The following is a 114344-nucleotide window of genomic DNA, read 5'->3' on the forward strand; positions in this document are numbered from 1 at the left end:
CTAAACGCTTGGAGCAAGCTCCAAGTGTTCCGCTCGACTTGCATGTATTAGGCACGCCGCCAGCGTTCGTCCTGAGCCAGGATCAAACTCTCCATTATAGAGTAGTATTGATTGCTCAATGCTGGCGCATCGCCGCCTTTTAAAAAAGACGCACGATTCGCTTTGATCTGGCTAAAGCCTGATCAGTAATCTTTTGCTCGACTGCTTGCGCAGCCTTCGCAAATTCTCGTACTCGCGATAAACGCTCGTATCGAGTATTCGTTGACGTTTTGCTGTTCAGTTTTCAAGGTTCATGTTTTGCCGCACTCATTGGCGACTTTATTAATATACCTTAGGTCCAACTTGCTGTCAATACTATTTTAAAATATTTTTTCGGTCGTCTTAAGGACATATATAAATATAAACCGCCGAGCGCAGAAAATCAACCCCTTTTTTTAAAAAAGAATGATTTTATTTTCCCATAGTCTGCAACGAACAGGATTATGCCGCATAACACCACTGTTCCTCCTATGATCTGAGAGGAACTTAATAGCTCTCCAAGTATGAAATAAGCTAATATAGCAGCTCCTACAGGCTCAAAAAGAATTGCGATTGAAATGACATTTGTACTTACCCATCTTAAAGACCAATTGAATAATGTATGCCCAAGTAAATTAGGAATGATCGCTAAAAGTAAAAACCACATCCATTCTGAAGCAGGATACGGACCAAAAGATTCTCCTTTTGCAATTATATAGAAGAACAATGTTATTGTACTAAAGCTATAAACAACAAAAGTATAAGTAATCAACGACAATCTTTGGCGTACATCTTGACCAAACAGCAGATAACCTGTAATTAACGCACAGGCAATTAAAGCTAAGATATCTCCATATAAAGCAGAACCGCTAATTTTAAAATCACCATAGCCAATTAATACACTTCCAAGTACAGCGATTAATCCTGAAACGAGCGTTTTAATTGATAGTTTCTCTTTAAAAAAGAAATACGTTCCGGCAAATGCGAATAACGGCTGCAATGTTACAAGCACTGTTGAACTCGCGACAGATGTATAATTCAACGATTCAAACCATAAAATGAAGTGAAACGCTAAAAAAATACCTGCTATCGAAGTGAATGCCCAATCTCTTTTGCTTAGCTTCTTGATTTCTTGGGTATATTTCATAAAGAACACTGGACTCATTATAAGAATTGAGAAAAGCATTCGATAAAAAGCAGTAACTCCAGAATCGGCAGAAGTCATTTTTACAAAAATTGCTGATAACGCGACAGAGAATACACCAATGATAATCGGGATAAAAGGATGAACAACTGGTTTTTCCATATAGACGCCTCTTCTCTAAGTTGCTTATGTAAGGTTTTCACACTTTAAATAGTGTGACATGTCCCCCTTTCTTTATCAACCATCATTTGAAAGGAGTGCTGTTATGGATTTTTTCACCTTCCTGCCTATCGCTTCCTTTGAAACTTTCGTCAAACTACTGATAGCTGCACTCCTAAGTTTAGTAATAGGACTTGAGCGAGAGTTGAAAAGAAAACCTGTTGGGTTAAAGACAAGTATCGTCATTGCAACATTTAGTTGTTTGCTGACCATCATTTCAATTGAATCTGCATATCTTGCAGAAGGAAGCGAGTACGCTAATGTAAATATTACGATGGATCCGCTTCGTCTGGCTGCTCAAATTGTTTCAGGAATCGGTTTTCTTGGAGCTGGTGTTATTTTAAAACGCGGCAATGATTCTATTTCCGGTTTAACAACTGCTGCGATGATCTGGGGTGCTGGCGGTATTGGCATCGCTGTAGCTGCGGGTTTTTACGTAGAAGCAGCCTTTTCGGTACTGATTATTCTAATCGGAATCGAGATAGTTCCTCCCCTTCTCTTTAGATTCGGGCCAAAGCGACTGCGCTTGATTGAAGCGAATATCAAAATTTTTATTTCTGATTCGTCTCATATCGATGAGGCGGTCAAAGAAATAACATCAGAAGGTGTCATTATAGAAGCAATGTCTCTCTTTCAACATAGGGAAGAAAATTTCCCTTGCCACGAAGTGGCGATACGCGCTTCTTTTCTCCAAGAGACCGAGACAATTGCTTTATATGAAAGAATCTTGAAAATTAAACATGTTGAAAAAGTAGAAATTGAATTGATTAGCTGAGGAGGAATTTGAATGGGTGAATTTTTTAAGTTATTAAAAGGAGGCAATAGGCCTTCCTTACTTGCTGCGGTGATGAATACATTAATCGCAATCATGAAAGGCGTCGCATTTTTCTTCACGGGAAATGTGGCGATGTTCGCTGAAACGATGCATTCGATCGGAGACGCAGCTAACCAATATTTTGTTTTCATCGGCTCCGCCTTATCCAAAAAAGCGCCGACTAAAAGATTTCCTAATGGATTTGGCAGACTTTTAAACCTGGTACTTCTTGGAGCTGTGCTGATTGTTGGGATCATGGCTTATGAAACGATTGTGGAAGGTTGGCATCAATTGACTCATCCTGTTGAAGCGGAAGGATTTATCATTAGTGTTGTGGTCTTATCGATAGCAGTTATACTTGAATTCGCAGTTTTGTATAAAGCAGGGAAAGAAGTTTTGCATGAATCTGGAGTTAAAGGCGGCATTATGGCGCCGATCACTACAAGCTTTGCTCATTTAAACCGAGCAAAACCTGCTACTAAACTTGTATTTATGGAAGATTTGGTTGCAACAGGCGGCGGCGTTCTCGCATTAATCGCAGTACTGATTGCACATTTTACCGGTTTCCTTGCAATTGAAGGTGCTGCATCCATCGCGATCGGACTTATGATGTTTTATGTGGTAATGACGGTATTCCTTGAAAATGCCCGTGGCGCGATTGGGGAATCCGATCAGCAAATGGTGAACCACATTGCTCACGTATTATCAGATCATTCAGGTGTACGTGATATTAAGGAACTTGAAGTTGTAAAAGAAGGCGAATTTCTGCATGTTGAAACGAAGATTGAAATTGATCCTGAGTTGTCGATTAAAGAAGCAGACGAGTTGCAGGATTTATTAGCACAGCTTATCTTGAGCCAGCCAAGCGTCGACGATGTCCTCGTTACATTCGATGCAGACGATGGAGAAACCCATTGGAAACATTTGAGCACACGCCCTGAATCATTGCCGCCGCTTAGAGAACCAAAAGCATAAAAAAAGACCAGGCGCTAATTGCCTGGTCTTTTTTTATGCTTACAGTGAAGCTTGTAATATTTGTTTGACGTCTTCGCCATTTAGTTTAGCGAAGTTGCCGAATTCACCATAGATCATTGCTTTTTCGGCCATTAAGTCGATTTTTGAATCGTCTATGCCGTAATAATCCAGTTTTGTCGGAGCTCCTAATGAAGTCCAGAAATCCTGGAGACGGTCGATCCCTTCGAAAGCGATCGCTTCTTCCGTCTTCCCCTCAGGGTCCACTTCAAACACACGGACTGCCAATTGTGCAAATTTGCTTGGATTTCCTTTTGCATTATGGCGCATCCATTGTGGGAATAAGATTGCAAGTCCACCTGCATGTGGAATATCGTAAACTGCAGATACCGCATGTTCGATATTATGCGATCCCCAGTCTCCTCGGTAACCCATTTCAAGGAATTTGTTCAGCGCAATCGTTCCTGCGAACATGATCGTTTCACGGTGTTCATAGCTTTGAAGGTCTTCCATCAGCTTTGGTGCCGTTTCAATAACCGCTTTTAATACCCCTTCACACATCCGGTCCTGAACCGGTATATTCGATGCATTATTGAAATACTGCTCGAAAATATGCGACATCATGTCAACAATACCATAGACTGTGTGGTTTTCTGGAACCGATAATGTATAAGTTGGATCCAGTATTGAAAATTTCGGGAATGAAAACGGGCTTCCCCAGCCGTATTTTTCTTGTGTTTCTTCATTGGTAATAACAGATCCTGCGTTCATTTCGGAACCTGTTGCAGCAATCGTCAATACCGTTCCGAAAGGCAAAGCGCCTTCTGGCTGGGCTTTACGGGAAACAAAGTCCCATGCATCCCCTTCATATGTAGCTCCGCATGCAATCAGCTTCGTGCAGTCAATAACTGAACCGCCTCCAACTGCCAACAGGACATCGATGTTCTCTTTTTTGCAGATTTCAATGCCTTTACGAGCCGTTGTAATACGTGGGTTTGGCTCTACCCCGCTTAGTTCGAAGATTTCAAGACCTGCTTGATTTAAGGTATCGATCACTTCATCATAAAGACCGTTCTTTTTGATGCTGCCACCACCGTAGACTAACAAAACCTTTTTACCATAATTTGGCAACTCAGTTTTAAGTGCTTCGAGTTGGCCTTTGCCGAATATTAGTTTTACTGGGTTATAGAAAGAAAATGAATTCATTTTTTTAACCTCCTTTTCCATTACTATTATGTCGATAGGAAAAGGAAAACGCAAAAATTATGCACCAAAAAGCCGCTCCCCGAAATTCCGGGAGCGGCCATTTTTCTTTTTAAACCCAACCACGGAAGCGTGCAGCTTCTGCAGTTCTGCGGGCACCTACCATATAAGCGGCAAGTCGCATATCGATATTTCGCGTAGTTGCAACGTTATAGACGTTTTCAAATGCATCAACCAGCTTTTTGTTGAGCTTTTCGTCAACTTCTTCTTGAGACCAGTAATACCCTTGATTATTCTGTACCCATTCGAAGTAAGAAACCGTAACTCCACCAGCACTTGCTAATACATCTGGAACTAAAAGGATGCCTCTATCTGTTAAAATCTTTGTAGCTTCTGCAGTTGTCGGACCGTTAGCCGCTTCAACTACAATTGAAGCTTTGATGTTCGGTGCGTTTTCAGCAGTAATCTGATTAGAGATTGCAGCTGGAACGATGATATCGCAATCCAACTCAAACAACTCTTTGTTTGAAATGGTGTTGTCGAATAACGTAGTTACGGTACCGAAACTATCGCGGCGATCCAGTAGATAATCGATATCCAAACCATCTGGGTCATGCAAAGCGCCGTATGCATCCGAAATGCCGACTACTTTTGCTCCTGCATCGTGCAAGAATTTCGCAAGGAAGCTTCCAGCGTTGCCGAAACCTTGGATAACAACACGAGCGCCTTTCATATTCAAACCGCGTTTTTTAGCAGCTTCATTAATAACAATGGTTACACCTTGAGCAGTCGCTTTATCCCGGCCTTGAGAACCACCTAGGACAATCGGTTTACCGGTAATGAAACCAGGTGAATTGAATTCATCGATTTTGCTGTACTCATCAAACATCCATGCCATGATTTGAGAATTTGTAAATACATCCGGCGCTGGAATGTCTTTGTTCGGTCCAACAATCTGACTGATCGCTCTTACATAGCCGCGGCTCAATTTCTCGATTTCGTACATAGACATTTCACGTGGATCACAGATGATACCGCCTTTACCGCCGCCATAAGGTAAATCTACAATACCGCATTTAAGCGTCATCCACATAGACAATGCCATAACTTCTTCACGGTTCACTTCCGGGTGGAAACGCACTCCGCCTTTTGTCGGTCCTACTGCATCATTATGCTGCGCACGGAATCCAGTGAATACTTTTACATTTCCGTCATCCATTCGAACCGGAATGCGCACTTCCATAATTCGCATCGGTTCCTTAAGAAGTTCGTACATCGATTCTTCGTATCCGAGTTTATCCAATGCAGTTTTAATAACGTTCTGCGTTGACGTCAACAAGTTCAGGTTTTCAGCCATTGTTTTAATTCGCCTCTTTATATTTATAGTAATTACTCCGCCACTAGTGTAACATAATTGACTTTGCATTTGCTAGGTAGTTGTTATTTTGCAAATACTTTTTGAATGCGTTCAATCGCCCATTCCAAATCCTCTTTCGAAATAACCAAAGGCGGCGCAAAACGAATAACCGTATCATGCGTTTCTTTGCATAATAAACCTAGCTCTTTTAGCTGCTCGCAATATGGGCGAGCTTCTTCTGTCAATTCCATGCCGATGAATAATCCGCGGCCGCGTACTTCTTTAATAGAAGGATGTTCGATTTCACGAAGTTTTTCCATGAAATATTCTCCAAGTTCAAGAGAACGCTGTGCCAAGTTTTCTTCTTGAAGCACTTCCATTGAGGCAATCGATACTGCACAAGCAAGCGGGTTGCCGCCGAATGTAGAGCCGTGCGAGCCCGGGTTGAATACACCAAGAATATCGCTGTCAGCCACTACACACGAGATCGGGAATACACCGCCGCCAAGCGCTTTTCCAAGTATGTATATGTCCGGATTTACATCTTCCCATTCACATGCGAACATTTTGCCTGTACGCGCAAGGCCGCATTGAATTTCATCAGCAATGAATAGGACGTTATTTTCACGGCAAAGTTCTCTTGCTGCTTTCAAAAAGCCTTCTTCTGGCATAATGATTCCTGCTTCGCCTTGGATCGGTTCGATCAAGAATGCAGCCGTGTTTGGTGTAATTGCATTTTTTAAGGCTTCAAGGTCTCCGAAAGGAATCAAATTGATGCCCGGCAGCATTGGTCCGAACCCTCTGCGGTATTCAGGATCAGAAGATAGTGATACCGCTGTCATTGTACGGCCATGGAAGTTTCCATTGCATGCAATGATCTCCGCTTGCCCATCTTCTACACCTTTAACATCATAAGCCCAGCGACGAGCTGCTTTAAATGCTGTTTCGACCGCTTCTGCTCCCGTATTCATTGGTAAAGCCATTTCTTTTCCAGAAATATTGCAAATCATTTCATACCATGGAGCCAGCATATCATTGTGGAAAGCACGTGAAGTTAACGTTACACGATCTGCTTGATCTTTCAATGCTTGAATGATTTTCGGATGGCGGTGGCCTTGGTTTACTGCAGAGTATGCAGAAAGCATGTCCATGAATTTATTGCCTTCTGGATCTTTTACCCATACACCTTGTGCTTCTGTGATGACGATTGGCAGTGGATGATAGTTGTTGGCACCGTATTTTTCAGTAGTTTCGATGATTGTTTGCGTCTTAGTCATGTCAATTCCTCCTTATTTTTAAAAAAGGCAGACGATCAGTCTGCCTTTTCATTGAATAATTATAACATTAACGGAATGATTATAACATTTCAGATGTAGTTTTTGCTTGCAAATGAAGTGTTAAATAATCCGGGCCGCCTGCTTTAGAGTCAGTCCCTGACATATTGAATCCACCGAATGGCTGGTATCCAACGATCGCGCCTGTACAGCCGCGGTTGAAGTAAAGGTTTCCGACATGGAATTCTTCACGCGCTTGCTCCAAATGTTCGCGGTTGTTCGTGATGACCGCTCCAGTCAAGCCGTATTCCGTGTTGTTGGCAATTTCAAGCGCATGATCAAAATCTTTCGCTTTTGAAATTCCGATGACCGGTCCGAAGATTTCTTCTTGCATAATGCGTGAGTTCGGATCCAAATCTGCGAAGACTGTCGGGTTCACGAAGTAGCCTGTTGAATCATCGCCAGTTCCGCCCGCTACTAAACGGCCTTCCTCTTTTCCGATTTCGATGTAATCAGTGATTTTCTTGAATGCCGCTGCGTCGATAACCGGTCCCATGAAGTTCGATTGCTCAACTGGATTACCGATTGTCAATTCTTTCGTCAACTCGATAACGCGCTCAAGCACTGTATCGTATACATCCTCAACGATTACTGCACGTGAAGCTGCTGAACATTTTTGTCCACTGAATCCGAAGGCTGATTTTACAATCGTTTGAGCAGCCAGTTCAAGATCTGCTTCTTTATCAACGACCATTGTATCTTTACCACCCATTTCAGCGATTAATCGTTTGATCCAGATTTGCCCTTCATTCACTTTAGCTGAACGTTCAGCGATGCGAAGACCGACTGCACGTGATCCCGTGAACGAGATAAAGCGAGTTTTCGGATGATCAACCAAGTAATCTCCAACTTCTCCGCCTGGTCCTGGGATGTAGTTGACTACACCTGCAGGCATGCCTGCTTCTTCAAGGACTTCGATGAATTTATACGCAACGATTGGAGTTGTTGAAGCAGGTTTTAATAGAACTGTATTTCCTGTAACCATAGCTGCAACCGTTGTCCCTGCCATGATCGCAAATGCAAAGTTCCATGGTGAAATGACAACGCCGACTCCTAGTGGAATGTAGTCATAGCGGTTGTATTCACCCGGACGGCTTTCCACTGGCATGCCGTCTTTTAGACGGAGCATTTGACGGCCGTAGTATTCCAGGAAGTCGATGGCTTCAGCTGTATCGGCATCTGCTTCGTTCCAAGGCTTTCCGGCTTCTTTTGTCAAAAGTGCAGAGAATTCATGCTTGCGGCGGCGAATGATCGCTGCTGCTTTGAATAGTACATCTGCACGCACTTCAGGCTTCACTTTTTTCCATGATTTAAAAGCTTCAAGCGCACTTTGCATCGCTTTTTCAGCTAACTCTTTATTTGATTTAGAAACACGGCCAATGATTTCTTCTTTGTCCGCAGGATTGAATGAAACGATTTTATCTTCAGTCGTAACACGTTCGCCGCCGATGATTAATGGATAGTCTTGCCCAAGATAAGCTTCAACTGTCTTTAACCCTTCGAGGTACGCGTTGCGGTTTTCTTCTTGTGAAAAATCAGTAAATGGTTCGTGTTTATAGGGAATCATGTGAATCCTCCTTGAAATTTGTTTAAGCGCAAAAAAAATTTGCACTTGCAAACAGTTTATACTTATAATAATGCAAAAGATAATTGCATTTTTCAAGTATTTTAACGAATAAAGTCAAAATAATTTTGGAGTGAAGAACTTGGACGCGTCAGAAAAGAATCTTTCCTTGTTTTATCAATTCGCTGTTGAACGTGTGGCAGTCGGCATTCATGCCATTGACACCAAAGGAAAAACCATCTTATACAATGATAAAATGAAAGAAATTGAAGGGTTTGATTTTGAAGAGTTAGCCGATCGTTCGTTGCTTGAAATGTTCCGGTTTGACCAGCATGAGAGTACGCTGCTACAAGTTCTGCAAAGCGGCATGCCGGTTTTCAATCGAAAACAGACCTACTGGAATCGAAAAGGACAGGAAATCACGACCATCAATGATACATACCCAGTTGTTGATCAAGATCAATTGGTTGGTGCAATTGAGATTTCCCAAGACGTAACTACGCTTGAAAAAGCGGTTTATCAGCCGTTGAAAAAATACGAAGAGCCGATTACCTTCAATAGCATTTCAGCCATATCTGATAGCATGCAGCAAGTTATTGACACGGCTGAAAAAGCGGCCATGATCAAATTGCCGGTACTTTTAATCGGTGAAGCAGGGACCGGAAAAGAGTTGATTGCGGAAGCTATCCACTTCGCTTCATCTTCTGAAGGGCCGCTGCACACTTTGTATTGCCACGGCACGGACCAGGAAATGATTGATCGCCTTGGATTCGACTTAGAGGAACATTCCAGCGGCACGATTTACTGTGAACGGATCGACCTTCTTTCCCTGCCTCTTCAAGAGCATTTATTGAAAATGGCCAAGTCCCACTCTGCCAAAGACACTTATTTCATTGCCAGTGTCGGTGAAGATCCGGTAGAACTCATCAGTTCGGAAAAATTGCTGAAAGAGTTGTATTATTTCTTTTCCGCCATGACGATTCAATTGGAACCCCTGCGCAATCGGAAAGAAGACATCGTGCCTTTCGTCGAAGACTATCTATCACGCCACCGGATGCATTTCGGATCGATTGTGTCAGGCCTTGACGATGAAGTGGAAGAATTGTTTTTATCGTACGACTGGCCAGGCAATTTAAAAGAGCTCGAACTGATTTTGGATGAAGCGACTTCCCTTTTGACCACTCAAGAAAAAATAACGTACCAGCTGCTGCCGCAGCATTTTAAAGTGAAAGCCCAACGAAACGGTTCAGCCACTCCCGAGGATTTCATCCTCCATTCTGGAAAAGAGTTGTTGCCGCTGGATGATTATTTGCTGGAAGCGGAGATCTACTACCTTCAAAAAGCGATGGACTTGCACCAGGGCAATGTCACGAAAGCGGCGGCTGCACTCGGCATGAGCCGGCAAAACCTACAATATCGGCTCCGGAAAATCAAAAAAAACGAAGCGCAAGGATAACCTTGCGCTTCGTTTTTTTGTGTCGGCTTTACAGCCGGCTCCATTTTAATTATTGTCCAGAACGTTTGATCCACTCTTGCATTTTGTCTTTCAATGAGTTGAATCCTTCTGAATCATTTTCATTCACGTGCGACTGAAGAGATTGCTTTGGTTTTTCGCTGCGTTGAGCTGCTGGTGGCTGCTCTTGCAATGCGCGGATTGACAAGCTGATTTTTTTAGATTTTTCATCAACTTCCAAAACTTTTACGTCTACTTCTTGGCCAACTGAAAGATATTCGCTGACTTCTTTTACGTAGCCGTGAGTGATTTCTGAAATGTGAACCAAGCCTTGTGTTTGCTCGTCAAGCGCTACAAATGCACCGTATGGCTGGATTCCTGTTACTTTTCCTGAGACTGTGTCTCCTGTTTGATATGTTTTTGTCATGTTCTACCCGCTCCTAGTCTTATCTAAATTATCCTATACACCTATTGGCATCTGTATATTATAGCACAACATAGGCGGTAGAGTAAAATCAGTACATATCCATGTTGCCAATACGCCATCCTTTGTCTGTTTTGAACAAGGCGTGGCCATTGCCCATCATGTATTCTGCACCTGTTTCTTTCAATTCATATTGAATTCTGCCGGAAGGCCGCAAATTGAGGTCGTAATGCAAAGTTTCGCTTGAGAACAGCAATCGGCTAATCTCCGATAATTTCGGGACGGCTCTTGTTTTTAATTGTTCCATGAAATAATCACTGTCCATCGCTACCACATCTTCTTCCGATAGCTGTTGCATCGCTGCATAGTCCTCCACTTCTCTTGCGTAGAAGAACATTCCGGAAATCTCCCCTGCTGTCAGCGTCTCGAGCATATCCTGGTCAAAGCCACTTGCGAATTTTTCATACAAAGCTTTTACTCTCGCTCGATACTCCGGCTCTTCTTCAAGCACATATGATTCAATCATCTGGTTTTCAACCAGCCACGTATGGTTTTCTTCCATGATCAATTTGGGCGTAGGCTCACTGATCATGCCTTGCATGCCATAACTCATACTCGGATACAAAAATAACGTACGTCCTTCTCGTCCTACACCGTCTTTCGCCGTTTCCACCCATCTGACATTTTCAAAAATATCGGGCTGCTTTCTCCATTGGGACAAGAATTGTTCTTTTCCAGGCTTCAATCCATTCTCAGCGGTCAAATGCCACATTGTTTCTTTGTCTTCAAGTTTATTCGCATAATAATAGAGGAATAAAATATCGAGCGGCTCTACATTTTCCAATAAGGCCGCATCATGGTTTTTTGAAAATGCCTTATACCGTTTTTCGGTCTCGGAAAAATCAAAATTCGCTAGATCCACCATCCGATGATCTACTTTTACATCCCCGTTCGGCATTTTCTCAGCCAGTTTCTGTTCTTTCTCCAAGTAAAGTGCCTGAACGATATCGGTATAAGCCAAAGCGTCGTAACTTTCAGATTTGGTCCACCCGCTCGCTTCCATCTCTTCGACAATCGGCAAAAGCGTATAAATCAGCGGATTTCCGGACTGAATCATCATTTCTTTCCAAGCCGTCTGGTATTTTTCATGGACGACGCCTTTGCTGTCGAATATCGGATCTGCATCCGACCCTTTCACCATCAGCCAAAAACTGTGCTGGAAAATGTATTCAAACTCCAAATACAAGCGCGAATAATTTTCCGATTCAATTAAAGCTAATTCCATTGTATTCAATACATAGGGCATAAATTCGGCCTCGACCAACAAACCTTGTTCATCAAAATACGGTTCATTTTGCAATAAACGAGAATACTCATTCGTGTAGAAATCCATATTTAGCACTTCATTCGAGAAAAGGGTCTCCATATTGCGCCGCGAAATAAACTGCGCTTCATACGGATGTGCGGAGATCATCAAGCCTTGTTCATGGATCCCGCCTAGCAAACGCTGAAGTTCCTCCGGCATTTTTTTCTGGTTGCCCATCAATTTTTCAGGGGAAAGCTCCCCCTCGAATTTCATTTCTGCCAACTCTTCCTGATGCGCAAGAAGAACCGTGTCAATGACACCCATGATTTCTTTCGTTTTCAGCGCATACTCATGCAAGAATTCCTGGGATTCTTCCGATGGCAAAACAATCCCGCTCAAACTGGCAACCATTCCCCGAGGAGTCTCAATGCTTATTAAAGCCTTGTTCATTTCCTTCTCCAATATTTCAGGGTCATTCTTCATCTTCTTGATGTTCTTATCACTTAAAATGCGCTTCAATTTTGCATCGGCTTCTTTGACATAGCCGAATTGGTCGAAGACTTCCTGCTGGATGCCCATTCGCTCAGGCGCCGTTTTTCGCACTTCTTTATACTTGGCACGCCAGTCCTCTATCAATTCTCTTGTGATTTTCTCGCCATCTTCATCTGCTGAAGCGGTGACTTTTGGATTTTCATCATTCAACATAAATGAGGCGCCGATTACTCCCGTTAGAAACAAGCCCGCTGCTACGAGCAGCGCAGCTACTTTCTTGTTTGGGACTGTGTTCCGGACACCCGTCTTTTTTGAAAGCTCGGGTTTTTCTTCCGGCTCGCCGCTTAGCAAATCCTCCTCTTCTAAAACGGTCTGGATGCGGCTATACGATTTTCCCACGAACTCAATTCTTTTCTCTGTTTGGCTATTGCTTTCCAACTGTAAAGCAGTTGTCAAACTTTCTACCGCTATAGCCAGTTCATCATCGATTTCCTCCGAGTCGCGGCCAGTCAATAACGCCAGTTCTTCTTTGTTCTTGTGATGAAAATAAAATAAGGTGAAAATCACTCTTCTGGTTTTCGACAATTGTTGGATCGCGTGATGCGTTTCTAGATCTTCCTCGAAACGCAGCAGTTTTTCTGTTTCAAAAGCCGCCTGCTCCTCTGAATATTCATTTAAAAGAGCAATAGCCTGTCCGTATAAGATCATTTCGGCTTGTTCAATCTCGATTTCCGAAAGTTGTTTTCCAAATGCTCGATAGGCCGCTTCTTGGTAGTGAGCCAGTCTATCTGATGGCACGCCGTTTTGATAGCCGAATTGCCCAATACTTGACCCTTGATTCCTGCACCATTCCCCAAAAGACGCTTTGTCGCCTGTCTGCGCTTCTCGAAATAATTCTTCCTCTCTCAAGTGATTCCGCCCCTTGCATTAAAGGAATATTCAATCTTTTCCTTTTTCTGTTTAGTATACACGATAAATAACCTGTGATTTGAAATATCTCTATTTTTTTCAATGGACCTCGTGTAGAATGAAAAAATCTATACATTATAGGAGTGAAGAAATGGAAAAACGCGAACAATGGACTTCAAAGCTCGGCTTTATTTTAGCTGCTGCCGGCAGCGCGATCGGTTTAGGAGCAATCTGGAAATTCCCTTATGAAACCGGATCAAACGGCGGCAGTGTCTTTATTTTAATGTTTATCGTCAGTACAATTGCCATCGGTCTCCCTATCCTGCTTGCAGAATTTGTGATTGGCCGACGTGGACAAGCAGATGCCGTTACAGGGCTGAAAAAACAGGCTCCCGGCAAAAAGTGGTTTTTGATCGGCTGGTCCGGCTTCTTCTTCTCTTTCATGATCTTGTCGTTCTACAGTGTGGTTGGCGGATGGATTCTGTCTTACCTCGGCCGCGCGCTATTATTGCAATTATCCAATCTTGGAGACAACGCATTTGCCGACTTGTTTAATGGCATTATCGGCAATCCGCTTGAGGTTCTCCTCGCACAAGCTGCGTTTATGCTATTGACGATCTGGATTGTCCAAGGCGGCATCCAAGCGGGAATTGAACGTGCCAGCAAAGTGATGATGCCGGCCCTATTGATTTTCTTTGTCGTTTTGATGGTCCGCTCCCTTACGTTGGACGGAGCCATGGCCGGCGTCGAATTCATGTTTGTGCCAGACTGGTCTTTCTTTAATTTTGATACCGCTTTGACGGCTTTAGGCCAAGCTTTTTTCTCGCTTAGCGTTGGTGTGGCTGGTATGATCACGTATGCGTCATATTTATCGAAATCGGAAAATTTAACGCGTTCAGCGATGAGTGTGGTTTCGTTGAACATCATTATTTCCATCATGGCGGGATTGATCATTTTCCCAGCTGTCTTCGCATTAGGCTATTCTCCTGACCAAGGGCCAGGACTGGTATTCATCATCTTGCCAGCGATTTTCGATCAGCTGTTCATGGGTGAATTCTTAATCATCATTTTCTTTATCTTGATGCTATTTGCTACTTTGACGTCTTCCATCTCGATGCTTGAGATTGTTGTTTCCATCGGCGTGAAAAACAAATACGAACGCCGCCGGAAAATTGCTTGGCTTTACGGATTAATGATTTTCCTAGTCGGGATTCCAAGTGCCTTGTCATTCGGCGTGATGTCCGATCCGTTTCTATTCGGCTATACCTTCTTTGACTTTGTCGATGTGCTGACCAGTAAAATCGGCTTGCCGCTCGGCGCGCTGTTCATTTCATTGTTCGCCGGCTATGTTCTGAAGAAAACCGATGTTCAAGCAGAACTTGGCGGAGCGTCGACATGGGTGAATATCTGGACGATTCTTGTCAGATATGTAGCTCCAATCGCCATCGTAATCGTCTTTATCCAAGGGATTATTGACGCTTTCTAAACGAATTGTCTGTAAAATGCCATAATATTCGCCTAGCGAAATAAAAAGAATATGGTATTATTTTCATATAGGAAAGTATCACCATGCAAAGGAGTGTTTCACTATGAAAAAAGATTTAGCTGCTCAATTAACATTTTTGCGTGAAGAGCGTAATTTAACACTTGATGAACTGGCTTTAAAAGCAAGAGTCGGCGTTGCTCGCCTCCAAGCTTATGAGTCCGGAGAAGAAGTGCCTTCGCTCCAAACAATTTTGAAACTCTCAAATGCTCTTGAAGTTCCGTCTTCCAATTTGACAGACGGTTTAACAACAGCAAAATAAAAAAAGCTTTCGGCAAAGTTTTGCCGAAAGCTTTTTTCTTTAGATGATGCATTTCGCTTCGTATTTCAACGCCAAGAGCTTGTATGAAATATCCACGCATTTTTCCAAAGGAATCCATTTCTCATAAGAGACTTCATAGATGCTTTGGATTTGCTTGGCCAAATCGGAAGGATGGTCCAATACTTGCAATTGGTCCACAACATTGCCGATCTCTACGCCGTACCGCTCTTCCCCGATGGCAAAAGGATCCCATTCTTCCAAGACTCTCACAGCTTTTCGGTTCATTTCACTCATACCCATCTTTTTCACCTGACATTTCTATAGTATTACAAGCTATAATAGCACAATGCCTAAAAAAGAAAAGGAAGCTGGCCATTCCAGCTCCCTTTCCACTCATTGCTCTAGAACTTCGATAGACTCGATAATGACATCTTCAACTGGTTTGTCAGCTTCTGCCGTTTCAACTGCCGCTATGGCGTCCACGGTTTCCAATCCTTCGATCACTTGGCCAAAGACAGTATGCTTTCCATCAAGCCAAGGCGTGCCCCCCAACTCTTCGTATGCTTTCCTGATTTGATCCGTATGGATTTCGTTGAAGGCATTAGGGTCAGCAGCAGTGGCTTGAACAATGAAGAACTGGCTTCCATTTGTGCCAGGTCCAGCGTTCGCCATAGACAAAGCGCCTCTGAAATTATAAAGGTTTTTACTGAATTCATCTTCAAAGTTCTCTCCGTAAATGCTTTCACCTCCACCGCCAGTGCCAGTCGGGTCACCCCCTTGAATCATGAATTCATTCATGACACGGTGGAACGTGATGCCTTCGTAATAGCCTTCTTCGGCATGCGTCAAAAAGTTCTCAACCGCTTTTGGTGCATGTTCCGGGAAAAGTTTGATTTTCATTGTTCCCATCGATGTTTTCATTTCCACCAATGCTTCGCCTTCAGCCACTTCGTTGGAAAGCTGCGGCAATTCCACTTCTTCTTGCGATTCAGAAGCAGTGTCAGAAGACGTTTCAGCTTCTTTTGGTTCTTCCTTTTGCTTGGCCGTTTCTCCTCCGCTCGAACAAGCCGTTAATACGGCGGCCAATAAAATCAATAATGCGATTTTCATTTTCATCTCGATTCACCCCGCTCTAGTTTATCACAAGATTTTTCCGAATTCATCCACAGTTCACCTTACTTTTTTCGTAAGGCGAAATAATATATAATAAGAGGTAGATGAGTGGTTCAGAAAGAAGGGGTTCACTGAATGGATACACAAAAAAAGAACTTTTTCATTATTATGTTTTCCAATTTCCTTGTAGCTGGAAGCACCACTATGATTATGCCTTTCCTTTCCCTCTATATTGAATCGATGGGCAATTTCACCGAAGAGTATGTGCAGCGATGGGCTGGGCTGGTTTTCGGGGTCACGTTTGTCGCCGCTTTGATCATGTCACCGATTTGGGGACGGATTGCCGACAAATACGGCTACAAACCTATATTGATCATCAACGGGTTCGGTATTGCAATCAGCATTTTCCTCATGGGTACGGCTGATTCAGTGCCGCAATTGTTTTTTATCCGTCTATTTATGGGATTGGTTACCGGATTCATCCCGACTTCCCTCGCCTTTGTGAGTTCGCAGACAGCGAAGGAAACCGCCGGCAAAACGCTCGGCACTCTTCAGATGGGCAGTGTTTCCGGAACACTTTTCGGTCCGGTTATCGGCGGATTGATGGCAGATACATTCGGCTTTATCTACACTTTCGTTATCACTTCCGGCGTAATTGGGCTCGCTGCATTGATTGTCGCAGTCGGGTTGAAGGAAGTTAAAAAAGTGAAGAAAAAGAATGCCCATGTCTATGCCAGAAAAACCATTGTACAGGGAATTTTAAATCACCGGCTGCTCTTTAACGTGATGATCATCACTTCACTTATTCAAATCGGGAACTTTAGTATTCAGCCTTTATTGTCTTTATACGTTTCCCATTTGACGGACAGTACGAATGTCGCTTTGCTTGCAGGGATCACTTTTAGTGCAACCGGTGTCGGGAATTTGCTTTTTGCGCGGCGCTGGGGACGGCTCGGGGATCAGATCGGCTACGAACGCGTTTTGACTTTCCTGCTGATTCTCGCCTGTGTCTTTATCATTCCTCAGGCTTTCGTCACTGAGCTTTGGCAATTGATGATTTTGCGCCTGTTGTTTGGTATTGCTGTCGGCGGCATGATTCCGACAACTACTGCATTGATGCGGCGTGAAGCACCGATTGAGATTCAAGGGGAAGTTATGGGTTATAACACGAGCTTCCGATTCCTTGGCAATATCGTCGGTCCGATGTTTGGCGGGGTCGTCAGCGGGTTCATCGGCATTCCGGCTGTCTTTGTGGTCACCGGCATCCTGTTCCTCGTGTCGTTCTTCTTCTTGAAATATACGACATCCAAACCGGAACAGGATTTCGAAGACGTTTTGCTCGAGCAGGAACTGAAATCCACATAAACAAATTCAGCAGAATAAAGCAGTGATTTCTCTCAAGAAATTACTGCTTTTTTTGTTTTCTATACGTTTTCACAAATTTTTCTTAATTGAGTTTCTTCCTATTTCTAAAGCTTTGGAATTTCTGCTTCTTTTACAGGCGCACAAATGTGCAACGGTGCAAAATCTGGCTATGTACGTTATAATTTCTCTAGAAACTCATCATGAATGCGCTTGAAAGGAGGATTCATTTGTCACTTGTGTTTTTGATTTTTTTACCATTGATTGCAGCCTTGTTCATTCCGCTGTTATTTAAAAAACTCGGACGCATCCATACGGGTTGGTTTGTCTTGATTGTTCCAGTGGTTCTGTTCATCTACTATTTAACGCTGCTGCCAACGACGCTTGAAGGCGGTATGCTTGTTTCAGAGTTGAGTTGGATCCCTTCGATTGATCTTGCCATTGTGGCCTATATAGATGGGTTAAGCCTTCTGTTCTCGCTTTTGATCAGCGGAATAGGAGCTCTTGTCGTTTTGTATTCCATTTTTTATTTGGATAAGAAACGCGAACAGTTACATAATTTTTACGTCTATTTGCTGATGTTCATGACAGCAATGCTTGGCGTTGTCCAATCGGATCATGTGATTTCCCTTTATCTTTTCTGGGAACTTACTTCGATTTCCTCGTTCTTACTGATCGGCTACTGGTATACCCGGGACCGTTCGCGTTTTGGGGCGTTGAAGTCGATGATGATCACTGTATTTGGCGGCTTGATGATGCTCGGAGGATTTGTGCTGCTGAGTATTATGGGCAATACTTATTCGATACGGGAGCTGATTTCCCAAGCTCCGGAACTTGCAAATCATGAGTTCTTTGTTTGGGCTTTGGTCTTGATTTTACTTGGAGCCTTTACGAAATCAGCGCAATTCCCATTCTATATCTGGTTGCCGGATGCGATGGAAGCGCCGACGCCTGTCAGTGCGTATCTCCACTCAGCAACCATGGTTAAAGCCGGCCTTTATCTGGTCGCCCGCTTCACTCCGATTTTCGCTGTTTCTGGAACTTGGATTTGGCTGGTTACCGGCGTCGGGTTGTTCACGCTGTTCTGGGGATCGTTCTTCGCGTTGAAACAGAAAGACTTAAAAGGAATATTGGCGTTCTCCACTGTTTCACAGCTCGGGTTGATCATGAGCCTTCTCGGCGCTTCCGCTATGGGCTTCCATGTAGATAATGCCGCTGAGACCGTCTTCAAGTATGCTGGATTCGCTGCCATTTTCCATTTGGTCAACCATGCCGTGTTCAAAGGCAGCCTCTTCATGATCGCCGGAATTGTCGACCACGAAACAGGCACACGCGATATACGTAAGCTCGGCGGTTTGATGAGTTTGATGCCGATCAGCTTTACGATCGCGATGATTGGTTCATTTTCGATGGCCGGAATTCCACTTTTCGGCGGATTCCTCAGTAAGGAAATGTTCTTAACAGCGATGCTTGCCATTACTGAATTTGATTTATTCTCCATGGACGCTTGGGGATTGTTATTCCCGGTAGTGGCATGGATTGCCAGCGTGTTTACGTTCATCTACAGTTTCTATTTTGTTTTCCATACGTTCGCCGGCAAACACAAGCCGGAAGAATTGCCGAAAAAAGCACACGAAGCGCCAATCGGCATGTTGATTTCCCCTGCTATTTTAGCCGTTTTGGTCATCACGATTTTCTTCATTCCGAACTTTGTCGGTAAATGGATTGTGAATCCAGCGGTCGCGGCGATCCAACCTTTCTTGTATGATTCGCCGTCTGACGTCCATGTGCATGTAGCTGCATGGCACGGAAGCATCACACCGGAACTGGCGATGACCATTGGAATCTTCATCATCGGCGGATTGATGTTCTGGACGCTCCGCAAATGGCAGCGCTCCTATGATGCCTTTCCGGATAAAGTCTCGCTCAACCGCCTATACGATAATCTTATGTATTTGAGCGACGGCGGGGCCAATCGTTTTTCAGCCGTCTATATGACGGGATTCATCCGTTCTTACCTTGTTTATATGTTCGGATTCTTCATCTTGATTGTTCTCAGTACTTTGGTCTTGAATGAAGCTTTCGCATTCGACCTATCGGACTTAGCTCCGATTGGATTTTATGAAATCGTCATCGTACTTGCTTTAGTCGGTGGGACCATTACGATTTTGGCCGCTAAATCAAGACTAACAGCCATCATCGCTCTCGGCGCTGTCGGTTATTCCGTTGCTTTGTTCTTCGTTATTTTCCGGGCACCGGATTTGGCGTTGACGCAATTGGTTATTGAAACGATTTCAGTAGCATTGTTCCTGTTAGCGTTCTACCATTTGCCAAAATCAAGCAAAAAAGAAGAGCGTATACGCTTTAAAGTCGGCAACGGCTTAATCGCTTTAGGAGTCGGCGTCACCATGACTCTCGTTGCTTTATCCGCCCATTCCCAGAAAATCCTGCCTTCCATTTCCGAATTTTATAAGGAAACTGTCTATACGGAAGCAGGCGGCGGAAATATCGTCAACGTCATCCTTGTCGATTACCGTGGGTTTGATACGCTATTTGAAATTGCTGTTCTTGGCATCGCCGGTATCGGGATTATTACGATGATCAAACTCCGTTTAACGAAAAAGGAGGGCCAACATGAGAACAAATGATGTGATGTTAAAAACCGTGACAAAAGTTGTGACGTTCATCATCTTGATGTTTGCGGTCCATATCTTTTTTGCTGGCCACTACACACCAGGCGGCGGGTTTGTCGGCGGCTTGCTGACAGCCAGTGCCATTGTCCTTCTGATGCTGGCCTTTGATATTGAAACGGTGAAGAAAATCATTCCGGTCAATTACGTGATGCTGACTGCGATCGGTTTACTAATTGCGGTCGCAACAGCAGGAGCTTCTATTTTCTTTAACGTGCCTTTCTTTACCCATGCTTATGACTATTTTGACTTGCCGTTGTTCGGCAAAACGTCTCTGCATTCAGCTGCATTATTCGATCTAGGTGTCTATCTGGTTGTTGTTGGAGTTACGATGACCATTATTCAAACGATTGGAGAGGATGAATAATGGAAATTATTATGTCTTTTGTCATCGGCTTTCTTTTTATGGCCGCGGTCTACTTAATGCTTTCTAAAAGTCTGATCCGCATCATTATCGGAACCGGCCTTCTTAGCCACGGCGCCCACCTCTTGATTTTGACGATGGGCGGGCTTGGCGGAACTGCTCCGCCAGTCGTTGCAGACGGCGTCAGCGTCAGCGACTATGTAGATCCATTGCCTCAAGCCTTGATATTGACAGCAATCGTTATTTCTTTTGCTGTAACTTCGTTTTTCCTGGTGCTCGCTTACCGGGCATATCAGGAACTCGGCACCGATAACATGAATTTAATGAGAGGAACTGAAGACAATGATTAATTTACTTCTGTTTCCGATTTTAATTCCCTTGTTATTTGCTGCCATCTTGTTATTCTTTCCGAAAAACATTAGCCTGCAGCGCATCATTGCAGCTGCCGCTGCTGTCGCTACTTTGATTTCGGTGCTGTTCCTTCTTTTCAAAGTGAAGGCTGATGGTGTCCAAGCGGTCACTCTAGGCAGTTGGGATGCGCCGTTCGGCATAACGATGGTATCAGATTTGCTGTCTGTACTACTTGTACTCAGTGCGACAGTCATCACTTTGTTCGTCATTTTTTACAGCATGCCGACAATTGGAATTGAACGGGAAAAATCTTTCTATTATCCAGCTGTCCTGTTTTTATTGGTTGGAGTCAACGGAGCATTCACGACAGGCGATATATTTAACTTGTTCGTATTCTTCGAAGTACTGCTCATGGCGTCCTATATGTTAATCGTTCATGGCGGCGAAAAACCGCAATTGCGGGAATCCATTAAATACCTTTTGGTGAACATCATTTCTTCTGCCTTATTTGTTGCTGGAGTTGCTTATCTGTACTCAGTAACCGGGACTCTTAATATGGCCGACTTGGCTGCAAAGATTCCTCAAATCGAGGCTACCGGCATTTTGACAGTAATTGCTGTGATGTTCCTCGTGGTCTTCGGATTTAAAGCAGCTATCTTCCCGCTTTATTTCTGGCTACCGGGTGCTTACCATGCACCGCCGATTCCTGTACTTGCGTTGTTTGGAGCTTTACTGACAAAGGTCGGTGTATATGCGATCATCCGTACATATACTTTGTTCTTCACCATGAACATAGCTTTTACGCATGAATTGCTCGGCATCATCGCCATCTTGACGATTCTCGCAGGATGCGTTGGCGCCCTTGCCTATTTCGATGTCAAGAAAATCATCATTTATAACATCATCATCGCTGTAGGGGTCATTTTGTTCGGTGTAGCGCAGATGAATGAAGCAGGGATTGAGGGTTCCATTTTCTACCTCATCCATGACATGCTGATCAAAGCAGCGTTATTCTTCCTAATAGGAATTGTTGCTGTCCTATTCGGCACTTCCAACCTGCGGGAAATGGGCGGATTGATGAAGACTTATCCCGTCCTTGGTTGGGTCTATCTTATCGCCGCTTTCGGACTTGCCGGCATTCCACCGCTTAGCGGATTCCCCGGCAAACTATTGATTGTCCAAGGCGGATTTGAAGGCCCGCAGTTCTGGGGCAGCATTGTCGTGCTTGCGACAAGCTTGCTTGTGCTGTTAAGTGTGATCCGAATTTTCATTTACGCCTTCTGGGGCGAGCCCGTGCAAACCGTTCCGCTGAAAAAACGCAGCTATTACCAAATGTTCATCCCTGCTGTCATCCTTGTAGGATTAACCGTCATTCTTGGAGTGGGTGCGGAAATGTTCATGCCCCTCATCAAAGGAGCAGGAGAAGTTCTACTAAATCCATCCATCTATATAGATGCGGTATTAAAGGAGTAGATGACGATGGCTTTGCAAATTTTACTTAATTTCTTCCTGGCAGGCGTTTGGATGTTCATGACGAACTCCTTCTCGCCTACAGGTTTCGCAATCGGCTTTTTGGTCGGGCTGCTTCTCGTGATTTTAATGCGGCGATTCTTCAGCCATCGCTTGTATCTTCTAAGAATTTGGGCAGTAATCTCGCTCTTCTTCCTTTTCTTGAAAGAGTTATTGATGTCCAGTATTTCAGTTTTCAGATTGGTGATTCGGCCTCGCATGAATATCCGGCCAGCAGTTTTCGAACTTGAAACTCAATTAAAAGAAGACTGGGAAGTTACCTTGCTTTCAGCATTGATCACGTTGACGCCCGGTACGCTGGTCATCGGCATTTCCGATGAACAGAAAAAATTATACATCCACGCTATTGATTTTGAAGACATCGATGAAGCTGTTTCCTCGATCAAGAACACATTTGAACGCGCAATTATGGAGGTGAGCCGGCCATGATGATGTTTTACTGGATTGCCCTGATTGTCATCAGCTGTGCTTTTGTCGGGCTCTTATACCGGCTTGTCAAAGGCCCGACGGTAGCAGACCGAGTTGTCGCACTGGATGCCCTTGGTGTAGCTTTAGTCTCCATTATTGGGTTGCTGTCGCTCATCATCGGCACCGAATTCTTTTTGGAAATCATCTTGCTGTTAAGCATCTTGTCGTTTATCGGCACGACCGCTTTTGCGAAATTCATTGAGAGAGGAGAGATTTTCGATCGAAACGACAATCGCTAATATCCTCATTATTATTCTGATCAGCACAGGCGTCATTTTCAGTGCTGTCACGGCGCTTGGGCTTGTCCGCCTTCCTGATGTGTATACACGGACGCACGCGGCTTCTAAAAGCTCTACACTTGGTGTCATGTGTATACTAGGCGGAACGTTCATCCACTTTTGGTTGATTGAAGATCATTTTAACTCCCAGCTGATCATTGCGATCATTTTCCTGTTCATCACTTCTCCAGTAGCTGGCCATTTGATCGGACGCGCATCGTATATGTCCGGCATCAAGTTAGCTGAAGAAACGGTACGTGATGATATGAAAGACGCAGTTGCAAAGAAAAAACAGCAACACTAAAAACAAGCGGGTATGCGACAATCGCATACCCGCTTGTTTTTATTATTATTTATGCTTCTTCAGCCATTTTCTCAACCATCATGGCAAGCGTCCGAACCATCGCACCTGTTCCGCCTTGTGGTCCAAGGTCATGGGCAGAAGCTGCATGGGATGTACCTGCAATATCCAAATGGATCCACGGCGTATTGTCTACAAATTCACCGACAAACCCGCCGCCGAAAATCATATGGCCATCGCGTCCCGGTGAGTTGTTCAAATCCGCTACATCGCTTTTACGGATTCGTTTTTTGTCGTTCTCCGTCAAAGGAAGTCTCCAAACGAATTCCCCGGTTTCCTCCGAAGCTTCAAGGAAAGTCTCGAAGAATGCTTCGTCGTTCGTCAAAGCACCCGTTTTATCATTTCCTAATGCCACGATGACGCCACCAGTTAACGTTGCCACATCTATGATATGGGTAGCGCCCATCTGTTTTGCATAGGTCACAGAATCCGCCAGCACCAAGCGCCCTTCAGCATCAGTGTTCAAGATTTCAATCGTTTTGCCGCTTAAGGACGTGATCACATCATCCGGCTTAAAGGCGTTGCCTGACACCATATTGTCTGTTGATGCAATGACCGCAATAACGTTTTTCTCAGGCTTCAACTCGCCGATGACTTTCATCGCACCAAGGACAGCTGCGGCCCCGCCCATATCGCCTTTCATGCCGACGATGCCATCTTTCGGCTTCAACGAATAACCGCCTGTGTCGAACGTAATGCCTTTGCCGACAAGCGCAAGCGGCTCTTCAAAGTTCTCAGTCGCTTTATACTTCAATACGATAAGGCGAGGTTCTTCGACAGATCCTTGGTTGACTGCTAAAATCGCACCCATGCCGAGCTCTTCCATTTCGGCTTTCCCGAGAATTTCCGTTTCAAATCCGTATGTTTCACCCAGTTCTTTTGCATAATCCGCCATAGCTGTAGCCGTCAATAAATTCGCCGGCATATTAACCAGTGTACGGGCTTCATTGACCGATTGGCCGAATACATGCCCGATAAAAGCGGAAGCCTGCAATTCTTCTGCATCGTCTTCCGATAAAATGGACAAGGTTTCCAATGCCACATCTGCTTCATTTGAAGAAGTTTTATAATCATCGAATTTATAAGTGCCCATTGTAATGCCTTCAACAGCTAAATAGGCTGCATCTTCTGATGAGATCTCATCATTCAAGAACGAATCCAAATAGACGGCTGCATGTTTGATTTTCTTCTTGCCAAGCTCTTTTCCAACATGGCCGAAAGCTGTACGAATGGTATCCTCCGTCAGTTTTTTACGGTCATTCAGTCCAACAAAAAGAACCCGTGGAATGGCACCCGACAATGCCGGATATGTAATGATCGAATTCAAATCAAACGGCAAATCGCCTTTGACCCATTCTTCCAGCATGCCGTTAAAGCGCTTAGAAAAAGCTTCCCATCCTTTGCTGTTTTCTGGGTGGCGGCTTAAACCTACGATTAAAATATCCGCTTCTGCTTGAGCTGCATCCGCTTGTACGACTAATTCCATATTATTTCCCCCTTAAATTGACTTCCACTTCTAGTTTAGCATTTATTCAGTATACGGGGTAGTTCGGTGTCCGAAATGATTTTTGATAAATCAATAAATCCCGTATGTTATACTAAGCAATATCTTTTAATGGAAAGGTTGTTTACGGGATGGAACTATTTTCTAATTTGCCGCTGATGATTGCACTTTTCGCTATTCTCTTTGCCCAATTTGTTAAAATCCCCATTCAATATGCTGTTACCCGTGAACTGGACTGGAAATTATTTTCCTCGACCGGAGGAATGCCCAGTTCACATTCGGCTGCTGTGACTTCCTTAACTACGGCCGTGGCTTTTGAACACGGGGTCGACTCCACGATTTTTGCAGTTGCCGCGATGTTCGCTGTCATCACGATGTATGACGCCACAGGTGTCAGATTCCAAGCTGGCCAGCAAGCTTTGACCATCAACAAGATGCGCAACGATTTCTATCTCTTCATGGACGAAACAAGAAAATGGCCGCAGAAAAAAGAGGAAGAGAAAATAGCAGAACTCAAGACGCTTCTCGGCCATAAACCGAGCGAAGTATTTATAGGCGCCCTTACCGGCATTGCCATTGCATTTGTTTTCTACGGGATACTGCGTTAAAAATGGACTTTTCTTCTCAAAACCGAAAAATCCGCCAAGCCTTTGAATCGGCCTGGCGGATTTTCTATGTTGAAATTTAGAACATTTGATAACCGCTTTTACGCAAGATTTTCATGACGAATCCGGAAGTAATTGCTCCAGCCCAGCCTGCAAGCAATACGGCAATATCGCTTCCTGTAAGCGAAGTGATGGTATCGCCAAGCATCGAGAAGGACTCGCCTGGATCTGTGAAATAGCTGAAAAAGCCGACATCGTCAATGACGAGCAAAATGACGATCGGATAGACGATTGCCATCAGCCAAGTCATCCGAAGCAGCATATTCAATAAAAAACCGATGCCGAAAAACATTACGTAAAACAGTAAAACCGAAATGATCAATTGGACAATGCTAAATGAAGTATTCATGAATTCTAACCTCCGTTATTCCTTTCATCAGTTTACCCGAAAGTCCTGCCCCTTTCAATCACACAATCCCAAGTTCATTGCTTTGTCACATTAAAACCGTTCCTATGCAATGTATTTGGATAAAGCGTTAAACTTGGCATGCTTTATTCATTTTAGTTGTTATATAGGCATTAAAAAAAAGCGTCCACAGGAGTCTTCTCCCATGAACGCTTGCATTGGTAAATGCATTTACTTTTTGCCGGATCCAGAACAGCAGGAGCACGTTTCCGAACCGCCCAAACGCAATTGGAAATAGCCTTTGCCTCCACAATACGGGCATTGATTCGCAGACTTTGCTTTTTTGAAGATAGTCATTCGAAACACCTCCTCCTGTTATCGTTTTAATATTCTGATAATATAACACGGTTATTTTATACTTGCAAGAAAATTCAATAAAATGTAAACGGATACATCCATCTTTATCTCACGTATGCGCTTTTTTCCTCGATTATCCTTTATTTTTTAAAGAATAGTTTATAGGAAGAATACCCGAATATTTCCCCTGGATCTACGTCTTCAATGGCTTCAAATCCTTCATCGAGCAGAAATTCTACCATTTCATGAAGCATCACCGAAGCATCCGGATCTGCCGACAGCTCTTCAGGAGATCGCCACGCCGCCTCATAAAGCTCCTCCAGCTGCGCTTTGATTTTTTGTTGCTCATCTACTGGTTTCAATAGGAAAATCCCCATATTATCGCTCACTTCTTCTCGTATGACTCCCGAACGAAAACCAATCAGACCGAACAGCGTGCAGTCGATTCCCGTCTCTTCTTTCACTTCACGCATAGCCGCCTGATCGATTGTTTCATCAGCATTCACGAATCCTGCAGGCAATGACCACTTGCCATGCAGACCGCCGTACCTCTTCTTGACAACAAGCCATTCATTTTTCGAATTCACCACTAAACCGGCTGCGCCTAACCAGACATTGCCCCGTTTGCTCTTTTTCATCCCGTCAGCTCCTTTAACCAAAAAAACTCCCAGTTGAACTGCGCTTCCGTTGTTAGATCGCTCTAACAATTTCGGTGCAGTTCAAGATGGGAGATTTTGCTTCTCTTATAGAACGTTGAATTTACCTTTTTTCATAACTAATCCTGGTCCGCCAACCATTAGAAGTGCACGGTTATCGATCATTTTTTTCATGAATGAAGCGCGTTTACCAGTAATTTTCTTGCCGAACACCACACCGATTGCGTCATTTTCACCTAATGAGCAAACTGTTCCTTTTAAGTCAGGAACGAATGGGTGAGTTTCTTCGCCTTTGATCAAAGCGTTGATATTGTTTGCCACTGCTTGCCCTTGCTGCATTGCAATTTGGGCTGTCGGTGGGTATGGACGGTTCGTTTCTTCGTTGATCATCAATGCACAGTCACCGATCACGAATACATCTGAATGTCCAGGAGCACGAAGGTCTGCATCCACTTTTACGCGAGCGCGCATGTTTTCGATGCCTGATTCTTCGATTAGCTTGCTTCCGCGAACTCCAGCAGCCCAAACAACTGTACCTGCTTTGATGAATTCAAACTCATCATCGCCTTTTTTGATGTTAACGCCTTCTGGAGTAGCTTCAACGACTGGAGTGCCGATTGAGAACTCGATGCCTTTAGATTCTAAATGGCCAACTGCATAGCTGACAAGTTCAGGATCAAATCCAGGCAATACCATTGGGGCCGCTTCTACACAAACTACGCGAACTTTTTCGCGAGGAACGTCATACTCTTTGCATAATTCCGGTACACGGTTACCCAGTTCTCCTAAGAACTCGATTCCTGTAAACCCGGCTCCGCCTACAACGATTGTCAAACGGCTGTCGTCTTTTACATCTTCTGTAGACCACGTCGCAAATTGGAATTCAATATGCTCACGGATATAACGGGCAGCTTTGACGTTCGCAATTGAAAGTGCGTATTTGTCCAATCCAGGAATTCCGAAAGTTTCGCCTTCGAAGCCTAAACCGATAACTAGATAATCGTATGTAAACACACCATTGTCAGTTGTCACTTTTTTGCCTGCAACATCAATTGCTTCAACTGTCGCTTGGACGAATTTTGTTTTCACGCTGTCAATAACATCTTTGATATCATAGCGAACTTGTTCTGGCAACAATGTACCAGCTGCTGCCTCATGCAACCAAGTGCTTTCGTAATGGTATTCGTTTTTATTGATCAACGTAATATCTGCGGCATCAGTGCCAAGAACTTTTTGCAAGTTAACTACAGTCATCAATCCACCGTAACCTGCTCCTAATACTAATATTGACGGTCTTTTCAACACAATCGCAACCACCTTCAAGTCATTTTTTTAAACAGAAAAAGTTTAATTATAAATCATAGTAGTGCCAATAAACTCCTACCCTCTATATTAGCCCTTTTACCTGTTGATTTCAACTGGATTCTCCCGCTTTCCAATAGCGTCCATACTGAGCGGCAAATGCATTCACCAGATAGCCATTATTAACGTTCAATTCCTGCCTATCCTGTCTTTATAGGCAAAATAAAACACCTCCCATTCAAAAGGAAGGTGTTCTTAATGTATCAGCAGTTTTCTGGTGTTCCTGCTTTTTTAGCTGTCCGGAATGAAGTTCCGCATCCGCATGAAGCGATCGCATTCGGGTTTTCAATGGTGAACCCGCCGCCCATCAACGATTGCTTGTAATCAACAACGGTCCCATTTAAAATAGGGGCATCTTCTTTTGCCACTAGGATTTGAAGCCCGAACTGTTCCAGCACATCATCTTCTGGTCCATGTTCTTTCTCAAAACCCATTCCGTATGTCAATCCGCTGCAGCCGCCGCCTTTTACAGCGACACGAAGAAACGCGCCCTCCTCTTCGTTATGGCGCATCATTTCTTTTACTTGAAAAGAAGCTGCTTCTGTAATCTCAACTACTTGTGCCATATTATCGCCTCCTTATACCCATCATAGCAATATTGCCTAAAGCCATTCAAGCAACCCGCTCTGCAAGTTTGAATATGTAACAAAAAAGGGACCTATAAAAGGTCCCTTGGCATTAAAATACTTGTTCTACTTCTACAACGCCAGGAACTTCTTCCATTAACGCACGTTCAATCCCTGCTTTTAAGGTAATGGTCGAACTTGGGCAGCTGCCGCATGCACCAAGAAGACGAAGTTTTACGATCCCATCTTCTACATCCACTAATTCACAGTCCCCGCCGTCACGCAAAAGGAATGGACGTAATTTATCTAAGACTTCCATTACTTGATCTTCCATCAAAGCTTCAGTCATTTATATCGACTCCTTTCATTATAATCATTATAATGTGATTGAGTAGAAAAAGCCACTATTGAATTTTCAGGAGGTCTAGAAAATGACAAAAGAAATTTCCATCGAAGTGTACGGAACCGAAGTAATCTGTGCAAGTTGCGTGAATGCCCCTTCTTCCATTGATACGTATGAATGGCTGCAAGCGGCAATTTCTAGAAAATACAAAGGCCAGCCATTTTCAATTACGTATATCGATATTGAGAAACCACAGACGGAAGCACATCAGAAAGACTACGCTGAGCGCATCTTGGAAGATGAATTTTTCTACCCCCTTGTATTAGTGGAAGGCGAAGTGGTCGGCGAAGGCTATGTCCAGTTGAAACCGGTCTACAAAGAACTTGAAAAGCACGGCTTTTCTCCTGCAGAATAAACGATTCCATAAAAAAAGCGCACTCATCATAAAATGAGCGCGTTTTTTCCGTTTATCAGCCATTATGCCATTTGTACATCCAAAGCACACCGGATTTCATCAGACGCGCAATGCGCCCTGTAACCGTCCGGTCTGCGAGATAAGCAAATCCTTGTTTTTTCCCAAGGGAGCCAAGAAAGCCTTTTAGTTTGATTTCAGGCATTGTTTCAGGCAGCGGCTTGTCTCTCCAAGTCAACTTTAATACTTCAACGATCTGTTCTGCCTGCTCTTCGGCAAGCTGTGCAGATGGGGCCATTGGCAACGCTGCACAGTCACCGACCACGTAGACATGTTCATCGTTCGGCAATTGATGGTATTGGTTGATGACGACACGTCCGCTGCTGTCGCTTTCAAGGCCAAGGTCGCGAACCGGTTTGACCGGCTGGATACCTGCTGTCCATACAACAGCGTCAACCGGAATCGTTTCTTCGTGGTTATAAAGAAGATTCGGCTCGACTTTTGTAATATTCGAATTTGAAACCACATCCACATTGTGGTTATCAAACCATTTTTTCACAAAATTACTCAAACGCTCTGGGAAATCACGTAAAATACGTGGGCTGCGGTCAAATAATTTAATGTTCAAATCGCGTCTGCTTTCGCGCAATTCACTTGCAAGTTCGATTCCGCTAAGGCCCGCTCCGACAATTCCGACAACTGCGCCAGACGGCAGGCCTAAAAGTGTTTTGAAGGTTTCGCGTGACTTGCCAATTGTTTGGATGCTGTAAGTGAATTCATCCGCTCCCGGCACGCTATGGTATTTGTCTTCGCAGCCTAATCCGATTACGAGGTCATCATATTGAACGCGGTCTCCATTTTCCATTAGCACACATTTATCTTCCAAGTCGATTTCAAGAATTTCTCCATGGACGAGCGATAAGCGATCGCTTTCCGGAAAAGCTACCCGCACCTCATGGTCGGATGCCGTTCCCGCTGCAAGTGCATAGAATTCCGTTTTCATACTGTGGAAAGGTGTACGGTCGATCAAGATGATTTCTGTATCCAGGGGTAAATTGTTTGGCAATAAACGAAGCAATATACGCATATTGCCGTATCCTCCACCAAGTAAGACTAGTTTTCGCATAAAAATCTCCTTTAATTTCATCTGTCTGCTTAATTTCTCAAATATGAGTATAGCTGATTGTGATAACTTTCACAATACATTCCAAAGAAATCAAATAATTGACTATCGCTATAAAAAAAGGTAGGATTTCGTAGTAGCGAGGTGACCAAAATGAAACCAATTGTTGAATTTTGTATTAGCAACATGGCAAACGGATCACAGGAATCGTTTGAAAAATTGGAAAGCGATTCAAATTTGGATGTATTGGAATATGGCTGTTTAAGTTACTGCACGCAATGTGCAGAATCATTATATGCGTTGGTTAATGGTGAAATCGTCGAAGCCGATACACCTGAAGAATTGACCCAGAAAGTCTATGAGTTTATAGAAGAAAACCCTTTATTCTAAGCCGCTGCCTGCGGCTTATTTTTTTACCCGAAATTCTCCAGGCTTAAACTTCCCATAAAGCTAGACTCTCTAATGCATGGGTAGGCTGAATGTCTTTCTCCAGCACTTCTTCCATCGGGGTGACTCCCGTATTAACATGCACCGTATCAATTCCAAAATGGATGCCGGCTAAAATATCCGTTTCGTAGTTATCGCCGATCATGACCATTTCTTCTTTTTCAAATCCATGTTCATAAAGAATCGCATCCAACATATGCCCTTCCGGTTTTCCGATATAGACCGGCTCTACGCCTGTCGAAGCGGCAACTAAAGTTGTAAACGCTCCGTTTCCAGGCACAAGTCCCCGTTCGGATGGAAAAGCGAGATCACGGTTCGTCGACAAGAAAACGGCCCCTTTTCGAATTTCCAGACAGGCAACCGCCAATTTTTCATAATTGATGCCAGGGTCGATTCCCATCACCACGATGTCTGCATTTTCCTCTACTTGCATAATGCCTTCTTGCTGAAGCGCATCTTTCAAACCATCTGATCCGATCATATAAACGCTTTTGTTCGGATACCAGCGGCTAATATATTTCGCTGCAGCAATCGCCGATGACATGATTTGCTGATTTTCCGTCACTACGCCGAACTTGGCCAGCTTCGCATTTAACTGTGCTTGCATCATCGATGCATTATTGGTCACAAAAAAAGGCTCGATGCCTTTTGCTTGGAGCCGAGCCACGAAGTTTGGCGCATCCGGTACGGCTTCTTTTCCCCGATAAACCGTTCCATCTAAATCAAGGCAATAAGCTTTATAATTTTTCATTTTTCTTCTCCGGCAAAAATGCTGAAACCGGCCCAAGCTCGTGCTCCAGGTAATATTCCACTTTAGGTCCGAAATTCTTAAGCTCTTTGAGATTTTGGTTTAACACTTCCACTATTTGCCCATGATTGACAGCCGCAAATTCGCGCACCAGCATTTTCCGCAAACCGATGATTTGTTTTAATGGCTCATCCATTTCAGGCGTCACCACTTTTTCATCCGTCAAAATATCGATTATGTCTTCATAGCTTCCCGGATCGCGCATGATAAATCCATCAATCATCGAGTTTCCTACATCAATTATCGATTCAATTACATTGCTCGCCACGCGTTCCAGCGCAAGCTCATCTGTCAGAGAAGTCCATTGCTCCTTCTCTTCGTACAACGCGATTAGTTTGCCCATATAAGTTACCGTTTCTGTGATTTTGTTTCGGTCAATAAAGTACATCTTATACCCTCCTGGTGATCTGTTCTCTTCATGTATTTCCACCTTCTATCATATCATAGGCGCAAAGAAAAACCCTCGGCGGATCATGCATCCGCTTCGAGGGTTTCTGTAGCTGGTTCTGGGATTTCTTTCGTTTCCGGTGCTGGCTCAGGCACTTTCCCGACTTTTTTTATGACAAAATAAGCGCAGCCAAAATTGCAGTATTCATAAAGATAATCCTGCAAGGTGCTGATTTTCGTATCGTATGTGGCTTTATGGTTTGTATCTTCAAAAAAGCCTTTCAGACGCAATTGGCCATATCCCCAATCACCCAGAATGTAATCGTATTTGGAAAGAATTTCGCTGTACCGATTATTCAAAGCTTCTTCCTGGAAGCCTTCCCGATAATCGATGATCACTTCGTACTCCCATTTATCAATCGTAATCATGTTCGTCTTCACCTCTTAACTGTTAACTCCTGCAACTTGCTGATCTCCGAGACGTTGACGTTCTTTTGCAGCGGCATTGACTTGTTCATCCGCATGATAGCTGCTTCGCACCAATGGCCCTGCTTGGCAATGCGAGAAACCTTTTGTCATTGCAATTTCCCATAATTCCTTAAATTCTTTCGGCGAATAATATTTCTGCACTTTCAAATGTTTTTTGGAAGGCTGTAAATATTGGCCGATCGTCATGATGTCTACGTCATTCGCACGCAAATCATCCATCACTTCAATTATTTCCTCTTTCGTCTCCCCTAAACCGATCATCAAAGAAGATTTAGTCGGAATTTCCGGATACATTTCTTTAGAACGCCGAAGCAGTTCCAGTGAACGGTCATATTTGGCACGCGCTCTTACTCTTGGTGTCAAACGCCTCACGGTTTCGATATTATGGTTTAAAATATCCGGTTGTGCGTCCATCAAAGTCCTTAAGTTCTCTTCGCTTCCTCCCATATCCGAAGGAAGCACTTCCACTGTCGTAAACGGATTTTTCCGTTTAATCGCGCGCACCGTTTCTGCAAACACTTCAGAACCGCCGTCTCTGAGATCATCGCGAGCAACTGCTGTGATAACCGTATGCTTTAAATTCATCAGCTTAACGGAATCTGCGACCCGTTCCGGTTCTTGAAGGTCCAGCTCATTAGGAAGGCCTGTCTGAACTGCACAAAACCGGCAAGCGCGTGTACAGACCGCTCCTAAAATCATGAAAGTGGCTGTCCGTCGGCTCCCCCAGCATTCATGGATATTCGGACATTTTGCTTCTTCACAAACGGTATTCAAATTATTTTCACGCATCATTTTCTTTAAATCTGTGTAATTTTCATTTGTATTAAGCTTAATTTTCAACCAATCGGGTTTTCTAAGATGTTCTTGCTTTTCTGGCATCACTACATCATCCCTTCAGTGCTTGGTTTTATGTATTTGCTCATGGTCCCTTCCAAATGTACCATAATATATCACCGCCTACAATAAGATCTGCCATCTTCTGTAAAACGAAAAACCCGGAAGCGATTAGCTTCCGGGCCCATGATAGTAAACCAATAAAAGTTTGAAATTATGCGTTTCGGTTGGCTCTGCTTTTGCTGACGGCATTCCCGATACTTGCAGCAAGACCGCCCCAGATGATAACCATTCCGATGATCATTACGACTATTGCACTAGTTGACATATGGTGAACCTCCCTTATTTGTTTTCGTCATACTGCGCATGGTCTTTATGCCATTTGCCAATTGAGAAGAGGATTCCAAGAACAAGTGCGCCTGCCGCTACTGCGACGCCTCCAGTTAACGTAAACATATCGGAGTAGCCTTCATAGTTCCCAGTCTCATTATCAAACTCCTGAAGAATATTCAGCTTCAAAAGACCGAACATCATGTAACCCAAGACGATTGGGGTAATGATGCCTAAACTGAATTTCCACCAGCCACCAAGTCGAATATCCGAAATGGCATTGGCATGTTCTTGAAGCGCTCCTGCTTTGCGGAACACCCAAACCACTAGGACAACTTCGACAAGTCCGATGAATGCAACACCGAATTGGTTGATGTAGTAATCGGCAAGGTCCAAGAAGAACAATCCGCCCTGAGTTGCAAATAGGATAGAAATCAAAGCAGCAAGACCGCCGCCAAATAGAACCGCTTTCTTACGCGAGATGCCGAATTTCTCAGAAAAACCAGCTACATAAGTTTCAGTGATGGAAATCAAGGAAGTCAATCCAGCAAGCGTCAATGATAGGAAGAACAATGCACCGAACAGACCATTGAATCCCGGGAATTCATTGATGATTTGCGGGAATACAACAAATGCCAATCCGACGCCAGCTGATGCGACGTCCGCCACGGCAACCCCTTGTTGGCTAGCCATGAATCCAAGTGCTGCGAAAACGCCAATCCCTGCCAATAATTCGAATGCCGAGTTGGCAAATCCAGTGATAAAGGCGTTATTGGTAATATCCGATTTTTTCGGAAGATAACTTGCATAAGTGATCATAATCGCAAATGCTACCGATAAACTGAAGAAAATATGGCCATAAGCTGCTACCCAGACCGAAGGATCCATAATGGCATCAAAATTCGGTTTGAAGAATGCATCTAATCCCATAGCCGCTCCGTCCAACGTGACAGCGCGAATAACAACAATCAAGAAAATCACTACTAAAGTTGGAATGAAAATGCGGTTAGCCATTTCAATTCCTTTTTTAACTCCGGCAAGCAAAATGCCAAGTGTAATGATCCAGACAAGTGCGAGCGGAATAAATACACCCCATACTATTCCACCAGTTTCACCTGGCTGTACAGTCAATTGCAAGAAATCATTGAATAGGAATCCTTCTGTATCGTCTCCCCAGGCTTGATTGAAGGAGAAAATTGTGTAGCGCATTGCCCATGCGATGATGACCGCATAATAGACGGATATGACGAACGACACGAAGACGGCCCACCAGCCCATCCATTCCAATTTCTTGCCACTCATTCTAAAGAATGATAACGGCGCCGATCCGCGGTACTTGTGTCCAATGGTGAATTCCAAAATAAGAATTGGTATCCCTGCGGTTAACAGAGCGAATAAGTACGGTATAAAGAATGCTCCTCCACCATTTTCATAGGCAACATATGGAAAACGCCAAATGTTCCCTAAACCTACCGCTGAGCCGACAGCCGCCATAATAAATCCGGCTCGCGTACCCCATTGCGAACGTTCCATCTCTCTTCCCCCTTAGTGTTCTTCCATTTTTCTTACAGAAAAATAGGAAGTTTGTTTATTTTCAGATTATTGCTAATCTAAAAATAGTATAACGAGGGAGTTTGGCAAAGTAAAGATAATTTCTCGTTTTTTTTAATTAAAACTATTTGCGAAATAATAAAAAAGCAGAGAAGTAACTTCTCTGCTTTCGAATTTATACTAGTTTATTGTGTTTTTCAGCTATAGTCGTGCGTCTTGACCAGACGATGAATAATATCGCCAAAATAACAATCACTACGCCTAAAGACAGTAAAAGTGAGTTTGTGAACCCTATGACAATATACCCTACCGCAGCAATTAACGCGGCTGTAATAGCATAAGGCAACTGGGTAATCACATGGTCCATATGATTGCTTCCTGCTCCTGTAGAGGAAAGGATCGTCGTATCTGAAATCGGCGAACAATGATCGCCGAATACAGCACCTGCTAAAACCGCTGAAAGCGTCGGCAATAATAATTCCGGTTCAGCTTGAGACATAATCTGCCCAGCAATTGGCAGCAAGATCCCGAATGAACCCCAAGATGTTCCTGTAGAAAATGCCATGATGCCTGCTAGCAAAAACAGCAAAACCGGAAGAATTGAAGTTGGCATATTAGCTTCGGTAACAACATCTGCTAAATATTTTCCGGTCTCAAGACTATCGATCAGATAAGTCAATGACCAAGCGAAGATAAGAATCATCACTGCACCCAACATCGATCTAACTCCAGCCAAAATTCCTTTTGCTACCCAACCGGCATTGGCTGTTTCGTTTTTACGCATTTGCAGCAAGTACAGAATGACGGAAGTTAGTGCACCCAATACACCGCCCACTAGAAGAGAAGCAGGCACATCCGTATTCTCAAAAATCAGCCAGATATCAAAAACTTGTTCCGCATTTTGATAGCCGGTCCACATCATTGCACTGACAGTTCCTACGACCAATACGAAAATCGGTAATAATAAATCCAGAACCCGGCCATGGGAATGGCTTGGAAATTCTTCTTTCATTTCACCCGGAATCGTTTTTTTCGGATCGAATAATTGGCCTTTTGTAAGGGCTAAGGTTTCATGCTTTTTCATCTCGCCAAAGTCTACGTCACGGATTGCGACAAAAAAGACAATTGCAAGAGAAGCAACCACATAGAAGTTCATCGGTGCCATCCAAATGAACGCTTCCAAAGCGGAAGACTCGACGTACGTTTGCCCCGCTAATATGGTGGCTACGATTCCGATAATGGCTGCGCCCCAACTCGATACTGGCGAAATAACGCAGACAGGCGCGGCTGTAGAATCGATAAAGTAAGCGAGTTTCGCGCGAGAGACTTTGTAGCGGTCTGTAATCGGGCGTGCGACTTGCCCTACAGCGAGTGCATTAAAGTAGTCGTCAATGAAAATGACAATGCCTAATAAGACCGTAACAACTTTTGCTCCTCTTCTCGACTTGATCCGAGTCGATGCCCACTCAGCAAAAGCATGGCTTCCTCCAGATAAGCTGACGAAAGCGGTAATGATTCCTAAAAGCAGTAGGAAAAGAATAATGAAAACATTATAAGCATTAAAGCCTTCATCCCAGAAAATAACTGCAAAAGACGTGTAAAGCTCTTTTAAAGCGGCTACCGGAGCAAATGAGGTATAGATAAATGCTGCAGCGACAATCCCGGCTCCAAGAGACAGCAGCACGCGCCGCGTTAATAGCACCATTGCAATGGCGATAATTGGCGGCAAGATTGAAAAAATCGTGTTCTCCATGAAAAATCCTCCTTTTTTGTAGGATGGAAGAGAAAAAAGGCTGATTGTCTCCGTTAGGGTACAATCAGCCTTCTACAATTCGTCTGTGTGATAATACATCAAACATCCCTGTAGCTCTTCATTTGTGCAAAGCACAAATGACAGTGCCATTCTTCTTCAGAATGACCCCAGCCCTTTTTCCATTGACTGTGAAAAAAGAACTTCGGCAAAATTTCCTTTCGAATGCGTTCAACGTTGTCAAACTCGCGCATTGTACTGATAAATTCCGCAGCCTCTACCCATCGATATAATTCATTTCTTAGTTAGCATAGCCGATATTTTTTTGAAAATCAAATGAGTTTATACTTTGAATATTCACTCACTTAAGTGCTTTGCTTCTAAAATACTGGCTGAAAACATCCCGCAGGAATTCAGGCATGAAGTATTTCTTAGGCGCCCGTTTTAATGAAGGGAAAAAATAACCAAAAGTGAACATATCCAAAGTAATCAATTTATAACTTTCCTCTGGATTTGCCGGAATGCCGCCAATGAATAATTGATGATTTTCCATGGATAAGTTGATGCGGATCATTTTGCCGAACACCGCCCCACGAAAACCCATCCCTTTCAATTCAATAGTCGGCCACTCAGCGTTCAAGGATTGAAGAAAGATTTCTTTCAGTTCAGCGCCTGTCAATTCGATCAGGCAAGGATTAATCGGATGTGGAAGCATCTTATGGAAATCATAGCGCGTTGCTGTTCCAAGCGGCATATTCTCCATAAAGAGCCCCGCATTGAAAATGGCGCAATCCGCTCCTGAAAAATCTAACATCGCTTCCCCGAACAATTCTGCGAGTTTCGAGTCTTTGAACCAATCTGCGTCAAGCACTTGCTCATTATAGAAAATCGGATCATTTAATTGCTCTTTTCCTTGCGCAATCAGCAAATCATCAAAATCTTCTTCGACACTTTGGAGCATAGCAGTCTCAATCAATTCCGCTTGTTTTTCGCCGCTTTGAAGATCGACTGTAATATGTCCAATATAGATGCCGAATTTGCCGGCTGCTCCAAGCATCGTATTTCCGATCATTTTGCCCTCATGGAAAATATGATGCGTATGGGCTCCGAGCAATACATCGATTTCCGGGCATAACTCCACCAATTGCTCATCTTCTTTGATGCCGAGATGCGACAGACAGATAATGAGATCGGCTTGATCTTTTATGGCCTCAACCGCCTGGACTATAGAATCCTTTGCGTCGGTTACGGTCCAGCCCAGTCGCCGGTAAAACGGCGTAAACTCTGCAGTAGCCCCAACCAACCCAATTTTCAAGCCGCTCTTTGCTTCCACTAGATGAAAAGGTTTCGCCCAATTCGGCCGGCTGCCGTCCAATTCAAACAAGTTCGAGACGATGACGTCAAAATCAGCTTGCTGATAAAGCGCGTCAAGCTCTTCCTTAGCCAAGGTGATGCCTTCATTATTGCCGATGGTCACAGCATCGTAGCCTGCATCATTCAATAATTCGATATTCCCTTTCCCTGAAGTCCCTTCAGTGAAAGGATGCGAACGGTCAACGTGGTCACCAATATCAAGAATAAGGCACATATCCCCTGCTTCTTCGTGCCAACGCTTTCGCTCTTTTAGCAGCGACCGGATGCGCGGCCAATTTGAAAAATGGCTATGCACATCGTTTGTATGATAAATGTGAAGGGTTTCACCCATGACTTACACCTCTTTAAGAACTAAATATTCCTTCATAAATAGACCGCAGTCCGAGAACCAATAAAGCAATCCGCAAAATAACGACGAGCGTATCGGAATTCAATTTTTTATTTAACGCGGCCCCTATTTTAGCACCGATATAAGCACCGGGAACGACTGCTAATGTGTAAAGCCAAGGCACATTGCCGAGTGAAATATGGGTAATGGAATTTACAATAGCCGATAAAAACACCATGAACATCGAAGTCCCGACCGCTACATGCGGAGGGAATAGAAAAAGAAGAATCATTGCCGGCACCATGATCGATCCTCCACCGATGCCGAATAAGCCGGATGCAAATCCGACGGCAAATGTCAGAAGAAGTGCAAACCATACAGGATAGCCGTATACGTATTCCTTATTCATCGAATCCCGGAACGTGAAATTGCGTCCATTTTGCACAAACCACCGCACTGCTTTTAAGCGGTCTTTCACCAATAACAGCAAAGCCAGAAAAACTAATAAAAATCCAAAATACAATTGAAACGAAGGGAGATCCAGGCTTTTATTGACAAAAGCACCAATGATGGTTCCTGGTACGCTGCCAGCGAAGAAAATCAGCCCGCTCCGATAATCCACCGTTTTGACTTTCATATAGGAAAGCGTAGAGGACAGACCTGTGAAAATCATCATGACGACAGAAAGTCCGACGATTTTCTGAGGCGGGAGTTCTGGGAAAAAGATGAAAGAAGTGCCGAGAAAAAGCATAGCAGGCACTAAGATTACACCGCCGCCGAGTCCGATTAATGCGCCAACGATGCCTGAAAGCAAACCGACAAGCGCAATCAGCAAGAAGACCATTAAAACCCTCCGTCAAATAAATCGAGCTGCTTCGGTGATAAGCCGTTAAATTCCAAGCCGTTCATTTGCTGGAATTGCTTTGCGTCACCAGCGGCATGGCCTCCTGAATTGTTGTTGAAGACAACATACACCCGTTCCGTTGATTTCTCCAGTAGCTTGGCTGCTTCGCTGATTTCTTTTAATTCTCTTTCATTGTAATCGTAAAGATAGCGGACTTCCCGCCATTTTTGGCCATGGCCAGGATTCAGCCAGCCGTGGACATTGCGCCCATGGAGCCGGATCAGCACTTTATCTTCCCGGGTAGATACGGGAACCAATGGAATCGACCCTTCGCCTGCTTGTGGTTCATCGCAGACTGAATGGATCAGGTTGTTTTCCCTAAAAAATTCAAGCGTCTTCTCACGAAGCTCAGGTGTATACCAAGATTGATGGCGGAATTCCACCGCCAAGTCAAATTCTTTCAGCCTTCCGGTGATTTCCCGGATCTGCTCGACATTTTCTTTTTGGCAATCGAACCATGGCGGGAATTGCAATAAGACCATGGCCAGTTTCCCTGCCTCTTTTAACGGGCGAATGGATAAGATAAAAGCTTCAAACATTTGATCGCGGCTTTCGAAAGGGTTCTCCCCCCGCTGATGCCCGGTCATCCCTTGATAGGCTTTGACGACAAATTGGAACCCTTCCGGCGTTTCATTGATCCATTTCCGGATATTCCGTTCAGGCTGGACCGCATAGAAAGAAGAATCCAATTCCACGATCGGAAAATGTGCACTATAGTCAATCAGCTTTTCTGTTTTTTTAGAACCTGGGCTATAGACATCCGGATGGTCGCCCCATCCAGTCAATCCTACATATATCATGAGTCCGCCTCCAATATTCGTTGTTATTTTATGATAGCATAGAAAAAATAAGACGTCTTATTAAGAGCTGCCTTTAAAGGAAAAGGTATTTTTTTAATTAAAATCTTACCTTATCTCTTTTTTCCCAGTTCCCTAAAAAAATACACCTCTATGGAGAAGAGGAGTCGATCCCTTTGAAAAAACAATGGAACCGCGAAACACTCATTGAGAAATTCGAAGCCAACCGCAATGAACAATTATCCGTGCCGATGGCCGCTTACATGCGGAACCAATTCCCTTTTCTCGGCATCAAAACACCCCTAAGAAACACGTTATTAAAGCAGCATTTTTTAGAATACGAATTGCCGCATCCACCACAGCTTTTCGAAGAGGTATGGAAACTCTACAACTTGCCGGAACGGGAATACCAATATGCCGCTATCGCCTTGCTCGAAAATACGAAACATCATTTGACGCTTCAAGACCTGCCCAATTTGAGGCAGCTCATTGAAAGCAAGTCCTGGTGGGATAGTGTCGATTCAATCGCTCCGAGGATAGTTGGCCATGTCATTAGTGAGGAACGCCTTAACGGGGCACCTATCATGCTTGAATGGTCCTATGCCGATAATCTGTGGACGAATCGCTCTGCCATTTTACATCAGTTGAAATACAAGCGGGAAACCGATACCGAATTATTAACTTCAATTATTCGGCAGCATGCAGCTTCTAAAGAGTTTTTCATCCAAAAAGCAATTGGTTGGGCATTGCGAGAATATGCCAAAACGGATGCGGAATGGGTGCGGTCTTTTACTGCACATCACTCACTCATGCCGCTCAGCAGGCGGGAAGCCTTGAAGAATATCGAAAAATAATCCACATACTTCCTATTTTCCATCCAATATAAAAAGCCCGATGCCATATAGGCACCGGGCTTTCCGTATTAAAAAATTAACCGATAGAGCCTTCCATTTCGAACTTGATTAAGCGGTTCATTTCTACCGCATATTCCATTGGAAGTTCTTTCGTGAATGGTTCGATAAAGCCCATAACGATCATTTCTGTCGCTTCTTGCTCAGAAACGCCGCGGCTCATCAAGTAGAACAATTGCTCTTCAGATACTTTCGAAACTTTCGCTTCGTGCTCTAATGAAACATTGTCATTCAAGATTTCATTGTAAGGAATCGTATCAGAAGTTGACTGGTTATCCATGATCAACGTATCACATTCAATGTTTGAACGTGCGCCATCCGCCTTACGGCCGAAACGGACAATTCCTCGGTACGATACTTTACCGCCTTGTTTCGAAATGGATTTCGAAACAATCGATGATGAAGTATTCGGAGCCAAGTGAATCATTTTAGCGCCAGCATCCTGGTGCTGACCTTTCCCTGCAATTGCAATCGAAAGCGTCATTCCGCGAGCGCCTTCGCCGCGCAGGTAAACTGCTGGATATTTCATCGTCAATTTAGAACCGATGTTGCCATCAATCCATTCCATTGTTCCGTTCGCATCAACAAATGCGCGTTTCGTTACAAGGTTATAGACGTTGTTTGCCCAGTTCTGGATTGTTGTATAACGGCAATATGCATCTTTTTTCACGACAATCTCAACTACTGCTGAGTGAAGTGAGTTGGTTGTATAAACCGGTGCTGTACAGCCTTCTACATAGTGAACGCTTGCGCCTTCATCAACGATGATCAGCGTACGTTCAAATTGCCCCATGTTTTCTGAGTTGATGCGGAAATAAGCTTGTAGTGGAGATTCCACTTTGATGCCTTTTGGTACATAGATGAAAGATCCACCAGACCATACCGCTGTGTTCAACGCAGCAAATTTATTGTCAGCAGCCGGAATAACCGTCTGCCAGTATTCTCTGAACAAGTCTTCGTTTTCACGAAGCGCAGCATCTGTGTCTTTAAAGACGATGCCCATGTCCTCAAGTTCCACTTTCATGTTGTGGTAAACAACTTCTGATTCGTACTGTGCAGAAACACCCGCAAGGTATTTTTGTTCTGCTTCAGGAATCCCAAGTTTGTCGAATGTCGCTTTGATTTCTTCTGGAACTTCGTCCCAAGAAGTTTGGCTCGCTTCAGATGGTTTTACGTAATACGTAATTTCATCGAAGTTCAACGAACCTAAATCTCCGCCCCATTGCGGCATTGGCATTGAATAGAATAATTTCAATGCTTTTAAGCGTGATTCCAGCATCCATTCAGGTTCACTTTTGATATTCGAAATTTCACGAACGATATCTTCAGTCAATCCACGTTTAGAGCGGAAAACTGAAACGTCTTTATCGTGGAACCCATATTTATAATCACCGATTTCCGGCATTTTTTTAGCCATCATCGTTCCTCCGTTCTTTGTTACGATTTGTCTTCGTTTTGCACGCCTTTTTCCATAGCTTTCCAAGCAAGAGTTGCACATTTGATCCGCGCTGGGAATTGCGAAACGCCTTGCAAGGCTTCTATATCACCAAGGTCAATAGAATCATCATAATCTTTTCCGAGCATCATGTCTGAAAAGATGCTTGAAAGTTTCATCGCTGTATCGACATCTTTCCCTTTGACAGCTTGCGTCATCATCGAAGCTGATGCCATTGAAATCGAGCATCCTTCTCCATCGAATTTCGCATCTTTAACGATGCCATCTTCAACTTGCAAAGTCAAATGAATACGGTCGCCGCAAGTCGGGTTATTCATGTCGATTTTCACGTTTTCATTTTCAAGCGTGCCTTTATTGCGCGGCGTTTTATAATGGTCCATGATTACGCGTCGGTATAATTGATCTAAATTATTAGTAGACATCGTTGAAATACTCCTTTGCCGAACGCAATCCTTCTACTAAACGGTCGACATCCGACTCGCTATTATATAGGTAGAAGCTTGCGCGTGCTGTAGCTGATACCTCCAGCCATTTCATAAGGGGCTGAGCACAATGGTGTCCGGCACGAACAGCGATGCCGCTCATATCAAGGACGGTTGCCACATCGTGAGGATGAACATCATCCAAGTTGAACGTCACAATGCCCGCACGTTTCGCAGGGTCTTTCGGTCCGTAAATTGAAAGGCCTTCGATCCCACTCATTTTGTCCATTGCATAGGCAGCCATTTGATGTTCATGTTTTTCAATTTCGTTCAATCCGATTTCGTTCAGGAAGTCGATAGCTGCACCGAGTGCAACCGCTCCAGCGATAATCGGAGTTCCGCCTTCAAATTTCCAAGGCAGTTCTTTCCATGTGGAGTCGTATAATCCAACGAAATCGATCATTTCTCCGCCAAATTCGACAGGCTCCATGTCATTCAATAAAGCTTTTTTGCCGTATAAAACGCCGATGCCTGTTGGACCACACATCTTATGTCCAGAAAAAGCGAAGAAATCACAATCCAGCTGCTGTACATCAATTTTCAGATGCGGTGCAGCTTGTGCTCCGTCCACTACCATAATTGCTCCATTTTCATGGGCAATCTCAGCAACTTCCTTTACAGGATTCATCGTTCCAAGAACATTGGATACATAAACCATTGAAACGATTTTCGTGCGTTCAGTGACTGCGGCACGAACTTGCTCCAATGAAATGGTTCCATCTTCTTCAAGCTCGACGTATTTCAAGATGGCTCCGCGTTCTTTTGCCAATTGCTGCCATGGAATGATATTGGAATGGTGTTCCATGTAAGTAATGACGATTTCATCGCCTTCTTCAACATTGGCTCTGCCGTAGCTTTGGGCTACTAAATTAATTGCCGTTGTCGTTCCGCGAAGAAAGACAATTTCTTCCGTTGAATTGGCATTGATGAAATTCTGGACTTTTTCACGAGCACCTTCATACTTTTCCGTAGCCCGGTTCCCGAGGGTATGTACCCCTCGGTGAACATTGGAGTTATCGAATTCATAATAAGACTTTAATGCTTCGATCACTTGAACCGGCTTTTGGGAAGTAGCAGCGCTATCCAGATAAACAAGCGGATGGCCATTTATTTCCTGATTTAATATTGGGAAATAGCTTTTTATCTCTTGGTTAATCATTAGCGGACTTTCCTTTCGATAACCTCCGTCAATTGCTTTTTAACGCCTTCGATTGGCAGCACATTTACGACTGGTGCCAAGAAACCGTGAATAACAAGACGTTCAGCTTCTTGTTTTGTAATCCCGCGGCTCATTAAGTAATACAATTGAAGAGGATCAACGCGGCCGACAGATGCTGCGTGGCCTGCTGTTACATCGTCTTCATCAATTAGAAGAATCGGGTTCGCATCTCCGCGAGCCGCTGGGCTCAGCATCAATACGCGCGATTCCTGCTCAGCATTGGCTTTTGTCGCGCCATGCTCGATTTTGCCGATGCCATTAAAGATAGATGAAGCAGAATCTTTCATCACACCGTGCTTTAAGATCTGTCCATCGGAGTTTTTGCCCCAATGAATCACTTGAGTTGTAAAGTTTTGTTTTTGCGTTCCGCGTCCAACAACCACCATTTTCGTATCGCCAATTGAATTATCGCCGATCAAGTGGGTTGTGTTTTCAGAAATCGTGTCGCTATCGTTCATCATGCCGATCGCCCACTCAATGCGTGCATCACGTTTTGCAATTCCGCGGCGATTCACGTAAGTTGTGAAGCCTTCTGCCAAAACGTCTACAGCACCGTAAGTGATGCTTGCGTTATCTTCAGCGATAACTTCAGAAACAATATTCGCTAATCCATTAGAATGCGGAATTGTTGAGAAATAGTTTTCGACATAAGTTACTTTACTGCTTGTATCAGCCACTACTAATACGTGGTTGAAAAGAGATGCCTGCTCGTCGTCGTGGATAAATACCACTTGTACCGGCTCTTCAATTTCAACATTTTTTGGAACGTATAGGAATACGCCGCCATTTAATAGAGCTGCATGCAAAGAAGTCAATTTATGCTCTTCAGCACGAACAGCTTCTTTCATGAAGTATTTTCCGACAAGATCGCTATGTTCGCGGATTGCCGTGAAAATATCCGTCAAAATAACGCCTTTAGCTTTCAAGTCTTCTGAAAGAGCTGAATAAGCTGGAGTGTTATTGTGCTGGATGTAAATATTTTTTTGTTCTAAGTCTACAACGGATTTCACTTCTTCCGGCAATTCTTCTAAAGAGCTGTAAGTCGAGCTCTCAACAGCATGCACCGGGAATTCAGTGAAATTCCATTTGTCAATTTTGGTTTTATCCGGTTTTGGCAGCGGCAATGCTTCTGCGGCTGCTAGCGCCTGGATGCGCAAGTTTGTAAACTCTTCTGGTTCTTTTTTAGAAGCCGAGAAGGAGCGCACGTCCTGCTCGGTCATTTTGATGTTCGTTTCAACCGTCACGTTAGTCTCCCCTTCCAATTATGCTTCCTGTCCTACAGTCTCGTCTTCAATTCCAAGTTCAGCCTTGATCCAGTCGTAGCCTTCTGCTTCCAGTTTGTGAGAAAGTTCTTCCCCGCCTGATTTCACGACACGGCCCTGCATCATAACGTGGACATGGTCTGGAGTGATGTAGTTCAGCAAACGCTGATAGTGAGTGATAATCAAGCAGCCGAAGTCTTCGCCTCTCATTTGGTTAACGCCTTCAGACACGACTTTCAATGCATCGATATCCAAACCGGAGTCGATTTCATCAAGAACTGCGATTTTCGGTTTGATCATCATCATTTGAAGAATCTCGTTGCGTTTCTTTTCACCGCCGGAGAAACCTTCGTTCAAATAACGCTGAGCCATATCCTGGTCCATATCAAGAACGTCCATTTTCTTATCCAATTCACGGATGAATTTCATCAATGAAATTTCATCGCCTTCTTCGCGGCGGGCATTCATAGCTGAACGCATGAAATCTGCATTCGTAACGCCTGAAATTTCACTTGGGTACTGCATTCCAAGGAAAAGGCCAGCGCGAGCGCGTTCATCGACTTCCATCTCAAGAACGTCTTCGCCGTCTAGCGTAATGCTTCCTTGCGTTACTTCATATTTTGGATGGCCCATAATTGCTGAAGCCAATGTAGATTTCCCAGTTCCGTTAGGTCCCATGATTGCGTGGATCTCACCTGTATTAATTGTTAAGTTCACACCTTTTAAAATCTCTTTGTCTTCGATTTTAACGTGTAAATCTGTAATGACCAAAGTTGACATGTAAATACCTCCATAAAGTGAATTTTGAATGGAAACCATTCTTAATTAGTATCATTCTAATCTTAACCGAAATTCACTTGAGTAGCAAATCTTTAAACCGAAACAGAAATTGCATAAAAAACAATTTACAACACTGAATTTATAACGGTTTTTAGCGAATCTTCTCGTATGCGCTCCATTGGTTTTATTTTCAATACCGCATAACTAAATGAGAATACATATCAATAAAAAAACCAGCGCTCATTCGCGCTGGCTCTGGTTTTCTATTAGTCACGGTGTACTAGACGCTCTAAACGAGCAGCCACTTGCTGGCCTTGCTGATAATCTCGTTCTCTCCGTTGTTCCACTTTTACAATCTTGTCAGTGTCGTTTTGATATTCGTCGATACCAAATCCGTGTACATCTCTAAACGCCTGTTCCATCTTTTCGGTATGTTCAATTCCGTGTGAATCGATAATGAACCATTCCTCTCTGATTTTGTTTCACTCTTATTATACCCATTGCTTTCCAGTAAAAACCCATTTAAAAGAAGTTTCCTGAAATTAGCCCCATTGTCGGATGAAAAATACGTAAAACAAAAGACCCAGCCAAAGCTGGGTCTTCAAAGTTATTATTGAGATACTTCATTAAGAAGGCTTGAAGGAATTAGCCCTTGCTCTTCTAATAAAGCGTTAAGTTTTTCATCAGCTTCCATGAATTTTGCGTTAGCCGCTTCAAAAGAAGGCGCTTCTTTTGTCAATTCTTCCGCTTTCATATCATATGCTTCTTTAATTGATGCAAATGATGTTTCAATGTCTGCTTGCTGCTCTTCTAGTTCAGCTGGAATTTCGATTCCTTCCACAGCTTTCGCCGCTTCTTCTGCTGAAGTTTTCGCTGCATCTTTCATTGTTTGAAGATCTGCACCTTCTGGAAGTGTTTCTTCCGCTTGAGCTGTTTCGTAAGCGTTCAAGTCCGCATCAACAGCGTTGATCGTTTTTGAAATGGAAAGATAGAATTTCATCATATCCTGTTTTACATCTGTATTTTGTTGAGCTGTTTCTTCTGTTTCTTTATCAGTTGAAGCTTTTTCATCTGATGCTGTATCATCGCTGCACGCCCCTAAAAATAAAGCAGCTGAGAATCCGATTGCAAGTAATTTCTTCATGTTGTTTCCCCCTTAGTATAATAATCCTTCCATATAATAGCATAAGCGATATGGAGGAGTATATAGTTGGGGGAATAGCCGGAATAGATCGAATTACACATGTATTCTAAACTTTTTTACCATTGGCAAAACGGTCTACGATAATCGCTAAAGCGCCGTCGCCCGTCACATTCGTTGCAGTTCCAAAACTATCCTGCGCCATATACAGCGCAATCATCAATGCAATCATTGTTGGATCGAAACCAAGCATCACTTCAAGCAAACCGAGCGCGGCCATAACAGCTCCCCCAGGTACGCCGGGAGCAGCAATCATGGTAACGCCAAGCATGAAGATGAATGGCAAGAAATCAGAGAACGAGGGATCTTGCCCCGTGATAAATAGAACGCCGATTGCACAAGAAACAAGCGTGATCGTGCTCCCAGACAAATGGATTGTTGCAAACAAGGGCACAGCGAAATCAACTACCCGTTCATTTGCACCAGTCTTTCGTGCTTGCTTCACTGTAACCGGAATCGTTGCTGCAGAAGACTGTGTGCCAAGTGCCGTAAAATAGGCAGGAAGCATAGTTTTCAATAGGAACAAAGGGTTTTTCTTAGTTAATGCACCAGCTGCTGAATACTGAACTGACAGCATCACCCAGTGCAGAATGACAATCATAACGAATACGACAGCAAAGAGCGAAAGAATCTTCGCTACCGCTCCCCCGTATGCCATATTCGCAAAGATGCCGAAGATGTGGAATGGCAGCAATGGAATAATGACATAAGAAATGACTTTTTCAATAATCGATTGAAATTCTTCAAAAAACGAAAGCATCGTTTTGCTGCCCGTCGAAGCCATTCCGATTCCAAGCAAGAATGCCAAAATCAAAGCAGTCATGACGCCGAATACCGGTTCCATTGGCATATCAATGAAAGAAGTGGCCAAGGATTTTGCAGGATCGTCAATGCCATTCATCGAACCTTTATCCATAAAGTTCGGCAAAATGGCAGTTGCCGCAAAGAAGGCCAAAATTCCTGCCACAATAGTCGAAGCATAGGCAAAACCCGTCGCAAGGCCCAGCAGTTTCCCAGATCCTTTCCCGAGCTTAGCAATTCCAGGTGCGATAAAACCGAGAATAATTAACGGCACGACAAAGTTAAGAAAATTTCCGAACACCGTAGTGAATGTCGCAAAAATGCGCGCCATCCATTCAGGCGCAAAAGAGCCGATTAGAACGCCTAATGCAATTGCCAGAATAATCCGGGGCAATAAGCCGAATTTGAACTTCATGCGATTGTCCTCCCTAGATGAACAAATGTATATTTTATTATTTAAAAATAGCACAGGAAGCAAATAATTGTAACCCATTAGTGTATTCTCGTAATATTTTCATTATTCCACAAACAAGTTTCACGTTTATCTTGGGGCTTTTATGCAATAAAAAAAGAAGACCCAATTTTACTTGGACCTTCTTTTTATCGTTAATCAGTCGACCGGTACGACTGAACCGCCCCACTCTTCAAGGATGAAATCTTGGATTTCTTGTGATTTCAAAACTTCTACAAGCGCTTGGACATTTTCACTGTCTTCATCGCCAGCTCTTACTGCAATCACGTTTACGTAAGGCGACTCAGAGCTTTCAAGTGCAATTGAATCTTCTAATGGATTCAAGCCTGCATCGATTGCATAGTTCGAGTTGATCAATAAAGCATCGCCTTCACCTGATTCATATAGTTGAACCATCAAAGCTGCTTCATAGTTTGCATCAAATTCAAGATTTTTCGGGTTTTCCACAACGTCGCTCACTTCGGCTACCGTCTTGTCAACGCCTTCCGCTAAAGTGATTAGGCCTTCTGCTTCAAGAAGCGATAGGATGCGGCCATGGTCAGCAACTGAGTTGCTCATTAAAATAGTTGCGCCGTCTGGCAATTCATCTAATGATGCATATTTTTGGGAATAAACGCCGATCGGTTCGATGTGGATGCCGCCTGCATTTTCAAAATCATAACCGAATTCTTCGATTTGAGATTCCAGGTACGGAATGTGCTGGAAATAGTTCGCATCGATTTCTTCTGAATCCAAATCCTGGTTCGGCAAGATATAATCTTGATAAGTTTCAATTTCCAATTCAATGCCTTGCTCTTCAAGAAGCGGTTTGGCTTTTTCTAAAATCTCCGCGTGTGGCACGTTAGACGCTCCGACTTTTAATGTGCTTGACTCTTCTTCGCTTGACCCGCCGTTGTCGCTCCCGCACCCAGCCAGTGCCAATACGGATAATAATGTTCCTGCTACAAGTTTCTTCATGTGTGTGATCTCCCTTTTTTCTATAATGTTTTTCTATTAACGCTTATCTGAGCGAGTGGTCATCCAGTCGCCGATAAATTGAATTGCGAATACAATTACCAATATTAAAATCGTCGCCATTAACGTGACGTCTTCGCGGCTTCGCTGGAATCCATCAAGAAAAGCCAAAGTTCCCAGTCCGCCTGCACCAATAATTCCGGCCATTGCGGTATACCCGACAAGGGCAATGGCTGTTACCGTAATTCCTGATAGCAGCGCCGGCTTAGACTCCGGCAAAAGCACTTTGCGGATAATCGTCCAAGTGGTTGCTCCCATTGAACGTGCAGCTTCGATAACGCCTTTATCAATTTCTTTTAACGCGATCAACACCATCCGCGCATAAAACGGCGCTGCCCCGATGATCAAGGCAGGCAGAGCTGCGTTCGGCCCACGGATTGTACCGATCAGGAATTTCGTGAACGGAATCAATAAGATGATTAAGATGATAAAAGGAATAGAGCGGAAAATATTGACGAAAGCTCCAGTCAACCAATTGACGATACTATTTGCCCATAATTGTTTGGGCGCTGTCAGAAATAATACAATTCCGAGAACCAGCCCGATAACAAAAGTGAAAAACGTAGACATCGCTGTCATGTAGAGCGTTTCAAGTGTCGCTTCCCACATGTTCTCCCAATCAACGTTCGGGAATAAGGACTCAATCATTTGACATCACCTCCGTTTGAACGCTTTCTGCATTCAAGTAAGTGAGCGCCTCACTGATTTCCTGAGCAGAACCTTTCATCTGTAAGATCAAGGTTCCATAAGCTCCGCGTTGCGTATGAGCAATATTCCCTTGCACAATATTCACATCCACTGGATACTTGCGGATCAGCTGAGTCAAAATCGGCTGTTCGGTTTGGTCACCTACAAAGACCAATTTCACCAATTCCCCAGTCGGATATAGCTTCCGCAAATTCTTAATCGTTTCCTGGGAATCTTCCGTGTCGGTTACTTGAGCTACAAAACGCTTCGTGATTTCTTCTTTCGGAGATTGGAAAACATACAGCACATCGCCAAGTTCTACTACGCGCCCGCCTTCCATGACGGCGACCCGGTGGCAGATCTTCCGGATGACATGCATCTCATGGGTAATCAACACAATCGTTAGTCCGAGCCGTTTATTGATATCGACCAGCAATTCAAGAATCGAGTCTGTCGTCTGCGGATCAAGTGCCGATGTCGCTTCATCACAAAGCAGCACTTCCGGTTCGTTTGCCAATGCTCGTGCGATGCCGACCCGCTGTTTCTGGCCGCCTGATAGCTGTGAAGGATATGCATTTTCTCTTCCTTTTAAGCCAACCAATTCCACCAGTTCCAATACGCGCGCATCTCGCTTGCTTTTAGGCACACCAGCAATTTCGAGCGGAAATTCGATATTCTCCTTGACGGTACGCGACCATAGCAAGTTGAAATGCTGGAAAATCATACTGACTTTCTGCCGTGCTTTGCGAAGATCATTGCCTTTTATTGCCGTAATGTTTTGGCCATTGATGACAACCGATCCATCTGACGGTTTTTCCAAACCGTTCAATAACCGGATCAAGGTACTTTTTCCGGCGCCGCTATAACCGATAATGCCGAAAATTTCACCGGCTCCAATGGACAAGTCCACATGATCAACGGCGGTAAGGGTACCTTTCCCTGTATCGAAGACCTTCGATAATTTTTTTAATTCAATCATTATTTACAACTCCTACCCCCAAAAATAAAAAACCCTTCTGCGCAGAATTGAGCAGAAGGGTGAACGTGTAATGACACGATAACCGTTCTCTCATCTTCCAAAGTCAGACTTTGTGTGATTTGGCACCATTTCATTTTCATGACGGTTGCCGGGCTTCATAGGGCACTTCCCTCCACCACTCTTAATAAGAGTTACGATATTTAATTAGTATTCAGAAATTCAATTTACCATGCAGGGATTTATTCGTCAACAGTTTTTAACTTTTCATACAAAAAAGGCACCGAATGAAAAGCATAGATCTTTTCTTTCAACTGGCCGTTCTCTGTTATCAGCAGGCATGGTACGCTTTCGACTTGATACAAAGAAGCAATTTCCTGTACATAATTTAAATTCGCTTTGCCCAAGCGGACATTCGGGACCAGTTCTTTGACGACATCCATCATCTTAGAAGCAACCTGGCAAGTGCCGCACATGGGGGTATATAAATAATAAGCGGCTGATTCATGCGTATTTTTTTCTTTCAGCCACTCTTTATGTGTCCATTCATTCATCTTGTTCATCCCTCAGTTACTAGCTTATTGACTTGAACATTCGCTGAGATCAGCACATCAAGCAAAATCCGGATCGGCGTCGCCGCCACTTCCTTATAGCTTCGATTGATATAGAAATGCCGCGCTTCAGGGAATTCCCTTTTGACCAATTTCCGCAGCTGCTCACCGGATTTATCCGCATCCACCAAAATGATGATATCCAGATCCTCATAAGGCAGCAGCAACTCTTCAAGCCTTGACGCACTTACTGTACCATTTGTGCAAAGAATCGTCACGGGTTCTGCAATGAGCGGTGCGATTCTGGTTTTATCACTGCGCCCTTCCACCACGATCACCTTTTCCATAAGACTACACCTCACTGGAAATAGATAGCTGCCTCAACTAGTTAAAGCCTTTTAAGCAAGAGTTAATACTTCTTATTATAAAACGATTGCTCGATTTGTTCTAGAATCCTGCTTATGGCGGAAAATCTGGAGATGAAAAAAGCGCCCAAAAAGGCGCTTTGATTTTACTCGTTTGTCATTTCTTTGTATTGGTCTGCAGTCATCAATTCGCCAATTTCAGCTTCGTTCGGGGATTCGATTACCACCATCCACGCTTGTTCGTATGGAGACTCGTTCACATGTTCAGGGTTGTCCTCGAGTTCAGCATTCACTTCGATTACACGGCCGCTGATTGGTGCATATAGCTCCGATACCGTTTTAACTGATTCAACGCTGCCAAATGGCTCGTCTTTTTTAATTTCGTCGCCGACTTGCGGAAGCTCAACAAAAACGATATCGCCAAGTTCAGCTTGTGCAAAATGCGTAATGCCAATGCGGGCAGTGCCGCCTTCTACTTTTACCCATTCATGTTCTTTTGAATAACGAAGTTCTTGTGGTGTACTCATCGAAATCCCTCCAGATATGTAATTAACTCAATTTCAGTTTGACATAAACCCCATTGAAATACAAGATTTCAAATGCTTTATAGCCAAGCATTTTGATAATCCGCTTCTTTGAATCCGAGCGTTGTTTTCTGCCCGTCAAAAGCGAGCGGACGTTTGATCAACATGCCGTCAGATGCAAGCAATTCCAGCTGTTCATCTTCGGACATAGAAGACAGTTTATCTTTCAATCCAAGCGACCGGTAGATCATGCCGCTTGTATTGAAGAATTTCTTCAATTCCATGCCGCTGCTTTCATAAATTTTTCTTAATTCTTCTTTTGAAGGCGGATTTTCAGCGATGTGGATCTCGTTGAATTCCACTTCATTCTGCTCCAGCCATTTCTTGGCTTTGCGGCACGTCGTGCATTTCGGATAAGCGTAATAAGTAATCATGCAGAAACCTCCTTTTCCACAAGCTTACCAAAATAAAGGCTGCTGGTCGACGTAAAAAAAGCGCGGCTCGGAAGCCGCGCTTTTCAAAATCACACTACGTATTTTTCAACTTCGATCAATTTAACCGCTGCTTGGCGTTTTTTCTCGATTACGTTGTAAGGAGTTGAACGCGTCAGTTTGCGAAGCGCTGATAGCATCATGCGCTGGTTGTCGCCGTCAATCGCTGCCAACAATGTTTCTTTTGCGTCTTTTTCAATTTTATCAAATGCTTCTTGGCAATAGATTTGTGTGTAAAGCAATTTTTGCTGAGCTTTTTCTTCACCTGAAGCAGCAATCGCTTTTTCTGTACGAAGCACTACAGATTCCATAGCGAAAACGTTGCTCACGATGTCAGCGATATTGACAAGCACTTCCTGCTCGCTTTCAAGTTTTGTGCCGTAAGTCTGTGCTGCAAGACCCGCTGCAAGCAAAGCGATTTTCTTCGCATTTTTCACCAAGTATTTTTCTTGAGCCAAAGCTTCCGTGCCGATTTCTTCCGGCATCATCATCAATAGTTCTTCCTGTAATTGCTGTGCATGCTGAAGCAATGGAAGTTCGCCTTTGACCGCTTTACGGATCAATGTTCCCGGTACAAGCAAGCGGTTGATTTCGTTTGTTCCTTCGAAAATACGGTTGATGCGTGAATCGCGGTAGATGCGCTCAATTTCGTATTCCTGCATGAAGCCGTATCCGCCATGCAATTGTACGCCTTCATCGACGATGTAATCCAATGTCTCTGTACCGAAGAATTTATTCATCGAGCATTCTACTGCAAATTCAGCAATTGAGTTTGCAACCAATTTCCCGTCTGCATGCTCTTCATCCGTGAATCCGCTCATGCGGTCTTCGAACAATCCAACTGTGCGGTAAACGGAACTTTCCACTGCATACAGATGAGAAGCCATTGTTGCCAATTTTTCACGCGTCAAGTTGAATGAAGAAATCGGCGTTTTGAATTGTTGGCGCTGGTTTGTGTAAGGAATCGTTAATTCCATTGCACGTTTTGAAGCTCCAATCGTGCCGACGCCCAATTTGTAGCGGCCGATATTCAAGATGTTGAAAGCGATAATGTGTCCGCGTCCTGCCTCACCCAGCAAGTTTTCAACCGGCACTTCCGCGTCTTCTAAGATCAATGTACGAGTGGAAGAAGATTTAATCCCCATTTTCTTTTCTTCCGGTCCAACAGATACGCCTTTGAACTCACGCTCTACGATGAATGCCGAGAACTTATCACCATCAATTTTCGCATAAACCACGAATACATCCGCAAATCCTGCGTTTGTAATCCATTGTTTTTCACCGTTCAAAACAAAGTGAGTTCCGGCTTCGTTTAGTTTTGCTACCGTTTTTGCTCCTAAAGCGTCGGATCCTGAGCTCGGTTCAGTCAAGGCATAAGCTGCGATCATTTCACCAGTTGCCAGGCGCGGCAAGTATTTCTGTTTTTGTTCTTCGTTGCCGAAAAGAACGATCGGCAATGATCCGATCCCTACGTGGGCACCGTGAGTGATCGAGAATCCGCCGGCTTTCGACATTTTCTCAGCGATCAATGCAGATGCGATTTTATCAAGGCCAAGTCCGCCGTATTGTTCCGGAACATCTGCTCCAAGCAATCCAAGGTCGCCTGCTGATTTCAATAAACGCACCGAATGCTCAAATTCGTGGTTTTCCAATTTTTCGACCACTGGCATGACTTCGTTATTCACATAATCCTCAGTCGTTTTCGCGATCATTTTATGCTCTTCTGTAAAATCTTCCGGTGTGAATACCCGTGATAAATCTGCATCTTCGATTAAAAAACTGCCGCCTTTAATTAAGGTTTTTGACTCTGCCATTTTTTATTCCTCCTAATTTATGTTTATATAAGTTGAACTAAGTAGCTTTACTAATTGATATTCCGCAAAACAGCTGTGCTTTCCGCGGGCTCGCGCTAAGCTAACTCGGGCTAGACGCCCGAGTGGATCTTAGCACTTCGCTGTTCCCGCAGGAGTCTCCGCTGTTTTGCTCTATATCAAAGCGTCTCTTACCGCCGGCGCGTAAACGGGCTAAGCGGAGCGATAAGACGAGGGTTCTTTTCGGCTTATTGCGGGAGCTTTGCCCAGAGCGACCGAAGCGGTGGGCAAATGTTATACCTATGCAGTTTCTTCTATAGCATTTCAAAGACGCCTGCTGCGCCCATTCCGCCGCCGATGCACATCGTGACAACGCCGAACTGTTTTCCTTGGCGCTTGAGTTCACTCATCATGCGCAAAGTCAAAATGGATCCTGTTGCGCCGAGTGGATGGCCAAGTGCAATCGCACCGCCGTTAAAGTTTACTTTGTCGATATCAAGCCCAAGCTCGCGGATTACACCAAGCGATTGGGAAGCGAATGCTTCGTTCAATTCCCATACATCGATATCTTCGATGGATAGTCCAGCCAGTTTCAATGCTTTTGGAATCGCGACAACTGGGCCGATCCCCATGACTTCCGGCGGTACGCCGCCTGTTGCAAAGGAACGGAATTTCGCAATCGGCTTCAATCCTAAAGATTCCGCTTTTTCGCGGTCCATTACCAGAAGTGCGCCTGCGCCGTCTGATGTTTGGGAAGAGTTCCCAGCCGTTACGGTGCCGCGTGCAGAAAAGGCTGCGCGCAATTTATCGAGTGTCTGCACAGTCGTGCCGTGGCGAACACCTTCATCCATTTCGAACATAAAGGATTTTTCCTGGTATTTATTGTTTTCATCCACGAATCGCTTTGTCACTTCGACCGGCACGATTTCTTCTACGAAATGGCCTTTTTCAATAGCAGCTGCAGCTTTTTCGTGGGAACGGACCGCAAAAGCATCCTGATCAGCACGGCTCACGCCGTATTGTGTTGCTACTTGCTCAGCTGTATGCCCCATGCTCATATAGTATTGAGGAGCGGTTTCAGCAAGCTTCGCATTCGGGCGCAAGACATTGCCCATCATCGGTACCATGCTCATTGACTCGACGCCGCCTGCAATAATCGCTTCAGCAGATCCAACCATAATCCGTTCTGCCGCATAGGCGATAGACTGAAGGCCTGAAGAACAGAAGCGGTTGATCGTTACCGCAGGAGTCGTATCCGGAAGGCCGGCCAGTGCGCCGATATTGCGGGCAATGTTCATGCCTTGCTCTGCTTCCGGCATGGCGCAGCCCATGATTAAATCATCGATTGGGCCATCGTATCCAGCCCGGTTCATTGCTTCTCTGACAACGAGTGCCCCGAAATCATCCGGGCGCACTGTTGCGAGAGAGCCTTTTTTCGCTTTTCCGACCGGGGTACGCGCCCCGGCCACGATTACTGCTTCGCGCATAAGTTGTTTCCTCCTTTAATATCGAGCTCTCAGTTGCGGAGCGGTTTGCCTTTAACCAGCATATGCTGCATCCGCTGCTGCGTTTTCGGTTCTGCTACGAGACTTAAGAACGCTTCCCGCTCTAAGTCCAATAAATATTGTTCATCCACTTTTGTGCCATAAGGAAGTTTGCCGCCTGACAAGACGAAAGCGAGCTTTTTCGCTAATTTCAAATCGTATTCACTGATGTAGCCTGAACTGAACATGCCTTCCGCACCCAACAGGAGCGTAGCGTAGCCCGGTTCGCCAGTTACTGGAATCTTTTCGCGAAGCGGTGCTTGATAGCCATTTTCGTACAAGGCTAAAGCGGCTTGTTTTGCATCATAAATCAAATGATCGCTATTCACAGATATTCCATCTACAAAGTTCAAGAAGTTATTTTCACGCGCTTCTTCTGCCGAAGTTGAAACTTTCGCCATCGCGATCGACTCAAAAACATTGCTTGCGATATTCTGCAGATCCACGTTGATGCCGTTTGGCAAGCCTTTCAAATGCTTGATGTAAAGCTCTTTGTTTCCGCCGCCGCCTGGAATCAGGCCAACTCCTGCTTCGACAAGCCCCATATATGTTTCCATCGAAGCTTGAATGTGTGCTGCGGGCAATGCCACTTCAGCTCCGCCGCCGAGCGACATGCCGAATGGTGCTGCTACAACCGGTTTCGAACTGTATTTAATCTTCATCATGGCATTTTGGAAAGTTTTAATCGTGAAATCTAGTTCGAAGATGTTGTCATCTTGAGCTTCCATCAAAATCATGCCTAAGTTGGCACCTACGCAGAAGTTCTTTCCTTGGTTCCCGATGACAAGCCCTTTAAAGTTCTTTTCAACTTCATCTACCGCAAAATTGATCATCTGCATAATATCCAAACCGATTGCGTTCGAGCGGGAATGGAATTCCAGTAATGCGATACCTTCTCCAAGATCGATCAGGCTTGCGCCTGAGTTCGATTTGATCACGCCATGTTTTTTCTTATATCGTTTAAGATCGATGACTTTTTCATTGACCGGCACCGGCTTGTAATCCGTTCCGTCGAAGAAGTATAAATCTCCGTTTTCTTCTTTATAGAAGCTTTCGTTGCCTGAATCCAATAAACGCTGCACAAATGCCGGCGTGTCATGGCCTTCTTGCTTCATTTTCTCGACTGACTTTTGAACGCCGATGGCATCCCATGTTTCAAATGGGCCTTGCTGCCAGCCGAAGCCCCATTTCATCGCGTTATCAATTGCGACAATGTCATCCGCGATTTCGCCGTTCAACTCAGCCGAGTAGCGAAGTGTTGGCGAAAGAATGCTCCAAAGCAATTCACCTGTACGGTCTTCTGCATAGACAAGCGTCTTCATTTTCGAAGATAGGCCTTTTTGCTGCTTCGCCATTTCTTGTGAAGGCGTTTTCAATTTTCCAGCTGGACGGTATTCCAAGGTTTCCGGATCAAGTTCCTGGATTTCCTTGTCTTTTTTCAAAAAGAACCCTTGGCCGGATTTTGCTCCAAGCCAGCCGTTTTCAACCATTTTCTTCATAAACTCCGGAGCTTCGAACACTTTCTGTTCGTCTCCTGAGGTTTGGTCATAGACGTTTTTGGCAACGTGCATGAACGTGTCAAGTCCGACTACATCCAATGTACGGAAAGTCGCAGATTTCGGTCGACCGATCAACGGACCTGTTACTGAATCCACCTCACCGATTGAATAGCCGCGGCTCTGCATTTCACGAAGCGTCACCAATAAGCCGTATGTACCGATGCGGTTTGCAATAAAGTTCGGTGTGTCTTTTGCAATAACGACGCCTTTTCCTAAACGGTCTTCACCGAATTTCGTCATGAACTCGACCACTTCCGGCGCTGTCGTATTTGCCGGGATCACTTCCAGCAATTTCAGGTAGCGCGGCGGGTTGAAGAAATGCGTTCCAAGGAAATGCTTGCCGAAATCTTCTGAGCGGCCTTCAGCCATTGCGTTGATGCTGATGCCTGAAGTATTGGAGGTAATAATCGTCCCTGGTTTTCTAACCGCATCAATTTTCTCATATAAAGATTTTTTCACATCCAAGTTTTCAACAATCACTTCGATGATCCAATCTACGTCTTTAAGTTTCTCTAAATCGTCTTCTAAGTTTCCTGGAGTAATCAATTGAAGATTTTTCTTTGCAGTAAGTGGAGCCGGTTTTTGTTTCAATAGCTTCTGGATAGAAGTTGATGCAATTCGGTTGCGTACTGCTTTGTCTTCAAGAGACAAACCTTTTCCCTGCTCCGCTTCTGTCAATTCACGCGGTACGATGTCCAGCAATAATACGGGAATCCCTATGTTTGCAAGGTGTGCTGCAATTCCTGAACCCATAACGCCTGAACCGAGCACCGCCGCTTTTTTGATTTGGTATGCCACGAGCAAACCCTCCTTGAGTTTTTGAATGAATCCTCATTCATTTTTATGGTAAAAAAAATAGAACGTTCTCTATGTCCTTAGTGTAAATTATTTTTCCTTTTTTCGCAATATTTAATCCTTAAAAATATCCATTACTTTCAAGTTTGTTTTCTTTTCGAAAAACGGATGACAAGGTACACTGAAGAAGAACCAGTTAAGGAGGAGAATTTATGAAGCCAATTACATCTACTGAACAATTCAATACAGTAATAGAAGGAACGGATCCTGTCATCGTGAAATTCCAAGCAGGATGGTGCCCGGATTGCACGCGCATGGATATGTTCATCGACCCGATTATCGAAGAGTATAACCAATACACATGGTATGACGTAAACCGCGATGAACTGCCTGAACTAGCGGAAAAATATGAAGTGATGGGCATCCCAAGCCTGTTGATTTTCAAAAACGGTGAAAAAACAGCTCACTTGCATAGCGCAAACGCAAAATCGCCTGAATCAGTGACTGACTTTTTAGCTTCTCAAGAGAAATAGACATTCGTCTATTTCTTTTTTTTACGCTATAATAGATGTCATTGTAAAGATTCTCCATTCCCTAAAACTTTTATGACTTCCTTAAAATCCGGAGTCTGGTAAAATTGCTAGGGAAACAAATTAAATTGAGGTGTACTTATGGATTCAACCAATGAAATTCAGGAATTAAAAGAATTGATCAAGCATTACGAAAAAGTGATCCGCAATATGTCAGCTCCAATCATCCCTTCTATCGTTCCCAATACGATTCTAGTGCCGATTGCCGGATATATTTTCAGTGAACGGTTTGAAACAATCCGCACAAAAGTGCTTCAGCACGCGGCCGATAACCGTGAAATCCATTGTGTCGTCTTCGATTTTACCGGCGTCCGCATGGAAGATGTGGAGTCTTTTGACTATAACGAATTGGCCAATGAGCTTTCACAATTGAACAGCGCTTTGAAATTGATGGGCCTTCGCCCAATCTATGTAGGATTCAACCCTCGTTTCGTACGCGAAATCGTCCATGCTGGAATTCAAGTGGAGCTTGAAGTATTCAACACCTTCCGTGCTGCATTGAAGAGTTTGCTGAACGAACGAGATGAGTCGCTTTACTCCATCTGATCTTAATCTTTGAATCTCCAGGAGGTGTCCCTGATGAAAGTGCTTATTCCATTTCAAGGCATGTCCCAATACGACCAGTCGATTGCGGCCGAGCTGCAAGGTTCCGCTTGCGGGCCGACAACCGCCGCTGCGATTTTAAAGCATCATGAAAAGCAGGATTATGATGTCAATGAGCTTTACCGGGCACTTGGTACGACGCGCATCGGGCTCTTCACCTGGAGATTCAAAAGAAAACTGAACCGCTTTGGCCAAAAAAGGTATCGGGTGGTGAAAACCCGCTCCATTGATCAAGTGAAAGAAGAATTGCTGCAAGGCCGGCCGATGGCGATGAAGTTCGACCGTTATTTTTCATTTCGCTGGCGCTTTCCTTCTTCCTACAAATATCACTGGGTTCCACTGATCGGTTTTGAAGAACGGCCGGACGATTTGATCCTTTACATCCATGACAACGGAAAAAGAAACCGCCCAAGTAAAATCCAGGCGGTTTCTTATCAACAGAACCGAAAAGTTCTGACGTTCCTAAAAATCATTCCTACTCAAACGGATTGACCGGTGCTAAACTTTTCTCCAATTGCCGAGCCAGCAATTTCAATTCCTGATCATCGAATAATTGGACCATATCGTTTGTGTAATTCGGCACCAAAATTTCATCCAGCGAAACTTGGAGCGGAATGTCGCATTTTATGACCGCAAGTTCTTTAGATAGAAGCAGCATATCTTTATGCTCTTCTATCTTTTTCTTTTGCGCCGGCTTCAACTCATCGATCGCTTCCAACACACCGTCAGTTGAACCGTAATTCTGAATGAGCTGCAGCGCCGTCTTCGGCCCGATTCCTTTAACGCCCGGATATCCATCACTCGGGTCGCCCATAAACGCTTTAACATCTGCAAATTGAACAGGCATTATGCCGTACTCTTCCTTAAAGCGGTCTTCATCGTATACATCGTAAACATGAAATCCTTTTTTCATAAAAGCAATCTTTACCGAAGGATTCAATAATTGGAGCATGTCTTTATCCCCTGTGATAATCGTGAAATTCGCTTCGCCTTCCCATTGCTTAGTGAAAGAGCCGATAAAATCATCCGCTTCGATTCCAACTTCACCGTAGTTTTTCCAGCCCAATTGCTCCGATACCTTTTTCGCCAGATCGAATTGGTGCAGCATATCTTCCGGCGGCGCTGGGCGGTTCGCCTTATAGCCATCGAACATTTCCGTACGGAATGTCGTCGCGCCCATATCCCAGCAAACAGCGATGTGTGTGGGTTTCATCATGACTTTCGCAGCCAGTACATGGCGCGCAAATCCTTGGACTCCATTTGTCGCAAGCCCTTCCGTTGTCCGGAAATACTGGCCGACCGCAGAAGTCGCAAAGAACGAACGGAACAATAACGCCATCCCGTCTACTAATAAAACATGTGGTTTTTCATTCATTTTAATTCCTCACCTTCATCAAACACTCTTTCCATTATACCGCTTGTTGCACAAAAAAACCGCCGAAGCGGCGGTTTTATCGTTTGCGTTTAATGGCTTTGTATTCCAGATTAATTGCCTTGTAGAAGGAGCCCATCATCATCAGCATTATGAATGAGAATGGGAATGCTGAAATGATCAGCGCCGTTTGAAGCGCATCCAGCCCCCCTGCCGATAACAGGATAACCGCAATCAATGATTGCGCAACTCCCCACGTCAGTTTAACTGCATTTGCCGGATGCAATGACCCATTTGTCGACTGCATGCCGAGAACGAAAGTTGCTGAATCGGCGGATGTGATAAAGAATGTAGTGACCAAAAGAATGGCGATGATCGATAGAACCACACCTAATGGCACTTCATTGAATACCCCGAACAGCGTTTCCGATGTCAACAATCCGGTTAAATCGACGCCGCTGTTTTGAACATCAATCGCCGTCGAACCGAAAGCAGCAAACCAGATGAAACTTAAGAAAGTTGGAATCATCAAGACCCCAAATAGGAATTGGCGGATCGTCCGCCCTTTTGAAACACGGGCGATAAAGATGCCGACAAATGGCGCCCACGAAATCCACCAAGCCCAATAGAAAATCGTCCAGCCGTCAATCCAAGCCCGGTTCTCTCCGTTGACTGGAGCCGAACGGAAACTCATTTGGATCAAGTTTTGGAAATAACCCCCAACACTTTCTGTGAACATATTGAGGATCAATAATGTCGGCCCAAGTATAAGGACCAAGACCAATAATGCGATTGCCAATACCATATTGGTATTCGACAAATACTTGATCCCTTTGCTTAATCCGCTCCAAGCTGAAATCATGAATAAGACCGTTACTACTGCAATGATGACTAATTGAACCGTGAAATTGTCTCCCGGAATGCCATCAAACAAAAAAGCCAATCCTTCATTGATTTGAATGGTTCCGAAACCGAGAGTGGTTGCTACACCTACAGCTGTAGCAAATACCGCGACGACATCAACCAAAATCCCCCATGGTCCATTCATCTTATCGCCAAAAATCGGCTTTAACGTAGCTGAAATCAGGCCTGGCTCTCCTTTACGGAATTGGAAATAAGCGAGCGGCAATGCCACTACTGCATAAATCGCCCAAGCATGAATTCCCCAATGGAAAAACGTGAAGCGCATCGATTCCTTGAACGCTTCTGCTGTTCCTGGCTCAGCGGTGGCCGGGTCGATTGCAAAGTGGGACAGCGGCTCAGCCGCTCCCCAGAATACAAGCCCAATGCCCATCCCAGCTGAGAATAACATCGCAATCCATGTGCCGAAAGAAAATTCCGGCTTGTCATTGTCTTTCCCCAATCGAATTTGCCCCATCGGACTGATGAGGAAAAATAGGCAGAACAGAACCATGACCGATACGATCAATAAATAATACCACCCGAACGAAGTTGTCAGGAATCCTTCTATATTGCCTGTAACTTCTGCAAAATTATCTGGTGCAAAAGCGCCATATCCGACTGCCAATAACACAAGGACAATCGAAATCCAGAAAACATTGGTTACTTTCTTCATATAGTACCTCCCTGTTTTTTTATCACAATTGTTCATGTTACGGAAGTTCAAAGCCTATGTCAAACGGTGTGCTATGTATTAAGAAATCCGCCCATGAAGAACTATGTAATCCATACCCTGTTTTAAATTAAAATAAGCTAGCGGAAAATGGAAATAGAAAAACACCGCTTTTCTTGAGAAAGACGGTGTTTTAGCAATTAGTGGTTTCAGGAGAGAACAACTATCAGACTTTGATATTCATAGCATGATTTCTTCCAATTGCCGGAAGAAGCCCTTTGATTTCCTGAAGGTCTTCAATGATAAAATCCGCTTCTCTCAGTTCCGATTCCTGCGCAAAATCAAAACGGCAGCCGATAGCTGTCAGCCCATTGGCTTTTGCGGCTTGGATGTCAGAAAGCCGGTCTCCAATAACGGTCCCTTCTGAAATGGCGTGTTTTTCGACCATCATTTTTACTAAATCCTTTTTATCCAAAGTTGGGATTTGCTCGATGCTGAAGGTTTCAGTCACCCATTGATCCAATCCATAAAAATCCACGATCGCTTTGAGATACCCGGTCTGCCCGTTGCTTGCGATGAAAATTGGATAGCCTAGGTTCTTTAAGTGGCTGAATAACTTCTCAACGTTCGGATAGAGAGCTCCATTGCCCTTCTGGATATTCCCTATCAAGCATTCGTGGAAATAGCCATTCGTTTCATCCCGTACATCTTGGGAATGATCAGGCAATAGGACCGCCCAAACTTTGGGCAGCGGTACCCCCATGATGTCGCGGTACTGTCCGATTGGCGTTGCCGCATCCCATAATCCTTTGCTTCTCAAATGCGAAAACGCATCTTCGAGCGCCGCTTCTAAAATTCGATTTGTTTGAAAAAGAGTTCCGTCCATATCAAAAATACATGCGTGTTTCATCCAATTCTCCTTTAGTACCCGTTTAGTTAGAAAGACGCGCTTTCGCCTCTAAAAGTTCTTCGATCTGCTGTTTTAAGTTAAGTACCACTTAAATTCATTTAAATCTTTTTCATTAAATGTCCCATTTGCTTCTGCATTTTCATACACATGAATGGCTTGAGAAATCAAAGGCCGGTAAATTTCTGGGAAAAGACGATTCCCCTCAAGTCCCGCTTCTTTCTTTGAAGCAATCTTTTCTTCTTTCAAATACCAATAAACCCGGATCATGTTTAAAATGCAATACACCGGATCTTCCTGGATGCGCTGCAAGCATTCTTCAAAATCGCCTAATAACGAAGCGAGATAATCTTCCTTTGGCACTTCCGGAAACACAAGCTCAATTCTCTTTCCGGACAGGCAAATTCCGCAATGGCGCATAATCGTGATGTGAGCAGCCAGATCCGGATCCGTTTTTCTCTCTGAATGAAAATAGAGGCCTTTCGGTTCTGCCAACTCCTGCTCATACCGATCCCGCCAATATTCACTGAAATGAAATTCATACGGCGTTGGAAATTGCCAAGGTGTAAGCTGCTGAGCTGACAAGACACTGATTTCTACTGGATAAGGTTCCTTAGAGATGTCCAGGAAGTATCGTGCCAATTCCTTTTTGGAGCAGGATGATAGGGATTTTGGGACCACTACAATTAAATCGATATCGCTTCTCTTCGGGTTAAATCCGCCGAGAGCAAGAGATCCATGTACATAGATTCCAGTAATTTCATCTCCTAAGATCGACTCTAATCCGGTTTTCACTCGCTTTAAATAGCACTTCATTTCTGGGGATAAACGTCCATGGTTCCCATTCATAAACTATTCCTCACTCCAATTCCATAATTCCACTTCGCCTAATTGTTCACCCCGAACCCATTCCTCATCCTGCAGCTTCAATAATTCTTTCACAGGTCCAGTCACGACCGCACCGTAAACGGTAAATCCGTTTTCTTTTAGATAGTCATAGCGAGTTTTAAAATGGCTAAGCCCAAGATAAAACTCAAGATAATTAGTGGATTTGTCCGAAATCAGCTTTTCCATATTATCGAGCATCGCAACTTTGCTTTCTTCGATCGATGATGCGTCCAGTTCAAACGCCATCTTGCTCGACAAATAATCTTCGGCCATCGTCCGTGCAGGCGGCAGTCCAATACCATCATATACAGTTACTTCTGTCGCACTGCCACCGGAGCTTCCGGGACTGAACTCTGTGTATTCCCCCGTATGCAGCTGCATCCAGAGAATATCTACATCGTAAGGTTTCAGGCTTTCAATCAATTCTTCCGGCTCCATAAAGCGGTCCGTCGAGAATGCCAATTCTCCGACGATCCCTTCATGCAGCATGTCTAAAGTCTTCCACACGTCCGGTTCAGGATTCGCATCTAGTTTATCCCCAGTTCTTGGGTCTTCCGGATAAAAGAAAGGGAAAAAGTTAAGCTGATCCTTTCCAGGTGTTTGGTATTCAATATACGAGTTGGTGTCGCTTAAACGCTTGACGGCTTTTGCTTCACCGATGACCAGGTCTTCTTTCCCCACCTTTTTGACAATCGGATATGTGACTTCTGTTGTTCCGAAAAAAGAAATTCCATCTGCTGTGTAGTCAAATGTTCCTCTAACATTCGGTGTCTTCCATTCCAAAGCGAGCTTCGTATTAAAATCATTTTCTTCAGCGAATTGAAAACGATCCGAAACCACATTCAGCAAAATCGTATAAATCCCATACACCAGCATTCCCAAGACAAAAACCCGCAGAATCCGCATCGTCAATGTGAAGCGGGATTTTTTCAATATTTTCTTTTCCAATTCTTTATTCCATTCGCCCATCATGCCACCCTCTCTTTTTCCCGATAGCCTCCAGCTTTTTCCGTGCCCGGTACAAATTGACCTTTACTTGGTCTTCCGACAGCTCCATCGCTTCCTGAATCTCGGCGTATGTAAATTGTTCAACTTCCCGCAAATACAGGATCGTCCGGAAATGCTCCGGCAAAAAGCTCAACAATTCGTTTAAATCCCCTGCTGCCTCTTGAGACAACATGGATTCTTCAGGCAATCCGTAAGGGCTGATCATTGCTTCGTTTGAATAAAACAAGTTCAGGAACGGAATCGCTTGTCTGCGTTTCCGTTTCCGCCATTCGTCAATGTAAATATTCCTCGCCACTTTGAACAGCCAGGCACGCGCTTCTTCCCCTTCATACGTATGGAGGGAAATCGTCGCGCGAACGAAGGTTTCCTGTGTCAGGTCCTCAGCTAAATGAGACGAACCGGACATTTTCCATAAAAAATAATAAAGGGGTTTTGAATAGTTTTCATAAAGAGTTTCCAGCTGCTGCTTTTTCATTCGCTCCCCCTTTATCTTTTCTCTATGTAACACGTCTTGCTTTCTATATTGTTACAGTTTTACTAAAAGAAATGTAAAAAAAGAAGAGAAACTTAATTTCCGTTTCTCTTCTGTCTGTCTTGTATGATGTCTGCAACTTTTCTCGGTCTTACGTCTAAATGGTCCAGTTCATTCAACTCGATCCATAAAGGCACGTATGCGCCTCTTTGAAGGTCATTGAATTCTTCGCCGATGCCCGTACCAAATTCGCCTTCCCGTATGGTTGCCTGAAAAAAATACTGCTTGCCGTTAAACTCAACTGTTGCCAGGCATTCCTGGATTTCGACTTTTACTCCAAGTTCTTCCCACGCTTCCCGTTCTGCTGCCGCTTCCGGGGTTTCCCCGGCCTCGATCCCGCCGCCAGGAAAGACGTAGTAGATTGAATCGGTCCGCACGCGTTTGATTAATGCGACCCGATTGTTTTGAATGATGACCACTGCACCGCGGTCTCTCATTTAAACTTCTTCCCCTATCGATTTTTGAACAAGTGACACAAGCATCTCCACGTCTTCCGGATAATTATGGACCAACCCGCTGATTTCTTCAGCTGTTTTCCACTCGATTTCTTCCACTTCTGCGTCAGGGTCCTGATACGAAATAAAACCCGCCATCTTTTCACAAAGGAAATAATGGGTCGTAACATCGTAATCTCCAATCTGCGTTCTTTTAACCGGCAACTCCTCATGAATAGCAACTTTAAATCCTGTTTCTTCCCAAACTTCACGGATGCAAGCTTGTTCTGGTGTTTCGCCTTCTTCTAAACCGCCTGATGGAATGCTCCACGCATTCGTTTCTGTAGATTTGATCATCAGCAATCGCCCATTTCCCATCACTACTGCAGCGGCACCTTTCCAAACAGCCAATGGCATGATCGTCCCCCTTATAAAGAAAACTTCCTCTTGATTAAAGCCGCTGTTTCTTTTGCACTCAAAGCGGTATTATTGATCCGCAGATAATTCGCTTCCGTGATTTCCCCTTCGACAGAATTCACCCGGTTATGCTGCATCGTATGGAGCAGATGCTGTTCGGACTGTTCAATATTGCGTTTGGTCGGCTTGTGTTCTAGCCGGTGCGCGGTTCTATTGCGGATGAGGCGCTCCTCCGTATCTGCTTCCAACTCCACGAAATAAATCTCGACGCCTTGCGATTTGAAAAGCGTGCACATCCATTCCACTTCGTCCCAGTCCTCTTGCTTGTCAAAATACCAGAGCTTAGTGAAAATCATTCCATACGCTTCGCTTCCCGCAAAGCTTTCGAAAATCTGCCGGCGAAACAGCGTGTTGAGCCGCCACATTTCCTCTGTAAATCCGTACAAAGGCTCCAACAAATCAATCGTCATATGGTTATGGAATAACCTTAAATTTGTCAGTGCCGCGAGCTCTTGTCCAACTGTCATTTTTCCGACAGCTTGCGGACCAAATAAAAAAACGAACTTCTCCATTGTGTTGCCTCCACCTGGTTTTTCAATTTACCGACGTGCAGAATCTTTTAGAAGGAGCGCACATTCTTCTGCCGCTTTGTCCGCTGCTTCTTCTATGTATGACAGAACCTCTTCCCAGGAGTATACTTCCAGTTCCTTTACAAGCTCGTCTTTCGAATAAATAAAGTCACCAAGCGTTTCTTCTTTGAATAGCCGCAAGTCGTCCTTTCGGATTTCCTCAACAGGATTTTTGGAGAGTTCTGCTCCCGCCAAAATCTCCTGTAAATCGTTTGCGCCGTATTGTTCAAGCAAGCGGCTATTCATCTTCCGGAAATCGCTGTGCCATCGCTCCAATAAAGTCGGGTCTCTATCCACACGCCGCTTCAAATCATTCTTGAAATAGATGCTTTTGAGCCAGACATCATCCGCAATCAAATGAATGAAATAGCCAAGCCCGAATGCATCTTCCACAGCTTGCGGATATTTTTCTTTGAAAGCGTGATAGTCCACAAATCGTGTGCCGTCATCTAAATCCCCTCTAAAGAAATGCGACGCGTCTTTTCGCGCGCGTCCAAAAGCAGCGTCTGGTGCAATGCCGCCTAATAAAACTTCCCGGGTATCGCTCATATCTAAACGTTTTGAAACTTTATCTGCAATAATCAAATGCATGATTCTTGAACCCATAAGGTTCCCCCTTCAAACTATAGATTCATTATTAATATTGATAGCCGCCAGTCGTTCGAGCTCCGTTAAGAAAAGCGGCAACCGGGCAGCTATTTCTTTCTTCGTGCCAAAACGGATTTCAGTTTCTTTTCTCAGCTCCCCTTCCAGTAATTGGAGGTGGCTAAAGGCCGATTCGAGCACTTGCAGCAGCTGTTCCCCTCTGACTTCACGGACGATTTCTGTATTGCCTTCGCTATAGCCAGCTAAAAAACCTTCAGCGATCGCTTTCATCTTCGCTTCGTGTACGTCAAATCGATGTTTTCTGTATCGTTCGGTAGCAGAGAGGGAGACAAAATAGTTTTCGTATAAGTTTATGAAATTGCCAGCCATTCCTCTTGGATAGTAGACGATCGGATAAGGATCAATCAGGCAAACTTGAGTGCCGTTCATCAATATATTTTCAGGTGAAGCATCCTGGTTGGTTAGGAGCGGCATTGTAAATCTTTGCTGCCTGAGCGCTGCTGCCCAATGGATTGCCTTCTCGACCGCTTCACTCTTTAATTCCGGGTGACTCTGGCACAAAGTTTCATAATCCGCCAATTGCTCTTCACTTTCTTCTTTCAACCCTTGATGCGCATCTCCCGCGATGCTGCCCCGAAGCCCCTCTTCTGTAGACCACGCAAGAAAACCGTAGCCGGATAATCCATGAGGAATTTTTTCCGTTTCCCGGTAGATTTCTCCAATGTCTTGGCCTAATTGAAAAGCAGCTTCCCTATTTATTTCCGCAAGCTCGATGGCGGTTCCGGCAAAAGATTCCAGCGTGTATGTCAGCTCTTCCGTCACGAAAAAGGAATAATGCATAGGCGCTGCACCCTTTACCGCTTGATTGACGACCGCATAATAGAGTTCGGTTCCCCCGTATTCTGCTTTTAAAACGGCCTCATCATACAGAACCGGTTGGCCATACGCTATTTCTTTCGGAATCCGCAGCACCCAATCGCTTCCATTTTTACGTACTTTCCAGGCATGATGCCAAACCCCTTCTCCGAGAAATACGGGAGTATCCACTTCCGCATGCCTAATGGCTTCTTGTAATTTTAATGGATTGATCATCTTTTAACTTCTTCCTATTCTTTTTTATTCGCTAATTCCGAAGAACGCAGTCAATGGTATTTTCCGCCCGCCTTCATGCCATTGCCGATATTGTTTAAATACCGTCTGAATGTCATTGTTAAAATGGCCTTCTATGAGTTCTTTCACCGCAAGAAAACTCCGCCAATAATCAAACATGATGCTGGACAAGCTCCCCAAATAGGAGGCACTTCCAAAATCATCAAGCGAACGCCCGCCGTAGTCTTCCGTGAATACCTTCACCAATTCGCTTTCAATCGCTGTAATTTCATCAAACTCTGCCGGGCTCAATACGAATTTCCGCGGCAAATATTGGCACATGCCTTCTTCAAACCAAATGCTGTCATCCCGCTCAACGTGAAATTCATCCTCAAATAAATCGGAATGATGCGTCAGCTCATGTGCTGCGATGGTGAACAGCTGATTTTCCGAGTAGTTCGCATAGAACTGCTCGATATGGGGCAGGTCTTTGCCGTCTAATTGCTTCAGAAAAAGCTGCCGCCATTCTGCAAGATCCGGTGACATATAAATAACATCCTTATTTGTAAACGCGGGAATCGGCACTTCTGAAAAAACCGTCGTCGCGAGTTCTGCTGAAGTCCAAACAAAAGCTTTTGGAAGTTCGGTCAAAGCAAAGTCTTTTTCCATTACTTTCTGGTAATCTAGTAAGCGCTTATTAAAGCTTTCTGTTATACCTTGATACTTTTCATAGGCTTTCACAGACTTAAAACTATAGATTGTTTTCATGTTTATATCCTCTCTACAGGCAAATAGTAAAAATAGATTTCCTTTAAAGCAAATGCTGATTGCCGTGAAAAATGCTCAAAATGAAATCTCTTTCAGGGACTTTCAACTTTTCATAGCCTGCTAGAAATTCTTTATTGTCATAGGCGGCTTCTTTCAATTCCACTTCGACTGTCCCGTTAAATGACACGGTGGCATACCGGGCATATGGCCAATTGCTGCAGCCAAGAGAACCTGGATTCAAATAGGTTCTCGAGTTAGTCGAGAAATAATGGACAGGGTGATGATGGCCGAAACACACGAGATCGACAGCGGAACCCTTATAAAGAGCCTCGAATTTTTCCCATGTCGGATTCGCATCGATTGGCAAGTATTTTTTCGCCGGATCCAAATGATAATGGGTCAACAAGAGGGTTTTGCCGCCATGGCAGACCGTCAGCTCTTTTGGAAGAGCCTTGAGTTCCGGAATGAACTTTTTATCCATCCGGTCGAGCAGCCACTCATGGTGCACTCTTTCGCCGCCCTGGCTTTCGCCTTCTTCACCATTTAAAAGGGCCAGCATTTCCTCTTCATGATTCCCCAGAATCATCGTCACATCATCCCGTGAACAAAGAGCTTCCAATACTTCGTTTGTTTCATAGCCGATGCCGACCATATCTCCTACGCAATAAATGTGTTTGATATCTGGCTCCTGGTCAATTTCTTTCAGCACAGCCTGAAGCGCTGAGTAATTGCCGTGAATGTCTGCCAGTATTGCAATCTTTTCTGCCATTTTGTCACTTCTTTTCTTTAAATTAATTTTCCTGAATCAACCGATTAATCTGCTTCACAAGCTCCGCTAACTCATCCTCTTTCATAAAGAAGCTGGTTCCTTCCGGCGTCGTCCTGCCTCCGTGTCTAAACGTTTCAAACGCTTCCTCTTCGCTCATCTCAATTGCTCTGAACCGGTCGCTATTGAACAGCACTTCAGCATTGACGGCTTTTTTTGAAGTGATTTCATAAACGAAGACGATCCGGTGTTCTCCTAGAAAATAAATGAAGGGGTAATCCACTTTGAACTCGATACAAATCGCCGCCTAACTAGTTAGAGTGATTATCAATCAATAAAATACGGATAAAACTTCACCACAGTAATGGCGAAACTCATCAAGTTAAACAATAATAAACCGTAGACCAAAGGTGAGATCTTAAAATAGAACGGTATGGCTTGCGGCGTTTCCTGCCTGTTATCAATCCTTGAAAATGCGTTGTATTGGTTAGTGGTTTGATTGGAGTAAAGCTGCAGGAGCCAAATAGCTCCAAAGATCAATAAGCCGCCAAGCAACATGATATCGATGAAGTTCCAGTCAAAAAATAACGATATAGACCAAAGCACCGCTGTTTCAACCGCGGCAGTCGCGATGATGATGAATATGTTTTTCATAATTGCACCTCTACCTTAAAAGTAAATGGGAGAACAGCTCCCAAAGTTTCAAAAAGATGTTAAAAATTTCATTTCTCTAATTTTATCAATAATTCTTTTAATTCAACAGCTAAAGTTGGAAAAAATGTGAAATTGCTAAAAAGCTATTTAACCAACATAAAAAGGCATCGATTCTTTACTCTTTTCGAGAGCAGCATCGATGCCTTTTCGTGTTCTTTTATTTCTGCTTAATTTACTTGTTCTTTATTCATCGCCTGAAAATTAAGCTGTTCTAAAACGATTTCTTTCTCGGTGTAAGGCAGATACCTGTCGCCCACGAGCAAAGTCGTTTCATGCCCTTTATCCGTTAACAGCACAATATCTTCTTTCTCCGCAATATCAATGGCATGCCGGACCGCTTCCGCTCTTTCTGCTATTAACTTATATCGGCTATGAAGCATGCCTTTTTCATAGGCTTGAAGAATTTCACGGCTCGGCTCTTGCCCCGGATTGTTAGTTGTGATGATGACGTAATCCGCAATCGATGCTTTTTCTGCCATGATCGGCCGTTTGAGCTGATCGCGGTAATTCCCCCCGGCAATAAGGATAATCAGACGGCCTTTTTTAAATGGCAACAGACTGTCGATCGCTTTTTCAATGGCATCCGGTGTATGCGCATAATCGATATAGACCATCGGCCCGTCTGAAGATGCCAATTTCTCCATCCGCCCTTCCACCGGATAGATTTCCGGTAAATGTTCAAGCATCGTTTCGATTTCCATGCCATATGCATACAATGCAGCGAGGGCTGCGAGCACATTGTACACATTGAATTTTCCGATGAAATCGGTTTTCACAGCAAAGGTTCCTTCAGGAGACTCGAGCATAAATTCCGTCCCTTGTTCATCATAGCTAATTTGGCTTGCCTGAAAATCAGCGCCCGCCGATAACCCGTAGCTGATCGTTTCAAAAGGCGTCATCCCTGAGAATGAAGCAGACCATGAATCATCCTGGTTCAAAACGGCGAATTTGGTTTTCCGAACGTCTTGTCCAAGCTGCGAGAACAACAGTCCTTTGGCATGTCCGTAGCTTTCCATCGATTTATGGAAATCCAGATGATCGTGGCTTAAATTGGTGAATACCGCAATATCCAACTCAATTCCCCACATTCTTCCGTTAACGAGCCCTTGTGAAGACGTTTCAAAAATCATCGCGGAACAATCGCTTTCAGCTGCTTTCTCAAGCATCTTCAAATTGGAAAGAATATCACTCGTGGTGTTCGGGGTCGGTGCCCACGTATTGATTGAACGAAATCCAAGCGTTCCGGCAACAGCTGATTTTTGGCCGGCTTTCTCCATCAATTCATGGATCATATGCGAAACCGTCGTTTTGCCGTTTGTTCCAGTAACGCCTATAGTTGAGAGTTTGGCTGCAGGATACCCGTAAAGATGGCTGGCAAGGCGAGCAAGCACTTTAGCCGAATCTTTTACCCGGACAACGCACATGCCATCCGGTACATGGCTGATTTCTTTTCCCGAAATAATCATTGATGCGCCTCGGCGCACCGCATCTTCGACAAATTCGTGGCCATCTACGGTATAGCCGGTAATGCAGACAAAAACATCTCCCGGTCCGACATTTCGGGAATCCATTTGAATTCCTTCTATAAAATCAGGCACTATGCCTTGGATCGTTTTTATTTTAATTAGATTCAATAATTCTTCTGTTTTCAAAAGCCTCTTCCTCTCGCCGCGTAATCATGATTCCCAGCGGATTTCCGGAAATCCCCTTCCTTGTTTTATTAGTCTACTGCATCACTAAAATTCTAGCTATTCAGAAGAAAGGTTTTACAGAAAAAAAAACCGCCTCAAAAACCGGATCTCGGTCTTAAGGCAGTGCCCATTTTTATTCGTCGATTCCCATCGATTTGCGGTAACCATTCAAGTACGTGATTTCAGAAGGGCTGCCCATTTCGGGTGCGCTCATCGCACGGTGCCAAAGCGGATAAATCGGCACAGGACGTGCAACGGCTTCAATTTTGTCCTGCTCTTCTTTCGTCAATTGAATGTCAAAAGAAGCGATGTTTTCTTTCAATTGTTCTTCGTTTCGCGCAGCAATGACAATCGGCCCGACATTCGGACGATCACGGACCCATGCGTAGGCGATTTGCGGAACCGAGGCGTTGTGGTTCGCCGCCACTTCCTCTAAAGCGTCGATGACTTGGTATAGGCGTTCCTGATCCTGAACCCAAGGCTCCGGCCATCCGGCACCTTGCCGTGTGTTTTCGGGCGCAGTTTTGTTGCGTCCGATTTTCCCGTTCAACAAGCCTTCACCAAGCGGACTCCAGATCATTGAACTGACCCCAAGTTCTTTCCCTGCCGGCAACAGTTCATACTCCGCTTCCCTCGCTTCCGGCGTGTAGTAAATCTGCTGGGTGATCGGCGGAATAAACCCATTTTGCTCCGCAATCGTAACGGTTCTTGCGAGTGCCCAGCCGCTGTAATTCGAAACGCCCCAATGGCGGATCTTGCCGGACTTCACCAATTGCGTCATCGTTTCCACCGTTTCTTCGACAGGCGTCTGCCCGTCCCATAAATGGACAAAATACAGGTCCAGGTAATCTGTTCCAAGACGCTCCAAAGTTTGATCGATCGACGACAGGATGTTATTGCGGGAAGCCCCGCGCACATTCGGATCGTCGCTCAACGGAAACCCAGTTTTTGAAGTGAGCAATACTTGGTCACGGCGTCCTTTGATTGCCGCACCCAGCACACGCTCTGCATCGCCTTTTGAATATAAATTTGCGGTATCGAACATATTGATGCCTGCTTCCAGCGACATGTCGACCATGCGCCGAGCTAAATCTTCTTTGACATCCCCTGCTGCTTCAAATCCGTTCGTTCCGCTGAACGGGACTGTCCCCAGTATGTATTTTGGAACGCGCAAGCCTGATTTCCCTAGATAAATAGTTTCCATAAGCTCCTCCTAGTGGATGAATTTTGGTTATTCTATTAGACCTTAGTAGAATACCCTGCCGCCTCTCAACTAAAACAGTTGCCGTCCAATCCAACTAAAAACCGTTTTCTCGAGTGAAAAAACTCAAGAAAACGGCTTGTTCTTTTATTCGATTAAGGCGTTTCATCCAACATCGAACTTGGGAATTCAAAAAGTTTCGCAGCATCTCCGCCATCATCCCATACATTCGCATTCGTCCATTTCAAGCTTTGCGCCGGCTGATGTAGGGCATTCGGTCCCGAAGTGATATTAACGCTCTGGCCCGAGCGGAGAATAAAGCCATCCGGGAATTTGAAGGTTTCGTTGCCTTTCACACTGACTAAAGTAAATCCGGTCATGTCGGCATTTACCCGGTCGTAGTTCGTCAGCGTGACCACTTCCGCTTTCAGATCTTTTTTCACAATGCGGATATCCGGAATCAACTGGCCGTATCCGAATAAATGATAGTCCACATTCATTTGTGTAAATTCATCCGCAATGACATAAATGACATTGCCTTGGATATGCGTATCATAAATATCCGATCCGCTTGCCCGAAGGTCATTCACGACGCTTTCATCCGGTTCACCGGAATAGGACAGGATCGCCATGCGCGCTTTCACTTCATCAATAAAGGGATAGGTATAATATTCTTCCTCTCCGTGATGCGGCACTTTCAATACTTCCGCTTTCAAGTCATACTTGTCCACCAATTGCTGCTGGACTTTCGGCGTAGCATCTCCGGCAAGGAGAAAATCTGCAGTGTCCCGGGATACTTTCAAGACCATTCCACCGTCGTCCGCATTTTCCGCTTTTGGATCTGCATGTAAGACTTGGATCGCGACTGAAGCATCCGGTGACAGGTTATCGCCGGTTTTTACCGTCTTCACTGTGACTTCATTCGCTTCGACTGCTTTGAAATAATCGCTGTGAATGGCTGGGTCGGTTGGCAGCCCGCTTTCATAAATCGTTTCCACCTCATTGTTTTCAATCACCCACGCGGCTCCGCCCATATGTTCAGGGTCTGGATGCGTCAAGATTATGGAAGTGATCGGACGGGCGCCAATTTCTTTTAATGCACGGCTGATTTGTTCCGCATTCGGTCCGGCATCGATCAGTACGGCTCGCCCGTCTGCATATTCCACATATGTGGCATCGCCCCGTCCGACATCCAGGAACGCAATTTCCACTGCATCCGGTTTTACCGAGAATTCATTCAAATTCATTGCCCGTGCAGTGAACGCCGCGAATTGTTCCCGCGTCAGCGTTTCCGCTGGCCGGAAGTTACTCCGTTCATAGCCCGCTGCAACGCCCCAAGCGGATAACTTCTGGATCGCATCGTAAGCTTTCATCCCTTTTTGGACATCAAAGAAATATTCCGGCTCGCCTTCATAGCCCCAATCAAACGCACGGGAAATGAAAATGGCCATTTCTGCACGCGTCACTGTTTTAGCCGGTTTGAATGTGCCGTCCGGGTAGCCGCTGATGATGCCTTCTTTTACAAGTTTGGCAATATTGCCGCTCGAAACGATTGTGTCGTCCACGTCTTTAAACTGCGTATTTTGCTCCTCAGCGGAATAACCGAGCGCTTTGCCAATCATAATCGCCGCTTGCCCGCGCGTCACCCCCGCTTTCGGCTGGAATTTTCCATCCGTAAAACCGGTGATGACGCCTTCATCTGAAAGATACTGAATTTCTTTATGGAAGCGATTGGCATCGCTCACATCGGGAAATCCGGCTGCTGAAGACGGAGATGCGGAAAAACTTGAAACGAATAATGTTGCAGCTAATGCCAGTCCTAATTTTTTCATTCGAGAGCCCCCTTTTATAGCTAAGAATAACATAATATTCCATAAGAATTCTCATTATTTTTTAGAAAGAAACCCAACTTCCACTATATAAATACCCCAGTTCCATTGAACTGGGGTATTCTGTATAAACTTCAATTGGGTAGCGAATCAGCTTCATCTTTCTTTCCATAGTCAATCGGTAATGCAGCTGATGTAAGAGTGAGGATATAAAATGGGTATATGAACAATCCCGCTATTATCAGAAGACCCGATCCAGGATTTGGCATATCGCCTCCATAGCTTATGGGGAAAAGCGTCGCAAACCCATACAGGTAAAGAACAAAATAAGGCAGCCACAAAATAACAGTCCAGTAGTTTGAATTCTTCCGTCCCAGCCACTTCTGGATGAGCGTATAGAATAATAGCGTACCCAGCGTCACTTCAAAGAGCAAGATGATTCCAGTCAAGCTATTTACCGTCCCGATTTCCAAGTCCGCGATCCGGCTGATTCTGTAAACATTCAACATCAATTCAACGGGGATAGCGATCATAAGCGCATACAGCATGCTTACTGCATTCAGCTTCCAAAATTGCTTCATCCATTCCCCTCATTTCCCCTTCATTCGCTAAAGTCTAAATTAACCGGCTGCGCTGGCAACTGTGCTTCCGAAAGCATATTGGTCGTCGGCACGTTCTGCCCTACTTCTTCAAAGCGGAAGCCATCCGCCCACACTTTGCCGCCGCCAATCAGCAAAACGCCGAAATGGATAGAAGTGCTGTCTTCCGGAACATCGAGCACGATCGAGTAATGATTCCAATCGGTTGTACCTTGAATCGACCGATTGTCCATATTATCGAACTGGACCGTATCCCCAGAAGCGTTATCAATTCGAAGCCAAGCCCCGCATTTATCTGCCTGTTCCGTTTTCAAAAAACAGGAAAGCTTAATCCGTTTGCCAATAAATTCACGCGCCTGAAACCCTTGCATCATCGTCGCAAATTGCTGCTCATTTACCTCTGCTTTGGCATACAATAATCCAGATTTCGTTCCCGTATGGCACACCGCTGAATCCGTCATCAATTCATACAGTTCTGGATTCGATCCGCTCAAACTCCACCCTTTTACTTGTTCACTTGTCGCCATCATTTCTTCCTCCTCCATCATTCTGACAGCTCGCATCAGTTTTCGGTATTTCCCAGGCGGCACAGCATACACTTCTTTAAATGCCCGCGTAAAAGCTTCCTGTGACTGAAAATGAAATTGAAAAGCAATCGCGATAATCGATTCATCACTATACAAGAGAAGCATCGAAGCCATCGCTAACCGGCGCATCCGGATGTATTCGCCAATCGTCCTGCCTGTCTCTTCTTTGAACACCCGCAGCAAATGGTATTTTGAATACCCGACGGCTCGCGGAAACGAATCGAGCGGAAGTTCTTCCTGCAGCTGGCTTTCAATATACGAAATCGTCCTTTGCGTCACTTCACTGTACTGCATCCTGTTCACCTCAAAATGATCATACCGAAAATGGAGAAGGTTTTTTTGATGGATATTGCTAAAGTGCGTTTTGTAATTTAAAAACCTCTTTGATTATTAGACTGAAAGAATTGAAATAGGTTCCTGTAAAAGGAGGAACTGCAAAAGCACTAGAGAATTTAAAAGGAATGAAGCATTTCTGCTTTGCCTTAACTTTAATCATTTCTTTATAAGAACAGTATAGTTTAATTTCATTAGAATGATTATTTTCTTTAGTTGGGGATTTCTAAAATCGGAGGACACATATGAGTGAAGTTATGCAGAATTATCAAATCGAAACTACGAATGGAACAGTGAATTACTACGAGTTCGGCAATCCAAAGAACCCCACAATCATTTGCTTGCACGGCCTTGCCGGAAATGCTTTCTATAGCTTTGCTGAGTTAATGCCGTTTCTGCAACACCGTTTCCACCTGATCGTGTTAGACAGTCCGGGTCACGGTGGTACATTCTCCTTTTCTAATGAGGAAGAATATTCCTTTGCTAATTTGGCTGCCTGGCTTAATGTTTTAATCCCACAACTCACTGATTCTCCTTTTTATGTATTGGGGCATTCTTGGGGAGCTGATGTCGCGCTTCACTTTACCCGCTATTACCCGGCAAACGTATTAGGACTCATGATGCTGGATGGTGGATTTACATTTCCACAGAATCAGCCTGAAATGACGTTCGATTATGCCTATATAGGTTGGCAGCAATACATGGATGAATCGACATTTCAAACTGAAAAAGAAATTTTTGAGGAATACCGATCTTACACAAACAATTGGAATTCACAAAAAGAACGATATGCCTTATCTCTTTTTGAGAAGCAGCTAAACGGAGAATTCCGCCTAAAAGCTTCAACACATACCGTTCTCTCAATCATCAAGGCTTTCTTCAAAGAGTCCTTTACAGAAGCTTATCCGTTTATCCAAATCCCCGTACTCCTGATTCATGCTGAGCATCCAAAAGAAATGGATACAGCAAGAATGAAGGGCATTTGCCAGCTTAAAGAACAAATCGACGATGTAACAATCCAAATCATGAGCGATACTTCCCACATGATTCAGTGGGACGAGCCAGAAGAAACAGCGAATGTGATTGCTGGCTGGGTGAATCAGAAACTTAAATGAGAATTTACTTTCGTTATTTTCTTTTGTCTCTCTCCTTTTCATTTTAAAAAACATCGAAAAAACGCCAAAACCTCCGAAAAGGTTTTGGCGTTCTTCTTTGTTTATCTCACTATGGAGACGGCGGGAGTCGAACCCGCGTCCAGAAACTCCGCTACTTGAGCGTCTACGCGTGTAGCTTATCCATTTAAGTTTCGCGCAGCACTATGCCGATAAGCAGGCGTCGTGTGCACTAACTTGAAAATCTCTTGCCGGCAGCTCAAGTTGCACTGCCGACCGTATCCCACTAAAGTTGAGCTCTACACAGCCACATGGGTGATGGATGCTAAGAGCAGATCCGAGCTTACGCTGCGAATGCTAGGTTTTGGTTTGTTTTGCCAGTTACTATAGTTACGTTGGTGACGGAGCCGATCCTCCGACGCGCGACCCAAGCCCAGATCATCCCTGTCGAATCCGTAACGTCCCCTCAATTAAAAGGGAACACGGAAGATGTTAGCTTCGGTGTTATAAATTAATTATAGAGCAATAGGGACTAAATATCAAGAAAAGCGATCAGTAGCGGCCCCGGTCCTTGATGGCCCGGTCGATTTCACGCTTCGCATCTTTTTTCTTCAAGTCCTGGCGCTTGTCGTAGTTCTTCTTCCCTTTACCGATGCCGAGAAGCACTTTGGCATAGCCGTCTTTCAAATACATCTTCAATGGAATGATAGCCGATCCTTGTACTTTCGATACGCCGATCAGTTCATTGATCTGCTTTTTATGCAGCAATAATTTCCGTACACGGGTCGGATCGTGATTGAAGATATTGCCTTGCTCGTACGGGGCAATATGCATATTCGAGATCCAAGCTTCTCCATTGCGGATCCGGACGAACGCATCGACCAATTGGACTTTGCCGTTTCGCGCAGATTTAATTTCTGTTCCTTGCAATACGATGCCCGCTTCAATCGTTTCTTCGATGAAATAATCGAAGCCGGCTTTTTTGTTCTGGGCAATTACTTTGCCTTCACCTTTTGCCATGCTGTTCACCTCAAATAAATTAAGAAAAGCGCAAGCGCCCGACCAGCTTCAAGAACCGTATGGGCGCCGGAGTTTATACACGGAATGTGGAACTCCCTTTTCTATACTGACTGATTTTTTAAAAGCGGCAGTTAAGCCGCTCCCTTATTTTTTCTTCTTGTTTTTCTGGTTTCGTGCAACGCCTTCATAGAACTTTTTCTTTTTGTTTTTCGGTTTGCGAGTCGGTCCGCCGCCTTCGCCTCGTTTTCCGTCGCGGCCCGGCTTGCCTCCGCGCCCTGGTTTCCCAGCGCCTTCTTTTTTGGTCGCACGGATAACCTTCGGTGCGTCTTTGCGTGTGCGGCGCTTTACTTCCGGCATGCCGACGATTTCAAAGTCGATCGCGGATTCTTCCGGCTTCACGCCAATGACTTTGATGCGAATCTCGTCGCCGATGCGGAATTGGCGGTTGCTGCGTTCGCCGATCATCATCATTTGGCGATCGTCAAAACGATAAAAATCATCGGTCATATTGGAAACATGGACCAATCCTTCGATCGTATTCGGCAATTCGATGAAAAGACCGAAATTCGTAACGGAACTGATGATGCCATCAAATTCCTCGCCGATTTTATCTGCCATGTACTGCGATTTCTTCAAAGCATCGGTATCGCGTTCTGCTTCTACTGCCCGGCGCTCACGCTCGGACGTATGCTCAGCGATTTCGTCCATATTCGCTTCCCAGTGCATGATTGTCGCTTTTGACAAGTCTTTATTGATCAAATACGTACGGATCAACCGGTGTACGATCAAATCGGGATAACGGCGGATCGGCGACGTGAAATGCGTATAGAATTCGGTTGAAAGGCCGAAATGCCCGAGGCTTTCAGAAGAGTATTTCGCCTGCTGCATCGAACGCAGCATCATCGTCGAAATCACCGGTTCTTCCGGTGTGCCTTCAATCGATTCAATGATTTCCTGTAAAGCTTTCGGATGAATCTGGTTTCCGGTACCTTTGACGACAATCCCGAAATTCGTCACGAATTCGAAAAAGCGCTGCAGTTTCTCAGGTTTTGGATCTTCGTGGATCCGGTAGATGGCTGGAACTTCCATGCGGTGAAAATGCTCCGCGACTGTTTCGTTCGCTGCCAACATGAATTCTTCGATTAATCGTTCAGAAACCGTGCGTTCACGGACAACCACATCAACAGGATAGCCATCTTCATCTACTAACACTTTCGATTCCTTGAAATCGAAATCGATGGCTCCACGGCGCATACGGCGGTCGCGTAAAACAGCTGCCAATTCCTTCATTAATTCGAACATCGGCACTAGATCTGCGTATTTTTCTTTTAGTTCCTGATTGTCCTGTTCCAAAATTTCATATACATCCGTATACGTCATACGGGCAGAAGTGTTGATGACACTTTGGAAAATGTCATGCGATAAAACTTCCCCTTTATCATTGAAAATCATTTCACAGGATAAAGTCAGGCGGTCCACTTGCGGATTCAACGAGCAGATTCCGTTTGATAAACGGTGGGGAATCATCGGAATAACGCGGTCCGTCAAATAAATGCTTGTTGCGCGGTCATAAGCTTCCCGGTCAATCGGTGAATCTTCCGTTACGTAATGGCTGACGTCGGCAATATGGACGCCGAGTTTATACGTACCGTCTTCCAATTTCACTACTTGAACCGCATCATCCAAGTCTTTCGCATCCGCTCCGTCAATCGTCACAATCTGCTCATTGCGCAAATCGCGGCGATCGTTCAAATCAGATGGATCAATTTCTTCCGGTACATTATTCGCCATTTCCAAGACATCCGCTGGAAATTCGGTTTCAATGCCGTATTTATGGATAATCGACAAGATGTCGACGCCTGGGTCGTTCTTATGTCCAAGAATCTGTGTCACCATACCGGTCGCAGACTTTCTGCCTTCCGGCCAGCCGGTAATTTCCACGACGACTTTATGGCCATCCACAGCTCCCAATGTATCCTCTTTTGCGATAAAGATATCCATATTCATTTTCTTATCATCGGATACCACAAAGCCGAAGCCGCGGTTATCCTGGAACGTGCCGACCACTTTCGTCGTTCCGCGTTCAACGATCCGAATAATGGCCCCTTCACGGCGGTCGCCGGAAGAATTCTCAGAAATCCGGATCAGCACCGTATCGCCATTGATGGCGCCATTAACTTCCGTCGGTGGAATAAATACATCATCCATTCCCGCTTCTTCAGGTGCTACGAAGCCGAAGCCTCTCGGATGTCCAATAAACTTCCCGCGCATCAAATTCATGCGTTCCGGTACGCCGTAACGATTTACACGTGAACGGACAAGCAGCCCCTTTTCTTCCAGTTTCACTAGGGTCTTCACCAATTCTTTAAATTCATCGGCATCATCAAAGCCGAATTGCTCTTCTATTTCTTGTACAGTCAAAGGCTTATACGCGTCTTCGCGCATAAACGACAATAACCGCTGGTCCAGCGACGTTTCATTTTTTCCCATGTATATTTCCTCCTTTAGACGTTCTCACACACTCCAATCGAGCGATTCGAGAAATGCTAAAATATCTTCGTGCAATTGTTCTTTTTCTTTATCGAGCGTAATGACATGCCCGGATTCCTCGTACCACTTTATATTTTTCTCAAAGGATTCCGCGTTTTCATAAATGACATTGGCAGAATCCGTATTGATGACATCATCTAATCTGCCTTGGACGACAAATAGCGGTGCATAGACATGGTCGACATGGTCTTTTACATCCGCGATTAATGCCTGCAGATCAGCTAAAGATTCCATCGGATGCTTTTTGAACTCTTCCATCTCTTCTTCGATAAGTTCATCGCTTTTTCCTTCATATTTCTTGTACTCCTGTGCATATTTTACAACGCCTTCATACATCAAGTCGGTTGTTTTCATATACATCGGTGCACACATCGTCACCAAACCCTTCACAGGGAATGTATACCCTAATTTCAATGTGAATACGCCGCCAAGCGACAATCCAGCCACTGCAATTTCGGTATAGCCTTCATCACGCAATTGATGATAAGCGGCTTCAACATCTTTCCACCAATCTTCCGGTCCTGTCGGAATCAACTTTTCCGGTTCAACTCCATGCCCTGCGTAATGAGGCGCGATGGATGTGTAATTATGCTTTTCCAGAAAACGGCCGAGCATCCGTACATCCGCCGAATTCCCTGTAAATCCGTGTAACAACAAGACCGCTCTCGGCCCTGATTTAAAGAAAAATGGTTTTGGCTGCGAAATCCGCATAAAAATCCTCCATTCATTTTACATATAACTTAAAAATTTAACTATAATTCTTCCAAATGTCTGCTAACAATATAAAAGATTAGAATTTTTATTTACACACCCAGATATGGAGCAAAACAGCGAAGACTCCAGCGGGAAAGCGAGAAAGCCGAGACCCCACAGGACGCAGTCCGAGGAGGCTTGGCGCTCGCCCGCAGGAAAGCGCAGCTGTTTTGCGGAATATCAGAGAAAAAATAAAATTTTCCACCCTAAAAGAAAACGCCTAACCAGTGTATTGGTCAGGCGATTTAATCTCTACATTAAACTTTTGTAACGGCGATAGCCAGAATAAAGAATAAGGCAGCAAGCACTATCGTTACCCGGTGCAGGACTAAGTCCAGCCCACGTGCTTTTTGCTTGCCAAAAAGTTGCTCTGCTCCACCGGAGATGGCTCCCGAAAGACCTGCACTTTTTCCTGATTGCAATAAAACGACAACGATTAATGCGAGCGATACGATGACAAGAAGCGTCATTAACAACGTATGCATAAATTCCACCTCCTGGAAAAGAACTTTCACAACAAGACTAAGTTTACCAAAAACTTAGAACTATGACAATAGCATCGTTAAAAAGTCATGATTTAAGCTTTATTTTTTCAAGTTGTAGAAAGTTTTAACACCAAGATATTGTGAAGTTTCGTTCAACTGATCTTCGATGCGAAGTAATTGGTTGTATTTCGCAACGCGGTCTGTACGGGAAGGTGCACCCGTTTTGATTTGCCCAGCGTTTGTCGCTACTGCGATATCCGCAATCGTTACGTCTTCAGATTCACCAGAACGGTGGCTGATTACAGCAGTGTAGCCTGCACGTTTTGCCATTTCGATTGCATCGAATGTTTCTGTCAATGTACCGATTTGGTTTACTTTGATCAAGATCGAGTTGCCGACGCCTTGTTCGATCCCTTGAGCTAATTTCTTCGTGTTTGTTACGAATAGGTCGTCTCCTACTAATTGAACGCGATCGCCGATGCGGTCAGTCAATAGTTTGTGGCCTTCCCAGTCGTTTTCATCCAATCCATCTTCAATTGAAACGATCGGGTATTTGTTTGAAAGCTCTTCGTACCAGTCAACCATTTCAGCAGAAGTTTTCACTGTGTTATCGCCTGGCAAGTTGTAAACGCCTTTTTCTTTATCGTAGATTTCAGAAGACGCAACGTCCATTGCAAGCAAGACATCTTCGCCTGGTTTGTAGCCGGCTTTTTCGATCGCTTCCATAATTGTTTGAAGCGCTTCTTCGTTTGATCCTAAGTTCGGAGCAAATCCGCCCTCGTCTCCAACAGAAGTATTATAGCCTTTTTCTTTCAACACGCTCTTCAAGTTATGGAAAATCTCAGCGCCCATGCGGACAGCATGGCGGAAAGATTCAGCGCCTACTGGCATAACCATGAATTCTTGGATGTCGACGTTATTATCCGCGTGCTCGCCGCCATTCAAGATGTTCATCATTGGAACCGGCAATTGTTTAGCGTTGAAGCCGCCCAAGTACTGGTAAAGCGGAAGGTCAAGATAATCTGCAGCTGCATGAGCTACAGCCATCGAAACACCCAGAATTGCGTTTGCGCCAAGACGGCCTTTGTTTTCAGTGCCATCCAATTCAATCAACGCTTTATCGATTGAAACTTGGTCCATTACGTCAAAATTGCCTTCTAATTCGTTAGCGATTTCGCTGTTTACGTGTTCTACTGCTTTAAGCACGCCTTTTCCAAGGTAGCGGCTCTTATCGCCATCGCGAAGTTCTACAGCTTCGTGCTCTCCTGTAGATGCTCCAGATGGGACGATTGCACGGCCAAATGCGCCGCTTTCTGTGAATACTTCAACTTCGATTGTTGGGTTTCCTCGTGAATCTAGTACCTCGCGTGCAAGAATGTCAGTAATGATTGGCATTTAAAACAGCTCCCTTAGTTTAGAATAATGGTCTTCCTGTCATTTCTTTCGGTTGTTCAATGTTCAATAGTTTTAATACAGTTGGCGCCAAATCAGCCAGGATGCCGTCGTTTCGCAATTCTGCACCTGGTTTCGTTACGATGACCGGCACTTGGTTTGTCGTATGCGCCGTCATTGGCAAGCCTTCTACTGTTACGACTTCGTCCGCGTTTCCGTGGTCCGCTGTAATGATGGCCGAGCCGCCTTTTGCATGCAAAGCATCGATGATTTTGCCTAAACATTCATCAACTGTTTCAATTGCTTTGATCGTCGGTTCGATCATTCCGCTATGGCCGACCATATCGGGATTTGCAAAGTTCAAGATGATGGCATCGTGTGCATCCGCTTCGATTTGAGCGACCAATTTCTCAGTCACTTCGTAAGCGCTCATTTCCGGCTGAAGGTCATAAGTCGCCACTTTCGGTGAATCGACTAAAATGCGATCTTCGCCAGGGAAAACATTTTCGCGGCCGCCGCTCATAAAGAACGTGACATGCGGATATTTCTCTGTTTCTGCAATGCGCAGCTGCGTCAATCCATTTGCCGAAATCACTTCACCTATTGTATTTTCCAAGTTCATCGTTTCAAAAGCGATGCGCGTTGGCAGAAGATCACTATATGAAGTGAAAGACACAAAAGTCAGGTTCTTCGGTTGATTGACGCTTAACGGGAAGCTATTGAAATCTTCCGTAATCAAAGCGGAAGTCAACTGGATTGCCCGGTCAGGACGGAAGTTGAAAAAGATGATCGAATCATCCGATTTGATGGTTGCTACCGGTTCGCCTTCATCGACGATTGCATATGGCACAACGAATTCGTCCATGACGCCTTGGTCATACGATTCGACTAATCCTTCTGTTGCTGATGATGCGGTAAGGCCAACACCATCAACCAAGACGCGGTAAGCTGTTTCCGCACGGTCCCAACGTTTGTCGCGGTCCATCGCGTAATAGCGTCCGCTGATGGATGCAAACCGGCCAATGCCGATTTCCGCCATCTTTTCTTCTGTTTTTTCAATATAGCCGAGTGCAGTTTGTGGACCGACGTCGCGGCCGTCTAAGAAACCGTGCACGTAGACTTCCGTCAATCCTTGCTGTTTCGCCAGCTCCAAAAGTGCAAACAAATGCTCGTAATGGCTATGGACGCCGCCATCTGATAATAAGCCCATCAGGTGAAGCGCTGTGCCTTTCGCTTTCACATTCGCTACTGCTTCTAAAAAAGCAGGATTTTGATAGAAATCGCCGTCGCGGATCGATTTATGGATGCGGGTCAAGTTTTGGTAAACGATGCGCCCTGCACCAATATTCAAATGCCCGACTTCCGAGTTGCCCATTTGGCCATCTGGAAGGCCGACAGCTTCACCAGATGCCGTTAAAAGATTATGTGGATAAGTTTCCCATAGTTTATCAAAATTAGGTTTTTTTGCTTGGGCGACTGCATTGCCGAATGTTTCTTGGCGGCAGCCGAAACCATCTAAAATGATAAGCGCTACTGGATTTTCTGTATTACGCATGCAATCCCGCCTCTAGTAATTTGACAAAAGAATCTGCCTCTAAACTTGCACCGCCGACCAATGCGCCGTCGATGTGCTCCATGCCTAACAATTCTTCAATATTCGCAGGTTTTACACTGCCGCCGTATTGGATACGGACTTGATCAGCAGCTTCTTGGCTGTAAAGGTCCGCAATTTTCTTACGGATTACGCCGCAAACTTCATTCGCATCTTCTGCAGTTGCTGTTTTACCAGTTCCAATCGCCCAAATTGGCTCATAGGCAATGACTAATTGATTGATTTGCTCTTCAGCCAATCCAGCAACACCAGCTGCTACTTGGTTTTCAACGATAGAAGCTGTTGCGCCGCTTTCACGCTGCTCTAATGTTTCACCTACGCACATGATTGGCGTAATGCCGTGTTCATATGCTGCTTTTACTTTTTTATTGACCGAAACGTCGCTTTCATTGAAATACTGGCGGCGTTCTGAATGTCCAAGGATGACATAATTGATGCCGATGTCTTTCAATTGAACCGGACTCACTTCACCTGTATATGCGCCTTCTTTTGCATCATGCATTGTTTGCGCGCCGATTTGAAGCGTACTGCCTTCAGTTGCCTGTACTAATGGTTGAAGGAATAGGGACGGTGCACAGATGATTGAATCGACTTTATCCGCATCCGGTGCCAATCCTTTTACTTCTTCGATGAATTGTTTAGCTTCTGAAAATGTTTTGTACATTTTCCAGTTACCTGCAATAATCGGTTTTCTCAAAGAAATCCACTCCTCTTATCCGTTTTCTTAAACATTGTTAATTTTATTGTTTATTTGTCCGTCAGTGCGCTGACTCCTGGAAGATCCTTGCCTTCCATGAATTCAAGAGATGCACCGCCGCCTGTTGAAATATGGTCCATTTTATCAGCTACATGGAATTGCTCTACTGCCGCTGCTGAATCACCGCCGCCGATAATCGTGTAGGCATCTGTTTCAGCCATCGCTTGCGCTACTGATTTCGTGCCGTTTTCGAAAGAACTCATCTCAAAAACGCCCATAGGTCCGTTCCAGATGACCAATTTCGAGTTCTTGATCACATCAGCGTAGAGTTCCACTGTTTCCGGTCCGATGTCCAGCCCCATCCAGTCGCTTGGGATTTCTTTGATGCTCGCTACTTTCGTTTCGCCGTCATTTGAAAATTCCTTTGTCGTCACGACATCAACTGGAAGATACATTTTCACGCCTTTTTCTTCCGCTTTTTTAATGAAAGAAAGTGCCAAATCGATTTTATCTTCTTCTAATAGAGAAGTTCCGATTTCATAGCCTTGCGCTTTGATGAATGTATAAGATAAGCCCCCGCCGATAATCAGATTATCGACTTTGTCCAGCAGGTGGTCGATAACGCCGATTTTGTCTTTTACTTTTGCACCGCCGATGATGGCAGTGAATGGGCGGTCAGGTTCAGACAATGCTTTCCCTAACACATCCAGTTCCTTTTCTAACAGCAAACCGGATACCGCTGGAAGATGCTCGGCAATGCCCGCAGTTGTCGCATGTGCTCGGTGCGCTGCTCCAAATGCATCATTTACAAAGACATCCGCTAAGCCAGCGAAAGCTTTCGCTAGTTCCGGATCATTTTTTTCTTCTCCCGGATGGAAGCGTACATTTTCTAATAGGACAATGTCGCCTTCTTCCATAGCTGCTATTGCCTGTTCAACCTTTTCCCCAATTGACTCATCGAGGCTCTTTACTTCTTTATGTAATAATTCGGCCAGTCTTGCACCGGCAGGAGCCAGTCTCAAGTCTTCGCTCACTTGGCCTTTTGGTCTGCCTAAATGGCTCGCCAGTATCACTTTCGCCCCGTTCTCCACCAAATATTCGATGGTCGGCAATGCTGCACGGATGCGTGTGTCGTCTGTTACTTTTCCTTCAGACATTGGTACGTTGAAATCTACTCGGCAAAATACACGTTTCCCCTTTAAGTCCACGTCTTTCATGGTCATCTTCTTCAACATGAAATTACCTCCCGTTCGTTTAAATAAAAAGAAGGGGTGGGGTAAATCCCCACCCCTTTTACCCTCTTTCATTATAGAGGTTCATCGGAAATTAAGCTATGATTTTGGGATTACAGCCCTGTTTTGTACATGTGCAACGCGATGTCGATGCATCGAGCAGAATAGCCTGATTCGTTGTCATACCATGCAAGAACTTTTACCATGTTGCCGCCAAGTTCCATTGTAGATAATAGGTCGACAGTAGACGAAGCTGTTACTCCGTTGTAGTCGCGTGAAACTAGTGGAAGTTCGCTGTAGCTCAAGAAAGCATTTTCGTCTTTGTCGATTGCTTCTTTTAACGCGTTGTTTACGTCTTCTACTGTTACGTCTGTTTCCAACTCAGCCACTAAGTCGATCAATGAAACGTTTGGAGTTGGAACGCGGATTGCCATTCCGTCTAATTTGCCTTCAAGTTCTGGCAATACTTTTGTTACGGCTACTGCAGCGCCTGTAGTTGTCGGAATCATCGATTCTGCTGCAGAACGTGCACGGCGGTAGTCTTTATGCGGAGAATCCAACAAGATCTGGTCGTTTGTGTACGAGTGGATTGTTGTCATCATCGCTTTTTTGATGCCGAATTTGTCGTTCAAGATTTTAGAAATTCCAGCTAAGCCGTTTGTTGTACAAGAAGCGTTTGAAATCACATCGTCTTCCTGCGGGTTGTAGCTTTCATGGTTAACGCCCATTACAAGCGTCTTCATGTTTTTGCCTGGAGCTGAAACGATAACTTTTTTAGCGCCTGCTTGGATGTGTTTTTTCGCATCGTCAGCATTTGTAAAGAATCCAGTAGATTCAATGACGATATCGATGTTGTTTTCTGCCCATGGCAAGTTCGCTGGATCTTTTTCAGAGTAAACATGGATTTTCTTGCCGTTTACGATCAAGTCGTTGCCTTCAGATGAAATTTCTGCATCCAATGTGCCGTGGATTGAATCGTATTTAAGCAAGTGTGCCAACATTTTAGCATCTGTTAAATCGTTTACTGCAACAACTTCCACTTCTTCGTTTGCCAATGCTTGGCGGAATACAATACGTCCAATACGTCCAAATCCGTTAATCGCTAATTTTAAAGTCATTTAAAATTCCTCCTGTTTTGTAGTTAATTCGATTATTTTCCGTGCTGCACCTTCATCCGTTATAAGCACGGTTTGTCTCGGTGCAATGTTGAAATAAGAAAGAATCGCTTTCGCTTTTGATCGTCCTCCCGCAACAGCCAAGATGGCTCTCGCTTTTTGGACCTGTTCCATTTGGATTCCCGCAGTTCGGATGCGATAAACAACATTTCCTTCATTGTCGAAGTAATAGCCAAATGCTTCGCTGACCGCTCCGCCGCTTCGGATCATTTCCACTTCTTCCGGCGATGATTTGCGATGCAGCGCAATTTCCTCGGCATTGCCGATTCCATGCACTACGACGTCCGTCTCATCATACAACTCCATCATTTCTTTGATGACCGGTTCACGCATCATCATTTCATAAGCTTCTGCGCTGAGATGGTCCGGCAAGTAAAGCGTTTTGACCGCTCCGCCTGTCTTCTCCGCAAAAAGAGAAGCGATGGTATTTGCCTGATGAAGTACGTCTTCCCCAAGGCCGCCTCGTGCTGCAATGAATTGCAGCGAACGATCCCGCTTTTCGGAAGATATCTCTTTTGAGATTGCAGCCATCGTACTGCCGCCAGTCACTGCAATTTTTTTATGAAGTGGGAACTTCATTTCTAATAGCCTTGCGGCCTCTTTGCCGATTTTTGTTTTAACTGCTGGAATATCGTCGCTATCCTGGGGCAATATCAGTACTTGTGAAATCCCTAAAATTACTTTTAGCTGCTTTTCCATATTGGATAAGCCGGACATTTCACGCATGAATTCTTTTAATGCCTCCAGCACTTCCAATCCTTGCGGCGATATCGCCATACCGGCAGTTTTCGCTTCTATTAATTGCTGGCTTCGCAAAAGATCCGTTTCTTTCCGGATGTCGCGTTCTGTCATTCCCGCAAGTTCACTTAGCGTACGCCTGCCAATCGGCTCTTCCATCTGGATGGTTTGAAGAATTTGATAACGTTTTTTTAGGAGATCGGTCATTTCCGGCATCAGCTTTTTCTTCGCTTCCGTTAATGGATCCATTGATTCACTCCATTTCAAGCTGGACAATTTTCGTCCCACTCAATATTTTTCCGTCCCACTAGTTACATTCTACCGAACCCATTAAAAAAATGCAAATAAAAAGAAGCGTTAAAATTCTAACGCTTCCAATAGTTCAACGTAGCCGATTCTTCCGTAAATAAGGAGCTCGCCTTCTTTTTCAAGAACCGGAATCATCACCATATATTTTTCATGCAGCTGTTCGTCGCTTTCAATATCGACTTCCTGGTACTCTAGCGGAAAGTCTTCTTTGACAAGCTCCAACATCAATTTCGCTTCTTCGCATAGTTCACAATTTGGACGGGTGTATAAAGTAATCATCGCTTTCCCTCTTCTCATTTTAAATTCTCAAGTGAAGCTATTATACTATTCACCCATAATATAATTAAGTAACTTGTTTGGCGAACATCTTTATTGAGGCTCCTCGAAATTCTCTGCTGGACTAGCCCTTGCATTCATTCAGGAAATAGAAAAAGCCGCTCGTCCCACAATAATAAGTGGGACGAGCGGCAACGGATACCCTCGGAGGGAATCGAACCCCCATTTCAAGAACCGGAATCTTGCGTGTGATCCATTACACTACGAGGGCAAATGGTCGTTAACGACTTTTCTATTATAACCATAACAAAAAAACATTTCAAGTTGATTTTTGCAATTCGTTAGATTTGACCTTCATTGACCAAGATGTGTATGATATTAATACAGCTGAAATGAATTTTTCAGCATAGCTAGATACTATCTATTATGAGGAGGAACTATCTTATGAACTTAATTCCTACAGTAATTGAACAAACGAGCAGAGGCGAACGTGCATATGACATTTACTCTCGCCTTTTGAAAGACCGCGTCATCATGTTGGGAAGCGGAATCGATGATAACGTTGCAAACTCAATCGTCGCTCAACTTCTATTCCTTGAAGCGGAAGATCCAGAAAAAGATATTTCCATCTACATCAATAGCCCAGGCGGAAGCATCACTGCCGGTATGGCAATCTACGATGTTATGCAATTTATCAAACCGGATGTTCAAACAGTCTGCATCGGTATGGCGGCTTCAATGGGCGCTTTCTTGCTAGCAGCTGGAACAAAAGGCAAACGCTATGCGCTTCCGAACGCTGAAGTCATGATTCACCAGCCACTTGGCGGTGCTCAAGGACAAGCAACAGAAATTGAAATCGCTGCAAAACGCATCTTGCACCTTCGCGAAAAATTAAACCAAATTTTAGCTGAACGTACTGGACAGCCGCTCGAAGTGATTTCAAAAGATACGGACCGCGATAACTTCATGACTGCTGAACGCGCGCTTGAATACGGCCTCGTTGACCAAATCATCACGCGCAACAAAATGTTGGAAGAAAAATAAGCGTTAAACGAATAAAAGCTTGCAGCCGATACCGGCTGCAAGCTTTTTTCATTATCCTTCTTTTTCAATTAGACCTGCTAATGACTCCACTGCATTTTGCTCATCATTGCCATCAGCCGAAATTTTCACTGTTGTGCCTTTGCTGATTGCTAAACTCATGATGCCCATGATGCTTTTCGCATTTACTTTTTTATCATCTTTTTCAAGATACACATCTGAACTATAGCGATTTGCTTCCTGAACAAACAAAGCTGCTTGTCTTGCTTGCAAACCGGATTTCAATTGAACTTCCACTTGTTTTTCAACCATGCTGATCCTCCTCTAAAACTGACTAGACTCTTTAAAAAATTATATGAAAGAACGGACGGTGCTACCGGCCGATCATTTCTCCTTTTCTCAGCGATTCAGCAATTTCATCGATTTTGCGCAGACGATGATTAACGCCCGATTTACTGACATTTCCGGTCGATACCATTTCCCCTAGTTCTTTCAAGGTAACATCCTGGTATTCAACGCGCAAGCGCGCAATTTCCCGGAGCCGTTCAGGCAGCTGGTCGATGCCGATCATATTGTCGATAAAACGGATATTTTCAACTTGCCGCAATGCAGCATCAATGGTTTTGTTCAGATTGGCTGTTTCGCAGTTGACCAGGCGATTTACGCTGTTTCGCATATCACGGATGATCCGGACATCTTCGAATTTCAGCAAAGCTGAATGTGCGCCGGTCAGACTGAGGAAATCTGCAATCTTTTCAGCTTCTTTCAAATACGTGATGAAGCCTTTTTTTCGCTCAATGGTTTTGCTGTTCAAATGGAATTCGTTCATAAGCTCCACCAAGGAATCAGCATGGTCTTTATAAGACGAGTAGATTTCCAAATGATAAGAAGAAGTTTCGGGGTTGTTGACCGATCCTCCAGCTAAAAAAGCGCCTCTTAAATAAGAACGTTTGCAGCAATTCTTCTCAATTAATTTTTTGTCAATATCATGATGGAACTGGAAACCTTCCGAGATGATCGCTAAATCTTCCAGAATCATTTTCGCTCCTTCGCGGAGGCGGCAAATGTAAACATTGTTCTTTTTCAAACGCATTTTTTTGCGGACCAGCAATTCAACCGGATAAACTTTGTAAAATCTTTTCAACAAGGTATAAATCCGGCGGGCGATAGCCGCGTTTTCAGTCTGTATGTCCAGGCTCAATTGCCGATTTGAAAAAGACAAAGTCCCATTCATCCGGATCAATGCGGATAATTCCGCTTTTCCACAGCAATCATCGACCTCTATTTGAGTCATTTCTTTTTTTGTTTCCGATGCAAAAGACAAACCTAGTCCCCCCTCTTCAAAGCATTAAAAGTAAAGATGCTTTGAATCTTCTTTAGCAAGGCCACCGGCATATCCAAATAACCATTCTGCAACTTTCATCGGTTCATGGCGTACGGCTTCTCCAAAGATGTTCGTGATTTCTTCTTTGTAGACTTCAAGCCCCATTTTCCGCAGATGTTCTTCGTCATATTCTACTGGCCAAGCCCGTTCTTTCTTATAGCGCTCCACTACCGACGGCGGAAATTGGATTTTCCCGACAAGGATAGCATCTAAAAAATCTTCTCCTACATGGTCATACAAGGCTTGGACATGGTCTGAAGCTGTATAGTGGTAGGTTTCGCCCGCTTGCGTCATCAAGTTGCAAATATAGATTTTTTTCGCTTCTGATGCCATTAAGGCTTTCTTGATGTCTTTCACGAGCAGGTTCGGCAAAATGCTTGTATACAGCGAACCCGGTCCGACCACGATCACATCGGCTTTGTTGATAGCTGCGATGGTATCCGGCAAGGTTTTCACATCATTCGGTTCTAAAAAAACCCGTTTAATGGGCTGTAAATAAGCTGGAATTTTGGATTCTCCGCTGACAATGGTGCCATCTTCAAATTCAGCATGAAGCGTGACCAATTGGTTGGCAGCCGGCAATACGGTTCCGTTGACATTCAGAACCCGGCTCATTTCACGCACCGCATGGGAGAAATCTCCTGTGATTTCAGTTAATGCAGCAAGCATCAGATTTCCTAATGAATGCCCATCCAAGTCAAGTGACTGTTTAAAACGGTACTGAAACATTTCAGCAACGAGCGGTTCTGCGTCAGACAAAGCCGCCATAACATTCCGGATGTCGCCAGGCGGCGGAATGTCCAAATCGTTGCGCAAGCGCCCTGAGCTTCCACCGTCATCGGCTACCGTGACGATGGCAGTTAAATCGAGCGGGAATTTCTTTAACCCTCTTAACAAGGTGGAAAGCCCCGTGCCCCCACCTATAATGACAACACGCTTACGGCGTAAAGCACCTGTCATGTACTCAGCCCTTTCTTGTTTTGACATCGCGATGCGTAATAATGGTTTTGTTTTCTTCTGCCAGCAGTTTTCCGTAATATTCGGCAAACGTAACGGATCGATGTTGTCCGCCCGTGCAGCCAAAAGCGATCACCAGCTGTGCTTTTCCTTCATTTTTGTACTGGGGAATCATGAATTCAAACAGATCGGTCAGCTTTTCGATCAAGGTCTGCGTTTCTGTCCATTGAAGAACATAATCAGAAACTGGAGCATCCAAGCCCGATAACGGTTTTAATTCTTCTATATAATAGGGATTCGGCAGAAAACGGATATCAAACACTAAATCGGCATCAATCGGCATGCCGTGTTTGAATCCAAATGACATCACGTTAACGGTAAAGACATTGCTTGAAGTTGAAGCAAAATCGCCGACAATTTTTTCTTTTAATTGCCGTGGGGTCATAGTGGAAGTATTGTAGATGTATTTGGCTCTTCCTTGAAGGTCCATCAGCATATCGCGCTCTTTTTTGATCCCGCCGAGCACTAAACCGCCTGGAGATAAGGGATGTGAACGTCTTGACTCTTTGTAGCGGCTCACTAGCGTTTGATTGTCAGCATCCAGGAACAGCAAGGTCGTCGAAACTTTCGGCTCTTTTGAAATATTGTCGATCGCATCTACAAGGCTATCGAAAAAGTCTCCTCCCCGAAGATCCATAACAGCAGCGACTCTCTTCATCGATTTTCCGGAATCTCTCATCAATTGAATGAACGTCAGCAAAAGCGCCGGCGGCAAATTATCAATCGTGAAAAATCCGAGATCCTCAAAGCTTTGGATGGCGACCGTTTTGCCGGCTCCAGACATGCCGGTAATAATGATTAACTCCGTCTCGTCTACATGTTTATCCATTTTGGGGATTCTCCTCTTCGACCGATGTTTGTAAACTTTCCTTGATCAATTCAAACTCAGATGTGTAATGGAAAGTTCCGTATTGCATGCCTGGCTCGTTTACCGCAAAAAGCAGGTTACTGCGGTCCCCTTCTGCCATCGGCAAAAACGCCAAACTCTCGACCGGATGCCATTCAAGCAATCCTTCTCGTGTTTCTTCAAATAACTGGCCTTCTAAATCTCTCGCGATGAATGTATAAAGCATCCATTCATCGACTACTTGATCATTCTCATAAATCATCATGGTGTAAACGCCTTTTAAATGAGTTCCAACAGGTTTTGCCCCGGTTTCTTCTGTGAATTCCCGGATTCCTGCTTCGTAAATCGACTCGCCTGATTCCATTTTACCGCCCGGAGCGACATACCAATTGCGCCGAGGTTTTCTTAATAACAGTACTTGTCCATCACGGACCACTAATAAATTCGCAATTCTCTGCACATTCGACACTCCGTATCTTTGTAAACTCTCTCCATTATACAACTATCCTGGCGTGTCATGCAAAGAAAGAAAAGTAGATTTCATTTGCAGTAAGTCCGAAGCGACCTCGAGAGGCTGGGCGCTGGAACTAGATAAAAGAAAAGTAGAAACGCCGATTTGGATTTAATACATGCAAGACAAACAAAAAGAGGCCGCCTCCCGGAATTTCCGGAAAACGGCCTGTCAAATTACTTTATAAAAAGGGGGTCAATTTACTATCCTTACTATACCACCTCTTCATGTCAACCATGTTACAAAGGCGTTAAGAACGCGTTAAATTATGCTTTGATACCCGTTTTTTCAAGCAATTCTTCAATATAATGCTGAGCAGCTTGGGCAGCGATGCTTCCGTCGCCAGTTGCTGTAACCACTTGGCGAAGCATTTTCTCGCGTACGTCCCCTGCAGCGTAGATTCCTGGTACGGAAGTCTCCATTTTTTCATTCGTCACGATATAGCCTTCATCATTTAGAATGCCTAATTCAGCGAATGGTTTAGTCAATGGAAGCATACCGATATAGATGAATACGCCGTCTGCTTTAAATTCCTGCTCTGCTCCGTCTTTTGTCGATACCAAAGTCACACTTCCGACTTTGCCGTTTTCATCATTGATCTCTTTCACCGTATGGCTCCAGATAAAATCAATTTTATCATTGGCAAATGCACGGTCTTGAAGGATCTTTTGGGCTCTTAGTTCATCGCGGCGGTGCACAATTGTCACTTTGTCAGCAAAGCGCGTCAAGTAGACGCCTTCTTCAACTGCAGAGTCTCCTCCACCCACTACGACCAGATTTTTTTGTTTAAAGAACGCCCCGTCACAAACTGCGCAATAGCTGACTCCGCGTCCGCCCAGTTCGTTTTCGCCAGGGATGCCCATTTTTTTGTATTCGGCTCCGGTTGTGATGATGATCGCACGTGCTTTGTATTCTTTCGAGCCCGCTTTGATCGTTTTGTATTCTTCGCCGTCGATGATTTCTTTTACATCACCATACGCATATTCTGCGCCAAATTTTTTCGCATGTTCGAACATTTTGTTGGAAAGATCCGGCCCTAGGATATGATCAAAGCCTGGATAGTTTTCGATTTCTTCTGTGTTGGCCATTTGTCCGCCCGGAATTCCACGTTCAAGCATCAATGTTGAAAGATTGGCTCTTGAAGTGTAAACAGCAGCGGTCATGCCTGCTGGTCCGGCTCCGATAATAATCACGTCATAGATATTCGTTGTTTCAGTCATAATAGGCCCTCCTCGGTCTCAATAAGTAAATCGTATAAGATATTTTCTGTTACAGCAAGGTTTTTGCCTAGGACTCGAAAATCGGCAAATAATGGATCAATTGATTGACGTACTTCGTCAATGTGGCGGCCGATACACCGAAACGCGCGGCAATCCCTTTTTTCGTAATGGAATGGTCTCTCGATGACTTGACCATATAATCCACTGCCGCTGCAAGCGCCCGCGGATTTTTGAATTCATAGCCACGGTCAAATGCTTTTTCCACTAGCATGAACCACATTTGAAAAGCATAGGAGCCTTTCTCAGTAACCATATTTTCTTCTGCATATAGAATTTCAGTCGCTTCCATCGCACGCAAAAACGCTTTTTCTTCAAGCACCGACTCGTTAAAGGAATGGCCGAGTGCGTAGCCGAGCAAATACGTTTCAAGAACTGTCGGCTGTTCCGCTTTCAGCCATTTCGGATGCGAAATGATTTCTTGTTTATGGGACGATTTCCCGAGCAGGAACAAGCCGAATAATCGTTCGCTCCGATGCTCATGGTCAAGCTTGCCGATCAAATAATCGCGGTTATGCTCCAGTGCATCTTCATGGGGCATTTTCTCATTTTCGTACCATGGTTCATAGCCATCTTTTCCGGGATCCATTTTCGTCAATTGCTTCCATGCCTGTCTCGCAATATCTTCGTGGCCAGAATGGTAAGCCGCATGCGACAACCAGAAATAAAAAGCCGGATCTCCATCAAATCCACGCTTTTGAAGGCTTCTAAGCCAGCGATAAGCCTCTTTGTATTTGCCGACAAGCGCAAAAGTGGCGCCCAGTTTATAGCGATGTTCAAAAACATAAGGCTGGATCTTTTTCAAAAGCGCCAAGACATCCTCAAGTTCGTCGTTTTTCTCGTAGTAATGGAATACCGCAAGATTGCACAAAGCATGAAGATTGCCGGTATTGCGTCTTAACACATCATGCAATAACGCTTTTGCCATTTCCGTTTCGCCGATATAGAAATAAGCCAAAGCCAAGTTGTTATGGGCACCCCAGAAATCCGGCTTTTCCTCAATCAGATTTTCAAGGAGCGTGATCGCCTTCGCAAAATCCCCTTGTTCCATGAGGCGCCGCGCTTTTTCCTGTTGATAGAAATCTTCGCTGTCTTGCGCTTCCCCTTCATCATCAAAAAGCTGCCAGTCTTCCTGTTCAGCAAAATCGATGATTTCGAGCGCCTCTGCGATGTATTCGCCTTGAGGCATACTTTCTGTATACTTCTTGGCATAATTTCGCGCTTCCATGAACATGCCCATGTGCGCATGGACTTCTGCCAGGAAAAAGAAGACTTCAGCTTGAAGCGGATCGAGATCATGTGCTGTCCGCAACGCTTCCATCGCTTGTTCAAATTCCTGCATTTCCATAAGGACGATGCCGAATTGTGTCCAAATGCTTGCCGATTCAGGGCTTAATTCGGTTGCCCGCTGCAAGTATTTATGCGCTTTTGGATAATGTTCTTTCTGTAACTCTTTTAGCCCTTTTTTAAAATAGTATTCGCCTGTTGGAATAAACGACAGGACATTCTTATAGTTTTGCTGTTTTTTATTCTCCAAAATATGCCTCCGCAAAAGTAAAAGGAACGATAGTCATCGCTCCTTCACTTAAATATGCTGTCATTATAGCATATTTCCCTGTTATTTACTTGAAGTTTTTACTGCGTGCCGCTCTTGAAGCACGCCGATCACTTGATCTAAATCCACTTTTTGTTCTTGAAGAAGAACCAATACGTGGTAGAACAAATCCGCTGCTTCCATCGACAATTCCTGCGGATCCCGATTTTTAGCGGCAATGATGACTTCCGCCGCTTCTTCTCCGACCTTCTTGCAGATTTTATCTACGCCTTCGGTAAAGAGGTAAGTCGTATAAGCCCCTTCCGGCATTTCCTGTTCACGGTTCCGGATCAATTCGGTCAATTCCTTGAACATATCCGCTTTCGACGGGTTCGGTGTTCCCGAAATCGTTTTATTGAAGCAACTGTTTTCACCTGTATGGCACGCAGGACCATTTGGAATCACTTCATAAATCAACGCATCGCCGTCGCAATCCAAGCGGACAGCTGTTACTTGCTGCGTATTGCCGCTCGTTGCCCCTTTGTTCCATAATTCCTTGCGGCTTCTTGAATACAGCCAAGTTTCGCCTAGTTCGATGGTTTTGTTGACCGCATCTTCATTGGCATACGCTAATGTCAGCACTTCTTTTGTTTCAGCATTTTGAATAATCACGGGAATCAGCCCGTTTTCATCGTATTGGATTTTGCTCATCGGACATTCACTCCCATTGTTTTTAAATAATCTTTTACTTCAGCGATACTTGTTTCTTTATAGTGAAAAATCGAAGCAGCAAGCGCCGCATCTGCGTCCACTTTTTCAAAGACTTCGGCAAAATGTTCGCGGTTTCCTGCACCGCCGCTCGCAATGACAGGAACTTCTACCGCTTCCCGGACTGCTTGGATCATCTCCAAGTCAAACCCGTCTTTTTGTCCGTCTTTGTCCATGCTCGTGAGCAGCAATTCACCAGCGCCAAGTTCGACGCTCCGTTTCGCCCATTCCACAGCGTCCCAATCGGTTTTATTGCGCCCACCGTGGGTATAGACGTCCCAGCTGTTGCCGTTTTTCTTGGCATCTATTGCAACCACGATGCACTGGGAACCGAAATAATCGGCGCCTTCTTTGATCAGCTCCGGCCGATCTAAGGCAGCCGTGTTCAACGACACTTTATCCGCTCCTGCCCGCAGCATCCGCTTAATATCTTCAAGCGTCCGGATGCCGCCGCCCACGGTAAATGGAATCGACAATTCGGTCGCGACGGTTTTAACGACTTCGACCATTGTCTCTTTGCCTTCGTGCGAAGCGGAGATATCAAGAAACACCAATTCATCCGCCCCTTGCTTATCGTAGAAACGGGCCAGTTCAACCGGATCTCCGGCATCCCGAAGCGACACGAAACTGACGCCTTTTACGACACGCCCTTCTTTTACGTCCAGGCAAGGAATAATGCGTTTTGTCAGCATGACAGCGCCTCCTCAAGCGTAAAGCGTTTTTCATACAACGCTTTTCCGATGATGACGCCAGCAATCGGGCTGTCAGCGGCTGCTTTCTTGACGCTGCGGATGTCATCCAGTGTTCCGATGCCGCCAGAAACAATCACTTCCGCCTGGCCAGCCGACACCAATTTTTTATTGGCATCGATATTCGGGCCTTGCAGCGTACCATCCGTTGCAATATCCGTATAGATAAAATGCTTCGCGCCTTTGGATGCAAAAAAATGGGCTACCTCCGTTGCCGACTGGCTCGACGTTTCAATCCAGCCTTCGGTCGCCGCCATGCCGTCTTTTGCATCGATCCCGATAACGATTTTCTCTGCGCCAAATTCTTCTATGAACGAAACAGCGAGTTCGGGATTGCGGATGGCCAAACTTCCGATAATGACCCGGCTGACGCCGTTCAATAAATAATGTTCAATGTCTTCACGCGTCCGGATGCCGCCGCCGATTTGGACCTTGACGGGCAATTTCGCCGCTTCGATTACCACTTGATCATTGATGCGGACGCCGTCTTTCGCGCCGTCCAAATCCACCATATGAATCCATTCCGCTCCTGATGCTGCGAATTGCTTCGCCATTTCCACCGGCGAATCGCCGTAAACCGTTTCCTGTGCATAATCCCCTTGGAAAAGGCGCACACATTTGCCTCCGCGCAAATCAATTGCGGGGTAGATTTGAAACTTGCTCATCGAGATTCCTCCTGACATTTGCAATCCATTGTTCCAATAAATAATGGCCGAAATCACCGGATTTTTCCGGGTGGAACTGCATTCCGGTAATTAATCCTGAGCCGACGACTCCCGGCACTTGAACTTCTCCGTAGCTTGCTGTGCCGAACACTTCTTGTTCATCGGTATCGACAGCTAAGAAAGAATGCACAAAATAAACATGCGTATCGATTTGCAGATCATCCAGCCAATAAGGCATCCGAGCAAATTCCAAGCGGTTCCATCCCATGTGCGGGATCCGGTGTGTGCCTTTTTCAAAACGGCGGATTTGCCCTTTTAATAAGCCGAGCCCTTTTGCCGGTTTTACTTCTGAACTGTCTTCATACAATAATTGCATGCCGAGGCAGATGCCGAGAAGCGGAATTTTCCGTTCCGGCAATGACCGGATAAAAGAAGACAAGCTTTTCTCATTCAATAATTCCATCGCGTCCGGAAAAGCTCCGACGCCCGGAAGCAAAATTCCTTCCGCTTCTTTGAGGATTTCGGGATCATCCGAGAGAATGACGGTGCAATCCAATTTCTTCAGCGCTTGTTCCACACTGAAGAGATTGCCCATGCCGTAATCGATAATGCCGATGATCATGTCAACAGCCCCTTTGTCGAAGGCACGCCTTTCACCCTTGGATCGATGCTTGTCGCTTCGTCGAGCGCACGCGCCAACGCTTTGAAAACCGCTTCGATGATGTGGTGTGTGTTTTTGCCGTAATGAATGATGACGTGAACGTTCATGCGTGATTCAAGCGCAAATTTCCATAAGAACTCCTGCACCAATTCCGTATCGAATGTCCCGACTTTCGCATTTGGAATCTCGCCTCTCATTTCGAGGTGCGGGCGGTTTGAACAATCGATGACCACTTGAGCAAGCGCATCATCCATTGGGACAAACGCGTTGCCGTAGCGGCGAATCCCTTTTTTATCGCCCAATGCTTCTTTGACTGCCTGGCCAAGTACAATGCCGATATCTTCTGTCGTGTGGTGATCGTCAATATGCGTATCGCCATCTGCTTTGATATCGCCGTCGAACAATCCGTGCTTGATAAATAAATCAAGCATATGGTCCATAAACGGGACGCCTGTTTCGATATCGGATTTTCCTTCGCCGTCTAACGAAAACGCAACCGCGATTTTGGTTTCATTCGTATCCCGTTTCAATTCCGCTTTTCTCATCATCAATTCCCCTTTTCCCATGAACGCGATTCTACTGCCCGTGCGTGGCCTTCCAGCCCTTCTAGACGCGCGAGCCTCGCAATCTTCGCTTCGTTCTCTTGCCATGCCTGTTCGCTGTAATAGATGACACTTGTCCGTTTGATGAAATCATAGACCGACAATGCGCTTGAAAAACGGGCGGTGCTGTTTGTCGGCAAAACGTGGTTCGTACCGGCAAAATAATCGCCGACCGGCTCCGAAGAATAGCGGCCAATAAAAATGGCACCGGCATTTTCAATTTTGTCGGCTGCCGCTTCTGCATCGGCCGCAATAATTTCCAGGTGTTCCGGAGCCAGTTCATTGGCTGCCTTGATCAATTCATCCATCGATTCGCCGATATAAATCATGCCGTAATCCTGGATGGCTTGTGCAGCAATGGAATGCCGCGGCAAAGTTTCCAGCTGGCGGTCTATTTCTTTTGCAACCGCGTCGGCCAATTGTTCGCTTGCCGTCAACAAAACGGCACTCGCCATCGGGTCATGCTCTGCCTGGGACAATAAATCCGCTGCCACTTCATCGGCATACGCCGTATCGTCTGCAATAACCGCGATTTCACTTGGTCCCGCGATCATATCGATGGCCACATCGCCATTTACTTCGCGTTTAGCGAGCGCCACAAATACATTGCCCGGCCCCGTTATTTTATCCACCGCTTGAATCGTTTCCGTTCCATAAGCGAGTGCGGCAATCGCTTGCGCTCCACCCACTTTATAAACTTCCGTAATCCCTAAAATATGGGCGGCTGCTAAAACTCCGTCCGATAAAGCCCCGTCTTTTCCTGGAGGCGACGTTAACACGATGCGCCGCACTCCTGCCACTTGGGCAGGGATGACGTTCATCAATACCGAAGATGGGTAAGCGGCTGTGCCGCCGGGAACGTAAAGTCCAGCCGAGCCAATCGCAGATACCCGCTGCGCTACATAAGAACCATCCGCTTTCTCATTTTTATAGCCTTCCTGCTTTTGGCTTTCGTGGTAACTCCGGATATTCGCTGCCGCTTCTTTTAAATCTTCCAGCAATTGCGGATCAAAACGGGATGCTGCCTCATCGATTTCAGATTGCTCCACGCGAATGCTGCTAAGTTCAACGCCGTCCCATTTTGCTGTATACTCACGCAATGCCTGATCTCCGTTAGAACGGACATTTTGGATGATTTCCTTGACGGCCGCCACTTGCGCCGCGTTTCCTTCCGCGACGTTTCTTCTGAGGGAAATGCCGGCTGCTAATTTCGTTTGTCTCATTTTAGCGCCTGCTTTCTCAGCTTTTCAACCATTTCCGAGATGCGCTGCTGCTTCAACCGGTAGCTCACGGGATTCGCGATTAATCTTGAAGTGATATCGACAATTTTTTCGTACTCCACTAAGCCATTTTCTTTTAAAGTCTTTCCTGTCGAAACGATATCGACAATCCGGTCCGCTAGCCCGATCATCGGCGCCAATTCAATCGAACCGTTCAATTCGATAATTTCCACTTGTTCGCCTTTGCTGCGGTAAAAACGGGAAGCCACTTCCGGATATTTTGTCGCGATGCGCGGCGTCACTTCGTTCATGGTTGTATTCGGCAATCCGGCTGTTGCGATATAGCAGCTGCTGATGCCAAGATCCAGCAATTCGTGGACAGAGCGGTCATGTTCAAGCATCACATCTTTACCGGCTATGCCGACGTCCGCAACTCCGTGCTCAACATATACCGGTACATCCATCGGTTTTGCCAGGATAAAGCGGAAACGTTCATTTGGCGCTTCCACGATCAACTTGCGGGAATCATCCAGTTCTTTCGGCAAATCATAGCCCGCTTTCACCAATAACTCATAAGCTTCCTCGAAAATCCGCCCTTTTGGCATCGCAATCGTCAATTCATCCATTCGTACCACCGTCCAATCGTCTGACATCGCTGAACAATGCCGTAAATTCATCTAATGCTTGAACCGCTGGAGCGTATTGCAAAGTCGTCCGCTGTCCATCTGAACGGAGCTTCTGCGCCAATTCATGTGCTTCCTGCTCCGTTTTTTCTGTGAATAAAACAAGCGTCTGCAATTCTTTTTCACGGTTTGGGGCCATAGCTTCCAATAGCCGATCCACCCGTAAACCAAAACCTGTCGCGCCAACTTGAAGATTGAATTGCTTCATCAATCCGTCATAGCGTCCGCCGTTGCCGAGCGGGAATCCGCTTCCAGCTCCGTAGAACTCAAAAACGAGCCCCGTGTAATAGGTCATATGGCTAATGAAAGTTAAATCGAATGTAACCGAATCCACCAAGCCATTGCGGTCCATAATTTTGTGCAATTTCAGCATTTCTTCATATAATTCATTTTGCTCCGTATTTGAAGGATCGATCCATTGCTTCCATTCGGCCAATGTCGAAGTCGTGATCAATCGATTAAAACTTTCTAACGCTTCTTCTTTGATGGGCAAAGATAAAGCCAGCTGTTCAAAGCCTACACTGTTTTTGGAAACCAGTGCTTCCCGGACCAAATCGATTTGTTCATCCGATAAACCGAAATCCTTTAGGATCAACTGCAGCAATTGGGTATGCCCAATGACAATCCGAACCGATTCCACTTGCAGCTCTTTCAGAATCGAAGAAGCGAGAATGATCACTTCCGCATCCGCATAAAGAGAATCATCTCCGATCAATTCAACGCCCATCTGTTCAAATTCCGCTGGACGTCCCCCTTCGCGTTTTTGTGCCCGAAATACATTCGAGTAATAAGCGAGCCGAACCGGCATTTTCTCTTTTAAAAGTTTTGAAGCGGCAACACGTGCAATCGGCGAAGTCATATCCGGACGCAGCACTAATGTTTCGCCTTGGCTGTCCAGCAATTTAAAGAGGGCGTTATCAGCGATTGCGCTGATTTTCCCGATCGTTTCGTAATATTCAAGCGTCGGTGTCTGCAGCAAATCATAGCCTGCTTTTTCCATGATCGATGTCCCTTTGGAGCGCAATTCAGCTTTCTTTTTTGCGATGAAAGGGAAATCATCCCGCATGCCGAGCGGTTTTTCGAACATTTGGATCGTCATTGGATTCACTTCCTAAATATGGTTATTTTACTTTAGTTAGTTAGAGTGGTGAAGTATTTTTTAATTTTAACTTATCTTTCTATCAACCGTCAAGGAATTAGAAAAAAAGCCCGTGAAGAAAAGGGTTGTTTTTCTTCACAGGCTTTCTTTTGCTGCTTGTTCAGCAGCGCTTTCTAATCGGCGTTCCGCCATTTGTTCAGCTGTATAAATGATTCGCATCGGATTGCCGCCGACAAAAGCGCCCGCGGGAACATCCTTATGGACCAATGTGGCAGCGGAAACGATGGCGCCGTCACCAATGGTAATGCCGGGTAAAATGGTGCTATTTGCGCCGATCATGACCCGGTCGCCAATCACCACTTCTCCGAGCCGGTATTCTTCGATCAAATATTCATGGGCTAGAATCGTGGTATTGTAGCCGATCACCGAGTTTTTCCCGACTTTAATTTTCTCCGGAAACATCACATCGAGCATCACCATCAAAGCGAATGAAGATTGCTTACCGATTTCCATGCCGAGAAAAGTTTTATAGAGCCAATTTTTCATGGGCAAAAACGGGGTATAGCGAGCCGTTTGAATCACTGCAAAGTTCTTTGCAACTTTCCAGAACGGAACCGTTTTGTAGATATGCCAAAGTGAATTGGGACCGGTGACAAAATGGCGCTCTGTCTTTCTCATTGGACCGCTTCTTTCGTCAATTCCAGCAAATCGCTAATGTGCTGCAGCATAAAATCCGGTTCGTAGCTCGCTAAAAAGGCTTCCCCTTTAATGGACCAAGCGACTCCCGCTGTCCGGACTCCTGCATTTTTGCCGCCTTCGATATCGTGGTAATTATCGCCGATCATCAATGCTTCGTCTTTTGAAGCTCCGAGCTTTTCCAAAGCCAATAAAATCGGCTCCGGATCCGGCTTCGGATTTTTGACTTCGTCTAAGCTGATAATGTGTTCAAACACTTCATCAATGCCCATCAATGCCAAGCCACGTTTAATATTCGCACTTCTTTTCGTCGACACGATCGCCATTTTTATGCCACGCGCTTTCAATAAGCGCAGCGTTTCCGTGACGCCGTCGTATTCCGTGATGAGTTCGTCGTGCAATTGTTTATTGATCGCCCGGTATTGTGCTGTCAACTCAACAGCACGCTCCACATCAATGGATTCGAAAGTCTGTTCAAGCGACGGACCGATAAAATGCAGAATGTCCTCCCTTTCATAGCGCCCTGGGAAATGCTCGCCAAGAACTGCGATAAAAGTCTGGATGATCAATTCATTTGTGTCCAGCAGCGTGCCGTCAAAATCGAACAGCAGCGTATTGATTTCTTTCGTCATGTCGAATACACTTCCTTCCGGTTAGCTTCCGATTTCCGCCAGACATACGAGACGAAAATCGTCAAAACAAGTGCCGTGATCAGCCGGATCAAGAACAAGGGCCAAATCGGGATGCCAAGCGGAATAAAGATCAGCGTATCTTCTACGATGGCATGGCAGGCAACTAAGAAAATAAAAGCCAAGGTCGCATCTTTTTTGCTGACTCCGTCTTCCTGGACAGCTTGGATCATCACCCCTGCCCCCATCGCCAATCCGAAAATTAAGCCTGACGCTAAAGTCAGAGAAGCATTTTTCTTAATTCCTAGAAGGCGGGTTAATGGACCCATACCATCTGAAATACGCTGCAAATAGCCTTTGTCTTTCAATATTTGGATCATGAGCATAAGCGGAATGACAATCATCGCTAGCTGCAAAACGCCGAATGTCGCTTTTTCAAGGCCTAACAGGAAAATGCCCATCCAACTCTGCGGATCCGCTGCCGCTTCCGGCGCAAAACCGTACTGGGCAATTTCCCCGCCGCCTTTCCATACCAAGTTGATGATGATTCCCGAGAGAGCCGCGAGTCCAAAGCGGACAACCAAAACGACCCAAAGCTTGACGCCAACTTTCAACGCGACGCCGGTTTCAATAAAGATATTATGCGAAAATGACAGCATGACCGCGAGGATGAAGACTTCTTTGACGGTCAACTCCAAAGACAAGATTCCGGCAATTCCGGCATAAAGGTTTAAGGCGTTTCCGAGAACCAATGGAATGGCGGCATCTCCGCTAAGCCCGAACAATCCCATGAGCGGCGCAACTAAATTAATTATAAAAGGCAAAACAGGCGTGAACTGGAGCATGGTCACGATTAAGGTAATCGGGAAAATCACTTTTCCTAATGTCCATGTCGTCTTAAGGCCTGCTTTTAATCCATTTTTCAAAGTAGACATTCCATCGCTTCTTTCTCTATTATTTATCCAAATAGCGGGGAGGATTTTTCAAGCTCACTCTCCGGTAAATGATGAACACAGCACTGATCAAAATCGCAAGAATCGACACGACTTGCGCCGCACGAAGTTCTCCGATGACATATAGACTGTCTGTACGCATTCCTTCTATGACGAAACGGCCAATTGAATACCAGATTGCATAGAAGAAGAACATCTCGCCGCGGACCAGGTTGACTCGGCGCAGCAACAATAAAATGATAATGCCGATAAGGCTCCATAACGATTCGTATAGGAAAGTCGGATGGTAATACGATCCGTCTATGTACATTTGGTTAATGATCCAGTCAGGCAAGAACAAATTTTCCAGGAAGTTTCGGGAAACCTCTCCGCCGTGTGCTTCCTGGTTGATGAAATTCCCCCACCGGCCAACTGCCTGGCCGATCAGGATGCTTGGCGCTAAAATATCCGCCACTTTCAAAAATGGGGTATTGCGGCGTTTCGTAAAAATATAAGCAACGATGACCGAAGCAATTAATGCCCCGTGAATCGCAATTCCACCATTCCATATGGCGATGATATCAGCGGGATGGTCTTTATAATGCTCCCACTGGAACGCAACGTAGTAAATTCGTGCCCCTACAATGGCCAGCGGCACCGCCCAAATCAAGAGATCCGTCAAAAAATCCGGATGCAGCCCCCGTTTGACCATTTCACGCTGTCCTACTAAAAATGCAATGACTATGCCCGTAGCGATGATGACACCATACCAACGGACATCGATCGGACCGAGTGAAAACGCGATCGGATCGATTGCAGCTAAAATCGAATACATGACTTGCACCTTCCCGTCCACTTAGTTTGTATCTTGCGCAATGACGTCGTCCAGACGCTTTGAAAACTCTTCCGCTGCGTTGACGCCCATGCGCTTCAAGCGGTAATTCATAGCGGCCACTTCGATGATGACAGATAAGTTTCGTCCTGGCCGGACAGGAATCGTTAATTTCGTTAAGTCCGTATCAATGATTCTCATCTTCTCTTCTTCCAATCCTAACCGGTCGTAAGTTTTTTCTTGGTCCCAAATTTCCAAATCAATGACCAATGAAATCCTTTTGAACATCCGGACGGCACTTGCCCCGAAAAGTGTCATGATATCAATGATGCCGACGCCTCGTATTTCAAGCAAATGCTCAATCAATTTCGGTGGATGGCCGACCAAAGTATTCTCACCTTCTTGGTGGATTTCTACGCAATCATCTGCCACTAAGCGATGCCCTTTTTTCACAAGTTCGAGCGCAGTTTCACTCTTCCCGACGCCGCTTTTGCCCGTGATCAAGACACCTACACCGTAAATATCGACTAACACACCATGGACGGCTGTCGTTGGCGCCAGCTGGCTTTCCAAATAATTCGTCAACAAACTGGAAAAACGCGTTGTTGGCATTTGCGTGCTGAGAACCGGTACATGCGTTTTGCTCGAGGCATCCACTAATTCCGCTGGCACATCCATACCGTGGGATACGATGATTGCCGGCGTTTCTTCCGTACAAAGCTTCATCATGCGATTTCGACGTTCATCCGCTTCTAGTAAAGCGAAAAATGACAATTCTGTCTTGCCGAGCAATTGCATCCGGTTTGCCGGATAATGCGTAAAGTAACCCGCCATTTCAAGTCCTGGACGGGAAATATCGCTAATCGGGATATGACGGCCCAATCCTTCTTGTCCGCTGATCAATTTTAAATCAAATGTTTCCATTACTTGTTTTGTTGTAACTTGTCCCATCTTTACCCTCATTCCTTTTACACTCAGAAACAAAGAACTTTTTCAAAGTTCTTTCTTCTTTCAAGCGGTTTGCTCCTATTTTAACATGGAAACAATGAAATTGAAGTTTTTGATGTCTCCTTTCTGTCCACTTCCTTCTATATATAGAGGAAAGGAGGAGAAAATATGAAAATAATGATTGATGCCGGACATGGTCCAGAGACGCCAGGCAAGCGCTCTCCGGACGGCAGGCTGCGAGAATTCCATTTTAATTCCGCTGTTGCGGATGCGGTCAAAAAACGTTTGGGGTTAGATGGCCATTTGGTCCTCTTCAGCCACCAAAAAGATGCAGATGTCCCGTTGCATGAAAGAACAAATCTAGCCAACCGGCTAAAAGTGGAATTGTTCATCTCCATTCATGCCAATGCATACGGCTCTACTTTCAATCCGAGTTGCGGAATTGAGTGCTTTACGTATACGAATCCTTCCGCAGCTGCCAAAACATTGGCCGCCTCCCTCCAGACCGCTTTAGTTCTTGCAACCGGACGCCCGGATCGCGGAGTGAAAAAAGCTGATTTCGCTGTTCTTCGCGATACAAATATGCCAGCTGTTTTGATTGAATGCGGGTTTATGACAAATCGGATTGAACTGGAGTTATTGAAGTCCGAAAGCTACCAGAATTCTTGTGCCAATGCGATTGTTTTCGGCATCAACTGCTATCAGAATGCTAAGAATGCCCGAAGGAAAGCCTAACCGCTTCCTTCGGGTTTTTTTTTATTTTCTCTTCTTTCTGCTACACTTGTTTTAAGAAGCTGAACATAAAGAGGTGCAAGATGTACAAAACAATTGGGATTTTGGCGCATGTTGATTCTGGAAAAACCACATTTTCAGAACAGCTGCTCTTTCATACACATAGCATTCGGCAGCGTGGGCGCGTCGATCATCAAGATACGTTTCTCGACAGCCACGAAATCGAAAAAAATCGGGGCATCACCATTTTTGCCGACCAAGCCCTATTTCAGCATGGCGATTCGACTTATTATTTAATCGATACCCCTGGCCATGTCGATTTTTCACCGGAGATGGAACGGGCCATCCAAGTCATGGATTATGCCATTGTGCTGGTGAATGCGGCTGATGGCATCGAAGGCCATACGGAAACTGTTTGGCGCCTGTTGGATAAATACAAAGTGCCGGTCTTCTTTTTTCTCAATAAAACCGACCGTGAAGGCGCAGACCCGAAAACGGTTTTACAAGAAATGAAACAAGAATTGACGCCTGATATTTTCGATATAACCGAGGAATTCCACGAAGAAGAGCTTTCCGAGGAATTGATTGAATTCATTGCAGAACGAGATGAGGATTTGTTGGAACATTATATGGAGTCGGGCTACGATGCGCATTTATGGCGGCAAACTTTAATCGCCATGATCCACGATCGCCGGATTTTCCTCTGCGGCAGCGGATCGGCGCTAAAAGATATTGGCGTACTGCCGTTTTTCGAAAAACTGGATGCGTTAACGGCAACTTCCTATGACAAAGAACAACCATTTTCTGCAAAAGTCTATAAAATTCGCCATGAAGCTAATGGCACTCGTCTGACCTTCTTTAAAGTCCTAAGCGGCACTTTGCGCGTGCGCGATGAAATCGAATACGGGGAACCTGATTCAAGGAAGATTGAAAAAGCGACGCAGCTCCGGGTTTACAACGGATCTAAATTCCAGCCCGCCGAAATAGCGCAAGCTGGCCAATTGATCGCCGCAACCGGTTTAAGTGAAACCAGGATCGGCGGCGGGTTAGGAGCTTTGATCAATTCCCCTTCTTCTGAAACGATTTCCGCCTTGAAATCGAAAGTGCTTTTTGAAGATTCCGTTTCGATAAAAGAAGGATTGAAGGCGTTCCAATTGCTCGATGCTGAAGATCCTTCGCTTCAAATCAGCTGGGATGAACATTTCCAGGAACTCCATATCCATGTGATGGGAGTGATCCAATTGGAAGTGCTAGAACAAATCGTCAAAGACCGCTTCGGTTTCACTGTAGCGTTTGGCAATCCGGAAATTCTTTATAAAGAAACGATCACGGACACAGTTACCGGCTATGGCCATTTTGAGCCTTTGCGCCATTATGCAGAAGTCCATCTGAAAATCGAAGCTGCGGAACGCGGAAGCGGCGTTGCCTTGGCCAACCTTTGCCATGCAGATGATTTATCCACAGGCAACCAGAACCTGGTCCTCCACCATTTAAGCGAACGGGACCACCATGGTTTATTGACCGGGTCACCGTTGACGGATGTACAGATCACTTTGCTGACAGGCCGCGGGCACAAAGAACATACTTCCGGCGGAGACTTTCGGGAAGCCGCTTACCGTGCACTTCGGCAAGGTCTAGAGAAAGCCCAAAATCGGCTTTTAGAACCGATGTACCGGTTTAAAATAAGCACAAGCATCGATTTCATGGGTAAAGTGCTTTCCGATATCCAGCAAGCCCATGGAAAGTTTGAAGCGCCGCACACTGCAGATGGCAAAGTTTTCATAGAAGGCACCGTCCCTGTCGCCACTTTTATGAATTACAGCACAGAATTTGCATCGTTCACCCACGGCAAAGGAAGTTTAAATCTACTATTCGGAGGCTACGATTTCTGCCATAATGAAGAAGAGATCATTCAACAGATTCAGTATAATAAAGAAGCCGATCCTGCCTATACTTCTACATCCATTTTTTGCGCCAAAGGCCAAGGCTATAAAGTGCCTTGGGATGAAGCGGAAGCTGCCATGCATTGCTTGTAAACTCTTTTAGAAATGAGGGCGAAGATGATGTACGAACAGAAGACGAAAGAAACCGATGAAAGTGTCATCGAATTTATCGAATCGGTGGAAAATCCAAAAAAGCGGCAAGACGCTTATCGATTGCTGGAGATTTTCGAAGAAACAAGCGGATATCCGGCCAAAATGTGGGGACCGAGCATAATCGGTTTCGGCTCCTATCATTATGTATATGCTTCCGGGCACGAAGGTGATGCACCGCTCGTGGGCTTTTCGCCCCGCAAAGCAAAAATCACGCTCTATTTCGCAACCGGCGACGACGAACGCATCCAATTGCTCGAAAAGCTAGGAAAGCACACAAGCGGAAAAGGCTGTGTCTATATCAATAAAACAGATGATGTTGACATAAGCGTTTTGAAACAACTGATCACCCAGTCCATCGCATTTCTGCAAAAACTTTATCCTCCAACTCCATAAAAAAAAGCCGGCATATGGCATGCCGGCTTTTTTGTCTATTATTCGATTGTCAGGTAGCGTACAAGAACCGTACCTGTTTTTGTTTCACCATGAATCAATAACGGAGCTGCTACAGCTTCCCCGCTGTCTTTCGAGAAGCGGATGGATTTCTGCATAAACTGCCCTTGCTCATGAGTGTTTTCCACATCAGCCAATAAGACATCCATTTTCCCTAAGTTAGAAGAAACTTCGCCTCTTAGCGGCAAATGGGACGGGATGTAGATTTCCAAATTGCCCGCAATGGTTTTCGCTTCCACTTTGCGTGCTTCTTTGCATCTTGATGTCACAACTACATTGCCGTTTAACGACTTCGCTTCAACAGCTTGAATATCGCCGTCTACATAGATGCGGCCATTGAGCGTTTCCGTTTCAAGGAATTTCCCTGTCACTTCCTGGACTTGGATGGCTCCATTCGCTGTTTCCAGTTCTGCATCATCGAAATTGCTGTTTTTCAAATCGATTTTACCGTTCGCTGTTTTGACTTTGACCAAAGCCGCATCAATGCGCTTCATTGTAAATCCGCCGTTGAACAGGCGTGCTGTAATGTGGTCGTAAGTTTTCGCAGGAACGTAAAGAACAATATTCACTTGGGTTGTTTTCATATCGCTGATAATCCGCAGCTTTTGGTTGTCTGCGATAAAGACGAATTTATCCAGGAAATCTTCTCTCGCTTGCGTTTCCGACTCTGCACGGAACGCTTTAACGGTGCATTCAGCACGGATTGTTTCGTCTTGTGA

Annotated in this window: 122 protein-coding genes, 1 tRNA gene, 1 rRNA gene, 1 other RNA gene and 2 riboswitches (1 of these 127 running past the window's edge); of the genes, 25 read left to right on the top strand and 100 right to left on the bottom strand. The window is 44.7% G+C overall.

The genetic code is table 11. The features are described from left to right. Together NFU07_RS15355 and NFU07_RS15360 are read right to left on the bottom strand one after the other, a co-directional pair. Window positions 1-98 (bottom strand): 16S ribosomal RNA (locus NFU07_RS15355); the annotation flags it as partial. Window positions 99-421: 323 nt separating this feature from the next. Next, window positions 422-1324, bottom strand: coding sequence for a DMT family transporter (locus NFU07_RS15360; protein ID WP_251479612.1), 903 nt, complete (start codon window positions 1322-1324; stop codon window positions 422-424). 103 nt (window positions 1325-1427) lie between these two features. On the opposite strand from NFU07_RS15360, the gene NFU07_RS15365 reads away from it, so the two are divergent. Both NFU07_RS15365 and NFU07_RS15370 read left to right on the top strand, forming a co-directional pair. Beyond that, complete coding sequence (locus NFU07_RS15365; protein WP_251479615.1) at window positions 1428-2156, top strand: MgtC/SapB family protein; 729 nt, start codon at window positions 1428-1430, stop codon at window positions 2154-2156. Window positions 2157-2168: 12 nt separating this feature from the next. Further along, window positions 2169-3170, top strand: coding sequence for a cation diffusion facilitator family transporter (locus tag NFU07_RS15370; RefSeq protein WP_251479618.1), 1002 nt, complete (start codon window positions 2169-2171; stop codon window positions 3168-3170). Between the two features lie 39 nt (window positions 3171-3209). Here NFU07_RS15370 and NFU07_RS15375 read toward each other — a convergent pair whose 3' ends face one another. The 4 genes from NFU07_RS15375 to pruA all read right to left on the bottom strand — a co-directional run bounded on the left by NFU07_RS15375 (window position 3210) and on the right by pruA (window position 8628). Then, window positions 3210-4373, bottom strand: coding sequence for an iron-containing alcohol dehydrogenase (locus NFU07_RS15375; RefSeq protein ID WP_251479622.1), 1164 nt, complete (start codon window positions 4371-4373; stop codon window positions 3210-3212). Between the two features lie 109 nt (window positions 4374-4482). Beyond that, entirely contained in the window at window positions 4483-5727 is a 1245-nt protein-coding gene (locus NFU07_RS15380; RefSeq protein WP_251479625.1) for a Glu/Leu/Phe/Val family dehydrogenase, read from the bottom strand. Between the two features lie 83 nt (window positions 5728-5810). Next, complete coding sequence (locus NFU07_RS15385; protein ID WP_251479628.1) at window positions 5811-7004, bottom strand: ornithine--oxo-acid transaminase; 1194 nt, start codon at window positions 7002-7004, stop codon at window positions 5811-5813. Window positions 7005-7083: 79 nt separating this feature from the next. Continuing rightward, on the bottom strand, window positions 7084-8628 hold the full coding sequence (gene pruA / locus NFU07_RS15390; RefSeq protein WP_251479631.1) for an L-glutamate gamma-semialdehyde dehydrogenase: 1545 nt from the start codon (window positions 8626-8628) through the stop codon (window positions 7084-7086). Between the two features lie 139 nt (window positions 8629-8767). Here pruA and NFU07_RS15395 point away from each other — a divergent pair, with 139 nt between their 5' ends. After that, entirely contained in the window at window positions 8768-10081 is a 1314-nt protein-coding gene (locus tag NFU07_RS15395) for an AAA-type ATPase lid domain-containing protein (protein WP_251479635.1), read from the top strand. A gap of 49 nt (window positions 10082-10130) precedes the next feature. Here NFU07_RS15395 and yugI read toward each other — a convergent pair whose 3' ends face one another. Both yugI and NFU07_RS15405 read right to left on the bottom strand, forming a co-directional pair. Continuing rightward, window positions 10131-10505, bottom strand: coding sequence for a S1 domain-containing post-transcriptional regulator GSP13 (gene yugI / locus NFU07_RS15400; protein WP_235198801.1), 375 nt, complete (start codon window positions 10503-10505; stop codon window positions 10131-10133). Between the two features lie 88 nt (window positions 10506-10593). Next, on the bottom strand, window positions 10594-13209 hold the full coding sequence (locus NFU07_RS15405; RefSeq protein ID WP_251479638.1) for a hypothetical protein: 2616 nt from the start codon (window positions 13207-13209) through the stop codon (window positions 10594-10596). Window positions 13210-13360: 151 nt separating this feature from the next. Here NFU07_RS15405 and NFU07_RS15410 point away from each other — a divergent pair, with 151 nt between their 5' ends. Beyond that, window positions 13361-14695: a sodium-dependent transporter gene (locus NFU07_RS15410; RefSeq protein WP_251479641.1), complete on the top strand. Its 1335-nt coding sequence runs from the start codon at window positions 13361-13363 to the stop codon at window positions 14693-14695. Window positions 14696-14798: 103 nt separating this feature from the next. Continuing rightward, window positions 14799-15014: a helix-turn-helix domain-containing protein gene (locus NFU07_RS15415; RefSeq protein WP_235198798.1), complete on the top strand. Its 216-nt coding sequence runs from the start codon at window positions 14799-14801 to the stop codon at window positions 15012-15014. A 39-nt stretch (window positions 15015-15053) separates the two neighbouring features. On the opposite strand, the gene NFU07_RS15420 is transcribed toward NFU07_RS15415, so the two are convergent. Both NFU07_RS15420 and NFU07_RS15425 read right to left on the bottom strand, forming a co-directional pair. Then, a complete protein-coding gene (locus tag NFU07_RS15420; protein WP_251479645.1) occupies window positions 15054-15314 on the bottom strand; it encodes a DUF1871 family protein in 261 nt (86 codons plus the stop codon). Between the two features lie 93 nt (window positions 15315-15407). Continuing rightward, window positions 15408-16130, bottom strand: a complete 723-nt coding sequence (locus NFU07_RS15425; RefSeq protein ID WP_285835972.1) for a peptidylprolyl isomerase — start codon at window positions 16128-16130, stop codon at window positions 15408-15410. A 132-nt stretch (window positions 16131-16262) separates the two neighbouring features. On the opposite strand from NFU07_RS15425, the gene NFU07_RS15430 reads away from it, so the two are divergent. The 8 genes from NFU07_RS15430 (at window position 16263) to mnhG (ending at window position 23474) form a co-directional block, all read left to right on the top strand. Then, window positions 16263-17492 carry an MFS transporter gene (locus tag NFU07_RS15430; RefSeq protein WP_251479650.1) on the top strand — a complete coding sequence of 410 codons (1230 nt, stop codon included), beginning with the start codon at window positions 16263-16265 and terminating at the stop codon, window positions 17490-17492. Between the two features lie 227 nt (window positions 17493-17719). Further along, window positions 17720-20137, top strand: a complete 2418-nt coding sequence (locus NFU07_RS15435) for a Na+/H+ antiporter subunit A (RefSeq protein ID WP_251479653.1) — start codon at window positions 17720-17722, stop codon at window positions 20135-20137. After that, window positions 20124-20546 (top strand): Na(+)/H(+) antiporter subunit B, encoded by a 423-nt coding sequence (locus tag NFU07_RS15440; protein WP_235198795.1) that lies wholly within the window; start codon window positions 20124-20126, stop codon window positions 20544-20546. Before NFU07_RS15435 ends, NFU07_RS15440 begins: the two co-directional genes overlap by 14 nt. Then, on the top strand, window positions 20546-20893 hold the full coding sequence (locus tag NFU07_RS15445) for a Na(+)/H(+) antiporter subunit C (protein WP_251479657.1): 348 nt from the start codon (window positions 20546-20548) through the stop codon (window positions 20891-20893). The genes NFU07_RS15440 and NFU07_RS15445 overlap by 1 nt, the downstream gene beginning before the upstream one ends. Beyond that, window positions 20886-22367 (top strand): Na+/H+ antiporter subunit D, encoded by a 1482-nt coding sequence (locus tag NFU07_RS15450; protein WP_251479660.1) that lies wholly within the window; start codon window positions 20886-20888, stop codon window positions 22365-22367. The genes NFU07_RS15445 and NFU07_RS15450 overlap by 8 nt, the downstream gene beginning before the upstream one ends. A 6-nt stretch (window positions 22368-22373) precedes the next feature. Beyond that, window positions 22374-22853 carry a Na+/H+ antiporter subunit E gene (locus NFU07_RS15455; RefSeq protein WP_251479663.1) on the top strand — a complete coding sequence of 160 codons (480 nt, stop codon included), beginning with the start codon at window positions 22374-22376 and terminating at the stop codon, window positions 22851-22853. Beyond that, window positions 22850-23131 (top strand): Na(+)/H(+) antiporter subunit F1, encoded by a 282-nt coding sequence (locus NFU07_RS15460; RefSeq protein ID WP_235198792.1) that lies wholly within the window; start codon window positions 22850-22852, stop codon window positions 23129-23131. Before NFU07_RS15455 ends, NFU07_RS15460 begins: the two co-directional genes overlap by 4 nt. Beyond that, entirely contained in the window at window positions 23079-23474 is a 396-nt protein-coding gene (gene mnhG, locus NFU07_RS15465) for a monovalent cation/H(+) antiporter subunit G (RefSeq protein ID WP_251479666.1), read from the top strand. Before NFU07_RS15460 ends, mnhG begins: the two co-directional genes overlap by 53 nt. 49 nt (window positions 23475-23523) lie before the next feature. On the opposite strand, the gene NFU07_RS15470 is transcribed toward mnhG, so the two are convergent. Next, window positions 23524-25017: a leucyl aminopeptidase gene (locus NFU07_RS15470; protein ID WP_251479669.1), complete on the bottom strand. Its 1494-nt coding sequence runs from the start codon at window positions 25015-25017 to the stop codon at window positions 23524-23526. 149 nt (window positions 25018-25166) lie between these two features. Here NFU07_RS15470 and NFU07_RS15475 point away from each other — a divergent pair, with 149 nt between their 5' ends. Then, window positions 25167-25643 carry a divergent PAP2 family protein gene (locus NFU07_RS15475; RefSeq protein ID WP_251479672.1) on the top strand — a complete coding sequence of 159 codons (477 nt, stop codon included), beginning with the start codon at window positions 25167-25169 and terminating at the stop codon, window positions 25641-25643. 76 nt (window positions 25644-25719) lie between these two features. Here NFU07_RS15475 and NFU07_RS15480 read toward each other — a convergent pair whose 3' ends face one another. The 6 genes from NFU07_RS15480 to NFU07_RS15505 form a co-directional block, all read right to left on the bottom strand. Continuing rightward, complete coding sequence (locus tag NFU07_RS15480; RefSeq protein WP_235198788.1) at window positions 25720-26049, bottom strand: YuiB family protein; 330 nt, start codon at window positions 26047-26049, stop codon at window positions 25720-25722. A 228-nt stretch (window positions 26050-26277) separates the two neighbouring features. Beyond that, complete coding sequence (locus NFU07_RS15485) at window positions 26278-26403, bottom strand: YuiA family protein (protein ID WP_199876618.1); 126 nt, start codon at window positions 26401-26403, stop codon at window positions 26278-26280. Window positions 26404-26543: 140 nt separating this feature from the next. Beyond that, window positions 26544-27041, bottom strand: coding sequence for an NUDIX domain-containing protein (locus NFU07_RS15490; protein ID WP_251479675.1), 498 nt, complete (start codon window positions 27039-27041; stop codon window positions 26544-26546). A 105-nt stretch (window positions 27042-27146) separates the two neighbouring features. Beyond that, entirely contained in the window at window positions 27147-28361 is a 1215-nt protein-coding gene (locus NFU07_RS15495) for an NAD(P)/FAD-dependent oxidoreductase (protein ID WP_235199276.1), read from the bottom strand. A gap of 263 nt (window positions 28362-28624) precedes the next feature. Beyond that, complete coding sequence (locus NFU07_RS15500; protein ID WP_251479678.1) at window positions 28625-28987, bottom strand: HesB/IscA family protein; 363 nt, start codon at window positions 28985-28987, stop codon at window positions 28625-28627. A 112-nt stretch (window positions 28988-29099) separates the two neighbouring features. Next, window positions 29100-29336, bottom strand: coding sequence for a NifU family protein (locus NFU07_RS15505; RefSeq protein WP_052652153.1), 237 nt, complete (start codon window positions 29334-29336; stop codon window positions 29100-29102). Between the two features lie 82 nt (window positions 29337-29418). On the opposite strand from NFU07_RS15505, the gene NFU07_RS15510 reads away from it, so the two are divergent. Beyond that, window positions 29419-29745, top strand: coding sequence for a YuzD family protein (locus NFU07_RS15510; RefSeq protein WP_235198784.1), 327 nt, complete (start codon window positions 29419-29421; stop codon window positions 29743-29745). Window positions 29746-29800: 55 nt separating this feature from the next. Here NFU07_RS15510 and NFU07_RS15515 read toward each other — a convergent pair whose 3' ends face one another. Next, on the bottom strand, window positions 29801-30868 hold the full coding sequence (locus NFU07_RS15515) for an NAD(P)/FAD-dependent oxidoreductase (RefSeq protein WP_251479681.1): 1068 nt from the start codon (window positions 30866-30868) through the stop codon (window positions 29801-29803). Window positions 30869-31018: 150 nt separating this feature from the next. Between NFU07_RS15515 and NFU07_RS15520 the strand changes: the two genes are divergently transcribed. Continuing rightward, a complete protein-coding gene (locus NFU07_RS15520; protein ID WP_246809121.1) occupies window positions 31019-31255 on the top strand; it encodes a YuzB family protein in 237 nt (78 codons plus the stop codon). Between the two features lie 43 nt (window positions 31256-31298). Here the strand turns inward: NFU07_RS15520 and NFU07_RS15525 are convergent, their stop codons facing one another. The 10 genes from NFU07_RS15525 to NFU07_RS15570 form a co-directional block, all read right to left on the bottom strand. Continuing rightward, the gene (locus NFU07_RS15525; protein ID WP_251479685.1) at window positions 31299-32063 is read right to left on the bottom strand and encodes a TIGR01457 family HAD-type hydrolase; all 765 of its coding nucleotides are present in this window, start codon (window positions 32061-32063) and stop codon (window positions 31299-31301) included. Then, a complete protein-coding gene (locus NFU07_RS15530) occupies window positions 32050-32508 on the bottom strand; it encodes a DUF86 domain-containing protein (protein ID WP_251479687.1) in 459 nt (152 codons plus the stop codon). Before NFU07_RS15530 ends, NFU07_RS15525 begins: the two co-directional genes overlap by 14 nt. Window positions 32509-32591: 83 nt before the next feature. Next, complete coding sequence (locus NFU07_RS15535; protein ID WP_251479690.1) at window positions 32592-32936, bottom strand: YutD family protein; 345 nt, start codon at window positions 32934-32936, stop codon at window positions 32592-32594. Window positions 32937-32951: 15 nt separating this feature from the next. After that, the gene (gene lipA / locus NFU07_RS15540) at window positions 32952-33875 is read right to left on the bottom strand and encodes a lipoyl synthase (RefSeq protein WP_235198778.1); all 924 of its coding nucleotides are present in this window, start codon (window positions 33873-33875) and stop codon (window positions 32952-32954) included. Between the two features lie 169 nt (window positions 33876-34044). Then, window positions 34045-34158, bottom strand: a complete 114-nt coding sequence (locus NFU07_RS15545) for a methionine/alanine import family NSS transporter small subunit (RefSeq protein WP_235198777.1) — start codon at window positions 34156-34158, stop codon at window positions 34045-34047. Window positions 34159-34172: 14 nt separating this feature from the next. Next, window positions 34173-35693 carry a sodium-dependent transporter gene (locus NFU07_RS15550; protein ID WP_251479693.1) on the bottom strand — a complete coding sequence of 507 codons (1521 nt, stop codon included), beginning with the start codon at window positions 35691-35693 and terminating at the stop codon, window positions 34173-34175. Window positions 35694-35886: 193 nt separating this feature from the next. Further along, window positions 35887-37464, bottom strand: a complete 1578-nt coding sequence (locus tag NFU07_RS15555) for a Na+/H+ antiporter NhaC family protein (RefSeq protein WP_251479696.1) — start codon at window positions 37462-37464, stop codon at window positions 35887-35889. Between the two features lie 103 nt (window positions 37465-37567). Further along, window positions 37568-37749, bottom strand: a riboswitch (Lysine riboswitch). 73 nt (window positions 37750-37822) lie between these two features. Continuing rightward, on the bottom strand, window positions 37823-39166 hold the full coding sequence (locus NFU07_RS15560) for a bifunctional metallophosphatase/5'-nucleotidase (protein ID WP_251479699.1): 1344 nt from the start codon (window positions 39164-39166) through the stop codon (window positions 37823-37825). Window positions 39167-39179: 13 nt separating this feature from the next. Beyond that, window positions 39180-40007 (bottom strand): sulfite exporter TauE/SafE family protein, encoded by an 828-nt coding sequence (locus NFU07_RS15565; RefSeq protein WP_251479702.1) that lies wholly within the window; start codon window positions 40005-40007, stop codon window positions 39180-39182. After that, window positions 40007-40867: a DUF72 domain-containing protein gene (locus NFU07_RS15570; RefSeq protein ID WP_251479704.1), complete on the bottom strand. Its 861-nt coding sequence runs from the start codon at window positions 40865-40867 to the stop codon at window positions 40007-40009. Before NFU07_RS15570 ends, NFU07_RS15565 begins: the two co-directional genes overlap by 1 nt. Before the next feature lie 173 nt (window positions 40868-41040). On the opposite strand from NFU07_RS15570, the gene NFU07_RS15575 reads away from it, so the two are divergent. Further along, window positions 41041-41718 carry a DNA alkylation repair protein gene (locus NFU07_RS15575; RefSeq protein WP_251479707.1) on the top strand — a complete coding sequence of 226 codons (678 nt, stop codon included), beginning with the start codon at window positions 41041-41043 and terminating at the stop codon, window positions 41716-41718. A gap of 76 nt (window positions 41719-41794) precedes the next feature. Here NFU07_RS15575 and sufB read toward each other — a convergent pair whose 3' ends face one another. From sufB to NFU07_RS15660, 18 genes are all read right to left on the bottom strand, one after another. Continuing rightward, window positions 41795-43192, bottom strand: coding sequence for a Fe-S cluster assembly protein SufB (sufB, locus tag NFU07_RS15580; RefSeq protein ID WP_251479709.1), 1398 nt, complete (start codon window positions 43190-43192; stop codon window positions 41795-41797). Between the two features lie 20 nt (window positions 43193-43212). After that, window positions 43213-43653 carry a Fe-S cluster assembly sulfur transfer protein SufU gene (gene sufU / locus NFU07_RS15585; protein WP_052652178.1) on the bottom strand — a complete coding sequence of 147 codons (441 nt, stop codon included), beginning with the start codon at window positions 43651-43653 and terminating at the stop codon, window positions 43213-43215. Further along, on the bottom strand, window positions 43643-44872 hold the full coding sequence (locus tag NFU07_RS15590) for a cysteine desulfurase (protein WP_251479714.1): 1230 nt from the start codon (window positions 44870-44872) through the stop codon (window positions 43643-43645). The genes sufU and NFU07_RS15590 overlap by 11 nt, the downstream gene beginning before the upstream one ends. Then, window positions 44872-46176 carry a Fe-S cluster assembly protein SufD gene (gene sufD, locus NFU07_RS15595; RefSeq protein ID WP_251479718.1) on the bottom strand — a complete coding sequence of 435 codons (1305 nt, stop codon included), beginning with the start codon at window positions 46174-46176 and terminating at the stop codon, window positions 44872-44874. The genes NFU07_RS15590 and sufD overlap by 1 nt, the downstream gene beginning before the upstream one ends. An 18-nt stretch (window positions 46177-46194) precedes the next feature. Beyond that, window positions 46195-46974, bottom strand: coding sequence for a Fe-S cluster assembly ATPase SufC (gene sufC / locus NFU07_RS15600; protein WP_052652180.1), 780 nt, complete (start codon window positions 46972-46974; stop codon window positions 46195-46197). 266 nt (window positions 46975-47240) lie between these two features. After that, a complete protein-coding gene (locus tag NFU07_RS17800; RefSeq protein ID WP_483604126.1) occupies window positions 47241-47396 on the bottom strand; it encodes a YuzK family famiily protein in 156 nt (51 codons plus the stop codon). Window positions 47397-47584: 188 nt separating this feature from the next. Then, the gene (locus NFU07_RS15605; RefSeq protein WP_235198771.1) at window positions 47585-48118 is read right to left on the bottom strand and encodes a hypothetical protein; all 534 of its coding nucleotides are present in this window, start codon (window positions 48116-48118) and stop codon (window positions 47585-47587) included. A gap of 106 nt (window positions 48119-48224) precedes the next feature. Continuing rightward, window positions 48225-49391, bottom strand: coding sequence for a dicarboxylate/amino acid:cation symporter (locus NFU07_RS15610; RefSeq protein WP_251479721.1), 1167 nt, complete (start codon window positions 49389-49391; stop codon window positions 48225-48227). 195 nt (window positions 49392-49586) lie between these two features. Beyond that, entirely contained in the window at window positions 49587-50405 is an 819-nt protein-coding gene (locus NFU07_RS15615) for a MetQ/NlpA family ABC transporter substrate-binding protein (protein WP_251479725.1), read from the bottom strand. Between the two features lie 36 nt (window positions 50406-50441). Beyond that, on the bottom strand, window positions 50442-51110 hold the full coding sequence (locus NFU07_RS15620; protein WP_235198768.1) for a methionine ABC transporter permease: 669 nt from the start codon (window positions 51108-51110) through the stop codon (window positions 50442-50444). Further along, window positions 51103-52128 carry a methionine ABC transporter ATP-binding protein gene (locus NFU07_RS15625; RefSeq protein ID WP_251479728.1) on the bottom strand — a complete coding sequence of 342 codons (1026 nt, stop codon included), beginning with the start codon at window positions 52126-52128 and terminating at the stop codon, window positions 51103-51105. The genes NFU07_RS15620 and NFU07_RS15625 overlap by 8 nt, the downstream gene beginning before the upstream one ends. 87 nt (window positions 52129-52215) lie before the next feature. Further along, a riboswitch (SAM riboswitch) is annotated at window positions 52216-52319 on the bottom strand. Between the two features lie 48 nt (window positions 52320-52367). After that, on the bottom strand, window positions 52368-52679 hold the full coding sequence (locus NFU07_RS15630) for a thioredoxin family protein (RefSeq protein ID WP_251479731.1): 312 nt from the start codon (window positions 52677-52679) through the stop codon (window positions 52368-52370). A 5-nt stretch (window positions 52680-52684) separates the two neighbouring features. After that, window positions 52685-53023: a ribonuclease M5 gene (locus NFU07_RS15635; protein WP_052652187.1), complete on the bottom strand. Its 339-nt coding sequence runs from the start codon at window positions 53021-53023 to the stop codon at window positions 52685-52687. Window positions 53024-53187: 164 nt separating this feature from the next. Continuing rightward, a complete protein-coding gene (gene gcvH, locus NFU07_RS15640; protein ID WP_235198765.1) occupies window positions 53188-53568 on the bottom strand; it encodes a glycine cleavage system protein GcvH in 381 nt (126 codons plus the stop codon). A 77-nt stretch (window positions 53569-53645) separates the two neighbouring features. Continuing rightward, window positions 53646-53999: an arsenate reductase family protein gene (locus NFU07_RS15645; RefSeq protein WP_251479734.1), complete on the bottom strand. Its 354-nt coding sequence runs from the start codon at window positions 53997-53999 to the stop codon at window positions 53646-53648. A gap of 89 nt (window positions 54000-54088) precedes the next feature. Continuing rightward, the gene (locus tag NFU07_RS15650; RefSeq protein ID WP_251479737.1) at window positions 54089-55870 is read right to left on the bottom strand and encodes an acyl-CoA dehydrogenase family protein; all 1782 of its coding nucleotides are present in this window, start codon (window positions 55868-55870) and stop codon (window positions 54089-54091) included. A gap of 311 nt (window positions 55871-56181) precedes the next feature. Beyond that, window positions 56182-57354 (bottom strand): acetyl-CoA C-acetyltransferase, encoded by a 1173-nt coding sequence (locus NFU07_RS15655; protein ID WP_251479740.1) that lies wholly within the window; start codon window positions 57352-57354, stop codon window positions 56182-56184. A gap of 29 nt (window positions 57355-57383) precedes the next feature. Further along, complete coding sequence (locus NFU07_RS15660; RefSeq protein ID WP_251479743.1) at window positions 57384-59768, bottom strand: 3-hydroxyacyl-CoA dehydrogenase/enoyl-CoA hydratase family protein; 2385 nt, start codon at window positions 59766-59768, stop codon at window positions 57384-57386. Window positions 59769-59977: 209 nt separating this feature from the next. Between NFU07_RS15660 and NFU07_RS15665 the strand changes: the two genes are divergently transcribed. From NFU07_RS15665 to NFU07_RS15675, 3 genes are all read left to right on the top strand, one after another. After that, complete coding sequence (locus NFU07_RS15665; RefSeq protein ID WP_235198761.1) at window positions 59978-60298, top strand: thioredoxin family protein; 321 nt, start codon at window positions 59978-59980, stop codon at window positions 60296-60298. 138 nt (window positions 60299-60436) lie between these two features. Then, window positions 60437-60901, top strand: coding sequence for an STAS domain-containing protein (locus NFU07_RS15670; protein ID WP_251479748.1), 465 nt, complete (start codon window positions 60437-60439; stop codon window positions 60899-60901). A gap of 33 nt (window positions 60902-60934) precedes the next feature. Then, complete coding sequence (locus NFU07_RS15675) at window positions 60935-61450, top strand: C39 family peptidase (protein ID WP_251479757.1); 516 nt, start codon at window positions 60935-60937, stop codon at window positions 61448-61450. On the opposite strand, the gene NFU07_RS15680 is transcribed toward NFU07_RS15675, so the two are convergent. From NFU07_RS15680 to NFU07_RS15775, 20 genes are all read right to left on the bottom strand, one after another. Then, the gene (locus NFU07_RS15680; RefSeq protein WP_251479760.1) at window positions 61434-62333 is read right to left on the bottom strand and encodes a 5'-3' exonuclease; all 900 of its coding nucleotides are present in this window, start codon (window positions 62331-62333) and stop codon (window positions 61434-61436) included. The genes NFU07_RS15675 and NFU07_RS15680 overlap by 17 nt on opposite strands. A 76-nt stretch (window positions 62334-62409) precedes the next feature. Next, a complete protein-coding gene (locus tag NFU07_RS15685) occupies window positions 62410-63906 on the bottom strand; it encodes a glycine betaine uptake BCCT transporter (protein ID WP_251479764.1) in 1497 nt (498 codons plus the stop codon). Between the two features lie 223 nt (window positions 63907-64129). Beyond that, complete coding sequence (locus NFU07_RS15690; protein WP_251479767.1) at window positions 64130-64813, bottom strand: HAD family hydrolase; 684 nt, start codon at window positions 64811-64813, stop codon at window positions 64130-64132. A gap of 72 nt (window positions 64814-64885) precedes the next feature. Further along, entirely contained in the window at window positions 64886-65659 is a 774-nt protein-coding gene (locus tag NFU07_RS15695) for an aminoglycoside adenylyltransferase domain-containing protein (RefSeq protein ID WP_251479771.1), read from the bottom strand. 3 nt (window positions 65660-65662) lie between these two features. After that, the gene (locus NFU07_RS15700) at window positions 65663-66667 is read right to left on the bottom strand and encodes an anti-sigma factor (RefSeq protein WP_251479774.1); all 1005 of its coding nucleotides are present in this window, start codon (window positions 66665-66667) and stop codon (window positions 65663-65665) included. Next, entirely contained in the window at window positions 66651-67181 is a 531-nt protein-coding gene (locus NFU07_RS15705; protein ID WP_251479777.1) for a sigma-70 family RNA polymerase sigma factor, read from the bottom strand. The genes NFU07_RS15700 and NFU07_RS15705 overlap by 17 nt, the downstream gene beginning before the upstream one ends. 92 nt (window positions 67182-67273) lie before the next feature. After that, window positions 67274-67675 carry an NUDIX domain-containing protein gene (locus NFU07_RS15710; RefSeq protein WP_251479779.1) on the bottom strand — a complete coding sequence of 134 codons (402 nt, stop codon included), beginning with the start codon at window positions 67673-67675 and terminating at the stop codon, window positions 67274-67276. Next, the gene (locus tag NFU07_RS15715; RefSeq protein WP_251479783.1) at window positions 67676-68089 is read right to left on the bottom strand and encodes an NUDIX hydrolase; all 414 of its coding nucleotides are present in this window, start codon (window positions 68087-68089) and stop codon (window positions 67676-67678) included. It abuts the gene before it with no gap. An 11-nt stretch (window positions 68090-68100) separates the two neighbouring features. Next, window positions 68101-68661, bottom strand: coding sequence for an AAA family ATPase (locus tag NFU07_RS15720; protein ID WP_251479786.1), 561 nt, complete (start codon window positions 68659-68661; stop codon window positions 68101-68103). Window positions 68662-68688: 27 nt separating this feature from the next. After that, the gene (locus tag NFU07_RS15725) at window positions 68689-69324 is read right to left on the bottom strand and encodes a hydrolase (RefSeq protein WP_251479797.1); all 636 of its coding nucleotides are present in this window, start codon (window positions 69322-69324) and stop codon (window positions 68689-68691) included. A 12-nt stretch (window positions 69325-69336) separates the two neighbouring features. Further along, complete coding sequence (locus NFU07_RS15730; protein WP_251479801.1) at window positions 69337-70416, bottom strand: hypothetical protein; 1080 nt, start codon at window positions 70414-70416, stop codon at window positions 69337-69339. 24 nt (window positions 70417-70440) lie between these two features. Further along, window positions 70441-71181 carry a hypothetical protein gene (locus NFU07_RS15735; RefSeq protein ID WP_251479814.1) on the bottom strand — a complete coding sequence of 247 codons (741 nt, stop codon included), beginning with the start codon at window positions 71179-71181 and terminating at the stop codon, window positions 70441-70443. Window positions 71182-71224: 43 nt separating this feature from the next. Continuing rightward, on the bottom strand, window positions 71225-71950 hold the full coding sequence (locus NFU07_RS15740) for a metallophosphoesterase family protein (RefSeq protein ID WP_251479817.1): 726 nt from the start codon (window positions 71948-71950) through the stop codon (window positions 71225-71227). Between the two features lie 22 nt (window positions 71951-71972). Next, window positions 71973-72230 (bottom strand): hypothetical protein, encoded by a 258-nt coding sequence (locus tag NFU07_RS15745; RefSeq protein WP_251479820.1) that lies wholly within the window; start codon window positions 72228-72230, stop codon window positions 71973-71975. Between the two features lie 44 nt (window positions 72231-72274). Next, window positions 72275-72601 carry a hypothetical protein gene (locus NFU07_RS15750; RefSeq protein ID WP_251479823.1) on the bottom strand — a complete coding sequence of 109 codons (327 nt, stop codon included), beginning with the start codon at window positions 72599-72601 and terminating at the stop codon, window positions 72275-72277. Window positions 72602-72828: 227 nt separating this feature from the next. Continuing rightward, window positions 72829-74313 (bottom strand): UDP-N-acetylmuramoyl-L-alanyl-D-glutamate--2,6-diaminopimelate ligase, encoded by a 1485-nt coding sequence (locus tag NFU07_RS15755; RefSeq protein ID WP_251479827.1) that lies wholly within the window; start codon window positions 74311-74313, stop codon window positions 72829-72831. A 172-nt stretch (window positions 74314-74485) separates the two neighbouring features. After that, entirely contained in the window at window positions 74486-75556 is a 1071-nt protein-coding gene (locus tag NFU07_RS15760; RefSeq protein WP_251479830.1) for an aldo/keto reductase, read from the bottom strand. 152 nt (window positions 75557-75708) lie between these two features. Next, a complete protein-coding gene (locus NFU07_RS15765) occupies window positions 75709-77385 on the bottom strand; it encodes an S-layer homology domain-containing protein (protein ID WP_251479834.1) in 1677 nt (558 codons plus the stop codon). Window positions 77386-77516: 131 nt separating this feature from the next. Continuing rightward, window positions 77517-77963, bottom strand: coding sequence for a hypothetical protein (locus tag NFU07_RS15770; protein ID WP_251479836.1), 447 nt, complete (start codon window positions 77961-77963; stop codon window positions 77517-77519). Window positions 77964-77983: 20 nt separating this feature from the next. Continuing rightward, complete coding sequence (locus NFU07_RS15775; RefSeq protein ID WP_251479838.1) at window positions 77984-78862, bottom strand: helix-turn-helix domain-containing protein; 879 nt, start codon at window positions 78860-78862, stop codon at window positions 77984-77986. A 284-nt stretch (window positions 78863-79146) separates the two neighbouring features. On the opposite strand from NFU07_RS15775, the gene NFU07_RS15780 reads away from it, so the two are divergent. Next, on the top strand, window positions 79147-80016 hold the full coding sequence (locus tag NFU07_RS15780; protein ID WP_251479841.1) for an alpha/beta fold hydrolase: 870 nt from the start codon (window positions 79147-79149) through the stop codon (window positions 80014-80016). Window positions 80017-80125: 109 nt separating this feature from the next. Here NFU07_RS15780 and ssrA read toward each other — a convergent pair. The 13 genes from ssrA to NFU07_RS15845 all read right to left on the bottom strand — a co-directional run bounded on the left by ssrA (window position 80126) and on the right by NFU07_RS15845 (window position 92523). Then, window positions 80126-80479, bottom strand: a transfer-messenger RNA (tmRNA) gene (ssrA, locus tag NFU07_RS15785). An 86-nt stretch (window positions 80480-80565) separates the two neighbouring features. Then, on the bottom strand, window positions 80566-81033 hold the full coding sequence (gene smpB, locus NFU07_RS15790) for an SsrA-binding protein SmpB (RefSeq protein WP_251479843.1): 468 nt from the start codon (window positions 81031-81033) through the stop codon (window positions 80566-80568). 144 nt (window positions 81034-81177) lie between these two features. After that, window positions 81178-83523 carry a ribonuclease R gene (gene rnr, locus NFU07_RS15795; RefSeq protein ID WP_251479845.1) on the bottom strand — a complete coding sequence of 782 codons (2346 nt, stop codon included), beginning with the start codon at window positions 83521-83523 and terminating at the stop codon, window positions 81178-81180. Window positions 83524-83547: 24 nt separating this feature from the next. Next, window positions 83548-84294, bottom strand: a complete 747-nt coding sequence (locus tag NFU07_RS15800) for an alpha/beta hydrolase (RefSeq protein ID WP_235198701.1) — start codon at window positions 84292-84294, stop codon at window positions 83548-83550. Window positions 84295-84593: 299 nt separating this feature from the next. Further along, window positions 84594-84821, bottom strand: coding sequence for a preprotein translocase subunit SecG (gene secG, locus NFU07_RS15805; protein ID WP_008429540.1), 228 nt, complete (start codon window positions 84819-84821; stop codon window positions 84594-84596). A gap of 99 nt (window positions 84822-84920) precedes the next feature. Continuing rightward, window positions 84921-86216, bottom strand: coding sequence for a phosphopyruvate hydratase (gene eno / locus NFU07_RS15810; protein ID WP_235198700.1), 1296 nt, complete (start codon window positions 86214-86216; stop codon window positions 84921-84923). A 19-nt stretch (window positions 86217-86235) separates the two neighbouring features. Beyond that, entirely contained in the window at window positions 86236-87768 is a 1533-nt protein-coding gene (gene gpmI / locus NFU07_RS15815; RefSeq protein ID WP_251479848.1) for a 2,3-bisphosphoglycerate-independent phosphoglycerate mutase, read from the bottom strand. Next, complete coding sequence (tpiA, locus tag NFU07_RS15820; protein WP_251479851.1) at window positions 87761-88522, bottom strand: triose-phosphate isomerase; 762 nt, start codon at window positions 88520-88522, stop codon at window positions 87761-87763. The genes gpmI and tpiA overlap by 8 nt, the downstream gene beginning before the upstream one ends. Before the next feature lie 50 nt (window positions 88523-88572). Further along, on the bottom strand, window positions 88573-89754 hold the full coding sequence (locus NFU07_RS15825) for a phosphoglycerate kinase (RefSeq protein WP_251479963.1): 1182 nt from the start codon (window positions 89752-89754) through the stop codon (window positions 88573-88575). A 113-nt stretch (window positions 89755-89867) separates the two neighbouring features. Then, window positions 89868-90872 carry a type I glyceraldehyde-3-phosphate dehydrogenase gene (gene gap, locus NFU07_RS15830; protein ID WP_235198697.1) on the bottom strand — a complete coding sequence of 335 codons (1005 nt, stop codon included), beginning with the start codon at window positions 90870-90872 and terminating at the stop codon, window positions 89868-89870. Further along, on the bottom strand, window positions 90873-91916 hold the full coding sequence (locus tag NFU07_RS15835) for a sugar-binding transcriptional regulator (RefSeq protein ID WP_235198696.1): 1044 nt from the start codon (window positions 91914-91916) through the stop codon (window positions 90873-90875). A 108-nt stretch (window positions 91917-92024) separates the two neighbouring features. Beyond that, entirely contained in the window at window positions 92025-92255 is a 231-nt protein-coding gene (locus NFU07_RS15840) for a glutaredoxin family protein (RefSeq protein ID WP_235198695.1), read from the bottom strand. A 196-nt stretch (window positions 92256-92451) separates the two neighbouring features. Beyond that, window positions 92452-92523 (bottom strand) — tRNA-Arg (locus NFU07_RS15845). A 173-nt stretch (window positions 92524-92696) separates the two neighbouring features. Here NFU07_RS15845 and clpP point away from each other — a divergent pair. Next, window positions 92697-93296 (top strand): ATP-dependent Clp endopeptidase proteolytic subunit ClpP, encoded by a 600-nt coding sequence (gene clpP, locus NFU07_RS15850; protein WP_235198694.1) that lies wholly within the window; start codon window positions 92697-92699, stop codon window positions 93294-93296. A gap of 51 nt (window positions 93297-93347) precedes the next feature. Here the strand turns inward: clpP and NFU07_RS15855 are convergent, their stop codons facing one another. The 20 genes from NFU07_RS15855 to hprK all read right to left on the bottom strand — a co-directional run bounded on the left by NFU07_RS15855 (window position 93348) and on the right by hprK (window position 110350). Then, window positions 93348-93605 (bottom strand): HPr family phosphocarrier protein, encoded by a 258-nt coding sequence (locus NFU07_RS15855; protein ID WP_235198693.1) that lies wholly within the window; start codon window positions 93603-93605, stop codon window positions 93348-93350. A gap of 61 nt (window positions 93606-93666) precedes the next feature. After that, window positions 93667-94617: a DNA-binding protein WhiA gene (gene whiA, locus NFU07_RS15860; protein WP_235198692.1), complete on the bottom strand. Its 951-nt coding sequence runs from the start codon at window positions 94615-94617 to the stop codon at window positions 93667-93669. 24 nt (window positions 94618-94641) lie between these two features. After that, window positions 94642-95637 (bottom strand): gluconeogenesis factor YvcK family protein, encoded by a 996-nt coding sequence (locus NFU07_RS15865; RefSeq protein WP_251479854.1) that lies wholly within the window; start codon window positions 95635-95637, stop codon window positions 94642-94644. Window positions 95638-95641: 4 nt separating this feature from the next. After that, a complete protein-coding gene (gene rapZ, locus NFU07_RS15870) occupies window positions 95642-96523 on the bottom strand; it encodes an RNase adapter RapZ (RefSeq protein WP_235198691.1) in 882 nt (293 codons plus the stop codon). Next, entirely contained in the window at window positions 96516-97001 is a 486-nt protein-coding gene (locus NFU07_RS15875) for an NUDIX hydrolase (RefSeq protein WP_235198690.1), read from the bottom strand. The genes rapZ and NFU07_RS15875 overlap by 8 nt, the downstream gene beginning before the upstream one ends. 317 nt (window positions 97002-97318) lie before the next feature. Further along, entirely contained in the window at window positions 97319-98272 is a 954-nt protein-coding gene (gene trxB / locus NFU07_RS15880; RefSeq protein ID WP_251479857.1) for a thioredoxin-disulfide reductase, read from the bottom strand. A gap of 67 nt (window positions 98273-98339) precedes the next feature. Continuing rightward, window positions 98340-99866 (bottom strand): tetratricopeptide repeat protein, encoded by a 1527-nt coding sequence (locus tag NFU07_RS15885; RefSeq protein ID WP_251479860.1) that lies wholly within the window; start codon window positions 99864-99866, stop codon window positions 98340-98342. 81 nt (window positions 99867-99947) lie between these two features. Next, window positions 99948-100574: a bifunctional phosphoribosyl-AMP cyclohydrolase/phosphoribosyl-ATP diphosphatase HisIE gene (gene hisIE, locus NFU07_RS15890; RefSeq protein ID WP_251479863.1), complete on the bottom strand. Its 627-nt coding sequence runs from the start codon at window positions 100572-100574 to the stop codon at window positions 99948-99950. Then, entirely contained in the window at window positions 100571-101323 is a 753-nt protein-coding gene (gene hisF, locus NFU07_RS15895; protein WP_235198686.1) for an imidazole glycerol phosphate synthase subunit HisF, read from the bottom strand. The genes hisIE and hisF overlap by 4 nt, the downstream gene beginning before the upstream one ends. Continuing rightward, window positions 101317-102045 (bottom strand): 1-(5-phosphoribosyl)-5-[(5-phosphoribosylamino)methylideneamino]imidazole-4-carboxamide isomerase, encoded by a 729-nt coding sequence (hisA, locus tag NFU07_RS15900; protein ID WP_251479866.1) that lies wholly within the window; start codon window positions 102043-102045, stop codon window positions 101317-101319. Before hisA ends, hisF begins: the two co-directional genes overlap by 7 nt. Further along, window positions 102014-102667, bottom strand: coding sequence for an imidazole glycerol phosphate synthase subunit HisH (gene hisH, locus NFU07_RS15905; protein WP_251479869.1), 654 nt, complete (start codon window positions 102665-102667; stop codon window positions 102014-102016). The genes hisA and hisH overlap by 32 nt, the downstream gene beginning before the upstream one ends. Then, window positions 102664-103251 (bottom strand): imidazoleglycerol-phosphate dehydratase HisB, encoded by a 588-nt coding sequence (gene hisB, locus NFU07_RS15910; RefSeq protein WP_397443742.1) that lies wholly within the window; start codon window positions 103249-103251, stop codon window positions 102664-102666. Before hisB ends, hisH begins: the two co-directional genes overlap by 4 nt. A 2-nt stretch (window positions 103252-103253) precedes the next feature. Next, the gene (hisD, locus tag NFU07_RS15915; protein WP_251479872.1) at window positions 103254-104531 is read right to left on the bottom strand and encodes a histidinol dehydrogenase; all 1278 of its coding nucleotides are present in this window, start codon (window positions 104529-104531) and stop codon (window positions 103254-103256) included. Beyond that, the gene (gene hisG / locus NFU07_RS15920) at window positions 104528-105154 is read right to left on the bottom strand and encodes an ATP phosphoribosyltransferase (RefSeq protein ID WP_052652247.1); all 627 of its coding nucleotides are present in this window, start codon (window positions 105152-105154) and stop codon (window positions 104528-104530) included. The genes hisD and hisG overlap by 4 nt, the downstream gene beginning before the upstream one ends. After that, window positions 105147-106310, bottom strand: coding sequence for an ATP phosphoribosyltransferase regulatory subunit (hisZ, locus tag NFU07_RS15925; RefSeq protein ID WP_251479875.1), 1164 nt, complete (start codon window positions 106308-106310; stop codon window positions 105147-105149). Before hisZ ends, hisG begins: the two co-directional genes overlap by 8 nt. A 135-nt stretch (window positions 106311-106445) precedes the next feature. Beyond that, the gene (locus NFU07_RS15930; protein WP_251479878.1) at window positions 106446-106988 is read right to left on the bottom strand and encodes an acyltransferase; all 543 of its coding nucleotides are present in this window, start codon (window positions 106986-106988) and stop codon (window positions 106446-106448) included. Continuing rightward, window positions 106985-107638 (bottom strand): pyrophosphatase PpaX, encoded by a 654-nt coding sequence (gene ppaX / locus NFU07_RS15935; RefSeq protein WP_251479880.1) that lies wholly within the window; start codon window positions 107636-107638, stop codon window positions 106985-106987. The genes NFU07_RS15930 and ppaX overlap by 4 nt, the downstream gene beginning before the upstream one ends. Then, the gene (locus NFU07_RS15940; RefSeq protein ID WP_251479882.1) at window positions 107635-108570 is read right to left on the bottom strand and encodes a nucleoside recognition domain-containing protein; all 936 of its coding nucleotides are present in this window, start codon (window positions 108568-108570) and stop codon (window positions 107635-107637) included. The genes ppaX and NFU07_RS15940 overlap by 4 nt, the downstream gene beginning before the upstream one ends. A 19-nt stretch (window positions 108571-108589) precedes the next feature. Then, entirely contained in the window at window positions 108590-109402 is an 813-nt protein-coding gene (lgt, locus tag NFU07_RS15945; RefSeq protein ID WP_251479885.1) for a prolipoprotein diacylglyceryl transferase, read from the bottom strand. A gap of 21 nt (window positions 109403-109423) precedes the next feature. Continuing rightward, entirely contained in the window at window positions 109424-110350 is a 927-nt protein-coding gene (gene hprK / locus NFU07_RS15950) for an HPr(Ser) kinase/phosphatase (protein WP_235198680.1), read from the bottom strand. A 165-nt stretch (window positions 110351-110515) separates the two neighbouring features. On the opposite strand from hprK, the gene NFU07_RS15955 reads away from it, so the two are divergent. The 3 genes from NFU07_RS15955 to NFU07_RS15965 all read left to right on the top strand — a co-directional run bounded on the left by NFU07_RS15955 (window position 110516) and on the right by NFU07_RS15965 (window position 113568). Then, window positions 110516-111082 (top strand): N-acetylmuramoyl-L-alanine amidase, encoded by a 567-nt coding sequence (locus NFU07_RS15955; RefSeq protein ID WP_251479888.1) that lies wholly within the window; start codon window positions 110516-110518, stop codon window positions 111080-111082. Between the two features lie 80 nt (window positions 111083-111162). Then, window positions 111163-113115: a GTP-binding protein gene (locus NFU07_RS15960; protein WP_251479891.1), complete on the top strand. Its 1953-nt coding sequence runs from the start codon at window positions 111163-111165 to the stop codon at window positions 113113-113115. A gap of 27 nt (window positions 113116-113142) precedes the next feature. Then, window positions 113143-113568, top strand: coding sequence for a DUF1801 domain-containing protein (locus tag NFU07_RS15965; protein ID WP_251479893.1), 426 nt, complete (start codon window positions 113143-113145; stop codon window positions 113566-113568). Window positions 113569-113606: 38 nt separating this feature from the next. On the opposite strand, the gene NFU07_RS15970 is transcribed toward NFU07_RS15965, so the two are convergent. Continuing rightward, a protein-coding gene (locus NFU07_RS15970; RefSeq protein ID WP_235198676.1) for a DUF4097 family beta strand repeat-containing protein crosses the window boundary here: on the bottom strand, window positions 113607-114344 show its 3' portion. It continues 444 nt past the right edge of the window; only the last 738 of its 1182 coding nucleotides appear in the window; its start codon lies beyond the right edge, outside the window; the stop codon is at window positions 113607-113609.

It is taken from the genome of Planococcus sp. NCCP-2050 (genome assembly GCF_023708025.1).
GTDB lineage: Bacteria > Bacillota > Bacilli > Bacillales_A > Planococcaceae > Planococcus.

Excerpts from the sequence above, each read along its gene's own strand:
- NFU07_RS15560 (WP_251479699.1), bottom strand. The coding sequence starts at position 39,166 with ATGGGTGAAACCCTTCACATTTATCATACAAACGATGTGCATAGCCAT.
- NFU07_RS15965 (WP_251479893.1), top strand. The coding sequence starts at position 113,143 with ATGTACGAACAGAAGACGAAAGAAACCGATGAAAGTGTCATCGAATTT.
- NFU07_RS15750 (WP_251479823.1), bottom strand. The coding sequence starts at position 72,601 with ATGAAAAACATATTCATCATCATCGCGACTGCCGCGGTTGAAACAGCG.
- NFU07_RS15475 (WP_251479672.1), top strand. The coding sequence starts at position 25,167 with ATGGAACTATTTTCTAATTTGCCGCTGATGATTGCACTTTTCGCTATT.
- NFU07_RS15855 (WP_235198693.1), bottom strand. The coding sequence starts at position 93,605 with ATGGTTGAAAAACAAGTGGAAGTTCAATTGAAATCCGGTTTGCAAGCA.
- sufU (WP_052652178.1), bottom strand. The coding sequence starts at position 43,653 with ATGTCTACTAATAATTTAGATCAATTATACCGACGCGTAATCATGGAC.
- hisZ (WP_251479875.1), bottom strand. The coding sequence starts at position 106,310 with ATGACGATCCAAATGTTCGAAAAACCGCTCGGCATGCGGGATGATTTC.
- NFU07_RS15545 (WP_235198777.1), bottom strand. The coding sequence starts at position 34,158 with ATGTCAACTAGTGCAATAGTCGTAATGATCATCGGAATGGTTATCATC.
- NFU07_RS15670 (WP_251479748.1), top strand. The coding sequence starts at position 60,437 with ATGGATTCAACCAATGAAATTCAGGAATTAAAAGAATTGATCAAGCAT.
- NFU07_RS15765 (WP_251479834.1), bottom strand. The coding sequence starts at position 77,385 with ATGAAAAAATTAGGACTGGCATTAGCTGCAACATTATTCGTTTCAAGT.
- NFU07_RS15460 (WP_235198792.1), top strand. The coding sequence starts at position 22,850 with ATGATGATGTTTTACTGGATTGCCCTGATTGTCATCAGCTGTGCTTTT.
- hisG (WP_052652247.1), bottom strand. The coding sequence starts at position 105,154 with ATGGATGAATTGACGATTGCGATGCCAAAAGGGCGGATTTTCGAGGAA.
- gcvH (WP_235198765.1), bottom strand. The coding sequence starts at position 53,568 with ATGAGTACACCACAAGAACTTCGTTATTCAAAAGAACATGAATGGGTA.
- NFU07_RS15410 (WP_251479641.1), top strand. The coding sequence starts at position 13,361 with ATGGAAAAACGCGAACAATGGACTTCAAAGCTCGGCTTTATTTTAGCT.
- NFU07_RS15360 (WP_251479612.1), bottom strand. The coding sequence starts at position 1,324 with ATGGAAAAACCAGTTGTTCATCCTTTTATCCCGATTATCATTGGTGTA.
- NFU07_RS15635 (WP_052652187.1), bottom strand. The coding sequence starts at position 53,023 with ATGGAAAAGGTGATCGTGGTGGAAGGGCGCAGTGATAAAACCAGAATC.
- NFU07_RS15730 (WP_251479801.1), bottom strand. The coding sequence starts at position 70,416 with ATGATCAATCCATTAAAATTACAAGAAGCCATTAGGCATGCGGAAGTG.
- NFU07_RS15710 (WP_251479779.1), bottom strand. The coding sequence starts at position 67,675 with ATGAGAGACCGCGGTGCAGTGGTCATCATTCAAAACAATCGGGTCGCA.
- NFU07_RS15365 (WP_251479615.1), top strand. The coding sequence starts at position 1,428 with ATGGATTTTTTCACCTTCCTGCCTATCGCTTCCTTTGAAACTTTCGTC.
- NFU07_RS15485 (WP_199876618.1), bottom strand. The coding sequence starts at position 26,403 with ATGACTATCTTCAAAAAAGCAAAGTCTGCGAATCAATGCCCGTATTGT.
- NFU07_RS15700 (WP_251479774.1), bottom strand. The coding sequence starts at position 66,667 with ATGGGCGAATGGAATAAAGAATTGGAAAAGAAAATATTGAAAAAATCC.
- NFU07_RS15705 (WP_251479777.1), bottom strand. The coding sequence starts at position 67,181 with ATGAAAAAGCAGCAGCTGGAAACTCTTTATGAAAACTATTCAAAACCC.
- NFU07_RS15430 (WP_251479650.1), top strand. The coding sequence starts at position 16,263 with ATGGATACACAAAAAAAGAACTTTTTCATTATTATGTTTTCCAATTTC.
- gpmI (WP_251479848.1), bottom strand. The coding sequence starts at position 87,768 with ATGCGTAATACAGAAAATCCAGTAGCGCTTATCATTTTAGATGGTTTC.
- NFU07_RS15770 (WP_251479836.1), bottom strand. The coding sequence starts at position 77,963 with ATGAAGCAATTTTGGAAGCTGAATGCAGTAAGCATGCTGTATGCGCTT.
- ppaX (WP_251479880.1), bottom strand. The coding sequence starts at position 107,638 with ATGACGAAAGAAATCAATACGCTGCTGTTCGATTTTGACGGCACGCTG.
- NFU07_RS15555 (WP_251479696.1), bottom strand. The coding sequence starts at position 37,464 with ATGGAGAACACGATTTTTTCAATCTTGCCGCCAATTATCGCCATTGCA.
- hisIE (WP_251479863.1), bottom strand. The coding sequence starts at position 100,574 with ATGAGCAAAATCCAATACGATGAAAACGGGCTGATTCCCGTGATTATT.
- NFU07_RS15720 (WP_251479786.1), bottom strand. The coding sequence starts at position 68,661 with ATGGAGAAGTTCGTTTTTTTATTTGGTCCGCAAGCTGTCGGAAAAATG.
- NFU07_RS15470 (WP_251479669.1), bottom strand. The coding sequence starts at position 25,017 with ATGGAATTAGTCGTACAAGCGGATGCAGCTCAAGCAGAAGCGGATATT.
- NFU07_RS15775 (WP_251479838.1), bottom strand. The coding sequence starts at position 78,862 with ATGCAGTACAGTGAAGTGACGCAAAGGACGATTTCGTATATTGAAAGC.
- NFU07_RS15550 (WP_251479693.1), bottom strand. The coding sequence starts at position 35,693 with ATGGAACGTTCGCAATGGGGTACGCGAGCCGGATTTATTATGGCGGCT.
- NFU07_RS15570 (WP_251479704.1), bottom strand. The coding sequence starts at position 40,867 with ATGATATATGTAGGATTGACTGGATGGGGCGACCATCCGGATGTCTAT.
- eno (WP_235198700.1), bottom strand. The coding sequence starts at position 86,216 with ATGCCAATCATTACTGACATTCTTGCACGCGAGGTACTAGATTCACGA.
- NFU07_RS15780 (WP_251479841.1), top strand. The coding sequence starts at position 79,147 with ATGAGTGAAGTTATGCAGAATTATCAAATCGAAACTACGAATGGAACA.
- NFU07_RS15715 (WP_251479783.1), bottom strand. The coding sequence starts at position 68,089 with ATGCCATTGGCTGTTTGGAAAGGTGCCGCTGCAGTAGTGATGGGAAAT.
- NFU07_RS15840 (WP_235198695.1), bottom strand. The coding sequence starts at position 92,255 with ATGATTACTTTATACACCCGTCCAAATTGTGAACTATGCGAAGAAGCG.
- NFU07_RS15630 (WP_251479731.1), bottom strand. The coding sequence starts at position 52,679 with ATGAATGAATGGACACATAAAGAGTGGCTGAAAGAAAAAAATACGCAT.
- NFU07_RS15480 (WP_235198788.1), bottom strand. The coding sequence starts at position 26,049 with ATGAATACTTCATTTAGCATTGTCCAATTGATCATTTCGGTTTTACTG.
- NFU07_RS17800 (WP_483604126.1), bottom strand. The coding sequence starts at position 47,396 with ATGGAACAGGCGTTTAGAGATGTACACGGATTTGGTATCGACGAATAT.
- gap (WP_235198697.1), bottom strand. The coding sequence starts at position 90,872 with ATGACTTTAAAATTAGCGATTAACGGATTTGGACGTATTGGACGTATT.
- hisD (WP_251479872.1), bottom strand. The coding sequence starts at position 104,531 with ATGAGACAAACGAAATTAGCAGCCGGCATTTCCCTCAGAAGAAACGTC.
- NFU07_RS15865 (WP_251479854.1), bottom strand. The coding sequence starts at position 95,637 with ATGACAGGTGCTTTACGCCGTAAGCGTGTTGTCATTATAGGTGGGGGC.
- NFU07_RS15620 (WP_235198768.1), bottom strand. The coding sequence starts at position 51,110 with ATGATTGAGTCCTTATTCCCGAACGTTGATTGGGAGAACATGTGGGAA.
- NFU07_RS15725 (WP_251479797.1), bottom strand. The coding sequence starts at position 69,324 with ATGGGTTCAAGAATCATGCATTTGATTATTGCAGATAAAGTTTCAAAA.
- NFU07_RS15450 (WP_251479660.1), top strand. The coding sequence starts at position 20,886 with ATGATTAATTTACTTCTGTTTCCGATTTTAATTCCCTTGTTATTTGCT.
- NFU07_RS15735 (WP_251479814.1), bottom strand. The coding sequence starts at position 71,181 with ATGAAAACAATCTATAGTTTTAAGTCTGTGAAAGCCTATGAAAAGTAT.
- NFU07_RS15655 (WP_251479740.1), bottom strand. The coding sequence starts at position 57,354 with ATGCGCGAAGCAGTAATCGTGGCCGGGGCGCGTACCCCGGTCGGAAAA.
- NFU07_RS15690 (WP_251479767.1), bottom strand. The coding sequence starts at position 64,813 with ATGAAACACGCATGTATTTTTGATATGGACGGAACTCTTTTTCAAACA.
- NFU07_RS15490 (WP_251479675.1), bottom strand. The coding sequence starts at position 27,041 with ATGAAAAAGAGCAAACGGGGCAATGTCTGGTTAGGCGCAGCCGGTTTA.
- NFU07_RS15505 (WP_052652153.1), bottom strand. The coding sequence starts at position 29,336 with ATGACTGAAGCTTTGATGGAAGATCAAGTAATGGAAGTCTTAGATAAA.
- hisH (WP_251479869.1), bottom strand. The coding sequence starts at position 102,667 with ATGATCATCGGCATTATCGATTACGGCATGGGCAATCTCTTCAGTGTG.
- lgt (WP_251479885.1), bottom strand. The coding sequence starts at position 109,402 with ATGTATTCGATTTTAGCTGCAATCGATCCGATCGCGTTTTCACTCGGT.
- sufB (WP_251479709.1), bottom strand. The coding sequence starts at position 43,192 with ATGGCTAAAAAAATGCCGGAAATCGGTGATTATAAATATGGGTTCCAC.
- NFU07_RS15385 (WP_251479628.1), bottom strand. The coding sequence starts at position 7,004 with ATGACTAAGACGCAAACAATCATCGAAACTACTGAAAAATACGGTGCC.
- NFU07_RS15525 (WP_251479685.1), bottom strand. The coding sequence starts at position 32,063 with ATGAAAAATTATAAAGCTTATTGCCTTGATTTAGATGGAACGGTTTAT.
- NFU07_RS15680 (WP_251479760.1), bottom strand. The coding sequence starts at position 62,333 with ATGAATGAAAAACCACATGTTTTATTAGTAGACGGGATGGCGTTATTG.
- hisB (WP_397443742.1), bottom strand. The coding sequence starts at position 103,251 with ATGAGAAAAGCGGAATTGAAACGGGATACGAATGAAACCAAAATCGCG.
- NFU07_RS15800 (WP_235198701.1), bottom strand. The coding sequence starts at position 84,294 with ATGCGGATTTCGCAGCCAAAACCATTTTTCTTTAAATCAGGGCCGAGA.
- NFU07_RS15930 (WP_251479878.1), bottom strand. The coding sequence starts at position 106,988 with ATGAGAAAGACAGAGCGCCATTTTGTCACCGGTCCCAATTCACTTTGG.
- NFU07_RS15605 (WP_235198771.1), bottom strand. The coding sequence starts at position 48,118 with ATGAAGAAATTACTTGCAATCGGATTCTCAGCTGCTTTATTTTTAGGG.
- NFU07_RS15940 (WP_251479882.1), bottom strand. The coding sequence starts at position 108,570 with ATGTCTACTTTGAAAAATGGATTAAAAGCAGGCCTTAAGACGACATGG.
- NFU07_RS15645 (WP_251479734.1), bottom strand. The coding sequence starts at position 53,999 with ATGATTACTTATTACGCTTATCCGAAATGCACGACGTGCCGCAAAGCC.
- NFU07_RS15500 (WP_251479678.1), bottom strand. The coding sequence starts at position 28,987 with ATGGCACAAGTAGTTGAGATTACAGAAGCAGCTTCTTTTCAAGTAAAA.
- NFU07_RS15665 (WP_235198761.1), top strand. The coding sequence starts at position 59,978 with ATGAAGCCAATTACATCTACTGAACAATTCAATACAGTAATAGAAGGA.
- yugI (WP_235198801.1), bottom strand. The coding sequence starts at position 10,505 with ATGACAAAAACATATCAAACAGGAGACACAGTCTCAGGAAAAGTAACA.
- NFU07_RS15415 (WP_235198798.1), top strand. The coding sequence starts at position 14,799 with ATGAAAAAAGATTTAGCTGCTCAATTAACATTTTTGCGTGAAGAGCGT.
- rapZ (WP_235198691.1), bottom strand. The coding sequence starts at position 96,523 with ATGGATAAACATGTAGACGAGACGGAGTTAATCATTATTACCGGCATG.
- NFU07_RS15520 (WP_246809121.1), top strand. The coding sequence starts at position 31,019 with ATGAAACCAATTGTTGAATTTTGTATTAGCAACATGGCAAACGGATCA.
- NFU07_RS15760 (WP_251479830.1), bottom strand. The coding sequence starts at position 75,556 with ATGGAAACTATTTATCTAGGGAAATCAGGCTTGCGCGTTCCAAAATAC.
- NFU07_RS15675 (WP_251479757.1), top strand. The coding sequence starts at position 60,935 with ATGAAAGTGCTTATTCCATTTCAAGGCATGTCCCAATACGACCAGTCG.
- hisA (WP_251479866.1), bottom strand. The coding sequence starts at position 102,045 with ATGAGCAAGTTTCAAATCTACCCCGCAATTGATTTGCGCGGAGGCAAA.
- trxB (WP_251479857.1), bottom strand. The coding sequence starts at position 98,272 with ATGACTGAAACAACGAATATCTATGACGTGATTATTATCGGAGCCGGA.
- NFU07_RS15530 (WP_251479687.1), bottom strand. The coding sequence starts at position 32,508 with ATGTACTTTATTGACCGAAACAAAATCACAGAAACGGTAACTTATATG.
- NFU07_RS15445 (WP_251479657.1), top strand. The coding sequence starts at position 20,546 with ATGGAAATTATTATGTCTTTTGTCATCGGCTTTCTTTTTATGGCCGCG.
- NFU07_RS15685 (WP_251479764.1), bottom strand. The coding sequence starts at position 63,906 with ATGAAGAAAGTAACCAATGTTTTCTGGATTTCGATTGTCCTTGTGTTA.
- clpP (WP_235198694.1), top strand. The coding sequence starts at position 92,697 with ATGAACTTAATTCCTACAGTAATTGAACAAACGAGCAGAGGCGAACGT.
- NFU07_RS15835 (WP_235198696.1), bottom strand. The coding sequence starts at position 91,916 with ATGGATCCATTAACGGAAGCGAAGAAAAAGCTGATGCCGGAAATGACC.
- NFU07_RS15960 (WP_251479891.1), top strand. The coding sequence starts at position 111,163 with ATGTACAAAACAATTGGGATTTTGGCGCATGTTGATTCTGGAAAAACC.
- NFU07_RS15440 (WP_235198795.1), top strand. The coding sequence starts at position 20,124 with ATGAGAACAAATGATGTGATGTTAAAAACCGTGACAAAAGTTGTGACG.
- NFU07_RS15535 (WP_251479690.1), bottom strand. The coding sequence starts at position 32,936 with ATGATTACGATTGATAAATGGGAGTACGAAGTGATCATCGATTATCGG.
- NFU07_RS15420 (WP_251479645.1), bottom strand. The coding sequence starts at position 15,314 with ATGGGTATGAGTGAAATGAACCGAAAAGCTGTGAGAGTCTTGGAAGAA.
- hprK (WP_235198680.1), bottom strand. The coding sequence starts at position 110,350 with ATGGGACAAGTTACAACAAAACAAGTAATGGAAACATTTGATTTAAAA.
- NFU07_RS15455 (WP_251479663.1), top strand. The coding sequence starts at position 22,374 with ATGGCTTTGCAAATTTTACTTAATTTCTTCCTGGCAGGCGTTTGGATG.
- secG (WP_008429540.1), bottom strand. The coding sequence starts at position 84,821 with ATGCATACGTTGTTAATGACGCTTCTTGTCATCGTATCGCTCGCATTA.
- NFU07_RS15565 (WP_251479702.1), bottom strand. The coding sequence starts at position 40,007 with ATGGTCTTCTTGCTGATTGCGCTTGTCGGTTTGCTTTCAGGCATCGTT.
- NFU07_RS15610 (WP_251479721.1), bottom strand. The coding sequence starts at position 49,391 with ATGAAGTTCAAATTCGGCTTATTGCCCCGGATTATTCTGGCAATTGCA.
- pruA (WP_251479631.1), bottom strand. The coding sequence starts at position 8,628 with ATGATTCCCTATAAACACGAACCATTTACTGATTTTTCACAAGAAGAA.
- NFU07_RS15955 (WP_251479888.1), top strand. The coding sequence starts at position 110,516 with ATGAAAATAATGATTGATGCCGGACATGGTCCAGAGACGCCAGGCAAG.
- NFU07_RS15740 (WP_251479817.1), bottom strand. The coding sequence starts at position 71,950 with ATGGCAGAAAAGATTGCAATACTGGCAGACATTCACGGCAATTACTCA.
- sufC (WP_052652180.1), bottom strand. The coding sequence starts at position 46,974 with ATGTCAACTTTGGTCATTACAGATTTACACGTTAAAATCGAAGACAAA.
- NFU07_RS15515 (WP_251479681.1), bottom strand. The coding sequence starts at position 30,868 with ATGCGAAAACTAGTCTTACTTGGTGGAGGATACGGCAATATGCGTATA.
- rnr (WP_251479845.1), bottom strand. The coding sequence starts at position 83,523 with ATGGGAAAAAATGAAACGTCGCTGGACCAGCGGTTATTGTCGTTTATG.
- lipA (WP_235198778.1), bottom strand. The coding sequence starts at position 33,875 with ATGCCAGAAAAGCAAGAACATCTTAGAAAACCCGATTGGTTGAAAATT.
- NFU07_RS15380 (WP_251479625.1), bottom strand. The coding sequence starts at position 5,727 with ATGGCTGAAAACCTGAACTTGTTGACGTCAACGCAGAACGTTATTAAA.
- NFU07_RS15650 (WP_251479737.1), bottom strand. The coding sequence starts at position 55,870 with ATGGCAGAGTCAAAAACCTTAATTAAAGGCGGCAGTTTTTTAATCGAA.
- NFU07_RS15695 (WP_251479771.1), bottom strand. The coding sequence starts at position 65,659 with ATGAATGGGAACCATGGACGTTTATCCCCAGAAATGAAGTGCTATTTA.
- NFU07_RS15425 (WP_285835972.1), bottom strand. The coding sequence starts at position 16,130 with ATGAAAATGAAAATCGCATTATTGATTTTATTGGCCGCCGTATTAACG.
- hisF (WP_235198686.1), bottom strand. The coding sequence starts at position 101,323 with ATGCTGACAAAACGCATTATTCCTTGCCTGGACGTAAAAGAAGGGCGT.
- NFU07_RS15510 (WP_235198784.1), top strand. The coding sequence starts at position 29,419 with ATGACAAAAGAAATTTCCATCGAAGTGTACGGAACCGAAGTAATCTGT.
- NFU07_RS15375 (WP_251479622.1), bottom strand. The coding sequence starts at position 4,373 with ATGAATTCATTTTCTTTCTATAACCCAGTAAAACTAATATTCGGCAAA.
- NFU07_RS15370 (WP_251479618.1), top strand. The coding sequence starts at position 2,169 with ATGGGTGAATTTTTTAAGTTATTAAAAGGAGGCAATAGGCCTTCCTTA.
- NFU07_RS15625 (WP_251479728.1), bottom strand. The coding sequence starts at position 52,128 with ATGATTGAATTAAAAAAATTATCGAAGGTCTTCGATACAGGGAAAGGT.
- smpB (WP_251479843.1), bottom strand. The coding sequence starts at position 81,033 with ATGGCAAAAGGTGAAGGCAAAGTAATTGCCCAGAACAAAAAAGCCGGC.
- NFU07_RS15615 (WP_251479725.1), bottom strand. The coding sequence starts at position 50,405 with ATGAAGAAACTTGTAGCAGGAACATTATTATCCGTATTGGCACTGGCT.
- NFU07_RS15590 (WP_251479714.1), bottom strand. The coding sequence starts at position 44,872 with ATGATTAACCAAGAGATAAAAAGCTATTTCCCAATATTAAATCAGGAA.